Genomic DNA, 110,461 nt, shown 5'->3' on the forward strand with positions numbered 1-110,461 from the left:
CGGCGGCGTATTCAATGAGCATGCCGCCCAAGTTGCCCAACTACGCTACCTAGCCTGCATTGGCATGAGAACCAGCGTGAATACCGGTGTGGGGTCCTTCCTCCTCAACCCCGCCGACTGCGACACAGACGCCGCCCCCACAACCACCGCCCAAGCAGCGGACGGCACCATGGTGGCAATTACCGTCACCGCCACCGACGTGTCCACCCTCCTAGCCGACGGGTCCGGTATCACCCGCCAACCCCCAGGCCCGGAAGTACTACTGACCAAAGACTTCATCGTCTACACCAACCCCGACACCCAAACCCTCACAACCACCATCGCCGGCACCGAGGTCACCATCCACGCCACCCCCACCACCTACACCTGGAACTGGGGCGACAACACCACCACAACCACCACCGACCCCGGAGCCCCCTGGCCAAACCAAACCGTCACCCACCAATACACCACCACCGCCCAAGGCGTAACCACCACCCTGACCACCACCTGGCAAGCCACCTACACCCCCACCGGCGGCACCACCACCCCCGTAGTCGGCACCATCACCACCACCAACACCACCACCGCCTACAACATCGTCCGCACCACCACCTACCTCACCGACCAAGCCGAAACCCAACAAGGACACTAAACAGGCTCTTCTCGTTTGTGGGCGTGGCGGTTCGGGCACTGGTTACAACGCCGGAGGTCGTTCTCGGGTGCGGGAGGTCGTCTTCGGGTCGGCGAGGTCGTACTCGGTGGGTGCCGGCCTGCCGAACACGACCTCTTCGTCCCCAAACCCTCCACATTCGGGAGGGTTTCGGGCCGACGAGGACGTCTTGGCCGAACCCAGGATGTCCTCGGGCCGATGGGGACGTTCTCGGGCGAACCAGGACGTTCTCGGGCACACCGGGTCGTCCTCGGGCCAAGGAGGACGTCTTCAGGCCAAGAAGGTCGTCTCTGGGGGCGGGGACGTTCTCGGGTTGGCGGTGTTGGCGACCGCGGACGAATCGTTGGAGTCGTCGGAATCATGCGGATCCCGCAGGCGCGGGGCCCAGATGGATGGCTCCCCGCGCATCTGGGCGGGCGGGCCCCGCAGGCGCAGGGGTGTGCCTACTTGGACCGCTGTTCCCCGGTTGGACACCTGTTCCCCCGTTGGACCGCCGTAGCCGCCGGTTACAGCGGTCCAACGGGGCGTGGGCGGTCCAACGGGGCGTGGGCGGTCCAACGGGGCGTGGGCGGTCCAACGGGGCGTGGGCGGTCCAACGGGGCGTGGGCGGTCCAACGCGCGAACCGTCGCACCCGATCCACCGCGCACATCCCAGCCAAGGCGCATTCCCACCCACCGCGTCACCCACCGCGCCGCCGTGCCCCGCACACCAACCACAACCCGGACAGTCGCCGCCCGTCAGCCCGCCACACACCCAAACACGAAGAACCGCTAAACACACCGCCGGCGATCGCATTCGGCAGCCGCAGTCGGCGCACCACAGCCACCAGATCAGCACAGCCCTGGCGGCGCGCCGCGCCCCTCATACCCACCGATGCCGACTGCCTACCCCATCATCGCCGTGGGCGGCCCACTCGTGCCGCACTACAGCCGGTCGTGCTTCTCGCAGAAGACATGGTTCCCCATGATCTTGAAGCCGTCGCGTTCGGCCGCGCGCAACGCGTCGTGCTCGGTGTAGCTCAAGGCGAGCACACGCTCAATCGCCGTGCCATCCGGGTCGTGGACCGTGTCGACCACCCGATGCGCGACCATGCGGTCGCACCCCTCGTGGTCACAACGGACGGCGATTGCCTCGCGACGAACGAACATGTGGTCCCCTTTCAGCGTCAGGACTGCTGATTGTCGAATCTGTTTTGCCTGTGCGAATCTGCTTCGCCAGCGTGCCCACCGCGGAGCATCGGCGCCCCGATGTGAGCCACGCACGTATCATGCCTCACACTTCCGCGCCCGGTGGGGGCCCCGCCGCGCACGTGGCCCCCACCGCGCGCACGCGCCGCGCCCGCCCCGACGGGGCGCAACGCGTTACGGCTACTGTTAGCGGCGATGTCGCCCGTGATCACCTACGCCCTCCTGTTTCTCGCCGGAGTGGTTGCCGCCATCGTCGGCTACCTAGTGGGAATGGCCTCGCTCGTCTCCTACCCGGCGATGCTCACCCTGGGCGTGCCGCCGGTGGTCGCCAACGCCTCCAACACCGTCAGCCTGATTCCCGGCGGCATCGGCTCACTGATTACCTCCTGGGACCGGCTCAAGCAGATCCGCTACTACCCGCTGCTTCCCCAGGCACTCATCGCCGTCGTCGGCGGGCTCGTGGGCGGCGCGCTGCTGCTGGTGGCCCCGCCCGGCGTATTCGAGGCGATCGTGCCCTGGCTGGTGCTGCTCGCAACCGCCCTGGTGGCGCTGAGCCCGCGGTTGCGGCGCGGCGCCACCAACTACCGACTGCCCGCGCCCGCGTTCCTGGCCCTGATGGCCGCCATCATGGTCTACAGCGGTTACTTCGGCGCCGGCGCGGGGGTGCTCTTCTTCGCCCTGTGCACCCTGGGCACGCCCATGAACACCCACGCGGCCGTGGTGATGAAGACGCCCATGACCACCCTGTCCAACTTCGCCGCCGCCGTGCTGTTCATCGTGCAGGGGCAGGTCGACTGGGGCGCCGCGATCACGGTAGGCCTGGGCTCCTTCGCCGGCGGCTACGTGGCCCCGCTGATTCAGCGGCTGATTCCCGAGCGGGTCATTCACGCCGCCGTGGTGGTCGGCGGTCTGGTCCTGACCGTCTGGCTGCTGCTCGGCTTCTGATCCCGGCCCGACGACGGCGCCCGGACTAGACGCGCAGGCCCAGCCCCCGCATGCGGGTGGTCGCCCCCTGGGAGAGGGCCTCGTGCAGCGCCTCGCCGTCGGCACCCGACGCGGCCAGGTCCGGGGCGGTGGCCAACAGGCGCTTCATGGTGCCGATCTCCTCGCCCACCACGCGGCGTCCCCACAGCCCCAGGCGCGCCGCCAGCTGGGTGTCCTCGCCGATTGCCGGCACCAGTTGGGAGGAGGCGAAGGCCGCCAGTCGGTCGGCGTCGGTGTCCTCCGTCAGCTGATCGCGCAGGGGCGTCTCCACCGTCTCCGCCAACGCGACGACGAAGTCGCGCAACAGCCCGAAAGTCAGGTAGGTCTTGGTCAGTCGCTCATACCAGTCCAGGGGACGCAGCCGCTCATCGAAGTCGCCCAGCGCCCCGACGAAGGGCTCGGCCGCCGCGAGCACGTCGACGCCAGCGTCTGCCGCCGAGACCCGCAGCCGTTCGAAAGAAGCGACCGCCTCCCCGCTCATGCGCAGCAGCTCGGCGCGCAGTCCCATATCCGGGGCCTTGTCGGCGTCCTTGGCGTAGCGCGTACAGGCGATGGTCCGGGCGTAGGCGGCCAGGCCGACCACGGCAACCGTGTGCGGCGACGGCGACGCGGTCACGGTCCGGCTGGCAGGAAGGGCTGAGCTCGTCATGGTGTCAGGGTAGGCCCTGACGCCGTGCCAACCCCCGTGTTCGTCACAAGTGCTCGACGGCCAACGCGATCCATCTCTCTTATCGGTCACTCACGCATCCACGCCCGGTTGACTAGGCTGGACGCAGGTTGCCCGGTCGCCATGCCCATCGTCATGCCTCTCAGCCCCACCTGCCGTTACGGCAGCGTGCGTGGCGTCATTCGCGATCGGCTGCCGTATATGACCGCAGGCGCGGACTCCGCCGCACGCCGGCGCCTCGTCCGCGCCGCCTGAGCCCGGGGCCCACCCGGATTACATACAACCGAAAGCACATACCGCATCGTGACCGAGCAGACCGCAACAACTGAATCGACCACCACTCCCGCCGCATCGACCGAGTCGCAGTCGCCCACCGCGACGACCCAGGCGCCCACCGCGCCGGCCGACACCGCCTCCGGGATCATCTCCACCGCGCAGGCCCACGCCCCGGTGCTGGACGACGCCAAGCCCGACATCACCGATGCCGACTCCGAAACCGACCTGACCACACGTACCTTCGCCGACTTCGGCGTTGAGGACGAGATCTGCCAGGCCCTGGCGGACAAGGGCATCACCCACCCCTTCCCCATCCAGGCACTCACCCTGCCGATCGCGCTGCGCGGCCAGGACATCATCGGCCAGGCCAAGACCGGCACCGGCAAGACCCTCGGCTTCGGCATCCCGCTGCTCATGGACACGCTCGGCCCCGGCGAGGAGGGCTGGGATGAGGACCCCGCCTCGGGTTCCCCGCAGGCACTGGTCATTCTGCCGACCCGCGAGCTGGCCAAGCAGGTGGCCGAGGAGCTGGCGGGCGCCGCCGCCAAGCGCACCGTGCGCATCGTCCAGGTGTACGGCGGGCGCGCCTACGAGCCGCAGATCGAGGCGATCGAGCAGGGAGCCGAGATCGTCGTCGGCACCCCCGGTCGCATCATCGACCTGATGGATCGTCGGGTCCTGGACCTGACCCACGTAACCACCGTGGTACTGGATGAGGCCGATGAGATGCTCGACCTGGGCTTCCTGCCGGACGTGGAGAAGATCCTCTCGCGCACCCGCTCCGACCGCCACACCATGCTTTTCAGCGCCACCATGCCGGGCGCCGTCGTCGCCCTGGCCCGCCGCTACATGACCAAGCCGACCCACATTCGCGCCCAGGACCCGGGCGACGACTCCATGACGGTCAAGACCGTGCAGCAGGTCGTCTACCGCACCCACGCGCTGAACAAGGTCGAGGTGCTCTCCCGCATCCTGCAGGCCACCGGCCGCGGCCGCACCATCATCTTCGCGCGCACCAAGCGCACCGCCGCCCGCGTGGCCGAGGACCTGTCTGCCCGCGGCTTCGCCACCGCGGCCCTGCACGGCGACCTGGGGCAGGGGGCCCGCGAGCAGGCGCTGCGCGCCTTCCGCAAGGGCAAGGTGGACGTGCTGGTGGCCACCGACGTGGCGGCACGCGGCATCGACGTCGACGACGTCACCCACGTCATCAACTACCAGTGCCCCGAGGACGAGAAGATCTACGTCCACCGCATCGGCCGCACCGGCCGGGCGGGCGGCTCGGGCACCGCGATCACCTTCGTCGACTGGGACGACGTCTCCCGCTGGCGTCTGATCGCCAAGGCGCTCGGCCTGCCGATCGAGGAGCCGGTGGAGACGTACCACACCTCCGACCACCTCTACACGGACCTGAACATTCCCCGAGATGTCACCGGCAAGCTGCCGCGCAGCAAGCGGGTCCTGGCGGGGCTCGACGCCGAGCAGATCGAGGACCTGGGCGAGACCGGCCGGCACGCCCACGCCCGCGAGGAGCGCGGCGGTCGGGGGCGGGGCCGCGGCCGCGGACGGCGCAGCTCAAGCACCGGGCGCGACGGCGGTTCGCGGCGCAACGACTCGAGCACGGGTTCCCGCACGGGCCGCTCCGCATCCGCGCAGGACGACCGGCCGCGCCGCAAGCGCAACCGCCGCCGCACCCACGGCGGTCGCGCCGACGCCTGAGGCCCATCGCGGCTTGGCGCTAATCGGCCGCCGGAGCCGGTCCGCACGACGCCGCGCCGCGCACCCACCGCACTACCGCACCCTGGCGCGCCGCGCACCTACCCGCGCGCGGCGCCCGGGTGCGCTCAGGCACCGGTGACCGCGCCGATGTAGGCAATCACGCCGTCGGCCATCATCTGCACCGCGATCGCGGCCAACAACAACCCGAAGATGCGGGTGAGCACCTGAATCGCGGACTCCCCCAGCAACCGGTGCAGGCCCACGGAGAACCGCAGGACCACCCAGATGACCAGGTGCGTGACCACGATCGCGGCGGTCACGCTCACCCAGCCGACCACCGGCCCGGACGCCGACTCCACCGCCACCATGGTGGCCACGATCGCGCCCGGCCCGGCCAGCAGGGGCGTGCCCAGGGGGACGAGTGCGGCGTTGGTGGCCACCGAGTCCGGGTCGGGGTGCTCATCGGTCTTGTCGGTGAGCAGCTCGAGCGCCACCAGCAGCAGCAACAGCCCGCCGGAGATCTGCAGCGCCGGCACGGTGATGCCCAAGAACCGCAGAATGTAGCGGCCGAAAATCGCGAACACGAGAATCACCGCGAAGGACACCAGGGTGGCCTGGCGGGCCGAGCGGGTGCGCTCGGCGTCGGTCTGCCGGCTGGTCAGCGACAGAAAGATGGGAATGGCGCCCAACGGGTCCTGAATGACCAGGATCGTGGTGAGCGCGGTGGCGAAGAGCGTGAGGTCGAAGATGTTTGCGAGCATGACTGGGGCGGAGGGAGCGGAACGTTTTGATTGGGCTTGACGATTGGGCGTCCGGACATCCGGGCGGCCCGGCGGATCTTTGGCTGGACGGCTTCCCTGCCGGGCGGCCTGCCGCCCGGGGCGACGGCGACCGGCACCCGGTCAGGGCGTGATCAGCGGGAGCGCACCCTCGGCGACGATCTGCTCCAACAGTGCCGGCGGCATGAGGTTCTCCCCGAGCCGGTTCGGCTTGCCGTCGCCGTGGTAGTCGGAGGCGCCGGATGTGCCGACCCCAAGCTCCCGTGCCAGCGCACGGGCCTGCTCCCGCTGGGCGGGATCGTGGTCGCGGTGGTCGACCTCAAGCGCGGCCAGGCCGGCCTCGGCCATCCGCGCAAAGGTCGCATCCGGCACCAGGCGCCGCTGGCGGTTGGCGGCGCGCGGGTGCGCCGCCACCGGCACTCCCCCGGCCGCGCGCACGAGCCGGCAGGCCTCAACCGGGTCCAGGGCCCAGTAGTGCACGTAGTACGGGCTGGAGGTCGCCAAGGGCCCGGCGAAGGCGGCGGACCGGTTGGGGAAGACCCCGGCGGCCACGAGCGCGTCGGCAATGTGCGGACGGCCGATCGTGACGGCGTCGGAGGACTGGGCGAGCACGTCCTCCCAGGTGATGGGGTAGTCCACCGCCAGGCGCTCGACCATGTACCGGGTCCGGTTGGAGCGCGACTGGCGGGCGGCGGTCAGCGCATCCGCGAGCGGGCCGTAGTCGGGGTCGAACAGGTAGGCCAGCAGGTGCAGGGTCACGCCGTCGACGGAGCAGGAGATCTCCGTGCCACGCAGCAGGGTCACGCCCGTGCGAGGCACCGCCGCGGCCGCCTCGGCCCACCCCTCGGTCGTGTCGTGGTCGGTCAGGCCGACGACGTCGAGACCCTCACGGGCGGCGGCGGCCATGAGCGCGGCGGGAGTGTCCGTGCCGTCCGAGTAGGAGGAGTGAGTGTGGGGGTCGATGCGCACCCGCCAAGTGTACGAATACGGGCTGGGCCCCTGCCGCTCGGATCCTCGGACGCAGCGGGCCGGGCCGCGGTCATGCCGCGTACCGCCGGTGGCCGGGGCCGCACCGCGCGAAACCACCCCCTGACTGTGACGCCGGTTACTTGCTAGCGTGAAGCCATGAGCACCGCCGCCGCATCCGACTCGCCCGCCCAATCCGGCCCCGCCTCCGCACCGACCGCCCCGATCCGCTTCGGCATGATCGGTGCCGGCTTCATCGCCCGCTGGTTCGTGGAGGCGGCCCGCACGGTTCCCGACGCCGAGGTCGTCGCCGTCACCTCCGCGCACCCGGAGCGGGCGGCCGCCTTCGCCGCCGAGCACGCCATACCCGCCGCCTTCGCATCGCTGGAGGAGATGCTCGCCGCCCGCGACGCCGACGGCGACCCCCTGGTGGACGTCGTCTACGTCGGGTCCCCCAACCTGCTGCATCCCGAGCACGCGCTCGCTGCCCTCGAGGCCGGCCGGCACGTGCTGGTGGAGAAGCCCTTCGCCCCCACGCCCGCCCAGGCGCGGGCCATGGTGGCGGCCGCCCGGCGCAATGATCGGCTGCTCATGGAGGGGTGGTTGCCCGCCTTCGAGCCGGGCACGGCGGTGCTGCGTGAGAACCTGCGGCGGCTGGGTCCGATCCGGCGCGCGCTGCTGGTCAAGGAGCAGTACTCCTCCCGCATGGACGCCTACCGGGACGGGGCTTTGCCGCCGGCCTTCAACCCGGCCATGGCGGGCGGTTCTCTCATGGACCTGGGCGTGTACCCGATCAGCTTGGCGATCCACCTGTTCGGGGCGCCCACGCGGGTGACCGCCGCCGGGGTGCTGCTGGACTCGGGCGCGGACGCCCTGGGCACGGTCGTGCTCGACTACGCCGGCACCGACACCGCCCGCCAGGTCCAGCCCGCCGGCTTCGAGGTGGTGTGCCTGCACTCCAAGACCTCCCCCGCCGGCACCGGCTCCGCGATCGCCGGCGACCACGCGGTGCTGACCCTGGACGACTGCCAGTGGCCCCAGCAAATCGCCCTACGCGGCCCCGCGGTGGGCACAGCCGGCGCCGGCAGCGCGGCCGGCGCGGACCGGATCAAAGCGGCCGCCGGCGCCGACGCCGTCCAGGACCTGTCGGTTCAGCGCAGCGGGCCGGTACTCGCCTACGAACTGGAGACCTTCTGCCGCCTGGTGCGCTCCGGGGCACGCGAGTCGGAACTGCACCCGCTGGCCAACTCGGTGGCCGCCGTCGAGGTGCTCTACGAGGCGCGCCGACAGGTGGGAGTGCGGTTCCCGGGCGACCCCGACTGACGCCACCCGGCGGCTTCGGCCGGTGCACTCCCCGATCGGCGAGCGTGCCACTATGGGGCCATGACCGATTCCGTATCCGACTCCCCCGCACCCTCCGCAGCGGACGCCGAGGCGCCCCAGACGCTCGCAGAGCGCGGCAACAACCGCTCCCACCGGCCCACCAACCAGGCCTTCCGCGACTTCATCGGCTCCGGCTGGGGCCCGCGCCCCGATGCGCTGCCCGACCGCTCCGCCGCCGCCCCCTGGGCCGCCGCCCGACGCGAGACCCTGGGCGCCCTGTTCCCCGGCGACCGGCTGGTCATCCCCGCCGGGGGGCTGGTGACCCGCAACAACGACTGCGACTACCGCTTCCGCCCGCACTCGGCCTTCGCCCACCTGGCCGGCACCGGCACCGACTTCGAGCCCGACGCCGTACTCGTGCTGGAGCCGCTGGCCGCCGGTAGCGCGGGTGCCGGGACGAGCAGTGCCGCGGGCAGGAGCGCCGGTTCCGCCGTCGCCGGGGATGCCGACAACCCGGGCGAGGCCACGACCGCGCCCACCCACGAGGCGGTGCTGTACTTCCGCCCCCGCGCCTCCCGGTCGTCCGAGGAGTTCTACGCCGACCCCCGCTACGGGGAACTGTGGGTGGGCCAGCGCCCCTCGATCGAGGAGGTGGAGGCGGCCACCGGAATCCGCTGCGCCCACATCGACTCGCTGCCCGATGCACTCGCCAAGGACGCCGGTCCGGACGGCGTGCAGTTGCGCGTGGTGGCACAGGCCGACGCCGCGGTCACCGCCCTGGTGGACCGCGTGCGCACCGCGGCCGGACTCGCCGCCGGGCAGGACGCCCAGCAGGTCGACGACGCCCTGGCGGAGGCCACCAGCGAACTGCGCCTGACCAAGGACTCCTGGGAGGTCGAGCAGCTGCAGCGGGCCGTGGACGCCACCCGCGCCGGCTTCGACGACCTGATCCGCTCCATTCCGCGCGCCACCGGGCACTGGCGCGGAGAACGGGTGCTGGAGGGCGCCTTCGGGGCCAAGGCCCGCGAGGAGGGCAACGGGCTCGGCTACGAGACCATCGCCGCCGCCGGGAACCACGCCAACACGCTGCACTGGATCAACAACGACGGCGCCGTGCGTCCCGGCGAACTGGTGCTGGTGGACGCCGGCGTGGAGGTCGACTCCCTTTACACCGCCGACGTCACCCGCACCATCCCGGTGGACGGTCGCTTCACCGCCCCGCAGCGCCGGGTCTACCAGGCCGTGCTTGACGCCGCCGACGCCGCCTTCGCCCGCGCCAACACTCTCGGCTGCCGCTTCCGGGACGTGCACGCCGCCGCCATGGAGGTGATCGCCGCCCGCCTGGAGGAGTGGGGCATGCTGCCCGACGGCGTCACCGCCGCCGACTCCCTGGGGCCGGACGGCCAGTTCCACCGCCGCTGGATGGTGCACGGCACCAGCCACCACCTGGGACTGGACGTGCACGACTGCGCCCAGGCGCGCCGCGAGATGAGCATGGACGCGGTGCTGCGCCCGGGCATGGTCTTCACCATTGAGCCGGGCCTGTACTTCCGCGCCGACGACCAGCTGGTTCCCGAGGAGCTGCGCGGCATCGGCGTGCGCATCGAGGACGACGTCGTCGTGGACGCCGACGGGAGCGTGCGGCGCCTGACGCAGGCGATTCCCCGTACCGTCGCGGAGGTGGAGGCCTGGGTGACCGGCCTCATCGCCTGATCCCCAAATGACGGGGCGGCGCGCTCCGTCGGCCCGGGCCGCGGGTTTGCTGACGGTCCTTGAGTCCGCTCCGGTGCACGTCGCTACCATTGAGGCCGTGTCACCGGTTCGCGGCCCCCGTCGGCGCCCGAGTTCAGCCCCCGGGGAGCAGGCATGACCTCCCCCGGGAGCCGCGATCCCGATCGCACACGCCCCAGCGGGCACGTACACGGCCATAACCACGGCTCGACTGCCTCCCGGGGCCGGCTCGCCGCCGTCCTGGCCCTGACGACGGGCGTGCTGGTGGCCGAGGTGGTCAGCGCCGCGCTCACCGGGTCCTTGGCACTGCTTGCCGACGCCGGGCACATGCTCACCGACGTCGTCGGCCTGGTGATGGCGCTGGTGGCCGCGCACCTGTCCACCCGGCCCGTAACCGACCGCTCCACGTGGGGGCTGCGGCGCGCCGAGATCCTGGGTGCCGCGCTGCAGGCGACGCTGTTGGGCGTAGTGGGAGTCATCGTTGGCGTGCGAGCGGTGATCACGCTGGTGGGCGGCGCCGAGGTAGAGGCACATGGCATGCTGGTCATGGGCGTGACCGGCCTGGTGGCAAACGTGGTGGGGCTGCTGGTGCTTTCCGGCGGACGTGACCACAACCTGAACATGCGGGCCGCCTTCCTGGAAGTCGCCAACGACGCACTGGGCAGTGTGGGCGTGATCGTGGCGGCGGCCGTGGTGGCACTCACCGGCTGGGCGCGCGCCGATGCCGTTGCCTCCCTGGTGATCGTCGCGCTGATCGTGCCGCGGGCCTTCTCCCTACTGCGCACCGCACTCGGCGTGCTCATGGAGCGCACCCCGGAGGCGCTGGACCTGGCGGAGGTGCGTCGTCACCTGCTGGCGGTGGACGGCGTGGAGGAGGTCCACGACCTGCACGCCTGGACGGTGGCCTCCGGCCTGCCGGTGCTCACCGCGCACGTCGTCGTCTCAGACACCTGCTTCGCGCAGGGGCGCACGGGCGGGGTCCTGGACGCGTTGCAGGAGTGCGTCGCCGAGCATTTCCCGGTGCACATCGAGCACGCGACTTTCCAGCTTGAGCCCGCCGCGCACCGCGCCCACGAGCACGTCCCCTGCGTCTGACTCCGGCGGCAAGCAACCAAGTCGGCCTGGCCGCTCCTCCCGTGCCCCTCTCAGACACGAGTTTGTGCTCGTTGTAGACGCGGGCAGGGCGTAGAGCGTCGGTAGGCCGTATACGTCGTAGGCCGTATATGTCGTAGGGCGTAGACAGGACTCAGGCGTCGTCGGGACGACGGCGGTAGGGGTCGTCCTCGGGGTCGGCCTGCCCCTGGCCGCGCTCCCCCGCCGGCGTTTCGGCTCGGCCGTCCGCCACCGAAGGCACCGGTCCGCTATCCGTCCCCTGTGGCTGGTTCTCCTCAGGCCGCGGCGCGATCGGCGTCCGGGGTACGGCGCCGTTCGGCATGGTGGCACCCGGCATCTGACCGGTCTCCGAGCCCGCCTCCGGGGCTGTACTGCCGCCTTGCGAGTAGGTCTGCGGGTCCACTCCCTCGGGCAGGCGCACGCCGAAGCGGGGCTGCTCGTCCGGACGAGAGCCGAAGGTGCTGCGGCCCTGACCGCGGGCCTGCTGCCGGGCAGCGCGGCGCTCCTCGGCTCGGCGCGCCGACTGCCCGCCGCGGGTGAGATTCCCCGGCAGGTCCGCGAGCGCGCGGGCCGCCTCCGCGGACAGCTCGGAGGCGATGATGGAGTAGCGCGAGGCGACCACCTGGCTGATGGAGGTGAAGTCGCGCTTGCCGCGAGTGACCGCGTAGGCGGCGACCTGGAAGATCATCCCCCAGATCACGCCCATGATGATCGCGGCGATCAGCACGGTGCTGGTCCCCTCGCTGGGGCCAAGCAGCAGCATCATGGCGGCGAAGAACAGCCCGATCCACAGCCCGGACATGGCGCCGTTGGCCAGCGCCCGCCCCCAGCTCATGCGTCCGGTAATGCGCTCGACCTGGCGCAGGTCGGTACCGATGATCGCCAAGTGCTGTACGGGGAAGCCGGCGTCGGACAGGGAGTCGACCGCGTGCTGCGCCTCCGCGTAGGTCGCGAAGGAGGCGACCTCGTCGCCGCGCGGAATGCTTCCCCGCGTCATGCCGAACGGCGCGGCCTGCGTGGAGAATTCAGTCTGGCTCATGGGTACATCGTCCCACGTAGTCCCGGCACGGGGCCAGCTTCATCGAGCGGCGAAACCGTGAGGCGGCATCAACCCCGCCACGCCGATAGGCTGGCCGCTGTGGAAAACACCAAGACGCGCGCCACCCTCAGAGTCTTCGTCGCCCGACTCGTGGGCACGACCGTCTTCGATCCTCTAGGCGACGCCGTCGGCAAGGTGCACGACGTCGTCGTGCTCATCCGCCTGCGTGGTCAGCCGCGCGCCGTCGGCCTGGTGATCGAGGTGGCGGGCCGCCGCCGCGTGTTTCTGCCACTGTCACGGGTGACCGCGATCGAGCCGGGCGCCGTCATCACCACCGGGCTGGTCAACATCCGCCGATTCGAGAAGCGCCGCGTGGAGACCTTGGTGGTCGGCGAGCTGCTGGACCGAGTCGTCACCCTGCGCGATGGCTCCGGGCAGGTGACCATCCGCGACGTCGCCATCGAGCGCGACCGCGGCATGGATTGGAAGGTGACCCGCCTGTTCGTTCAGCGCGGCTCCTCGGGTCCGCTGGGGCTGCGCCGCGGCGAGACCTTCACCGTGCGCCCCGACGAGGTCACGGGCCTGGCCGGCTCCGCCGATCAGCAGGGGGCGACCGCGCTGCTGGCCACCATGGAGGGGCTCAAGCCCGCCGACCTGGCCGATGTACTGTCCGACCTGCCGCTGTCGCGGCAGCTGGAGGTGGCGGCCGAGCTGTCCGACGAGCGTTTGGCCGATGCGGCCGAAGAGCTGTCCGACGACGACGCCGTGGCCCTGCTCTCCGGTCTGGACGCCGCCCGCGCCGCCGACGTTCTGGACGCCATGCAGCCCGACGACGCCGCGGACCTGGTTTCCGCACTGCCCGCCTCCATCGCCGCCCAGTTGCTGGACTTGATGGAGCCGGAGGAGGCGGAGGACGTGCGCCGCCTGATGACCTATGACGAGTACACGGCCGGCGGTCTGATGACCACCGAGCCGATCATCCTGCCGCCGGAGGCCACCGTGGCCACCTTCCTGGCACAGGCCCGCAAGGCCGAGGTGCCGCCGGCGCTGGCCGCCGTCGCCTTCGTGTGCCGCCCCCCGTTGGAGTCGCCCACCGGCCGGTTCCTGGGCATGGTGCACCTCCAGCGCGCCCTGCGGGAGCGTCCCCAGCAGCTGCTCGGCTCCGTGCTGGACAAGGACCTGGAGGAGGTGCACGCCGACGACTCGATCGGCACCGTCACCCGCCTGCTGGCGACTTACAATCTCACGGCCCTACCCGTGCTCGACGATGCCGGCCGCCTGCTCGGCGCCGTGTCCGTCGACGACGTCCTGGACCACCTCATGCCCGACGACTGGCGGGAGGCGGACGACGCCGTCACCGACGAGATGATTGAGAGGAGCGCCAATGCCTGATCAGCTCGACCAGCCCCTGTCGAAGAACCGCTCCCGGTGGATGCGTTGGACGCATCCCTCCCGCAGCCGCTCGGATACCTCGGGCCGGGTGGCGGAGGCCATTGCACGCTTCTCCGGCACGCCGACGTTCCTCATCTGGCTGACCGTCTTCGTGGCCCTGTGGATGATCTGGAACTCGTGGGGGCCCGAGAATCTGCGCTTCGACCGCGCCAGCCTGGGCTTCACCGCCCTGACGCTCATGCTCTCGCTGCAGGCCTCCTACTCGGCACCACTGATCCTGCTGGCCCAGAACCGGCAGGACGACCGCGACCGGGTGACCGCCGAGCAGGACCGTCAGCGCGCCGAGCGCAACCTGGAGGACACCGAGTACCTCACCCGGGAGATCGCCTCCCTGCGCCTGGCCATGAACGACGTCGCCACCCGCGACTTCGTGCGCTCCGAGCTGCGCGTCGTACTGGAGGAACTGCTCCAGGAGGAGAGGCGCACCCGCGAAGAACTACATGACGACATTGTCGATGAGGGCGGGGAGACCCCGGATGCCCCGGAGACTCCCGATGGTTCGAACACCGCGCGGCCGCAGCAGGAGGACGCGGGCTGAACGCAGGCCCCCGGCGGCATCACTCCAGGCGGCCCCATTCATCCGGTGGGCCGGGTGGACGGCGCCCGCCCGGCCCGCCGCATTCCCGCCGTCGGCGTGCTCCTCACCACCATGGTGGCCCCCGGCGGAGCGGGCAACCGGCCATAGGATTGAGCCATGAGCCTGCCCACTGAAGACGCGGTCCGCGAGGCACTCGCCCGCGTGATTGACCCCGAGCTGCGCCGCCCGATCACCGACCTCGGGATGGTCGATTCCATCGAGATCGCCGCCGACGGCGTCGTCACCGTCGGGGTGCTGCTGACCGTCGCCGGCTGCCCGCTGCGGGACACCATCACCGCGGATGCACGCAAGGAGGTCGGCGCCCTGGACGGCGTGTCAGACGTGCGCGTGAACATGGGCGTGATGAACGACGAGCAGCGGGCCGAGCTGCGCACCCGCCTGCGCGGCGGCGCCGCCGAGCCGGTCATCCCCTTCACCAAGCCCGACAACCTCACGCGCGTCTACGCGGTCACCTCGGGCAAGGGCGGCGTCGGCAAGTCCTCCGTCACCGCCAACCTGGCCGCCGCGATGGCCTCCCAGGGGCTGAACGTCGGGGTGGTCGACGCCGACATCTACGGCTTCTCCATCCCCCGCATGCTGGGTGTGGATCAGGTTCCCACCCAGTTGGACGGCATGATCATCCCGCCCATCGCGCACGGGGTGAAGGTCATCTCCATCGGCATGTTCGTGGAGGAGAAGCAGCCGGTCGTCTGGCGCGGCCCCATGCTGCACCGAGCCGTGCAGCAGTTCCTGTCCGACGTGTTCTGGGGCGACGTGGACGTGCTGCTGCTGGACCTGCCGCCGGGGACCGGCGACGTGACCATCTCGGTGGCGCAGCTGCTGCCGGACGCCGAGATCCTGGTGGTCACCACCCCGCAGACGGCGGCCGCCGAGGTGGCCGAGCGCACCGGACTGATCGCATCGCAGACCCACCAGAAGGTCGCCGGGGTCATCGAGAACATGTCCTACCTGCCGCAGCCCGACGGGTCGCGCCTGGAGATCTTCGGCTCCGGCGGCGGCCAGGCCGTCTCCGAGTCGCTGACGACCGCGCTGGGATACGAGGTGCCGCTGCTGGCGCAGTTGCCGCTGGACATCAAGCTGCGCGAGGGCGCGGACGTGGGCATCCCGGCGACCATCGCCGTCGGTGACGGACCCGCCACCGACTCCCCCGCGGCCCTGCAATTGGCGGGTGTGGCCCGCCGGCTCGGGCACCGCGCGCGCGGCCTGTCCGGCAAGTCGCTGGGGATCAGCCCGGTCGGCGCTGTCGGCTAGTCCGCACGCGCCTCAGCGGCGTGAGCCTGAGCGCGCCGCCGCCGCGAAAGCGTTTCAGGCGACGGCGGCCGTTGCCGCCTCGGCGCGGGTGCGGGCGGCCTCGTTGGCGGCGCGCACGATGTCGCGCGGAGAGACCGGGCGCAGGGCCTGCACGGTCTCGTCCTGCTGGGGTTCCTCCGCGAGGGTGGAGGGGATGTCGGCGGCGACCTCTTCCGCGTCGGCGGTCGGCTGCACCTCGGGGATCTCGGCGGTGGCCGTTTCCCCCGCCTCCAGCGCAATCTGGGCCGCGTCGGTGGAGGCGTCGCCCATCTCCTCAGTGCCCTCCGCGCTGGCGTCACCCGCGTCGGCGGCGGACTGCGCGGCGGTGAGCTCTGTGGCTGAGGGCTCGTCGACGACCTCCTGCTCAGCGGCGGAGTTCTCGTCCTCGGCAACGGCGGCTACCGGCTCGACCTGAGGCAGCTCGGCCGTCACCGCCGCGGCCTCCTGAGCCGCCTGCTCCGGGTCCTTCTTCGCCTGCTTGTCCGCCTGCGTTGAACCATCCGCGCCCTGCTGGTCGCCGGGCGCCGCCGCGGCCGCAACCGTGGCCGCCGCGGCCGCACCGGTGGACGCGGTCCGAGCGGAGCGCGTCTCCTGGGCCTTGTCCTCGATCATCTTCGACAGGGACTTGGACTTCTTCTGACCCTTGCCGCTCACCGCGGCCGCGGCCTCATCGCTGGCCTCCTTGGCGGTTTCCATCACCGACTGGAAGGGGTTGGTCAGATCCTTGCGGATGGCGTCGAGGTCCTCCCCCAGCGCGTCGCGCACGATCTTGCGGGGGTCGTAGTTGCGCGGGTCCAGATCGGACAGGTCCAGCTCTCCCAGCTCGGGGCCGACCTCCTCGGCGATCTGGGTCTTGGTGTCATCCAAGAACACGCGCAGACGACGCACCGCCTGGGTCAGCTTGCGGGTGTACTCGGGCAGGCGCTGCGGCCCCACCACGATGGCGATCACCAGCAGGATGACGAAGAACTCAGCTCCTGAGATACCCAACACGGGGTCAGTATAAGGAGGAATGCACGCGACCGGGCGAGCGCGTGGACGCGCAACCGCCCCGGACCTGAAACAATGGGCGCAGCCCCGCGCCGGCATCCCGGCGCCGCGGGGTTGAAACGACGGCTAGGCGGCCCGGTGCCGCGGAAGGGGCATATGGTGGCTGCTGACAAGACACTGAGCTGGTCCTACACGGAGGAGTTCCCGGTCGAGAGCGAGCCGACCGCGCAGGCGCGTTTGCGCGGCATCGAGCTGGGCACCGACCCGGTTTCCCCGGCCACCGGCGCGGCACTGCGCATGCTGGCAGCCGCCGGCGGCGCCAAGTCCGTCGCCGAGGTAGGCACGGGCACCGGTGTTTCCGGCCTGTGGCTGCTGGCCGGCATGGGGGCCGACGGCGTGCTGACCACCATCGATGTCGAGCCGGAGTTCCAGCGCGAGGCCCGCCGCGCCTTCGACGAGGCCGGCTACCCGGGCTCCCACACACGCATCATTCAGGGACGCGCCTCCGACGTCATGCCCCGCATGGCCGCCCAGTCCTACGACATGGTGGTACTCGACGTTTCCCCTCAGGAGGCCGCGGAGCTGGTGGTGCAGGCGGTCCGCATGCTGCGCACGGGCGGGGTCCTGGCGATCACGCATGCGCTATGGAACGACCACGTCGCCGACCCGGCACGTCGCGACGCCACTACGGTTGCGGCGCGCGAGCTGGGCAAGACGCTGCGGGATGAAGAGGGCCTGCTGACGTCACTGCTGCCGGTCGGCGACGGTCTGCTGGTTGCCGTCCGCCGGGCCTGACGACCCGGCCGGGCGGACCCGCCGGTTTCGGGGTGGCCTGCCGGCGACTGTTGCCGTGCCGCCCAGAATCCGGTTCAGTACTTGACGGAGGCCAGCGCCTCCTGGAGCTCCTTGATCTCGTCGGGCGTGATCTCTACGACCAGGCGACCGCCGCCCTCGAGCGGCATCCGCATGATGATGGAGCGGCCCTCCTTGACGACCTCGAGCGGCCCGTCTCCGGTCCTGGGCTTCATGGCAGCCATATGCTCCCCTTTCACTGATGATTCGCGGACTTTTACCGCTTCTCCCAGCCGTATTCTACGGCATAATGCCGCCAGTTTGCGCCGAAACGTGGCTGAATCCACGCCTGCGGACCCGTCCACGGCAGGCCCACAGCGAGCCTTCACGACGCCCTCGTGGCCTCCCCGCGGCCGCCGCTTATCGCCCGCCGTTGGCCCGCCGTCGGTCTTACTCGGCGGTCCACTCGGACCGGTCGGGAGTGCGGGTGAGCCCGTTGGCGCGCATGGTGCGGGCGGCGTCGACGACGAAGTCGACCGCGGCCTCGGCGGTGTCGACCACCCGCAGCAGGGCGACGTCGTCGGCGTCGATCGTGGCGGCCTTCACCAGCGTGCCGCGCAGCCAGTCCACCAGGCCGCCCCAGAACTCCGAGCCCACCAGGGCGATCGGGAAGGAGGGCACCTTCTGGGTCTGCACCAGCGTGACCGCCTCGAACAGTTCGTCGAGGGTGCCCATGCCGCCGGGCATGATCACGAAGCCGTCGGAGTACTTCAGGAACATGGTCTTGCGGGCGAAGAAGTAGCGGAAGTTCACCCCCAGGTCCACATAGTCGTTCATCCCCTGCTCGTGGGGCAGTTCAATGCCCAGTCCCACCGAGATTCCACCGGCCTCGCGGGCGCCCTTGTTGGCCGCCTCCATGATGCCGGGACCGCCGCCGGTGATGACGGCGTAGCCGGAGTCGGCCAGTCCCGCCCCGATCTGCTCGGCCAGGGCGTAGTTCGGGTCGTCGGCGCCGGTGCGGGCGGAGCCGAACAGGCTGATCGCCGGGCCGACCTCCGCCAGCGCGCCGAAGCCCTCCACGAACTCCGACTGGATGCGCAGCACACGCCACGGATCAGCGTGCAGCCAATCGGTGTCGCCGCGGCGGTCGAGCAGCCGGGCATCGGTGGTGCGCGTGGGGATCTGGGCGCCGCGAAGCATCACCGGGCCCTTGCGGTAGATCTCGCGTGAGCCGTTCGTTGGGCGCGGCTTGCGCCCGTCCTTGGTGTCCTTAGCCATACGGGGCATGATCCCGCACGCACCCCCGCCGCCCGCGGCAGCGCACGGGGCGAGTCTGCTTCCTGTGCGTCCGATGTGCTCACCACCACCCATGACAGCGGTCACTGGCGGGGCGTGCGCCGACGCCGACACGGTACGGTCGGCCCATGACATATGCGCACGAGCGCGCGGCCACCAATGAACTCGATGCCGCCGTGAACGCCTGGATCACCGAGGATCCGGACCCAGACACCCGCAGGGAACTGACGGACCTGCTCTCCGCTCATCGTGATGGCGACGCCGCCGCTACCGCCGCACTGGCCGATACCTTCTCCGGCACCCTCCAGTTCGGCACCGCCGGGCTGCGCGGCCGCCTGGGCGGCGGCCCCAACCGCATGAATCGCGTGGTCGTGATTCGCGCCGCCGCGGGGCTGTCCGCCTACCTGCACGAAATGCTGGGTGACGACTTCCGCGTGGTCATCGGCTACGACGCCCGCCACGGCTCGGCCCGCTTCGCCCGCGACACCGCCGCCGTCGTGACCGGTGCGGGCGGCCACGCCATCCTGTTCGACTCCCACTGCCCCACGCCCGTGCTCGCCTTCGCGCTGCGCCGTCTGGGTGCCGACGCCGGCGTCATGGTCACCGCCTCCCACAACCCGCCGCAGGACAACGGCTACAAGGTCTACCTGGGTGGGCGCGCGGTGACCGGCTCCGGTCAGGGCGCGCAGATCGTCCCGCCCCACGACGCCGGAATCGCGGAGAAGATCGCCGCCGTCGGCCCGCTCGCCTCCGTGCCCATGCCCGAGGACGGCTGGGAGACGATCGGGGCGGACATGGTCGAGGCGTACGTGCAGCGTGCGGTCAAGGCGGCCCGCACCCAGGCGGTCGCCCCGCTGAAGATCGTGCTGACCGCCATGCACGGCGTGGGCGGCCAGATCTGCCGGGAGGTGCTGGCCCGGGCGGGCTTCGACGACGTCGTGGTGGTGCCCGAGCAGTTCGACCCGGACCCGGACTTCCCGACCGTCGCCTTCCCCAACCCGGAGGAGCCCGGCGCCCTGGACCTGGCCTTCGCACGCGCCCGCGAGGTCGGTGCGGACCTGATCATCGCCAACGACCCGGATGCCGACCGCTGCTCGGCCGCCGTCCCCGATGAGCACGTTCGCGGCGGCTGGCGGCAGCTGACCGGCGACGAGGTCGGCTCGCTGCTGGGCGAGCAGGCCGCCGAGCTGGCGGCCTTCAACGGCACCGGCGTGCTGGCCAACTCCATTGTCTCCTCCCGTCTGCTGCGCAAGATCGCGCAGGCCCACGGACTCGCGCACCGCAACACGCTGACCGGCTTCAAGTGGATCAGCCGCGTACCCAACCTGGTGTTCGGCTACGAGGAGGCGCTGGGCTACTGCGTGGACCCGGCCGCCGTGCGGGACAAGGACGGCATCTCCGCCTCCGTGCGACTGGCGGTGCTGGCCTCCACGCTCAAGCAGCAGGGGCGCACGCTCGACGATCTGTTGGACCGGCTGGCGCGTGAGCACGGCCTGTACGCCACCAGCCCGCTGAGTGTGCGGGTGGAGGACCGCAGCTTCATCACCAACGCCATGGAACGGCTGCGCGCCGGCGGGGCCCCCGCGTCGCTGGCGGGCTCGCCGGTGGTGGACGTCTTCGATCTGATGGACGGCGCCTCCGACGGAAACGGCAAGCGCCTGCCCGCCACGGACGGCCTGATCTTTAAGACCGCCGACGACGACCGCGTGGTGGTGCGCCCCTCCGGTACCGAGCCGAAGCTCAAGTGCTACTGCGAGGTGGTCATGCCCGTCGCCGTCGACGAACCGGTCGAGGTGGCGCGCCGCGCCGCCGCCAAGCGCCTGGAGGCCATCAAGGCCGACCTGCGCGGCGTGCTCGGCATCTGAGGGAGAATCCCGCTGAAACCGTGTAGGCAAGCGCACAGACCACGGCGATCGTCCCACCGACCGACAATTCGAGGGCCAGCGCCACGCAGAACCCGAGCAAGCAGCACCCCGCCCCCATAGCACCGGCGCCCAGGAGCAGCCCGTTGACGGTGCGCACCCATGGGCACGCCGCGGCGGCGGGCGCGGCGATCAGCGCGATGGGAAGGATGGTGCCCACCGCAGGCACCAGTACGCCAATGGCCAGGCATATGAGGATCAGTACCGTCCACTCCGCCATCCGTGCGCTCAGCCCCGCGGCCCGGTAACCGACCGAGTCGAAGCAGTACATGGCCAGTCGTCGCCCACCGACGGCGACTGTCAGCAGCGTGATCACGAGCACTGCGACCGTCAGACCCACATCCGTGCGATTCACGTTCAGGATCGAGCCGGTCAGGAATCCATCCACTTTCAACGGCAGCGGGGCAAACCAAGTACTGAGCAGGGAGCCCAGGGCGAAGCCGACGGCCAAGATAACTCCGGCCGCGGCCTGCGAGGATATGCCCGGCAACCTTCCCAGCCGGCGCATCAGCCAGATCATCGGCAGACACATGACGATTGCGCCCACGGGAACCGCCAGCGACAACGTCCCGTAGCCGACCTCGCCGCCGGTCAGCACACCTCCGAGGCCCGAGGCCGCCACGACCCCGGCCACCGCCCCGGGAAACGTTGCGTGGGTGACGGACTCGGTAAAGAAAACACGCCGGTCGAGGACCGCCAGGGCGCCGATGACACCCGCCAGGACCCCGACGACGACGGTCTCCACCAGGGGCAGTACCAGCAGCTGGGGGGTGAGGCTCACAGCGACCGCCCCGCCCGCATACCCGTGTACGTCGCCGCGCCCGCCAATACCAGCGCCATCACGACGATGACACACGCCTGTGGGGACACTGGGCGCGGCAGCGGGGCGGTTGCCAGCAACAGGCCGACGTAACCGCCTCCCACGCCCGTCACGATTGCGATCCACACCATCGCACGCAGGCTCGGGGCCAGCAGCCTGGCCGTGACGGCGGGAATGATGAGGAAGCCGATGACGAGCAGAGTGCCCACCGCGATTGAGGCGGAGACGACCACGGCGGCGATCGCCGTGTTCGCAATCAGATCGAGCACCGCGATGCGCTGCCCGCCGGAGCGCGCGCCCACCGCGTCGAAGGCGCGAGCGATCTGTTCCTTCCAGGTCGCCATCACCAGTACAAGCGCAAGGCCGCATACTGCCAGGGCCTGAACCAGACGTAGGTCGGTCACTTCCAGTAGACGCCCGAACATGAGTGCCTCCAGTTGCCCGGATCGGTCGCCGACAGCCAGAAGCACGATCATTCCCAGGGAGAAGAAGCCTGTGAGCACAACCGCCGTTCCAGCCTCCGTGGCCTCACGGCGGGCGTGATGCCCCAGCAGAGTCAGCGCGGCGGCCGCCGCTGTCCCGGCCACGGCGGCGGCCGGGATAATGGCGTCCAGCCCGGAGGTCACCGCGCCGATCACTACTCCAGGGAAGACGGCATGCACCAGCGCCTCGGCGTGAAACTCCGCGCAGCGCAGATTGATTAGCACACCGACTACGGCGCCGACAATTCCCAGCACAACCAACATAACCAGGGGCCGAAACAGGTAGGGCGCTCCCGCCAGTGGCGCCAGTCCAGGGACTTCGGCGAGCAGCAGCCGCAGCGCCTCCAGCGCCCGTGAGAAGTCGTTCATGCCATTGTCCCGGACGGGTGCGCAGCGGGGGAACGGTTCGAGTCCCGTTGAAGACCGCGTGAATCGGAGGTGAGCAATTGTGGTACCGACACCGCCCCGAAGGCCTGCTCGATGTACTCAGGCACGAGTACCTGTTCACGGGGCCCGAAGGCGATCTGCCTACCAGCCAATAACGCCACCTGTTCGCAGACGTCGTAGGCCAGTACCAGGTCGTGCGTGGACACCACCACCGCTGTACCGCCTTCCTTCAGGTCCGTCAGGATTCTCAGCAGCGCCTCACGGTTGGGCTGGTCGAGCCCGTTGAAGGGCTCGTCAAGCAGTACCAGTTTCGGCGCGGAGGCGATGGCGCGTGCAAGCAGCACGCGCTGCTGCTGCCCGCCGGAGAGCGATCCGAAACGTTTGCTAGTCATCGAGTCGAGGCCGACGGCGTTCAGCGCCTCCCGGCAACGGGCGCGTTCCGTGCGCCCGGGGCGGCGCCCGAGGCCGAGTCGGGGGTATGTGCCCATGAGGACGACGTCGAGTGCCGTTACGGGGAATGTCGGGTCCAGATCGCTGTTCTGGGGAACGTAGGCGATGGAACCGCGAGGCGCATGTCCCGGCTGGGCGCCCACGACGCGCACGGAGCCGGAGACGATGTTGACCATGCCGACCAGGGCGCGCAGCAGTGTGGTCTTCCCCGAGCCGTTGGGGCCCACGAGCGCCAGCGCCTCGCAGGTCCCGACGGCGCCGCTCACCCCAGTGATCACCGGGGTGCCGCCGTACCCGAGGGCCGCGTCGTCAAACTCCACGACATGCTCCGCCTGCTGCGGCGAGCATGCGCGACGGTGTCGGGCGGTCATTGCCGCACCGTCTGCTTTGGCGCCCACTTTGCGAGCTCATCGGGTATGGGCGCGACGGTACCGCCCCACGCATTCGTCATATTGGTGACATTGTGCAGCAGCGAGCCGACGTAGGTCTCACCGTCCGTTCCGGGGCCGCCCAGAGAGTCCCCGTACAGGGCCTCGTCACCGATGACGGCGGTGACGCCGGCGAGTTGAGCCACTTTCTCCACGGATTTCGGATTATTTGAGTTCTCGGCGAAGATCGCCACGGCACCGGTGCTCTTAACGGCGTCCGCGGTCTCCTGGATCTTCTGCGCGGTGGCGTCCTGCTGGGCGTTGAAGTCGCTAAGCGCCGCCCCTTCGAAGCGGATGGAGTACGCCGCCGCCAGGTACCCGAAGGCGTCGTGACTGGTGAACAACACACGGCGATTCTCCGGAACGGACTCCAATGAGGCAGCCGCCCAGCGATCCAGCGCATCCAGGCGAGCGACATAGGCGCGCACGCGTTTGTTTATCACCTCCTTCGAGTCAGGTGCCGCCGCAGCCAATGCACGCCCGATATTGGATACCTGAACGACGGCGTTCCGAGGCGAGGTCCACACGTGCGGGTCGTAGCGGAATTCAGCCTCCTCGCCGCCTTCCGGGGCGAAGGGCCAGGGGGCGACGTCCACGGCCTCCGCCCCGCGGTCGATGGTGTAGGCGCGCTCGTCGTCCCGCTTCTGCCGGCTCGCGGGCCTTCCCGATCCGGCGTCTGCCTCATCGGCCGAGAGCACACCCGAGGTGACCACCATGGTGCCCTTGAACCCCGTGGCGTCAACCGCATCGTTCAGGAAGCGCTCCAGATCCACACCATTGACTAGGAGGAGGTCGGCTTCACTCAACGCACGTGACTGGGCTGCGGTCATCTCATGCTCATGGGCGGAGGCGTTAGGCGCCAGCAAACAGGTGAGGGATACGTGCACCGAGGCCTTGGCGGGGTCGGCGCCGACTTCGGCGGTCGCGCCATCAGCGCCGACGCGGGTCAAGGCGAGATCATCGGCGCCGGAGGCCAGCTGGGTGACGTAATCGCAGATCTGCGTGGTGGAGGAGACAACCTTGATGGCGCCCGTAGCGGCAGCATCGGTCGGGGTGCACGCGACGACGAGAGGAACAGTGAGCGCGAGGGAGGCAAGCGCCGCAGCTGCCCGAGCCGGCGTGTTGATAATAGTTCTCATGTGCCACATGCTAATTTCGGGTACCCGAAACTTTCAAGTCGGGATCCGCTCGTGGCAGGGCCGCATGCCGCAATCAGACGGGCAGGCCCTCCTCGTCCGCCGGGCGTCCGGCGGCGGAAAGTGGACCCCTGTCCCCCCGTTGGACCGCTGTTCCCCCGTTGGACCCCTGTTCCCCCGTTGGACCGCCGTAGCCGCCGGTTACAGCGGTCCAACCGGGCGTGGGCGGTCCAACGGGGCGTGAGCGGTCCAACCGGCCGGTGCAAGACCCACTCGCCCCCTCGACTGCCGACAACCAGACCCCCGACACCGCGGGAACAGCCCTGCACGCCTGACAGCGCAAACGGTCCTCGCTGAGCACACAACCGGCCCGCCCACAGGCACCCGCGTCGACAACCCGGCTCCGGGACGACGCCCCCAACAGCGCGAGCGTGCTCACGAAGGTCACTCCGCGTCCTCGACGAGCGGAGGCAGCCCACTCAAACTAGGGCCCCGTGGCCACCAGACACGACCAACTCACCATCCACCACCCACCCACCACCACGACGAATTACACAACACGACCACTAGACGATCTGCTCGACCGGGTGGTGGTGCGCCCCTCGGGCACCGAGCCGAAGCTCAAGTGCTACTGCGAGGTGGTCATGCCGGTAGCGGTCGACGAGCCGGTGGAGGTGGCGCGCCGTGCCGCCGCCAAGCGCCTAGAAAACATTAAAACCGACCTGCGCGGCGTGCTCGGCATCTGATCCCGGGCGTCATTCCGGACTCAGGCGGTCGACCTGCGGCCCACAACGACCGAAACCGGCACAAGCAACACACCGAAACCGACTTATGTGACGCGCTGCGGAGACCGGCACGTCAGTAGTGCCGGTCTCCGCCCGTCAGACGGGCAAACCCTCCAGGATCGCGACGGTGGCGGACACGCCCAGCCGGGAGGCGCCCGCCTCGATCATGGCCAGCGCATCCGCCGCGGTGCGGATGCCGCCGGACGCCTTCACGCCCAGGCGGTCCCCCACGGTGGCACGCATGAGCTCCACGGCGTGCACCGAGGCGCCGCCGGCGGGGTGGAAGCCGGTGGAGGTCTTCACATAGTCGGCGCCGGCGGCCTCGGCGGCCCGGCAGACCGCGACAATCTCATCGTCGGTCAGTGCCGCGGACTCAATGATGACCTTCAGCAGCTTCTCCCCCACGGCCTCCTTGACCGCGCGGATGTCAGCCTCCACGGCGGTGTAGTCGTGCTCCTTGACCAGCTTGAGGTTGACCACCATGTCCACCTCGTCCGCACCCTTGGCGACGGAGTCGGCGGCTTCGGCAGCCTTGACAGAGCTGGCGTGCGCCCCGGAGGGGAAGCCGCACACGGTGGCCACGTGCAGCCCGGCGGGCGCCTGGACGGGCAGCTGGTTGGGGGATACGCACACCGAGTAGGTGCCGAGCTCGGCGCCCTGGGCTACCAGGTCGGCGATCTGCGCGCCGGTGGCCTCCGGCTTGAGCAGGGTGTGGTCGATAATGGCGGCGACTTCCGCACGTGTGGGCATGAGCTTCCTTTCGCTAGATCCGCTCGGTCAAGGGTAATGGTGGGGCAATCACGGCGAGTACACGGGGCCAGCCGCCCAGCTCGCGCGGCCCGTTCCCAAGCGCCGGCCGGGGCGCCAGCAGGTCCAGTGCGCGCACCGTGCCGGAGGACGGCTCGTACAGGTGAACGCGACCCGGGCCCGGGTCGGCGCGGCCGATCACTCCCCAGGGCACGGCCAGCACGTAGTGCCGCGGGATGAGGACGCCCACGGCGGCGCGCAGGACGCGACCTGCCCGGCCGGCGGCCGCACGCCCGAGCAGGGGACCACCGGTGAGCAGGATGGCGGGCACGCCGTCGGCCAGTCCGGTGCGCAGCCCCGCGACGACGCCGCCCCAGCCGGTGCCGCGGTCGTCCACCCAGGTCACGGTGCTCTCCCCTACGCCGGGGCGCACCCGCCGCAGGGTGCGAGTCAGCTCCGCGGCCACCGCCCACGGGGTCGAGCCCAGGCGCCGCGTCCACGGCAGCGGACCGAGGGGGCCGCGCGCGTGTCGGTTCATGGCCCGCTGCAGACCGCGCTGGCGGACCGCCAGGGAGTCCCGCAGCGCCCGGCCGGGCCGGGCCGCGCCGGTGCCCGACGGCGAAGAGGCGTCATCGAGCGGCAGGCCCAGCAGGAGCCGGGCAGCCAGCACGGCGGTGGCGCCGCAGGTGGTGGCGTCGCATTGGGTCAGGGTGATGGCGTCGCCGGCGGTGGTGAATCCCCCCACGCGCAGCCGCGAGTTCGCCACACGCACCCGGGGTGCGGACGCGCCGGTGCGGGTGTCCACGGCGTGCCTTCAGACGATCCGGTCCAGCACGACGCCGGCACGGCGGCGGGCCACGGCGGCGCGCGCCTCGGGCGAGTCCGCGGGACACACGGCGATCGCGTCCTCGAGCGCGGCGCGGGCGCGCTCAAAGCGCTCCGGGGTGGCGGTGTGCAGGGTGAGCAGCGGCTGCCCGGCGCGCACACTGTCGCCCGGCTTGGCGTGCATCTCCACGCCGGCGACGGCCTGCACCGGGTCCTCCTTGCGGGCGCGGCCGGCCCCCAGGCGCCAGGCGGCCACGCCCACGCCCAGGGCGTCCAGGCGGGTGAGCACGCCGTCGTCTACGGCGCTGATGGTCTCGGTCTCCGGGGCCACGGGCAGGGGGGCGTCCGGGTCCCCGTCCTGGCGGCGGATCATCTCCCGCCACACGTCCATGGCACGTCCATCCGCCAGGGCGGCGCGCAGCTCCGGCTCATCCACCGGCCGCCCGGCGGCGGAGAGCATCTCACCGGCCAGCGCCACGGTCAGGTCGACGACGTCTTGGGGGCCTCCGCCAGAAAGCACCTCGACGGCCTCACGCACCTCCAGGGCGTTGCCCGCGGTGAGCCCCAGTGGGGTGGACATGTCGGTGAGCAGGGCGCGCGTGGTCACCCCGGCGTCGGTGCCGAGCGCCACCATCGTCTGCGCGAGCTCGCGCGCCTGGTCAAGCTCCTTCATGAAGGCGCCGGAGCCGACCTTCACGTCCAGGACCAGCGCGCCGGTGCCCTCGGCGATCTTCTTGCTCATGATGGAGGAGGCGATCAGCGGCACGCAGGAGACGGTGGCGGTGGTGTCGCGCAGTGCGTACAGCTTCTTGTCGGCCGGGGCGAGCCCGCTGCCGGCGGCGCAGATGACGGCGCCGGGGCCGGAGGCGGACAGCATGTCCAGGATCTCGGCGTTGGTCAGGGCGGCCCGCCAGCCGGGAATGGACTCGAGCTTGTCCAGCGTGCCGCCGGTGTGCCCCAGGCCACGGCCGGACAGCTGCGGAACGCTGACGCCGAAGACCGCAACCAGCGGCGCCAGCGGCAGGGTGATCTTGTCGCCCACGCCGCCGGTGGAGTGCTTGTCCGCGGTGGGGCGTCCCAGACCGGAGAAGTCCATGCGCTCCCCCGAGCGGATCATGGCGTCGGTCCAGCGGGCGATCTCACCCCGGTCCATGCCGTTCAGGTAGATCGCCATGGCCAGAGCGCTCATCTGCTCGTCGGCGACCACCCCACGGGTGTAGGCGTCCACCACCCAGTCGATCTGGGCGTCGCTGAGCCGCTGGCGGTCCCGCTTGGCGGCGATCACGTCGACGGCGTCGAAGGGCTCCACGCCGGGGGCGGGGTTGGGGGCTGTGGTCACGGCCGATCTCCTTCTGGTGCGGGTGCGGATGTGCCGGTGACCCGGTCGATGTCGGCTTTGCTGAAGCGGTCGGGGAGCACCTGGTCGATGGTCATCAGCCCCGACGGCATGTCCAGCAGCATGTGCGGGTCGGCGTGCTCGGACAGCACCTGGCGGCAGCGCCCGCACGGGGAGCAGACCCGCCCGTCGCCGTCGACGCACACGAAGGCGATCAGGCGGCCGCCGCCGGTGCGTACGAGTTCGGACACCAGCCCGCACTCGGCGCACAGGGCGACCCCGTAGCCCGCATTCTCCACGTTGCAGCCGGACACGAGGCGGCCGTCGTCGACCAGGGCGGCGGCCCCCACCCGGAAGTGGGAGTAGGGCGCGTAGGCGCACCGCATGGCTTCGGTGGCCAGCGCCCGCAGCCGCGCCCACATATCCGCGTCGACGGCGGGCGCGGCGTCGGAGAGGCCCCGGGCCGGCCCGGCCGGGTGGTTGTCGTTGCCGATCACGGGTACGGGACCCCCTCGGCGGCGGGGGCGCGCACACGCCCCACGAAGCCGGCGACGGCGAAGACGGTCACGATGTAGGGGATCATCAAGATGATGTTCGCCGGGATCGGGGAGCCGATGACGGACAGCGTCTGCCCCACCGCAGTGGCGAAGCCGAACAGGAGCGCGGCGTACAGGGTGCCCACCGGGTTCCAGGCGCCCAGGATCATGGCGGCCAGGGCGATGTAGCCGTTGCCGGATGACATGTCCTTGGTGAAGGCCAGTCCGGAGCCGATGGTGAAGAAGGCGCCGCCCAGGCCCGCCAGCGCACCGCCCAGCATCAGGTTGTTCACGCGGGTACGCATGACGTTGATGCCAACGGTGTCCGCGGCCCGCGGGTGCTCGCCGCAGGCGCGCATGCGCAGACCCCAGCGGGAGCGGAACAGCATGAAGGACAGCACCGCGACGGCCGCATACATCAGGTACACCAGGATCGTCTGTCGGAACAGCACCGGGCCGATGACCGGGATCTGGGAGAGCACCGGGATCGGCAGGGTGGGCAGGCGCATGGAGGCGTTCAGCCGCGTCGGGTTGTCGCTGAGCACGGTGGAGAACAGGAAGCTGGTCAGGCCGGAGACGAACACGTTCAGCACCACGCCGACGACGATCTGGTTGACCCGGTACTTCAGGCCGAACAGCGCCAGCAGCAGGGCCACCAGGATGCCGGCGAAGGGGGCGGCGATCATGCCGGCCCAGGCGGAGCCGGTGATCGAGGCGACCACCACGCCGAGGAAGGCCCCGCCCAGCAGTTGCCCCTCGATGGCGATGTTGATGGTGCCCGAACGCTCTCCCACCACGCCGGCGAGCCCGCCGAACACCAGCGGCACGGACAGGGCGAGGGTGGAGGACAGGATCGTCACCAGCGGGATGACGGTGGAGCGTCCGGCGCCGGCCCAGGTGAGGAACGCGACGATGAAACTGGCTCCCAGCACCAGCCCCGCCCAGGTGGGGATCGGCGCGCGGCCCACGGCGCGAACCCACATGTAGACGGTGACCGCAACGGCCAGCAGCACCATCACCACGATCACGGGTCGGGCACCCAGGGTGAGCATGGGAATCTTCAAGAAGTCGGCCTTGGTGGCCAGCTGGAAGCGGGTGTCGCCGTGGCTGGCCAGACCCATCAGCAGTTCCAGGATGACCACGACGGTGCCGGTGATCGGCAGCTTGTAGGCGATCGGCTCGACGACGACGGCCGGCCCCGCTTCCGGGCGGGCGTCACGGGTCGGCGTGGCGGTAGGTGAGGCGGTCATGGCTCAGGCCTCCTTCTTCTCAGCGGCCGGGGCGACGGCGGCTGCGGCGTCAATGGCCTCGCGGCGGCGGCGCCGCCAGGAGCCGGGTGCGGGCAGGTGGTAGATGGCGCGCACCAGCGGCGGGGCCGCGATGAACAGGACGATCATGGACTGCAGCACCAGCACGATGTCGATCGGGGTGCCGGTGGCGGCCTGCATGGTGGTGCCGCCGGCGGTCAGGGCCCCGAACAGGAGCCCCGCCAGCACGGTGCCCTGCGGGGTGGAGCGGCCCAGCAGGGCCACGGTCATGGCGTCGAAGCCGATGCTTCCGGCCACCGAGCCGGTCAGGTAGTGCTGGGTGCCGAGCACCGGGGCGGTCGCCGCCAGCCCGCACAGCGCGCCGGAGACGATCATGACCAGGGCGGTGATCCGGGGCACGTTGATGCCTGCCGTCAGCGCCGCCTGCGGGTTCAGGCCCGTGGCGCGGAACTGGAAACCGATCTCGCTGCGTTCCAGCAGCCACCACACGAACAAGGCGGCCAGCAGGGCCACGATGAAGCCCAGGTGCAGGCGGAACGGCCCACCGATCAGCTTCGGGTATTGGGCGCTGGCCGCCACCGGCAGTGACTTCGGGTTGGCGTTGCCCGCGCCGATGAAGGTGGCGGTGGTCAGCATGTGGGCCATCAGGTAGCTGGCCACGGAGTTGAGCATGATGGTGGTGATGACCTCGCTCGCACCGGTGGTGGCGCGCAGCACGCCGGGGATGGCGCCCCACAGGGCACCGCCGACGATCGCGCCGAGCACCGCCACCAGCATGTGCAGTCCGCTGGGCAGGTTCCAGGCGAAGCCGACGTAGCCGCCGACGATGGCACCGAGGATGATCTGCCCCTGCCCACCGACGTTGAACAGGCCGGCGCGGAAGGCCACCGCCATGCCCAGGCCCGCCAGAATCAGCGGCGTGGCCACGGTCAGCGTTTCGGTGATCGGGCGCCACATGCGCGCGACCGAGGAGGCCTGCCAGTCGAAGATACCGCCGCGGAGCATGGCCGCGTAGGCATCCACCAGGCACGAGCCGACCGCACCGAAGAAGTCACTGGGGCGGGCGAACAGGTAACCGGCGGTGGTGCGCACGTTGTCGTCGGCGAGCAGGATCAGCAGCGAGCCGACGATCATGGCGGAGATGACCGCAAGCACTCCCATAAGAATGTTGGACTCGGCGATCTGCCGCAGTAGGCCCGGCCGCTCCGGCTGCTTGTCCGTGCGCTGGGCGGGCGGGACGACGGACGGCCGACCCGTCCGTGATTCCGCCTGCGCGGTGCCGTTCGGGGTAGCTTCGCTCATCAGTTCTCCTCCTGGGCGCGGGCCTGGTCGAGGGGGACGCCGGCCATCATGAGGCCCAGCACATCGCGGGGCGTATCCGGCGGCACAATGCCGACGATCCGGCCGCGGTACATGACGGCGATGCGGTCTGACAGGGAGTAGATCTCATCCAGCTCGGAGGAGATGATCAGCACGGCGGTGTCGTTGTCGCGCTCGGCCACGATGCGCTTGTGGACGAATTCGATGGAGCCGACGTCTAGTCCGCGGGTGGGCTGCGAGGCCACCAGGACCTTCAGTTGGCGGGACAGCTCCCGGGCGAGGATCGCCTTCTGCTGGTTGCCGCCGGACAGTGTGGAGATGGGGTCGGCGACGTCGGTGACACGTACGTCGAACTCGTCGCGCAACTGCTCGGCGTGGTTACGGACCTTGGTGGGACTGATGGACGGTCCCGAGCCGAAGGCCGGGTCGTCGAAGCGGTCCAGGATCAGGTTCTCGGCCACGGAGAACGCGGCCACCATGCCGTCGGTGGAGCGGTCCTCGGGGACGAAGCCGAGGCCCGCGTCGATGCGCCGGTGCACGCCCAGGGCGGTGACGTCCTGGCCGCCGAAGTGCACGGAACCGGCGGTGGGGGCGCGCAGCCCCAACAGTACGTCCGCAAGTTCGGTCTGTCCGTTGCCCTGCACGCCGGCCACACCGACGATCTCGCCGGAGCGGACCTGCAGGCTGACGTCGTCGAGCAGGGTGTTGCCCTCATCAACCAGGCTGATGCCCTTCAGCTCCAGGCCGACGTCGCCCAGCCTGGGGGCGTCCTTGGCCACCGTGAGGGAGACGGAGTGGCCGACCATGAGACCGGCTAGCTCCGACTCGGAGGCGGTGGGCTCGGCGGTGCCGACGACCTTGCCGCGGCGGATGACGGTGATCGTGTCCGCCACCTCGCGCACCTCGCGCAGCTTGTGGGTGATGAACACGATGGAGGTGCCGGCGGCCTTGAGATCGCGCATGATGGCGATCAGCTCGTCGGTCTCCTGCGGGGTGAGCACGGCGGTGGGCTCGTCCAGGATGAGGACCTTGGCGTCGCGGGAGAGGGCCTTGATGATCTCGACGCGCTGTTGTACGCCCACGGGCAGGTCTTCGATGTAGGCGTTCGGGTCCACGTCGAAGCCGAAGCGCTCGGAGATCTCACGCACCTTCGCGGCGGCGGCCTTGGCATCGATGACGCCGGCCTTGCCGACCGGCTCGTAGCCCAGGGCGACGGACTCGGCCACGGTGAACACGGGCACGAGCATGAAGTGCTGGTGGACCATGCCGATGCCGGCGGCGACGGCGTCGCCGGGGCCCTTGAAGGTGACCGGCCGGCCGTCGATGAGGATCTCGCCGTCGTCGGGGTCGTACAGGCCGTACAAGACATTCATCAGCGTTGACTTGCCGGCACCGTTCTCGCCCAGGAGGGCGTGGATCTGGCCGGGTTCGACGGTGACGTCGATGTGGTCGTTGGCCACGAGGGATCCGAAGACCTTGGTAATTCCGCGGAGCTCGAGCAACACGAGAGGCTCGCTTCCTGTGGGTTCAGGCAGTACTGGTGGGGTTGGTGAACTGGGAGTGAGTGTTCGGGTGGCGCCGGTGCCACCCGAGCGACAGTGACGCCGCCGCCCCGTCAAGGACGACGGCGTCACCGAGTTGAATTGGCACGGGGCCGATCAGGACGGGTCGTACGGCGTGGAGACGTCGAGCGTGCCGTCGATGATCTGCTGCTTGAGTACCTCGACCTGCTCCTTCACCTCGTCGGGGACCCGGTCGGACCAGTCGTGGTAGTCGGCGATGGAGACACCGTCGTTGGCGAGCGTGCCGATGAAGGGCTCGGAGGTGAAGTTGCCCTCCGAGGCCTCCTTGACGGCGTCGTACACGGCGGTGTTGATGCCCTTCATGACGGAGGTGACCATGTACTGGCTGCCGCCGATGGACTCGGTGGTGAGATAGCCGTCGGCGTCCACCCAGACGATCGCGTTGTTGTCGTCACCGGCCGCCTTGAGCGCCGCGATGGTGCCGGAGCCGACCGGTCCGGCCACCGGCATCACAATGTCGGCGCCCTGGGACAGGAACAGCTCGGTCAGCTGCTGGCCCATGGGAGTGTCGGTGAAGTTGCCCACGAAGGAGCCGGAGCCCGGGTTGTCGGGGTCCCAGCCGAGGACCTCCACGTCGGCACCGTTGTCCTCGTTGTACTTCTCCACGCCCTTGGCAAAGCCCTCCATGAAGATCTGCACGGTGGGGATTGCCTGACCGCCGTAGGTGGCGACCTTGCCGCTCTCGGTGGTACCGGCAGCGGCGTAGCCGGCGAGGTAGGCGGCCTCCGCGGTGTTGAAGACCAGCGGCTTGGCGTTGTCCAGCTCTACGATCTCGCCGTCTGCATCCCTGAACCTTTCGTCGATGAGGGCGAAGTTGATGTCCGGGTTCTCCTGGGCTGCGGTGGCCAGGTCCGCGGAGAGGTTGAAGCCGACGCCGATGATCAGGTCGCAGTTCTGCTGGATCAGGGAGTCGACGTTGGTGGGGTAGTCGGATACCGACTGGGACTCGACGGCCTTGGTCTGCACGCCGAGTTCGCTGCCGGCGCGGTCCAGACCCTCCTTGCCGGACTGGTTGAAGGACTGGTCGTCGAACCCACCCTCGTCGGACACCATGCAGGCGAGGAAGTCGCCGGCGTCTCCGCCGGAGGAGTCGGGGGCCGAGCCGCAGGCGGCAAGCGACAACGCTGCGACCAGGCCGAGCGTAATGGCGGGATACTTCTTCTTCACGGTCGTGTCTCCAGATGAGGTACGGGCTTGCGCCCTTGCAAGGAGCTGGCCGGGACGGCGCTGGCTCGGATATCTAGGATAGACGCTTCCCCGCGGCCTGCTTCACAATTGGCGTTACAGCGCCATATTGCGACCATGACGTGACCCACGCCCCAGCGAACCTTTCAGCTCGCTGATGATGCCGCTACCCGGTTTCTGCCGACCTCCGCCTTGCAGAGTCTTGCAGAGCTTGCAGGCGGGGGCCGAGCCCGCGGCGTGAACCAGACACGAGGCCCGCGGGTCGGATCGACGCACCCGGCCCGGTCACAGCAGCGCGTCCCGCCCGGCCGCCTTGAGCCGGTCGACGACGCCCTTGACGTCCTGGGCGCGCTCCGGGGTGGTCACCAGCAGCGCGTCGGGGGTGTCAACCACGACGACGCCGGGTACTCCCAGCAGCACCACCTTCCGGCCGGTGCTGGAGGCGACCAGGGCGCCGTCGGCACCCACCGCCTCCACGTCGGCCTCCCCCAGCACTTCGACTCCGGCCGCCGGCCCGGAGGTGGCCGCGGGAATCAGCTCGGCCAGGGTGTCGAAGCCCCCGACGTCGTCCCAACCCATGTTCCCGGGGACGGTGGCCACGCCGCCGGCGGCGGCCACGGGCTCGGCGATGGCGTGGTCGATGGCAATCGCCTCCAGGCCGGGCCATACCCGCGCCATGACGGCGTCGCGCGCGGGGGTGTCCCAGGCGGCGGCGATCTCATCGAGGCCGGCCGCCAGCGCCGGCCGGCCCACCGCCAGGTGGTCCAGCAGCACGCCGGCACGCACCACGAACATGCCGGCGTTCCACCGGTAGTCGCCGGTGGCCAGGTAGCGGGCGGCGGTGGCGGCATCGGGCTTCTCGGCGAAGTCGAGCACGCGGTGCCCGTCCGGCGCCCCGGGCACGTCCAGGGCCTCACCGGCGTGAATGTAGCCGAAGGCGGTGGACGGTCCGGTGGCCTGGATGCCGATGGTGACCAGCCAGCCGGCCTCGGCGAGGGCGGCCGCCTGGCGCACGGCCTCCTGGAAGGCGGCGACATCGGCCACCAGGTGGTCGGCGGCGAAGGAGCCGACGATCGCCTCACGCCCGTGTCGGCGGGCGATCAGGGCGGTGGCCAGGCCGATGGCGGCCATGGAGTCGCGCGGAGCCGGCTCGGCCAGCAGGTTCTCCTCGGGCAGGTCCGGGAGCTGCCGGGCGACGGCGGGGACGTGGGCGACGCCGGTGACGACCGTCGTCGTCGCCGCCAGCGGGGCCAGGCGGGCAACGGTGCCCTGCAACAGGCTGCGCCCGGTGCCGGTCAGGTCCAGCAGGAACTTGGGGCGGGCCTTGCGGCTCAGCGGCCACAGCCGGGTGCCGGCGCCGCCGGCGGGAATGATCGCGTGGATGGCGGGGGCCGTGGATGCGGTCGCGGGGGCGGGCTGGTCGGGGCGGGGCTCGGCGTTCACGCGTTCAGGCTAACGGGTGGTCCGCCCCGTCCGGGTGCGCCCGCACTCCCAGCGCCGGGCTCGCCAGGGAGGCCCAGCTGCCGTCCGGGGCGAGTCGCTGAAGGTGGATACGGTCCACCACGAAGGTCGCCGCGATGTCTTGGCCGGCATGGGCGGCCCGGTCCAGGGCGGCGTCGTCGACCTCATGGGCGAGGGTGATGTGCGGGTGGAAGGGGAAGCGCAGGCCGCGGCTGAGCGGCCCGTCGGCGGCGCGCAGATCCTGCTGGAGCGCGTCGATGGCGGGGCCGCCCTCGGCCACGCCCAGGAACACCACCGGGCTGACCGGGCGGAAGGTGCCCACACCGGCGACGCGCAGGGTGAAGGGAGCGGAGGCGGCCGCCACCCGGGACACGTGCGCGGTCACGGCGTCCAACTCCGTCTTCTCCACGGCGGTGGGCGGCAGCAGGGTCACGTGCGGCGGGATCGCATTGCCATGGGGGTCACCGACCGCCAGACGCACGCCGCGCACACGCGTGGCCCACGGCTCGGGCAGCACGATGGTGACGCCGAGGACGCACTGGGTGGGCGTGGGCGCGGGGACGTCCATGAGGCGCGCACTCCTCCTCTTGACGGCACGGGCTGACAGCAGCTGCACCTTACCCCCGCGGCAGGGGTGGAAACATCCCGGAGGCGGTCACTCGGCGACTCCGGAGAAGGAGCTTGCCAGGGGCTCACAGGTGGGGGTTCGTCTGGCAGAATGGGCCCATGCCGCGCACCGAGACCCCGCCCGCCGCCGTCGCCGGATCCGAGCCCGTCTTCTCCCCCGCACTGAGCCCGCAGGAGGGTGTGGAAGCCGCCACCGACCTGTTCCGTGAAGCCTTCGGCGCCGAGCCCGACGGCGTGTGGTACGCGCCCGGCCGCGTCAACGTCATCGGGGAGCACACCGACTACAACGGCGGTCTGGCACTGCCGATCGCCCTGCCCCACCGCGCCCACCTGGCGCTGCGTCGCCGCGACGACCGCACGATCCGGCTGGTGTCCCCGCAGACGCGCGAGGCCATCGATGTGCTGGACCTGGACGCGATCGGCCCGACGGGTACGCCCGGCGAGGTGCGCCACTGGAACGCCTACGTGGCGGGCGTCGCCTGGGCGCTGGAGCGCGACGGGCTCGGGCCGCTGCGCGGCTTCGACGCCGCCCTGTACTCCTGCGTGCCGCTGGGCGGCGGCCTGTCATCCTCGGCCGCGCTGGAGTGCGCCACCGCCGTCGCCCTCGACGACGTGTGCACACTGGGCCTGGCCGGGACGGTGGACACCCCCGACGACGCCGGCCGCGCCCGCCTGGTGGAGGCCTGCATCCGTGCCGAGAACGAGATGGCGGGCGCCCCCACCGGCGGCATGGACCAGTCCGCCTCCATGCGCTGCCGCGCCGGCCACGCCCTCGAACTGGACTGCCGGGACGGCTCGGTGGTGCATGTGCCCTTCGACCTGGCGGCCGCCGACCTGACGCTGCTGGTGATCGACACCAAGGCCAAGCACTCCCTGGTGGACGGGCAGTACGGGGCCCGCCGGGATGCCTGCGAGCGGGCCGCCGAGATTCTGGGCGTGCCACTGCTGGCGGATATCGAGCCCGGCTCGCTCGAGGCCGCCCTGGCTACGCTGCGCGCCTCGAAGGCCACAGACGCCGAGGTGCTGGTGGCGCGCACCCGCCACGTGGTCACCGAGATCGACCGCACCCGCCGCCTGGTGGCACTGTTGCAGGACGGGACGCCCCTGACCGGGGAGAAACTGGCCCAGGTGGGGGCGCTCATGGACGCCAGCCACGAGTCGCTGCGGGTGGACTACGAGGTCACCTGCCCCGAGCTCGACGTCGCCGTGCAGGCCGCTCGCGCTGCCGGCGCGCACGGCGCGCGCATGACCGGAGGCGGCTTCGGCGGCAGCGCCATCGCACTCGTGGATACCGCCGCCGTGGATGCGGTGGCCCGCGCCGTCGTCGACGCCTATGCCGACCACGGCTTCGCCGCACCGGCATTCCTGAACGCGGTCCCCTCCGCCCCGGCGGGCCGCTTGGTCTGAACCGCGGGGCGTCTGTGCGACGCCGGCCGCGAGCGTCACACAGCTGCCGCCCGGCGGCCGGCGCGGAGTCCTCTCAGAACCGCCTCATGGCCGCCCGGGCCACGCGGTTCACCTCGACGCCCGGGCCGCATCCTCCTAGCGGAGGAGATCCCCGACCTCTGAATCCGGGACCAACCAGGGTGTTCTCCTACCTGCGGATGAGCGCAAGGGCGTGTGCCGCGACGTAGCCTCGGGGTGTCACCCGGGCTGCGGCAATCGCCGCCGTGGCCCATCCCACCACCCGGCGGCCTCCAGCCGCCGCTTCCGGCCATGTCGGCCGACCGGAGGTGCGCCGTGAAGCGCTATGTCCTGCCCACCATCAAGCTGCTGATCGGCGTCGCAATCGCGGTGGCCCTGGTGAAGATCGCCTTCTTCCCCGACTCCGACTCGGGCACCACCGCGAACATCTCCCCCGGCATAAACGTCACCACGCAAACCACGGTCGTGACCACGGGGGACATCGCCAACACCGTGGACGTCAGTGGGCAGATCGTGGAGGACGCGGCCGTGGAGGCGCAGGCGACCCTGAACGGCGTTGTCGACTCCTTCGCCGTCAGCAAGGGAGCCACCGTCACCCAGGGGGAGCCGCTGGTCTACCTCAAGCAGGTTGAGCCGCAGCAGCCGATCATCGGCACCGACGAGGACGGCAACCCGGTGGAGACGCCCGTGGAGGACAAGGTCACCTGGTCGACCGTGTACGCGCCGGCCGCCGGCGTGGTCTCCTTCAACGTGATCAAGGACCAGGAGACGAGCGTCGGCATGGTGGTGGCCACCGTCTCCCCCGGTACCTACTCCGCCAAGGGGACTATCACCGCCGATCAGCAGTACCGGCTGACCAATGCGCCGTCGTCGGCCACCCTGACCGTGGACGGCGGGCCGGCGCCCTTCGACTGCACGGGGCTGACGATCGGCACCCGGGAGACCACTTCCACCACCACCTCAGAGACCGGCGAGGTCACCACCACCACCGGCGACGGCACCACCGTGGAGGTGCGCTGCGCGGTGCCCTCCGACCAGCAGGTCTTCCCGGGGCTGTCGGTAACCATCGGCGTGGATGCCGGCTCCGCCACCGATACGCTGATCGTGCCCGTCACCGCCGTCGAAGGGTCTGTCACCAAGGGGAATGTCTGGGTGGTCACCGATCCGGAGGACCCGGACGCCGCCGAGGAACGGGAGGTCGCGCTGGGCATCACCGACGGCGAGAACATCCAGGTCACCGACGGGTTGGCCGAGGGGGACGAGATCCTACTGTTCGTGCCGAACAAGGACACGGTGCGCACCGGCGAGCCGAACACCTGTGAGCCGGACGGATCGGTGTGCTACGACGAGAACGGCGAGGAGCTCCTGTGAGTCCGCTGCTGAGCATGCGGGGCATCGCCCGCACCTTCGAGGTGCCGGACTCCCCGCCTCTGAATATTCTCACCAACGTCGACCTGGACATTTCCGCCGGCGAGCATGTGGCCGTGGTCGGCCGCTCCGGCACGGGCAAGTCCACGTTGCTGAACCTGATCGGCCTGATCGACCAGCCGACCGAGGGCACCTACACCGTGGACGGGCGGGACACGCGCCGTCTGAGCGAGGCCAGGCGCGCCCACCTGCGGGGTCAGACCTTCAGCTTCGTGTTCCAGTCCTTCAACCTGATCGAGGGACTGTCCACCACGGAGAATGTGGCCGCGCCGCTCCTGTACGACACCGGCGCCGCCTTCTGGACCCGCACCCGCCGCGCCGAGGAGCTGCTGGCCTCCGTCGGCCTGGAGGACAAGCTCGGCTCCCCCATCGGTCGTCTGTCCGGCGGCGAGCAGCAGCGCGTGGCCATCGCCCGCGCCCTGGCCCGCCGCCCGCGGGTCATCCTGGCCGACGAGCCCACCGGCGCCCTCGACGTGGACACCGGCGCCCTGGTCATGGGGCTGCTGGAACGCCAGTGCCACGAGACCGGGGCGGCCCTGATCGTCATCACCCACGATCTGGCGGTGGCCGGCCGCGCCCAGAAGCAGTACCGGCTCGACCACGGGGTGCTCACCCCGATCATCGTGCGGCACGAGCGCACCGGCGGTCTGGACGAGTTCACCGAGGAGATCACCGACCCGTCGGCGGCCGAGAGCGACGGCCCGGCGGAGCCGCAGGGACGCCACACCGTGCAGCAGGAGGCAGCGTCATGACGGGCATCTTCACTGGATTCTTCGGGGCCCTGGTGGAGGCGTGGGCGCAGCTGCGCATCGGCAAGCTGCGGGTCATGCTCTCCCTGGTGGGCGTGGGCGCAGCCGTGGCCGCCATGACCTTCGTGATCGCCCTGGGCCAGGTGACCAGCGCGATCATCGACCAGGAGATCGCCACCTATGCGGGCCGCCCCGGCACCGTGCGCATCGAAGTCACCCCCACCGGCCGCGGCGTATCCGGCGGCGACAGCGGCACGAGCCCGACCGAGGCCCCGGGCGCGGAGGGCGCGGGCGGTGACACCACGGCCACCGAGCGCATCACCAAGGCGGAGATGAACCTGGTCGACCGCTACAGCGCCAACAGCTGGGCCACCAACTACCTGCAGAACCTGCGCATCGCCTTCCCAGGCGGATCCCGCAGCGTGGAGACGACCGTCGTCAGCCTCGGCTACGGCACCCTCCACCACACGGCGGTGGCGCAGGGCCGCTGGTTCTCGGCCGAGGACGAAGACGACCTCTCGCCGTCGCTGGTGGTCTCGCAGGGCTTCCTGGAAGAGCTGGGCTACACCACCCTGGACGGTCCGCTGACCGTGCGCGCCTACTCCCCCGCCCAGACGACCTTCACCATCGTCGGGGTGCTCAAGCCAGACGACCTGGCCTGGTGCGAGAACGACGTCGATGCCGCCAACTACTGCTACCAGACGATCAGCGCCTTCGCACTGACCGGACCGTACGAGCAGTGGCTGGGTGGCGAGGCGCAGGCCTCCCTGCCCGCGCCGACGTTGGAGATCTGGGCCGGCCCGGAACAGGAACAGGAGCTGATCAGCCTGGCCACCCAAGACCTGGACTCCCAGTTCGGGGCGGGATCCACGAACGCCTGGTCGAACACCGACGGCATGCAGGGCCTGGACACCGGCGGGTTCACCACCACGGTGACCATTGCGGGCGTGTTCGTCATGATCCTCGGCGCGCTCAGCCTGATCAACATCTCCATGGTGACGGTGCGCCAGCGCATTCACGAGATCGGCGTGCGCCGCGCCTTCGGGGCGACCAGTCGGCGCATCTTCTTCTCCATCATGCTGGAGTCGGTGGTGGCGACCGTGGTCGCCGGGATCATCGGCATCGGTATCGCGATCGTGGGGATGCGGGTAGCGCCGCTCGGCACGCTGCTGGGGGTGGGGGTGGAGACCCGGCCGCCGTTCCCCATGTCCGCCGCCCTGATCGGGTTGATCGCCGCGACCGGGGTGGGTGCCCTGTCCGGCATTATCCCGGCGGTGGTGGCCGTGCGCATCAAGCCCATTGACGCGATCCGCTACTGACCGCGGCGCGGCAGGGGTTTACCGGGCGCGCCGGGCGTAACCGAGCGGTGCGTTCCACCGGTTGCCCTCGCGATCCACGACCTCGGGGCGTGTTCCACGACCGCCCCGGGATCGTGCGACATGCACCAAGGTCGTGGAACGTCAGTTACCCATGACGAAGGCGCGATGGCGCAGGCTGCCGGGACGCAGGTCGGTGACGTGCACGGAGGCGACATTCGCCCAGCGGGGGCCGTGGTACAGCCAGGCGATCATGCGGGCGACGTCGTCGGCCGGCCCCTGGGCGAAGACCTCCACGTCGCCGTCGTCCAGGTTGCGTACCTCGCCGACCAGCCCGAGCCGCTCCCCCTCCTCCATGCAGGACCAGCGGAAGCCGACTCCTTGCACGCGGCCGGAGACGATGGCGTGAATCGTGCGCCGGCGTTCGGTGTCGGCGCTGGCGGAGTCGTCCCCGGAGTGGGCGGCGGCCCGGTCCGCAGCACTCTTGTCCGTGGCGTCGGCGGCGGGTTGGTTCGCCGGACGGCGGAAGACGTCGAAGAAGCTGCGCGGCATATGCCCATTGTCGCAGGAAACCGGCCCGCCTTACAGGGCCGACGGCGCACAGGGCTGACGGCACACACGTACACTCGGGCGTTATGCGCGTAGCCACCATCAACGTCAACGGCATCCGGGCCGCAGCCCGCAAGCACATGGACTCCTGGCTGGAGTCCAGCGCCCCGGATGTACTGCTGGTGCAGGAGGTGCGAGCCGACGAGACCACCGCGGCCGCGCTGTTGCCCGGGTACGAGTCGGTGATCTGGCCTTGCCGGGTGAAGGGAAGGGCCGGCGTCGCCGTCGCGGTGCGCCAAGGGGCGCCGGTGACCGTGGGCGCGGTGCGTCGCGGTGTCAGCACACCGGAGAGCGAGGAGCCGGATGTGGACTCCGGCCGCTGGCTGGAAATGGACCTGACGGCCACCAACGGCACCGGGGCACGAACCCCGCTGACGGTTGTGTCCGCCTACTTCCACTCCGGCCAGGTCGGGACGATCAAGATGGATCAGAAATACGCCCACCTGAACCTGGTGGACGCGCGCATGACATCGCTGCTGGCAAGCGCGGCGGCCGGCGGTCCACAGGTGCTCATGGCCGGTGACCTGAACATCGTGCGCTCCGAGCGGGACATCAAGAACTGGCGGCCCAACCACAACAAGTCCGCAGGCGTGCTGGATGAGGAGATCGCCTACCTCGAGCGCTGGTTCGGGGCCGGCTGGGTAGACGTGGCCCGCAGTCTCGCGCCCGACGCACAGGGCCCGTACACCTGGTGGTCGCAGCGCGGCAAGGCCTTCGATAACGACGCCGGCTGGCGCATCGACTACCAGGTGGCCACTCCGCAGTTGGCCGGGCGGGCCCGCGCCTTCACCGTGGACCGGGCGCCCAGCTACGCCGAGCGCTGGTCGGACCACGCCCCGCTGGTGGTCGACTACGACCTCTGAGGCGGTTCGTCGCTTGTCGCCCAGGCGACGGTTCGTCACAAACGCCGGCGGTTCGTACTTTCCGGTCGGCGGTTCGTACTTTCCGGTCGGCGGTTCGTACTTTCCGGTCGGCGGTTCGTACCTCCTTACGACGGTTCGGCACCTACGGGTACGAACTGCCAGGCCGAAGTACGAAGCGTCGAAGCAAAGGTACGAACCGTCAGACTCGCGCGGATGTTGACCGTCGACTTACGGCACAGCCAACACCTCAAAACAGGCACCGACAAGAACCCGGGCCCGCCGATCGCCTTGCTGACGTCATGCAAAGCAATCTCGCCGAGGCATACCACCCTCGCCGCACAGGTGCGATTCAGGGCAACGGGCTCATCGTGTTCATCCAGGCCCGCGGCTGCAACACCCACATTCTTCCCTGCGGAGAGGCATCAAGCACCTGGCGGACAACGCTGTCTGGTTCGCGCAGTGCCGGTGTCTTGAAACGCACTACATGCCAACCGGCCCGCTTGAGCCGGTCCTGGCGGATTCCCTCCTGGAATACCACATCATCTCCCGCATACTTCAGGGCGCCATCAAACTCAACGTCGAGCATGATGTCCGGCCAGGACAGATCCAGGAAGTACTCGTTGTTCTCAGCGACTACCCGGTGCTGAAGTTCCGGCAGCGGAAAGCCTGCCGCCAGGAGAATCCTGCGCAGCTCACTCTCGCCCGGCGACTCCGCCCAGGGAGACAACAGCTTGAGCAGGCTCTGTGCGCGTACCCGCCCGTTGCGGTGGCGGTAAGAACTGAGCCGCTCTTCAACGTCGGCAACCAGCTCTTGCCACAGCGCGTTGGTGTCTCGACTCCGCCAACGGTCCGGGCGGCAGTGGACTCTCAGCAGCGAGTCACCTGCCACCAACGCGTCTGCGGGCGGTAGGTCAAGCAGACAATCGGTCAACGTACGGGCGAGCGAAGTCACCGGCACACCGTTGATGGTGACAATGTCGTGCTCGCTGAGGTCTTCGCGGTAGTGACGGCGCAGTTGCACCTGTCGTCCCAACCGTTCCGCACGTTCTAACGGGACACGCTCGCACCTGGGGACCCGCCTCGCAAGTGTTCCACCATAAATCACCCGCGGAAGAGCGGTGGTGGTCAGACGCGGTCTATACGACAGCACGACATCAATATCGGGCTCGAATCTGCGCAGCGATCCCCCATGAATGAGTACCGCGGCCTCGTATGCAATGGCGATCGTACCTGTGCCAGCATGCAGCGCGGCAACGGCCCTGGCCAGGGTCACTTCACGTTTTTGGGCCCAGTGCCCGGCAGAGACCTGCGGCAGGAGAACCTGTCCACGCATGATCGGTACCGCAGTTTCAGGAACGGCGCCAAGGCATCCGGTGGTGGATACGACAGCTGGGAGCACAGCGGAAACGTGAACGGTCATAACTACAGCATGGAGGATGTCAGCGCCGTGCCACATCTGACCGTTCACAAGTTTTTGAATGAGTGGCGCACCAACCACACCTGTGGACGTCGGTGGGCCGGCACACCGTGCGCAGCCAACACTCCCGGACCACGCAGCCGTACGACGGTTCGGCACCAACGCCGACGGTTCGTACTTTCCGGTCGGCGGTTCGTACCTCCTTACGACGGTTCGGCACCTACGGGTACGAACCGTCACGCCGAAGTACGAAGCGTCGAAGCAAAGGTACGAACCGTCAGCCAGATTAGCCCCGTGAACCGCGTTGCAGTCCATTCGAGACGTATCACAGCGGGAGCAACAGCCAGGTGACGCGGCCACGAACCGCTGATCCCGGGCGCAGCGCGTATCAGCCGACGGCGTTGCGCTCGGCGATCTCGACGACGTTGGCCAGCAGCAGGGCGCGCGTCATCGGGCCGACTCCCCCGGGGTTCGGGGACAGCCAGGCGGCGACCTGGTCGACGCCGTCGGCGACGTCGCCCATGATCCGTCCCTTGCCGGTCTCGGGGTTGACGACACGGGAGACGCCCACATCCAGGACTACCGCCCCGGGGGCGACCATGTCGGCCGTGACGATGCCGGCCGAGCCGGCGGCGGCGATGACGACGTCGGCGCGGCGCGCATGCGCGGCCAGGTCGCGGGTGCCGGTGTGGCAGACGTCGACGGTGGCGTTGACGTCCTTGCGCATCAGCAGCAGGCCGATGGAGCGGCCCACGGTGACGCCGCGGCCGATGACGCACACGTTCTTGCCGGCCAGGTCGATGCCGTGGCGGGTGATCAGCTCGATGCAGGCGCGCGGCGTGCACGGCAGCGGCGAGGTGATCGGACCGGTGCCGCGCAGCACCAGGCGGCCGAGGTTGGTGGGGTGTAGGCCGTCGGCGTCCTTGTCGGGGTCGACGCGCTCCAGGATGGCGTTGGTGTCGATGCCGGCGGGCAGCGGCAGCTGGACAATGTAACCGGTGCAGGCGGGGTCGGCGTTGAGGCGGTCAACGGCCGCCTCGATCTCCGCCTGCGTGGCGGTGGCCGGCAGGTCCACGCGGATGGACTCGATGCCGACCTCGGCGCAGTCGGCGTGCTTGCCGGCCACGTACTTGACACTGCCGGGATCCTCACCGACCAGCACCGTGCCCAGACCCGGGGTGATGCCGCGCTCACGCAGGGCGGCCACGCGCTCGGCCAGCTCGGCCTTGAGCGCCGCGGCGGTGGCCTTGCCGTCCAGGACGCGGGCGGCGCCCGTCCACGGGGCCCTCACTGGGCCAGCCCCGGGTAGAGCGGGAAGGCGTCGGTGAGCGTGCGCACGCGTCCGCGCAGGGAGGCGAGCAGCTCGTCGTCGGCCTTGCCGGCCGCACCCGCCACCAGGGCGGTGGCGATGATGTCGGCGACCTCGGTGAACTCGGTGGGGCCGAAGCCGCGGGTGGCCAGGGCCGGCGTGCCGATGCGCAGGCCGGAGGTGACGCGCGGCGGGCGCGGGTCGAAGGGGACGGCGTTGCGGTTGACGGTGATGCCGGCGTCGTGCAGCAGGTCCTCCGCCTGCTGGCCGTCCAGGGCGGAGTCACGCAGGTCCACCAGCACCAGGTGGACGTCGGTGCCGCCGGTGACCAGCTTGATGCCGGCGGCGGCGACGTCGTCGGCGAGCAGCCGCTGGGCGAGGATCGAGGCACCCTCAAGGGTGCGGGCTTGACGGTCCTTGAACTCGTCGGTGCCGGCGATCTTCATGGCGACGGCCTTGGCGGCGATCACGTGCATGAGCGGGCCGCCCTGCTGACCGGGGAAGACGGCGGAGTTGAGCTTCTTGCCCCACTGCTCGGCGCGGTTGGTCAGCAGCATGCCGGAGCGAGGGCCGCCGAGGGTCTTGTGGACGGTGGTGGACACGACGTCGGACCACGGCAGCGGGGAGGGGTGCAGGCCGGCGGCGACCAGCCCGGCGAAATGGGCCATGTCGGTCCACAGGGCGGCACCGACCTCATCGGCGATGGAGCGGAAGGCCTCGAAGTCGAGGTGGCGGGGGTAGGCGGACCAGCCGGCGATGATCACGCGGGGGCGCTCGCGCAGGGCGGCCTCGCGCACCTGCTCCATCTCGATGCGGTGCGTGGTCTCGTCCACGCCGTAGGCGGTGGCGTGGTAGTTCTTGCCGGAGAAGTTGATCTTCATGCCGTGCGTGAGGTGACCGCCGTGGGCGAGCGACAGGCCGAGGATGGTGTCGCCGCCGTTGGCCAGGGCGTGCAGGACGGCGGCGTTGGCCTGGGCGCCGGAGTGCGGCTGGACGTTGGCCCACTCGGCGTTGAAGACGGCCTTGGCGCGCTCGATGGCCAGGGATTCGGCGACGTCGACCACCTCGCAGCCGCCGTAGTAGCGGCGCCCGGGGTAGCCCTCGGCGTACTTGTTGGTCAGCACGCTCCCCTGTGCCTGGAGGACGGCGCGGGGCACGAAGTTCTCCGAGGCGATCATCTCCAGGGTGCCGCGCTGGCGGGCGAGCTCGTCGTCGAGGACCTTGGCGATCTCCGGGTCGAGGTCGGCCAGGGGTTGGTTGTTGAGGGCGGTGCGGGCGGTGGCCGCGGAGTCGGTCATGGTTCTCCTGATGTGTGCGCGGCGCAGGCCGCGCGTGGGCGTCGACCTCGGCCCAGGCGGGCGACCAGGTTCTCCGTTGCTGCGTCCCGGAGCCACCGCAGGGTGCGGGCGGACCCGTGACGTGCCGCCGCTCCCCGGTGGTGACCACCTTTTCGCCAGTCGCGACGACGGCCCCATGCTAGCGCCGACGACGCGGCGGGGCCAGGTGGGGCAGGGCGCTTCGGGCCGGCGCCCCGGCATCCCCGCCGCGGCCGCCAGTGACCGCGCAGGTTCACTCCCGCCCGAACCAGTCCTCCAGGCCGTCGGGGGAACCGGCCCAGGCCAGCGCCTCACCCATTTCGTCAGGCCGCAATAGAATCCGATGAAAGGCGTCAGCCACGCTTGCGCACTGCGCATCATCGGCGACTCCGGTGACCACCAGGTGACAACGCGGGGCATCGGGGGCGTGTTCGCTCAGCCCGGAGGCGGCAAGTTCATCCACATGCATCTGCGGCACGGCGTTCCAGAGCCCGGCCTCTCCCACGCTCACGACCCCACCGGCCACCTCCCAGGTGCACACGCGCCCGGGGCGGCTGGGCAGCCAGAAGCAGCCGCGGGCGAGCAGACCGTGACCGGCCAGGTCGGCGACGAACTCGCGTAGCCGCCCGGGGTGGAAGGGCAGCTCGGAGGACAGGTCCAGCGTGCGCACGCCGTGCTCGTCGGGTCCGCCCCACGCCCTGGTGGTGGCGGGGTGCACGCGCGCGAGCGCCGAATCAACATCGTGCCGAACGTTCAGCAGCTCCGGAAGCAGCGGTGCGTCCAAGCCCGGCAGGAGCAGTGTGTCGTGAGGGCGCAGATGCTCCACCAGGTCCCGACCAACCGGGTCCTCGCCGAGGGCGACAACCACATCCGCGTAGCCGATGGCAACCATGTGGATCTCGCCACTACAACGCCCGTCGGCGGCGTAGGACTCACCGGCGAATGCCGACAACGGCCGATGCTCCAATAGGTCCTCCGCGGCAGAGTCTGCATCAATGACGTGCGCGACTCCGGCCAGCACGACCCCCGGCAAGAGTTCCAGCTCGTCGACCAGAGTCGGGACCAGATGAACCAGTTCCACTCCGACGGGAAGCATGATGACCGTCGTGCCATCCGGCTCAATCCGAGCGCGATCCTCGCCGACGGCGACCAGCACCTCCCGCAGCGAGCAGGTCCAGCAGTCCTTCGAGCGCGGTATGTCGATCACGGAGGTGGTACTGGAGGCAGCATCAGACATGGAAGCGGTTGTCAGCCGAACGACTCCGTGTTCCCCTTGCTCAGGAAGGAGCCTCGCCCGTATGACGAGTGCGCCTTCTCCGTGAAGTGCGAGAGCGGTCAGATCCAGTAGTGCGGGGTCGACGGCGCTGATGATGGTGAGGCAGTGCACGGCACCTCCAGTTGACGACAATGAGAATCGTTCGCATATAGTGCCTCTCATGAGCCGCTACTGCCAAGTCACCGGTGCCCGTCCGGCCACCGGGTACTCAATCTCACACTCCCACCGTCGTTCCAAGCGGCGGTGGCTGCCCAACTTGCAGACCAAGCGCTACTGGGTACCGTCTCTGGGACGCACGGTCAAGCTCAGGGTCAGCGCCAAGGGCATCAAGATCATCGACCGAGTGGGCATCGATGTTGTCGTCGCCAAGATGCGCGCCCGAGGGGAGCGAGTCTGATGGCAGCACCCAAAGGCAGGGATCTGCGTCCGGTCATCAAACTGGTTTCCACCGCCGGCACCGGATACACCTACGTCACCCGGAAGAACCGCCGCAACACCCCCGACCGCCTGGTCCTGCGCAAGTACGACCCGATTGCTCGCTGTCACGTCGAGTTCAAGGAGTCCCGCTGATGGCCAAGAAGTCCAAGCTCGCCGCCGATGCGCGTCGCCGGCGGATCGTGGCCCGCTACGCCGAGCGACGCGCCGAACTGAAGCGCGACAGCATCAACCCGACGCTCTCCGTCGAGGAACGCCAAGCCGCCATGTCCGCCCTGCATGCGCTGCCCCGCGATGCCTCCCCCACCCGGGTACGCAATCGCGACGCGGTGGACGGACGTCCCCGCGGGTTCGTCCGCAAGGCGGGCGTCTCACGCGTCCGCTTCCGGGAGATGGCCCTGCGGGGCGAGCTACCCGGCATTACCAAGGCCTCTTGGTAGCTCCCTCATCGACAATCTCTAGACTTCAGGAGTCGCTCCATGCGTCCAGGAATCCACCCCGACTACCATCCCGTTGTCTTTCGCGATAAGGCCGCAGACTTCGCCTTCCTCACGCGTTCCACCATCACGTCGCCCCACACCATCCAATGGGAGGACGGCAACACCTACCCGCTGGTCGACGTCGACATCTCCAGCGCCTCACACCCGTTTTGGACGGGGAAGGGACGCATTCTGGATACAGCCGGACGGGTAGAGAAGTTTGAGCGCCGCTACGGCAAGCGCTCCCGCTGATATCCCCCTACACCGTTGAAAGGAGACTCCATGAAGGTCCGCGCCTCTATCCGCTCACTCGCCAGGCAGCCAGGCAGCAAGGTCGTGCGCCGTCGCGGCCACACCTACGTCATCAATAAGAAGAACCCGCGTTTCAAGGCCCGTCAGGGCTGAGCCCAAGCCGCGGGACGGACCGCGACGAACGGACCGCGACAAACGGATCGCGACAAACGGATCGCGACAAACGGACCGCGACAATAGGCTCCCGGCCCCGTCTTCGCGGCATCGGCGACCTTGGCGCCCCGGGCGTACGCTCGGGGCATGTCGCCTTCCCGTCCCGTTCTGGTAGTCCTCGGCGGGTTGCCCGCCACCGGGAAGTCCACCGTGGCTCGCGAACTCAATCGCGACGGCGCCCTGTCCTACATTCGAATCGACTCCATCGAGCAGGCGTTAAGAGCCTCCGGTGAGATGGGCAGCGGCGGCGTCCAGGGCTCCGGGTACGCCGGCGGTTACGCCGTTGCGGGTGACCTGCTGGACGGCGGTAACGACGTTCTCGCCGAGTGCGTCAACCCGCTGCCGCTCACCCGCGACGCGTGGCGGAATACCGCCCGGACCCACAATGCGGTTCTGATCGAGGTCGAGCTGGTCTATTCCGATCCCGCTGTTCACCGCGAGCGCGCCGAGAGCCGCGACGTCGACATCCCCGGCCTGGAGGTGCCCGGCTGGCGGGCGATACAGGCACGCGAATACCACCCGTGGGACGACGCCGCCGTGCTGCGCATAGACACTGCCACGACCAGCCCGCAGGACGCCGCCGCTGCCATCCGCGCCGCCGCGCGTGCCGCCGTGGGCTCCTGATACCCGCGCTCCGTTCCCGACGCCGTCGCGACGCGCCTCCAGTCCGCCCTTCGTCTCTAATTCCCCGCTCCCACCGCACCCGGCTACCCTCCTGCCATGACCACGCCCGCCCCCACCGCACCCGCCGACGCCCGCCACCTTGTGCTGACCCTGTCCTGCCCCGACCGCCCTGGGATCGTCAACGCCGTCTCCGGCGCGCTGGCCCGACGCGGCGGCAACATCACCGAGTCCAAGCAGTTCGGCGACGAGGCGTCTGGGCTGTTCTTCATGCGCGTGCAGGTGATGACCACCGTGGCCCGTGAGGAGTTGGAGAAGGACCTGGCCGAGCTGGCCCGCACCTATTCCATGACCTGGTCGCTGGACGAGGTCGGCCGCCCCATGCGTACCCTGATCATGGTGTCCAAGGAGGGCCACTGCCTGACCGACCTGCTCTTCCGCGCCCGCAGTCAGGGCCTGCCGATCGACGTCGTCGGCGTGGTCGGCAACCATGAGGACCTGCGGCCCGTGGCCGACTTCTACGGCGTCCCCTTCCACCACATCCCGGTGACCAAGGAGACCAAGGCCGACGCCGAGGCTCAGCTACTGGAACTGGTGGACTCCCTGAACGTCGAACTGGTGGTGCTGGCCCGCTACATGCAGATCCTCTCCCCCACCCTGTGCGAGCGGCTCCACGGCGGGGTCATCAACATCCACCACTCCTTCCTGCCCAGCTTCAAGGGCGCCAACCCCTACCGGCAGGCGCACGAGCGCGGCGTGAAGCTGATCGGCGCCACCGCCCACTACGTCACCCCCGATCTGGATGAGGGCCCCATCATCGAGCAGGACGTCACTCGCGCCAACCACGAGGACTCCGTGGAGACGCTGCGCGCCAAGGGGCAGGACGTCGAACGCCGCGTGCTCGCGCAGGCGGTGCGCTGGCACGCCGAGCACCGGGTGCTGCTCAACGGCCTGCGCACCGTCGTCTTCGCCTGACGCCGGCCCCACCCCGGCGCGGGTTTTCCTGACGCCTCTTGAGCCTGCCCGGCGACGGCGAAACACTGACGCCGTGTCCATCGCCCTCGCCCTGCACCTGCTCGCCGCGCTAGCCACCGCCATGGTCGCCGGCTTCCTCGTCATGTACTGCCTGACGATCGGCGGCTTCTTCAGCCATATGGTGCGCACCGGTCAGATCGAGGCTCTACAGCGCCATTACGCGCCCTTCCGACGCCGCACGCATCTGAAGACCACCTACGCAGCGGCCATGCTCCTCCAGTTCTTCGCGTCCGTGGCGGCGCTCGCCGCAAGCTGGCACACGCCCCTGATCGGCCGCGTCCTCGCCGTCGCCGCCCTGCCCCTGTTGCTCACCGTCCACCGGGTCACCGGCTTCACCGAACCGGAGGAGACGCTGGTCTCCGGTCGGCCGATCGCCTACGACGCCGCCGCCCGCTACCTGCGGCTCAACCTGCCGCTGCACGCGCTATACGCCTGCTTCTACACGCTCGCCGCGACCTGGCTGCTCGTCGAGCTCGCGCGCACTTGAGCGGTACGTGCCCATCCACCAGGTCCGCTTCCAGGGTCGCGCCGAACTCGCGCGCGCGTGAGCGGTACTCACCCCCCGACGGCGCCGCCGGCGTCGCCCCGTCGAACTCTCGCGCGTGAATGGTCGGTCGTTCCGGTCGGGCCCGGGCACGCCGGCAAGCCGTCTACCGCGGCTTCGCCACCTCAGACCGGCCGCGCGGCAGCCGGTTGAGCCGCTCCGTCATGACCAGGCCCAACAGGGCCAGCGCCAGGAGGTAGAAGGGGAGCAGCCACAGGCCGACCCGGCCGGAGATGAGCCCGAACAGCGGCGGCATGATGGTGGTCCCCGTGTAGGCCGCCGCCATCTGGATGCCGATGATCGCCTGCGAGTTGGCGCGTCCGAAGTTGGCGGGCGTGGAGTGAATGACCGCCGGATACACCGGGGCCGCGCCTATGCCGGCCAGGGCGAAACCGACGAATGACACCTGTCCCAGTGGCAGCGCCACGATCGTCGCGCCGACGGCCCCCAGTAGGAAACCGCCCCTAATGAGCTGCCGGTCCCCGACCCGGTCGGCGAAGAAGCCGCACAGGAAGCGGCCAGCGGTCAGCCCCAGGATGAACAGGGCCCCGAAGGACGCCGCCGTGGATGCGTCAAAGCCCCGGTCGGAGACGAAGAAGGTCGCGCCCCACAGCATGGCCGTCTGTTCGAAGGCGCAGTATGCGAAGAATGCGAGCAGGACGGAGGGGACCCCGGGGATGCGCAGCGCCGTCCGGAGCGAGACGTGCCCGCGGGCACTGCCTGCAGCGCCGTCGGCCGCGGTGGCCTCGGAGGACGCAGCCTCCCCTGTGGACTCTCCGGGACTGGCCGCCGCAACACGCTGCCACAGCGGGAGGCTGGCGAGCAGCACCGCCGCCAGCCCGACCTGCAGCAGGCCGATCGTCCGGTATGCGGCCGGCCAATTACCGTCGGCGGACAGGGCCAGACTCATGACGAAGGGACTGATGGACGCGCCCACGCCCCAGAAACTGTGCAGCCAGTTCATGTGCCGCGCCGTGTAGTGGAGGGCCACGTAGTTGTTGAGCGCCGCGTCGACCGCCCCCGCGCCCAGGCCGTAGGGGACGGCCCACAGGCACAGCATCCAGAACTGGCTGGCGGTCGAGAAGCCCAGCAGCGCCACGGCCGTGAGCACCACGCTCACAGTGGTGACCAGCCCCGCGCCGAAACGCCGGGTCAGCCGCTCGGAGGCGAGGGAGGAGACGATGGTGCCGACGGCGATGATGAAGGTGACTCCCCCGGCAAAGGACACCGGTACACCCAGGTCCTCGTGCATGACGGGCCAGCCCGCGCCCACGAGCGAGTCCGGCAGACCGAGACTGATGAAGGCCAGGTAGATGATGGCGAGTAGCAGCAGATACACGAGGAGCCTCTCCGAGCAACGGCAGGCGGCGCTGAGCGCCGGGGAGTCGATCAGCACCAATCACGAAATTAACCGACGACGCTATTTTAATAGTCCCTTCCCGGGTTACAAGGGCCGTTCGTCCACATCGCGCCCCACCCTCGCCCACACGGCGGGCCTACGCGGAGTCCTGAGCGAGTGCACCGGCTTCATCGGCCAGCCGCGCGACCGCCAGCCGGTCGACTTTGCCCGGCCCGCGCAGCGGCAGCGCATCGACGACGACGATCCGCTTTGGAGCATGCGCCCCGTCCAGTCGCTGCCGCGCGGCCGCCCGCAACTGCTTCGCCCAGACCCGCCGGTCGCCAGGCTTCGCCGTTGACTCCGGCACGACGGCGGCCGCCACGGCACTGCCCCACTGGGCGTCGGGCACCCCGACGACGCAGGCCTCCGCCACCCCGCCCAGCGCGGTGAGCGCCTGTTCGACTTCGCGCGGAACGACCTTGATGCCGCCGGTGATGATGACGTCATCCACGCGTCCGAGCACGGCCAGGCGCCGTACCCCGTCCGTGCCGTCGATCAGTTTCCCGATATCACTGGTGAGCAGATCGCGGCGGGCAGCCGGGTCGCTCCGCTCGCGAAAGACCGCCGCGCCCGCCGACGGCGCCAGCCCCGCTCCCCTCTCGGCGTACCCGTGGGCGAGGACCGGCCCGGCGAGCACGACTCGGCCCACCCCGTCGCCGTCCGGGTTCTCGATGCGCACCTCCACCCCATCCAGCGGCACGCCGTCGTAGATGCAGCCGCCGCCGGTCTCGCTCATGCCGTAGGTCGTCACCACCCGTACCCCGGCGGCGCGGGCGCGCTCCAGCAGGGCCGGGTCCGCGGCGGCGCCGCCCAGCAGGACGGCGTCGACGCGGGCCAAGGCTGCGCGTGCCCGTTCCTGCCCCGGGGCGAGGGCCCGCACCAGCTGGGTGGGTACCAACGAGACGCGCACCGGGTCGCCCGGCCGGGTGGCGAGCGCCCGCGTGATCGCGTCCGCGAGCGCGTCGGGGCTGAAACCGCGCGAGGTGTCCGCGACCACCGGTGCGCGCCCGGCGAGCAGGGAGCGCATCACTACCTGCAGCCCGGCGACATGCTGCGCGGGCAGGGCCAGCACCCAGCTGCCGGGCCCGCCCAGGCGTGCGTGCGTGGCACGCGCGGAGGCGGTTAACGCCCTCATGCTCATGGCCACCAGGGCGCCGGTTCCGGTGGTGGAGCCGGAGGTGCGCAGCAGTAGGTCCACCTCGGGATCGATGGCGGGACTGTGCGGATCCAGGCGCCGGGCCAGGTCGGATTTGACGGCCTCGGCGTCCTCGCCCGGACCGATGGGGACCAGCAGGGGGCGGGCTTTCCCGCTTTCCCCGGCGCCTGCCTCGAACCGGTCGCGCAGCGCCGTGATGAAGGCGACGGCATCGTCGGGGCGATTGCCCCCGCGCAGGAGGAACAACGGGCGGGGAAAGGTAGTTGTCGAAGACACAACTACCAGGGTGGCACGCCGACCGGCCGCCGCCATAGCTCTACGAACGGTTAGGCTAGATACGTGCGTGCCGTCCCCTACATCCTCGCGCTGGCGCTGGCCCTCTACGCCCTGCTCGACTGCATACGCACCCCGTCTGAGAACATGCCGGCGCGCCTGCCCAAGCCCATGTGGATCCTGCTCATCCTGGTCATGGCGGTGGTCGGACCGATCGCCTGGATCATCACCTCGCGGGTGCGTGCCGCCGAGGAACGCGGCGGCGAGATCGAGCGCACCGTGTGGTCCTCCAAGGAGCGCGTCGACCTGCACCTGGCGGAGCGCCCTCGCCCGGTTGCACCCGACGACGACCCGGAGTTCCTCGCCCACCTCGAGCAGGACATCCGCCGTCGTCGCCGCGACAAGGACGCGGGCACGAACGACGCCCCCGGCAACCGGAATGAAGACTCCGACAAGAACTCCGACGATCACGGTGCGGATGGCCCGGGCGTTCCCTCAGACGGTTCTCCGACGTCGTGATCCTCCGGCCGACGTCCCGGACAGCATCCGGCAGCACTCAGGCATCGCCCATAGGCGCCGACAGACCCGGGCACTCACCGGAAGCTCCAGCACCTGGTTCTCGGGTAGGTGCGCTCGTAGCCTCCTCCCGCGCCGTCAGCTCGGCTCGTAGGGGGCGACGACGATCTCGACGCGCTGGAGCTCCTTGACGTCGGCGTAGCCGGTGGTGGCGAGCGTGCGGCGCAGGGCGCCCATGATGTTCAGGGTGCCGTCGGCGCGGTCCGAGGGGCCGGAGAGGATCTGCTCCATGGTGCCGACGGTGCCGACATGGCTGCGGTAGCCGCGGGGCAGCCGCTCATGGCGGGCCTCGGCGCCCCAGTGGTAGCCGCCGCCGGGAGCCTCCTCGGCGCGCGCCAGTGCAGCACCCAGCATGACGGCGTCGGCGCCGCAGGCGATGGCCTTGACGACGTCGCCAGAGTTGCCGACCGAGCCGTCGGCGATGACGTGCACGTAGCGGCCGCCGGACTCGTCCATGTAGTCGCGGCGGGCGGCAGCCACGTCGGCGACGGCGGTGGCCATGGGCATGTGCAGGCCCAGGACCTGGCGCACGGAGGAGGAGGCCCCGCCGCCCTGGCCGACGAGCACGCCCGCCGCACCGGTGCGCATCAGGTGCAGGGCCGCGGTGTAGGTGGTGACCCCGCCGACCACCACGGGCACATCCAGCTCATAGATGAAGCGCTTGAGGTTCAGTGGCTCGACCGAGCCGGACACGTGCTCGGCGGAGACGACCGAGCCGCGGATGACCAGCAGGTCGACGCCCGCTTCGACGACCGTGCGCCAGTGCCGCTGCGTCTGAGAAGGGCTGAGGCGTCCGGCGACGACGACGCCGGCCTCGCGAATCTGCGCCAGCCGGGCGGTGATGAGTTCGGGCTGCACCGGCGGGCGGTAGACCTCCTGCAACACCGCGGTGGCCTGCTCCGGGTCCGCGTTGCGGATGCGCTCCAGGGCGGGGGTCGGGTCCTCGTAGCGGGTCCACAGGCCCTCCAGGTCGAGCACGCCGATGCCGCCGAGTTTCCCCACCAGGATCGCGGTCTCGGGACTCATCACCGAGTCCTGGGGCGAGGCCATTACCGGTAGGTCCACGTGGTAGGCGTCCAGCTGCCAGCCCACGCGCACGTCGCGCACATCGCGGGTGCGGCGCGCCGGGACCAGCGCAATGTCGTCGAAGGAGTAGGCCTGTCGGGCGCGCTTGTCCCGCCCGATCTCAATCTCACCGCTCATGAAGAGCATCGTAGCGAGCATCGCCCCGGACACCTGCGTCTCCGGTCGCGCTATTCGTGTCGGAGGGCGGTGGCACACTCGGCACATGAGCGAGCAACCAGTACCCATGCCGACCACGGCGCCCAGTTCCTGGGCCTTCGGCCCGCTGCTCGGATTCGACACCGAAACCACCGGGGTCTTCCCCACCGCTGACCGCCTGGTGACGGCGGCTCTCGTCGCCCGCGGCCCGCGCGGCGCCGACGGCTCGCGCACGCAGCAAATCACCACCTGGCTGGCGGACCCGGGCGTGGTGATCCCCGCGTCGGCCACGGCCGTGCACGGCATCAGCACCGAGCGCGCCCGCGCCGAGGGGCGCCCGGTCGGCGAGGTGCTTGAGGAGGTGGCGGCGACGCTGGCGGCGGCGATGGCCGCGGGCACGCCCGTGGTCGCCTACAACGCCGCCTACGACCTGACCCTGTTGGAGGCCGAACTGACTCGCCATCACCTGCCCACCCTGCGCGCCCGGCTGGGCCGCGAGTTGGGGCCGGTGGTGGACCCGCTGGTGATCGATCGGCGGGTGGACCGCTACCGGAGGGGCAAGCGGCGCCTGACGGACCTGTGCGCCTTCTACGGGATCGACCCGGAGGCGGCCGGCCTGCACACCGCGGAGGTGGACGTGGTGGCCACCCTGGATGTGCTCGACGCCATGGCCTACGCCCACCCGGAGATCGCCCGCATCCCGCGCGCGGAACTGATGGCCTGGCAGGCGGCCGCGCACCGCGACTGGGCGGTCTCCTTCAACGACTTCCTGCGCCGCCGTGGCCGCACGCCCGACGTCGACACCGCCTGGCCGCTGCCCGACGGCGTGTGACGGCGCCGACGGCAGGCCGGCCCGCCCAGTCTCGCGGCGCGCCCGGTTGCAGCGCGCCCGCGGTCAGGATGCGCGGCCGGTGTAGTTGGGGGCCTCGACGGTCATCTTCACATCGTGCGGGTGGGACTCCTTGAGGCCGGCCGCGGTGATGCGCACGAACTGGCCGTTGGCCTTCAACTCGGGGATGGTGCGCGCGCCCACGTAGAACATCGACTGGTGCAGACCGCCGACCAGCTGGTAGACGACGTCGGCCAGCGCCCCGGAGAAGGGCACCTGCCCCTCGATGCCCTCGGGAATGATCTTGTCGTCCCCGGAGACGTCGGCCTGGAAGTAGCGGTCCTTGGAGTAGGACTTGCGGCCGCGCGAGCTCATGGCGCCAAGCGACCCCATGCCCCGGTAGCGCTTCCACTGCTTGCCGTTGACGAACACCAGGTCGCCGGGGGACTCGGTGCAGCCGGCCAGCAGGGAGCCGAGCATGACGGTGTCGGCGCCGGCCACCAGGGCCTTGGCGATGTCACCGGAGTACTGCAGGCCGCCGTCGGCAATGAGCGGCACGTCGGCGGGAGTGCAGGCGCGGGCGGCCTCATACACGGCGGTCACCTGGGGCACGCCCACGCCGGCGACCACCCGGGTGGTGCAGATGGAGCCGGGACCGACCCCCACCTTGACGGCGTCCACGCCGGCGTCGATGAGCGCCTGGGCGCCCTCGCGGGTGGCGACATTGCCGCCGATGACCTCGATGCCGGAGAAGGCCGGGTCGTGCTTGAGCCGGGAGATCATCTCCAGGGCCAGCTTGGCGCCGCCGTTGGCCGTGTCCACCACGATCACGTCGACGCCGGCCTCGGCCAGCGCCCCGGCCCGCTCCCAGGTGTCGCCCCAGTAGCCGACGGCGGCGCCGACCACCAGCCGGCCCGCCTCGTCCTTGGTGGCATTGGGGTACTGCTCGGTCTTGACGAAGTCCTTGACGGTGATCAGGCCGGACAGGCGGCCGTCGGAGTCGACGATCGGCAGCTTCTCAATGCGGTTCTCGGCCAGCAGCGCCTTGGCGTCCTCCCGGGAGATGCCGGTGGGACCGGTGATCAGTCGCTCGCGCGGGGTCATGCACTCGCGCACGGTCAGGGTGTCCCAGCGCTCGGGCGGCACGAAGCGCAGGTCGCGGTTGGTGATGATGCCCAGCAGGTTGCCGGCGTCGTCCACGACCGGCAGGCCGGAGACCTTGTAGTGGCCGCACAGCTCGTCCAGCTGGGAGATGGTGGCGTCCGGGCCGACCGTGACCGGGTCGGAGACCATGCCGGACTCCGAGCGCTTGACGCGGCGCACGTGCTGGGCCTGCTCCTCGATCGAGAGGTTGCGGTGCAGGATGCCGATGCCGCCCTGCCGGGCCATGGCGATGGCCATGTCGGATTCGGTGACGGTGTCCATGGCGGCGCTCAGCAGCGGGGTGGCCAGGGAGATCTTGCGGGTCAGGCGGGAGGTGGTATCGACTTCGGAGGGGATGACGTCGGTCAGCCTGGGCAGCAGGAGGACGTCGTCGTAGGTGAGTCCGGTGGGGGCGAAGATGTCGGGGCTGGTGATCGAGTCGCTCACAGCAGCATCGTAGAGCCCCGGCGGCACCCACCGCACACGGGGATGCGCCACAGCCCCGGAACAGCCCTGTGGGGCGGCAGGCATGCGCCTACCGCCCCACAGGCAACGTCAAAAACCTCGGCAGGTGCCGGGTCAGCGGGTGACAACCGCCAGCACGTCGCGCGCGGACAGGATCAGGTAGTCCTCGCCGTCGTACTTGACCTCGGTGCCGCCGTACTTGGAGTAGATGACGACGTCGCCTTCGGCGACGTCAACCGGGATGCGCTTGCCGGAGTCGTCGACGCGGCCCGGGCCCACGGCCAGAACCTTGCCCTCCTGCGGCTTCTCCTTGGCGGTGTCCGGAATGACCAGCCCGGACGCGGTGGTCTGCTCGGCCTCGACCGTCTGCACGACGATGCGGTCCTCGAGCGGCTTGATGGAGATCGACATGCGTTCTCCCCTTCTCGCTTCTTGAGTATGGAATGACTGGATGCCGCATCCCGGGAGTGCCGAGCCGCCGTCGCGGGGGTCGGTCCGACACGCGTGAGCTGCGGGTCGCGCGAGAAGCCGAAGCACCTCGCGCGCCGAAAGAGAATCTACGCGCACCGTTAGCACTCAGTCAACGCGAGTGCTAAGACGCGCATCCCGGTTCGCCGAGGGCGTGCCCCCACGGCGCAGCGCGCCCGAGTCTCGGCCACCGGACCGACGGCGCGCACAGTCCGTCGCTCACGCCGCCCGGTTGGCGCGGGTGAAGGCAATGGCCTCCTCCACACTGGTCTCCCGGTCCCCCAGCAGCGGGGTGCGGTTGGTGGCCACATCCCAGGCGGCCTTGACCGCGGCCCCGCGCTCACGCAACCAGCTGTAGGTCCAGGTGGAGCGGTTGGCACGGGCACGCGCGTCCCCGACACCGCTGGCGTCCACGCCGACGGCGCGGCACACGGCCACCGCTCGCGCCTCATGGAAGTCCTGAGTGACAAGGATCGCGTCCGACACGCCGAAGACCCGGCGAGCCCGTACGCAGGTGGCGTAGGTGTCAAAACCGGCGTAGTCGATCGCGATCGCCTCGCTGGGGATGCCGGCCGAGACCAGGTAGTCGTACATGGCGATGGGCTCGTTGTAACTGGCCTGTCCGTTGTCGCCCGACACCAGGATCGCGTCCACCCGCCCCGACTCGTACAGGTCGGCGGCCACGTCCAGCCGGTAGCGCAGCCACGGGGAGGGCTCGCCGGATGAGTAGACGGAGGCACCCAGGACGATGGCCACCGGCGCGGTCGCCTCGTCGTCGGAGGCCCCATAGTCGGTCACATGCCCGGAGGCGGACGCCCACACCCAGGCGTTGGGCAGCGCCACCGCGGCCACCGCGAGCGCCACGATCCCGCCCACGACCCACCGCCAGCGGCGGCGCTTGTCGCGTCGTGCCACGCGTGTCCTCCTTCTCCCGGCCGACGGCCCGGACGTTTCGACTGCGGGCCGAGCGGCCCATACGGACGTGCCAGCGTAGCCCCTGCCGGACGGCGGCGCGGGGATAGTGAGACGGGTCTCCCCGGCGTCGCGCGGGCGGGTCGGCGTGTCATGATTTCGTGCGATGGACGGCTCCGACCTCGCCCCGCTGCTGACCCCCGAGGGTTGGCGGCTGCTCGAATCATTGCCACCCTACGACCCCGACCAGGCCCTCGTACTGTCCGAATCACTGCGCCGCGAGGGCCACTCCCCCGCGCTGGTTTCGGCCGCCCTGACGCAGCAGCGGCTGCGCCGGCGCGCGGCCACCAAGTTCGGCCCCTTCGCAGACCGCATGTTGTTCACGCCCGACGGACTGGAGCAGGCCACGCGACTGGCCGTGTCCGCCCACCACGCCGCCCGCTACGCCCGCGCCGGCAGCCGGTTGGTGGCCGATCTGGGCTGCGGAATCGGCGGGGACGCGCTGGCACTCGCCTCGCTGTGCCCGGGCGTGCTGGCGGTGGAGCGCGACGAGGCGACGGCGGCACTGGCCACCGTCAACCTCACCCCCTTCCCCAACGCCGAGGTGCGGTGCGCCGACGCGCTGGAGGTGGACCTGGCCGCCGCGGGTGTGGACGCCGTCTTCGCCGACCCGGCGCGCCGCTCCGGTGGGCGGCGCATCGCCGACCCCGAGCGCTGGTCGCCGCCACTGCACAGCGTGCTGGCCCTGCGCGAGCAGGTGGCGGCCCTTGGCGTCAAGGTTGCTCCCGGCATCGACCACGCGTCGCTGCCCGCCGACGCCCACGCCCAGTGGGTGAGCGTGGACGGCGAGGTGGTCGAGGCCGGCATCTGGTGCGGCCCGCTCGCCCCGGAGGGCCCCGGCCGCTCCGCCCTGGTGCTGCGCACGGGCGCCGACGGCGAGTCCTCCGCCCATGTGCTGGCCGACCCCGACTGCGCCGACCCCACCCGCCCGCCGGTCCAGCTGGACCCGATCGCCGGACCAGAGGCATTGGGAGACTTCATTCACGAGCCCGACGGCGCCGCCATCCGCGCCGGGTTGGTCGCCCACCTGGCGGGGCGGCTGGGCGCCCACCCGGTCGGCCACCGAATCGCCTACCTGACCGGCGCAGCACCTGTCGGGCCGGAGCTGGCCCCCTTCCTGCGCTCCTGGCGGCTGGTTGAGGTGTTACCACTCCACCTGAAGGCGCTGCGCTCGCGCGTGCGCACCCGCGGGATTGGCCGCCTGGAGATCCACGCCCGCGGCGTCGACGTCGCCCCCGACGCGTTGCGCGCCTCACTGCATCTGCGCGGGCAAGCCGGGGAGACCTGGCTGCTGACCCGTATCGGCGAGCGCGGCGAGCACGGCCGCTCCCCCCGGGGCGTGGTGCTCGTCGTCGCGCCCGTCGAGGCCGCGGTGCCCGCGCCCGGCCCCGCCCCAACGGGTTCGGACCCCGCCGCGCCGTCCCCGCTCCCACGCCCGGACCGTTCAGCACCTTAAGCATCCGCGAAACGCCTCCCCCGAAGGAGCTCCGTCATGACACCGACCACGCCCGCATTCACCCGGACGCACCGCGCCCCCCTGATCCACCGCGCGGACCTGCCCTTCGCCCGCTCCGAACGCTCCACACTCGGCATCGAGTGGGAGCTGCAGTTGGTGGATCGCGACAGCCTGGACCTGCGCCAGTGCGCCGCTGACATCCTGCGCCTGGTGGGCCAGGACCCCAATATCCACGGGGAGATGATGCTCAACACCGTGGAGCTGGTCTCCGGGGCGCGCCACACGGTCGCCGAGTGCATCGAGGACATCGCGTTGGCCTACGGGCGGCTGCTGCCGGTGGTGGACCCGCTGCGGGTTCAGCTGGCCAGTGCCGGCACCCACCCCTTCGCCGACCCGCTGGTGCAGAAGGTCACCGACGCCGAGCGATACGCCCGCCTGGTCGACCGCACTCGCCTGTGGGGCCACCAGATGCTCATCTTCGGCACGCACGTGCACGTGGGCATTGAGGATCGCAGCAAGGTGCTGCCGATCCTGTCCGCCCTGCTCACCCGCACCGCGCACCTGCAGTGCCTGAGCGCCTCCTCCCCGTTCTGGGCGGGGGATTCCACCGGTTACGCGGACAACCGGGCGATGATGTTCCAGCAGCTGCCGACCGCCGGCGCCCCGCACCAGCTCGGCTCCTGGGAGGAGCTGGAGGGCTTCGTCGGGGACATGGTCCACACCGGTGTGATCGAGGACTTCACCGAGGTCCGCTGGGACGTGCGCCCCTCGCCGCGCCTGGGCACGATCGAGGTGCGCTCCTGCGACGCCGCCACCAACCTGACCGAGTTGGCCGGCATCGCTGCCCTGACTCAGTGCCTGGTGGAGGACTTCTCCCGCCGCCTGGACCGCGGGGAGGAGCTGGACGCACTGCCGCCGTGGTACGTGAATGAGAACAAGTGGCGCTCGGCCCGCTACGGGATGGACGCCATCCTGATCACCGACTCATCCGGCACCGAGGAGCTGGTTACCGACACGGTGGAGCGGATGCTCACCGAGTTGGCGCCGGTGGCCGCGGACCTGGGTTGCGAGACGGAGTTGGAGAGCGTGCGCGCCACCCTGGAGGCCGGCGCCTCCTACCAGCGCCAGCTCGCCGCGGCCACCGCGGCGAGCAGCAACGAGGCGGCCATGCGACTGCTGCTGGAGGAGGTGCGCGCCGGCCGTCCGCTGACCCCCGCGGAGGTTACGGCCCTGGTCGCCGACGGCATCAGTCCCGCCCCCGCGACCCCGGCCCGCCCCTCCCGCAACCGGCGCCGTTAACCCGCCGAGGTCGGTTGATATCCATCGAGGCCGGCACTAATCACGTGCCGAGCTCGGCGAAACAGGAGGCGAGCGGGCGGGAGGCCGATGGGCTCAGTGCGCCACGGGGAGGTCCAGGGGCATGCCGGAGTCGGGGGCGAAGTCCATGGGGCTCGGCTCCACGCCCGCACGCACCGCCTCCGCCCCCAGGGCCGCGATCTGGGCGCCGTTGTCCGTGCAGTATTTCAGCGGCGGCAGCCGCAGGGTGATGCCGGCGGCCTCGCAGCGCTGCGCCGCGAGCGCCCGCAGCCGGGAGTTGGCGGAGAAGCCGCCGCCGATCACCAGGGTGTCGCAGCCGGTGTCCCGGCAGGCCTGCACCGCCTTCGCGGTGAGCGAGTCGTTGACCGCCTCGGAGAAGGCGGCGCACACGTCGGCGGCCGGCACCTCCTGGCCGGCGTCCGCCAGCGACTCCACATAGCGGGCGACCGCCGTCTTCAGGCCGGAGAAGGAGAAGTCGTAGCGGTGGCGCTCGCGGTCCTTGGCGGCGGCCAGCCCGCGTGGGAAGCGAATCGCCTCGACGTCTCCCTCCTGCGAGAGCCGGTCGACGTGCGGGCCGCCCGGGTAGGGCAGCCCGAGCAGGCGGCCGACCTTGTCGAAGGCCTCCCCGGCGGCGTCGTCGAGGGTACTGCCCAGCTCGACGACGTCGGTGGCCAGGCCGTGGATGTCCAGCAGACTGGAGTGGCCGCCGGAGACGATCAGGCCGATGAAGTGCTCGGGGGCGGGGCCGTCAATGAGCTCGTCGACGGCGATGTGTCCGATGACGTGGTTGACACCGTAGATGGGCTTGCCGAGCGACGCGGCCAGAGCCTTGGCGGCGCTGACCCCGACGGTGAGGGAGCCGATCAGCCCGGGGCCGGCGCTCACGGCGATCGCGTCGACGTCGGCCAGGCCGACCCCGGCCCGCTCCAGCGCGGCGTCCAGGGTGGGCAGGAAGGACTCCAGGTGGGCGCGGGAGGCGATCTCGGGGATGATGCCGCCGAAGCGGGCGTACTCGTCCATGGAGGTGGCCACGACGTCGCCGAGCAGTTCACGGCCGCGTACCAGGGCGACGCCGGTCTCGTCGCAGGTGGACTCGATGCCGAGGATCAGTGGTTCACTCACGGCGCCCAAGCGTAGCCGCCCGGCCGGCCCGGTGGATTGCCGGGCCGGGGCACTCCGCTACGGCTCCACGCTCACACGAGCCGCCAACCGGCGGCGCGGCTGCGGTAGTTCCAGAAGTCCTGGTAGGGGCCGGGGGCGTCCACCAGATCGGCGTGGGTGCCGTGCTGAGCCACGCGCCCGTCGGCACCGAGGACGACGACCTGGTCGGCGGCGGCGATGGTTTCCAGCTTGTGGGCGATCACAATCAGCGTGGAGTTGCGGCGCAGCTCCTGCATGGCGGACACGATATGGGCCTCGTTCTCCGCATCCAGGGCACTGGTGGCCTCGTCCAGCAGCACGATGGGTGCTTGTTTGAGCAGGGCACGGGCGATGGACACCCGCTGGCGCTCCCCGCCGGACAGGGCCTGTCCGCCCTCGCCGACGCGCGTGTCCCAGCCGTCGGGCAGCCGGTCCACGATCTCGGTGACCCCGGCCAGGTCGGCCGCCCAGCGCACCCGGGCCGCATCCGCGCCGAGGTTCCCGATGCGGATATTGGCCTCCAGGGTGTCGTCGAAGAGGTAGACGTCCTGGAAAACCATGGAGATCTGCCCCATGAGCTGAGAGACCGGCATGTCACGCACGTCGGTGCCGCCCACCCGCACGGTGCCGGCGTCCACGTCCCAGAAGCGGGCGACCAGGCGGGCGATGGTGGTCTTGCCGCTGCCGGAGGGGCCCACAATGGCGCACATGGAGTGTGCGGGCACGTGCATGTTCACTCCGCGCAGCACCGGTGTTCCGGCCCGGTAGGCGAAGTGGACGTCGTCGAGCTCGACGGCACCGGGTTCGGACTCCCCGGCGGCGGCGTCCGGCTCCGGCAGCGGGGGCACGTCCATGACGGCGTCAAGATGGTTCATCATCTGGCGGCGCTCCTCGATGCCGGCGGTGGTGGTGCCGATGGCGTCGAGCATGGTGGTGAAGCGCAGGCAGATGCCGATGGTGACGACCGCTTGCAACGGCTCCAAGGCCCCGGAGACGGCCAGGGCCGCCGACAGGGTGATCATGGCGACGATGATGATCTGGACCAGGACTCCGTTGACCAGGTTGCCGGCGGTCTCCCACCACAGGCCGCGGCGGGAGGTGCGGGCCACGACGTCGAAGGCGTCGGCCAGCTGGCGGTAGTCGGTGCCCGCGTGGCAGGAGCGCAACGCCCCCTGGCAGCGGGCGAATTCCACGATGCGGGCGGCGAGCTCGCGTTCGGCGGGCTCGGAAACGGCCTTGCCGCGGTCGATCAGACGGCGGGAGACCCGCAGGAACACCGCCAGCAACGGCGCCGAGCAGGTCAGCAGCAGCCCCAGCCGCCAGTCCCAGACCCAGGAGCCCAGCCAGATGACCACACATCCGGCCACCGTGGTGCTCAGCGAATTCAGGAAGTGTGCCGCCGACTCGGACAGTGACATCATCTCCCGGGAGACGGCCCGAGACATGACACCGGCAGAGTCGGCGGTGAACCAACTCAGCGGCACACGGGCCACCTGATCACCTATGGCGTAGTGGACGTCGTGTTGGAAGCCGAGTGCGCCCGTCATACCGATGCGCTGGCTGAAGTAGTCGCCGACGGCGGCCGCGACGGCGAGGACGGCGAGCACGATCAGCCAGCCACCGAAGCCGAGTCCCCAACTGTTTCGGCCGGTCGCCAGCGCCACTGAGGCCGGCAGGAGGAACAGCAGCGCCAGGCCCGAGAAGATGCCGCTGAGGACTCCGATTCCTATGCCGCCGATAACCTGCCGCCAGGCGACGGGGCCCATGAGGCGGTGGTACCGGGCCATCAGGGAGCGGGAGACGTCCGGATGTTCTCCGGCCCGGGCGCCGACTGCGGTCGGGTTCACGGTGGTAGGCGTGGCCGAGTTCATGGTTTCAGTCATGGCTGTTCTCCTGGGGGTCGTCGACGTCGATGCCGCCCTGACGCAGCAGCGCCCGGTAGTGGGGTTCGGCCAGCAGCTCGTCATGGGTGCCGGTAGCCACGATGCGGCCGCGGTCCATGACCACGATGCGGTGGGCACCGCGGACGGCTGCGGGCCGGTGGGCGATCATCAGCACCGTGCGCCCCTTGACCAGCTCCGCCAGGGCCTGCTGAATCTCCGCCTCGGACTCGGGGTCGGCCATGGCGGTGGCCTCGTCGAGCAGGATCACCGGGGTGTCGCACAGGACGGCCCGGGCGATGGCGATGCGTTGGGCCTGCCCGCCGGACAGGGCCGTTTCCCGTCCGACGACGGTGTCATAGCCGCTGGGAAGCGTCATGATGAAGTCGTCTATCTGGGCGACGCGGGCGGCGGCACGCACCTGCTCCAGGTCCGCGCCTGGGCGGCCGAGGGCGATGTTGTCGCGAATAGGGGCGTCGAGCAGCTGGGGATCCTGGAGGACGAAGGAGACCGTGTCGTACAGGGTCTGCTCATCCATGTCGCGCAGGTCCACCCCGCCGATGCGCACGGTGCCGGCGTCGGGGTCGGCGAAGCGGGCGATCAGGGTCGCCAGCGTCGATTTGCCGGAGCCGGAGGGGCCCAGCAGGGCGGTGACCGTGCCGGCCTCCAGGGCCAGGGAGGCGTCGTCGACGGCGAGGGTCCGCCCATAGGAGTAGGACACGTGCTCGATCTCCACGCGGGCGCCGTCGGGGCGGCGCGGGTGGACGGCGGCGGGCAGGGTGGGGGCGTCGAGAATGTCGCACAGGCGCAGCGCGGCCGCCCCGGCCTGCTGGTAGGACCAGGAGACGCTGGCGATGGTGACCATGGCTCCGGGCAGCACGAGGGCGATCAGTGTGGTGGTGAGCATCTGCGGCAGCGTGACCAGACCGGCGCGCAGCAGCAGGCTCCCGCCACCCAGGTTGACCAGTAGCAGCACCGGGATGGACACCCAGGTGATGGACAAGCAGCTGATATTCATCATCGACATGGCCCAGGCGCGGTAGAACGTGGAGAACTCGTCGCCGGCGCGCAGGTAGGCGGCGTGGGCGCGGCCGACCTGCCCGAAGGCCTTGACCACCCCGATGCCGGCGACGAACTCCACCATGGCGGAGGAGATGTTCTCCAGGCGGCGGTCCATCTCCACGGTCTTCTCATTCATGCCGCGCATGGACAGGGAGTATGTGGCGAAGAACAGCGGGATGGTGCCGATGCTCAACAGTCCCAGCCGCCAGTCGATCCAGAAGGCGCAGGCCAACAGCGCTACCGGGGAGACCACCGCGTTGAGGCGCTCCACCGGCCCGTGTGCAATGACGGTGTGCACGGTGGTGGTGTCGTCCTGCACCGCCTTGCGCAGCCGTCCGGAGGTGGAGGCGGTGAACCAGCTCAGGGGCGTGCGGGTCAGTCGGGCCACGATGTCGCGGCGCAGCCGGTCACGCAGAGCGAGGTCGGCGAAGTGGGTGATGAGCAGGGCCAGGGAGTACAGCAGCAGGCGGGTGGAGTAGGCGCCGATCAGCACCATCACCGTGGCGCGCACGCGCTCCGGGTCGGGGGCAGAGCCCGCCTCGTGCGCCGCCAGCAGGATGTCGCCCAGCTGTACGAGCGCCACATACGGGGCGATGGAAAGCAGCCCGGCAATCACTACGAGCACCTGCCCGAGGCGCAGCCGGGAACGCACCGGCGCACCGAGGCGCTTAACGGCCGCCTGCCCGGCGACGGCGCGGGCCCGGTCGTCGCCGGGTTCGGCGTTGCGACCGCCCCGGCCGGTGCCCTGGTCACGGGGATCGGTATCGGTCGGCGGCCTAGAGACGGGCGGAGAGGACGCCTCCGACGACCGGGCCGGTGATGCGCTCATCGTCGTGGTATGTGCAGCGGACATGTCTCACACTCCAATCAAGAATGCTTTTCTCTATTTACTGAGCGCGACCTTAGTTGGCGCCGGAGCGGTGGGCAAGGGCCGTACGCAAAACGGTTCGCGGCGCTCACTACGCCTCCCCTCACCGCCGAATCGACGGACCGCGTAAGGTCGGACACATGACTCGTCTTGGCAATCCCACCGGGCCGAAGCCCGGATTCGCCCGCCGGGACGTGGTGGAGGCGGCACTTGAGATCGGCATCGACCGGTTCACGCTCTCCGACGTGGCCCAGCGGCTGGGGGTGGCGACCTCGGCGCTGTACCGCACGATCAGCTCACGCGAGGATCTGTTGCGGGCCTGCCTGGATCGGGTGGCCGCCGACACCGACTTCTCCGATCTGGGCGGTCCCTGGCGGCAGGTGGCGCGCGACTACGCCGAGCGCCTGTGGGTCTTGTTTGAGGCGCGGCCGGGATTGGCGGGCGTGCTTGTGTCGACCTCCTGGGCCTACCAGTTCTTCGCCCGCCCCATTACGCAGGCGCGGCAGGCCTTCACGCAGGGCGGCCTGTCCCCCGACGACGCCGTCCTGGCGCTGGACTTCATCGCCGACACGGTGATCAGCGTGCACCTCCAGACGGAGGTCGCCCGCGCCCCCGTGGGCGGGGCGCCGACGACCTCGCCGGAGGGGACGAGCGCCGACGGCCGAGGCGGCGCCCCGGACGGGCCGAGCGGTCTGGAGGAGGCCCGCAGGCGCTACGAGGCGGACGGGCGGGCGGAGCAGTTGCCCGCCGCACTGGCCCCCTCCAGCGCCTGGATCGACCGCGGCTGGCTGGACCGCAAGCTCGAGGTCATCATCCGCGGTATCGCGGCCGCCGAGTAGCCGTGACTCAGTAGTGGCTGACGACGGTGGTGCCGATGTCCGCCCAGTTGTAGAACCAATGAGCCTCATCCTCCGGCAGGTTGATGCAGCCGTGGGAGCCCGCGTCGGAGCCGACCCCGAAGTGCTCGGCCCAGGGGGCGGAGTGGATGGCGTAGTTGCCGTGCCAGTAGGTCACCCAGTGCACGTCCTTTTGGCAGTAGGACCAGCCGGGGCTGCAGCCCAGGTCCTGCTCGGCGTAGGTCAGGTACACCTCGTAGGTGCCCGTGATGGTCTCGTTGCCGGGGCCGCCATGGTTCATGAGGACCGGGCCGTGGACCTGCTGGTAGCCCTCGTAGGCGGTAATCGTGGAGTCGGTGAGGTTGATGTCGATCCACTTCTCGCCGTCGTCGGCGCTGTAGGCGAAGCGATCGGTGCCGGCGGAGACCACCCGCTGCTCGGTGTCGGCGGACACCGCCTGGGTGGTCAGTTCGCCACTGTAGGACTCGCCGGAGTCGAGGGCGGCGATGATGTCGTCGGTAACCGCGGTGCGGTTGGTGACCTCCAGACCGTCCTGGGCGGGGCGGGCGGGTTCGAGCAGGTTGCCCTCGGCGTCGACATTGTCGATGCCCGTGATGGGGTCCAGTTCAATTGCCGCGGCCGCATCGTCGACCCAGACGGCGACGCTCTCCTCCAGCAGCGTCGGCACGAGTTCGCCGTTGACGGCGGTGGTGCCCACCCAGGATGCGCGGGTGGCGGCGTCGGCCGTCATGGTCTTTCCCTCGGCGGTGAGCGTCACGGCGGGGGCGATGAGCGTGTTGGCGGCCGCGGCGGACTGTTCGGCGGCGGCATCCGATACGGCGGGGGCGACGTCCACTAGCGTCAGTTCGACGCTCTGGGAGGTAAGGGTCTCGGTAGCGGACGCGACGACGGCGGTCAGTGCATCGACGTCCACGCCCTGGCCGTTGGCCCCGGGGACGACCTCGAAGGCGTCCCCGGAGGCGGCGGGCCGGATGGAGGCGTTCACGGCGGCGCTGCCCGCCTGAGCGTCAATGCGAGCGGCGAGGGCGGCCACGGCGTCGGGGTCCACGGTGGCGGCAGGCTCACCCCCGGGGGTGGCCGGGGACGCCGGGTCCTCACCGGACACGACGGCGAGGGCCATGGCGTCGGCGTCGACGCGCCCGCCGGCCTGCGCCAAAGGCGTGGTGATGGTCTGTCCGGCGACCGTAATGGTGACCGTGGTCTCGGCGGCCTGATTCGCGACGACGGCGGCAACCTCGGCCCGGGTCATGCCGGCCATGTTCTGCCCACCGACGGTGGCACCGGCGGGCGCGAGGCCCACGGCATAAGCGGCGCGGCCGGAAATGCCGGCCAGTGGCGCCGCCAGGACCAGCGCGAGCAGCACGGCGATCACCCGCCCGCGAACGTCGAGTCCGCCGGCGGCGTGTCTGGGTGTATGCGCGGCCAGTGCGCGCCGCAGTTCGAGAAGTCTGTTCACCGTCCCTCCGGTTAAGGCAGTGTAACGACATCTTGTGAGAAGGTGGCAACCATACAGCGGTCGACTGTGATTGCTAACCGGTGGCCGCCGTCACATGCGCCGAGGTCGGTCGATATGATTGAGGACTCCGGTGTGAGCCCACCGCTCTGCCCGGCCAAGTGACGTCTGCGCGAGCCGCGATGGGGAACGCTGCCCCTGGTGCGCATCGGCGAAGTCATCCACCATCCCTGTATGAGCACTCCTGTCGCCAACGCCGCCGACACTCGAAATGCCGCAGCCCCGCCGGCCAAGCGGCGAAAACGCGTCAGAGCGGCGATCGTGTTCGCCCTGGCACTCATGATCCTGGTCCCGTTCGTGAGCTGCGTCGATCAGGGGCAGATACCAATGAGCCGGTGGCTCAAGCAGCAGGACGCCGTCGCGCGCGCCAGGGTTTACTGCCGCCCTTATATGGAGACGGGGTGCGGCCTCGAAGCCGAAGTCACTCTGGTTCCGGATACGAACGCCACAGACGCCGCCGCCGTGATCGACGGCGCGCTCGAGAAGGCGATGGAGGACCGCCACGTCACTGCGGACTACTTCAGCATCGAGCTGGAGTGGCAGTATCGCTCCGCCTCCCTGAACCACTACGGCGTCAGCGTGTACCCGCGCACAACGAGCGACGACAAGCTCACCGAGCCGGTGCGTGCCCGGCGCGTCGAGCTGATCGGCACCGCAATCGGCCTCGCCGAGGGCGGAGCCGAGTCCGTGACCATCGGATCGAACTCACTCGACGTCAAGCGCGGCGAGGTGGACGCGGTCCCCACCGATCTGCTCGCCACAACATCTTTCAGCGACAACGCCGCCACAGTCGGCCTGAAGGACCGGTTCACGCTGGACGGGTGGGAGGTCCAGATCGAGTCGACCGCGGATAACCAGCCACTGCTCGATGCTATTGACAGGGTCACCGCGATACCTCCGGCGTCCGGCACTGAGCCGAGGCTGACGCTCGACGCCACCAATACCTATCCGGGCAACGAGCTTCAACCCACTATTGACGTACGCGGTCTGCCCCTAGGCGATGAGGACACTCCTGCGCTTGACCACGCCGCCCCGATCCTCGCAGCCATTGACGGAACACAGGGGTTCACCGACGTCACGCTGTGCACCGCGGCCGGGGCCGCCAACGGCGTCTCCGGCTACTCCTGCGTGTTCTATGACATGCACGACGGCAAAGTTGGCCGAGACAGCGGCTACCCGCGTGAACAGGCCCGGGAGATATACGACGCCGCGCAGCAGCTCTGAGCAGAGCTACTGCGCGGCGCGAAAGCGGAGCCTCGGGCCGGGATCCGAAACCCTCAGGCGGTGGTCTTCTGGCCCTTCCACAGGGCGTGGCCGAGGTCGCGGTTCAGCCGGGTGATGACCTCCAGCGGCACCGACTTGGGGCACACGGCCGCGCACTCGCCGATGTTGGTGCAGCCGCCGAAGCCTTCGGCGTCGTGCTGGTTGAGCATGTTGACCACGCGGGCGAGCCGCTCCGGCTGGCCCTGCGGGAGCAGGCCCAGGTGGGAGATCTTCGCGCCGGTGAACAGCATGGCGGAGGCGTTCGGGCAGGCGGCCACGCAGGCGCCGCAGCCGATGCAGGCGGCGGCCTCGAAGGCGGCGTCGGCCTTGTCCTTCTGCACGGGCACGGAGTGTGCCTCCGGGGCGGCGCCGGTGTTGACGGAGATGTACCCGCCGGCCTGGACGATGCGGTCCAGGGCGGAGCGGTCCACGATCAGGTCCTTGAGCACCGGGAAGCCGGTGGAGCGCCACGGTTCGATGGTGATGGTGGAGCCGTCCTTGAAGGAGGGGTCCTCTGCCAGGTGCCGCATGTGCAGCTGGCAGGTGGTGGAGCGGATCGGGCCGTGGGCCTGCCCGTTGATGACCACGCCGCACTGCCCGCAGATGCCCTCGCGGCAATCCGAGTCGAAGGCGACGGGCTCCTTGCCCTCGGCGAAGAGCTGCTCGTTGAGCAGGTCGAGGACCTCGAGGAAGCTCATGTGCTCCTCGATGCCGGTCATCGAGTACTCCTCGAAGTGCCCCTCCGAGTCCTGGTTCTTCTGGCGCCAGATCTTCAGCTTGATGTTCACTTGTAACTCCGCTGCTTGAGCTCGATGTCCTTGTAGATGAGGTCCTCCTTGTGGAGGATCGGGGGCTGGTTCTCGCCGCCCCACTCCCAGGCCGCCACGTAGAGGAACTCGTCGTCGTGACGCAGCGCCTCACCCTCGGGGGTCTGGGACTCGGCGCGGAAGTGGCCGCCGCAGGACTCGCGGCGGTGGAGGGCGTCGATGCACATCAGCTCGGCCAGTTCGAAGAAGTCGAGCAGGCGGCCCGCCTTCTCCAGCGCCTGGTTGAGCTCCATGGCCTCGCCGGTGATGCGGGCGTCCCGCCAGAACTCCTCCTTGAGGGCGCGGATCTGGCCGATGGCCTCCCGCAGTCCCTCCTCGCGGCGCTCCATGCCGCAGTACTCCCACATGATGCGGCCAAGGGCCATGTGGAAGTCGTCCACGGAGCGGGTGCCGCGCAGCGCCATGAGCCGCTCGACGCGTTCCTCAACGTTTCTGCGGGCCTCGGCGATCTCCGGGGCGTCCGGGTCGACCTTACCGATCCGCAGCATGTCCGCCAGGTAGTCGTTGAGCGTGTCCGGCAGCACGAAGTAGCCGTCGGCCAGGCCCTGCATCAGGGCGGAGGCCCCCAGGCGGTTGGCGCCGTGGTCGGAGAAGTTGGCCTCGCCGGCCACGTACAGGCCCGGGATGTTGGACTCCAGGTCGTAGTCGACCCACAGTCCACCCATGGTGTAGTGCACGGCCGGGTAGATGCGCATGGGGACCTCGTAGGGGTCGTCGCCCGTGATGCGCTGGTACATCTCGAACAGGTTCCCGTAGCGGGCCGAGACGGCGTCACGGCCGAGCCGCCCGATGGCCTCGGAGAAGTCCAGGTAGACGCCGCGGCGCATCATGCGCTCATTGCCCTGCGCGTCGCGCTCCTTGATGGCGGGGCCGACGCCGCGGCCCTCGTCGCACATGTTCTTCGCCTGCCGGGAGGCGATGTCACGCGGGACCAGGTTGCCGAAGGCGGGGTAGATCCGCTCCAGGTAGTAGTCGCGGTCCTCCTCGGGAATCTCGCGCGGGTCCTTCTCGCAGTCCTCGGCCTTCTTGGGCACCCAGATGCGGCCGTCGTTGCGCAGCGACTCACTCATCAGGGTCAGCTTGGACTGGAAGTCGCCGGACTGCGGGATGCAGGTCGGGTGGATCTGCGTGTAGCAGGGGTTGGCGAAGTAGGCGCCCTTGCGGTGCGCCCGCCAGATGGCGGTGGCGTTGCAACCCATGGCGTTGGTGGACAGGAAGAACACGTTGCCGTAGCCGCCGGTGCACAGCACGACGGCGTCGGCCAGGTGGGTCTCGATCTCGCCGGTGACCATGTCGCGGGTGACGATGCCGCGGGCACGACCGTCGATCACGATCAGCTCGAGCATCTCGTGGCGGCGGTACTCCTTAACGGTGCCGGCGTGGACCTGCCGCTCCAGCGCCTGGTAGGCGCCGATCAGCAGCTGCTGTCCGGTCTGGCCGCGGGCGTAGAAGGTGCGGGAGACCTGCACGCCGCCGAAGGAGCGGTTGTCCAGCAAGCCGCCGTACTCGCGGGCGAAGGGAACGCCCTGGGCGACGCACTGGTCGATGATGTTGGCGCTGACCTCGGCCAGCCGGTAGACGTTGTCCTCCCGGGCGCGGTAGTCGCCGCCCTTGACGGTGTCGTAGAACAGCCGGTATACGGAGTCGCCGTCGTTGCGGTAGTTCTTCGCGGCGTTGATACCGCCCTGCGCGGCGATGGAGTGGGCCCGCCGGGCGGAGTCCTGATAGAAGAAGCACTTGACGTTGTAGCCCTGCTCCCCCAGCGACGCCGCGGCGGCACCGCCGGCCAGGCCGGAGCCGACCACGATGATGTCGAGCTTGCGCCGGTTGGCGGGGTTGACCAGCTGGGCGTTGAACTTGCGCTGCTCCCAGCGCTGGGCGATCGGGACGTCGTGCGGCGCCTTGGTGTCGGCGATCTTCTCGCCCTCGCGGTACAGGCCGTCGATGAGTTCAGTCATCATTCACTCACTTCTCGATCAGTAGGCAGCGCAGTGGGCGAACTGCTCGGAGGCCGAACCGATCGCGTCGCAGAACTGGGGGTAGTAGTCGGCCGCGGCCATCGGGGCGTCGACCCAGCCGAAGAGGATCGCCGTCGGCACCGACATGAACACGAGGAACAGGCCGAAGGCGACGATGAAGGCGATCAGGCGGATGAGGGGGATGGTGTTGCCGCGGGTGGCGCCGAGGGTCTGCAGCGCCGACCAGACGCCGTGCCACACGTGCAGGCACAGGGCCGTCAGAGCCACCAGGTAGATCAGGTACACCCACCACAGCTGGAAGCCGTAGTACATGTTGGCGTAGGCGCGCCCGTGGACGTACTCGCCACCGGGGGTCAGCGTCAGGGTGGTGAACTGCAGGATGTGCCAGATGATGAACAGCAGCAGGATGACGCCGCCCCAGCGCATGGTGCGCATGGCGTAGCGGGAGGCGAAGTAGTCGGCACCCGGCTTCTTGACCTCGTACTTGTCAGTCCCACGGGCCTTGCGGTTGCGGAACCACAGGTGGAAGGCACTGATCACGTGGGCCAGCAGCAGCGCCACCAGGACAACCCGCAGGATCCACAGCATGCCGCCGTAGGGAAGCAGTGGCTCAAGCAGGGTGCGCAGCCAGACCGCGTAGTGGTCATAGGCGATCTCACCCTGGAAGTAGTGGGTGTTGCCGTAGGCGTGAAGCAGCAGATAGACGATGAAGATGATGCCCGACCAGGCCATCAGACGCTTCATGAAGACCGTCGTCGTGTAGGCGGCCTTCTTCTTGGGGGGAGCAGACGTTTTCACCACGGGTGCAGTTTACGAACGCGCCCTGGCCGATGGTCCCAAACCGCCGTCCGCGTCCCCGCGGGCACTCGCTCACCCCCGTTGCGCCGCGGAAAACCGGGGATAGCCAGCGGGAACACGGTTCGAGTCGACTCGTCATATCGCGCCCGCCGACGCCAATAAGCGCCACCATTTCGTCACACCATTGTCAGACAAATATCAGAGTGGTCGGCGCATGACGATGGCGTCCTCCACCGGCGCCAGGTAGTAGCGGCGGCGTCGGCCGATCGCCTTGAACCCGTGCGTGGCGTACAGGCGCTGGGCGCCCTCGTTGGAGGCGCGCACCTCCAGCAGGACGGCGCGGCAACCGGCGTCGGCGGCCGCAGTCAGCAGGGCATTCAGCAGGGCGGTGGCCACACCGCGGCGCCGCGCGGCGGGGATGGTGGCGATGGTGAGCAGGTCGGCATCGCCGCGACCATCCCCGTACCACAGGCCGGCGTAGCCGACGATCGGTTCGGCGTCGGCAGCGCCCGGGCCCGGCGCACCGGCCGCCTCCTGCGGGTCGGCCGCACCGGCGGGCGCGGCATCCTCCAGGTGGGCGACCAGGTAGGCGCGGTCGGCGCCCGGGCCGGTGGTGCGGTCCAGTTCGGCGGCGAGCGTCGCCGGACTCCAGGCCTCCGCACCGAACAACTCCGGCTCCAGGCGGGAGACCACCTCCAGGTCGTGCGGCGTCATGGTGCGCAGCCGCACCCCGACCGCTGCAGCCTCCTGGCCGGGCGGGTTCACCGTGCGCGTCCCGCAGACATCTGCACGTCGGGGCGGCGCAGGTACAGGGGCGCCGTCCCAAGTCCGGCCTGCTGCACGGCCTCCTCCCCCGCGCCGTCCAGTGCACGCAGGCGGGCCAGGGCGATGCGCACCTGGGCGGCCGCCTCCCCGGAGACGGGGGCCAGCACCTCGCGGCCGGCGGCCAGCTCGGGGTACAGGGCGACGCCGGAGCCGGCCACGACGTCGGCAGGCGGCTGCGCGCCGCTCTCCTCGCGCTGACGCAGGGCGGCGGGGGCCAGCACCTCGTACTCACCCAGGCGTTCGACGTCGTCGGCGCCACGAGCCCGGTAGCGGGCGGTGTAGACCTCCTTGCGGCGCGCGTCGGTGGCGACCAGGACCGTGGCAGATTGCGCGGCCTGCTGGTCCCGCCGGGCCAGCTGATCGAGGGCGGCGCGGGCCACGGCGTCGAGGCTGGGCACGCCGTACACGGGGATGTCACGGGCACGGCCGACGGCGCGGGCGGTCACCAGGCCGGCGCGCAGCCCGGTGAAGGGGGCCGGGCCGGTGGCGGCGACGACGGCGTCCAGCGGGGCCGCGGCCACCGCCGGGTCCGCGAGCGCGGCGGACAGCATGGGGCCCAGTGATTCGGCGTGGCGGCGGGGACTGTCCTGCCCGGCGGTGGTCAGGATGTTCAGGGAGGCGGGGGCCGCGTCGGCGTCCGGGCGGTCGGGGGCGTCGGCGACCAGCAGCTGGGTTCCCAGGGAGGAGTCGATGGAGAGGATGCGCACGGGCACAGCCTAGATGAGCGCCGGGCGCCGGGGCGTCAGCCGGCGAGTGGGCGGAGGTCGACGCCGGCCCAGCGGGGGCCGACGGCGGCGATGGTGACGGTGCGTCGGCCGTCGTCTACTCGGGCCAGGTCGGTAACCGCCCGGGTTTCCCCGGAGCCGGTGGGCGCGGCGGCGGCGAGGCCGCCGTGGGGGCGGGCGACGGTGATCTCCAGCCGGTCGGGAGAGAGGGCTTCCGCCTTGCCCTCGCCCCACTCCATGAGGGTGACCGAGTCGGCGACGGCGGAGTCCAGGTCGAGGGCGTCGAGCTCCTCCAGGGAGGAGATTCGGTAGGCGTCCACGTGGATGAGGTCGGGGCCGGCGCCGGCGGCGGGGTGGACGCGCGCGATGACGAAGGTGGGTGAGGAGACGCGTCCGCGCACCCCCATGGCGGAGCCGATGCCCTGGGCGAGGGTGGTTTTGCCGGCGCCGAGCCCGCCGGTGAGTACGACGACGTCGCCGGCCCGCAGCAGCTTGGCCAGGCGGGCGCCCAGCGCACGGGTGGCGTCGGCGGAGTCGGTGTCCACGACCACCGCCGGCGCGGGGCTGTTCTGAACGGCGGGGTGGGCGGTGCTCATGCCTGGGCCCCTCCTGCGTGCACCGCCGGGATGGCGGCGGCGTCGCGGCCCACGAAGACACGGGGCACACGCGCACCCAGGCGGGTGACGATCTCATAGTTGATGGTGGAGCACAGCTGGGCCCACTCGTCGGCGGTGGGGGTGACGGCGTCGGCGGGGGCGCCCCACAGCACGGCGGTGTCTCCGGCAGCGGCGGGCGGGAGCACCGGGGCGCCCTCGGGGGTGGCGGCCGGGCCGAGGTCGATAACCACCTGATCCATGCACACGCGGCCGACTATGGCGGCGCGCAGGCCGTTCACCGCGACCGGGCCGCCGTTGGAGGCGGCACGGGGGATGCCGTCGCCGTAGCCGAGTGGGACCAGCCCCAGCCAGCGGTCGGTGGGGACGCGCCAGGTACCGCCGTAGGAGACGGCCTGGCCGGCGGGAATGCGCTTGACCTGGGTCAGGGGCGCCTCCAGGCGCATGGCCGGCGTCAGGTCCAGGGCGGCGGAGGTGGCGACGGCGGGGTCCGGGGACAGGCCGTACAGGCCGATGCCGATGCGTACCAGATCCAGCCGCGTATCGGGGTGCCACAGCAGGCCGGCGGTGGCCGCCAGGTGGCGCAGGCGCGGGTTCAGGCCCGCCTCCGCGACGACCCGTTCGGCGGCCAGGAAGCGGGACAGGTGCTTCTCGGTGGAGCCGCAGGCGGGCTCGTCGGCGCGGGACAGGTGGCTCCACAGGGCGACCACGGCGATCGTGCCCTCCTCCTCCGCGGCCTTCGCGGCGGCGGCCAGGGCGGGCAGGTCGGTGGGGGTGGCGCCGCCGCGGGACATGCCGGTGTCGACCTTGAGGTGGATGCGGGCCGGGCCCGGTGCCGACTGGCCGTCGGCGGGGTCGTCCAGTTCGGCGCGGGCGGCCGCCGCAATGGCGTCGAGTTGCGCGCGGGTGGACACGGACAGGTCGATGCCGGCCGCAAGCGCGGCGCGCAGCGGGGAGCCGGGGGTGGCCGCCTGGTCGGGTGTGAGCACGGGCAGAAGCCAGCTGAGCAGGCGCGGGCGCTCGGGGGTGGGAACGGAGTCGGGATTGTGGGAGGGGCGGGCGACGCCGGCTGCGTCGAGCAGGGCACGCAGGTGAAGGGCCTCTGCGAGCTGGGCGACGCCGAGCCAGGTGGCGCCGGCCCGCAGGCAGGTGGTGGCCACCGGGGCGATGCCGTGGCCGTAGGCGTCGGCCTTGACCACCGCCATCCAGGGCACGCCGCCGACCGCGGCGAGCACGTGGGCGTTGTGGGCGATGGCGTCGAGGTCGACGACGGCGCGGGAGGTCGTCGCTGGAAGCGGGGTGCCGGTTGACGCGTTCACGGTGGCGATTGTTCCACTCCGCGGCGCTCAGCGCCTGGTCATCGCCACCGACTCGGTGAAGAAGAACGTCACCCGCATCCTGGCCAAGCTGGACCTGCGCGACCGGGTGCAGCTCGTCATCCTCATGCGTGACATTGAGTTCCAGTGAGAAGCCGTACGGCATAAGTGTCCATCGGTGACCACTTTCAGGAGCAAGTCCCTTGGTGAGCCGCAGACAAACGGCTCCAGAACGGGGAAATCTCGGATTGCCTCGGAGGCCGAGCAGCCGCAACAACGGCAAACTGGTCACGGATGGACATTTTTCCCGCGGCAGGCGTGCCCAGGTGCGGTACCGGCGCGCGGCGAGTTCAAGGCTCGGTGCGGGCCGATGCTCCAGAGGTGATTCCAGGCGGCCGGGATCGCCTCGGTCAGGTCCAGTGCGGCAAGCGGATGTCCCGAGCACGCAAACAGCCGGCCGGCTCCAGCCGTGACTGCGGGGCTGGCGTCAACCAGGCCCGCCGCCCGGGCTGCCGCGACCGCATGCAGCCGCACCCCCAGGGCCGCGCAGCGGGCCGGGGCTTCGGCCTGCACATCTTCGCCGCCGACGGCTTTGCCGTTCTCGGCATCGGCCCGGCGGGCCGCCAGTAGAGCACCGATGATTCCGGCCAGTACGTCCCCACTGCCGGCGGTGGCCAACCAGCCCGGGCCGGAGTCGACCGACAGCAGTGTCCCGCCCGGGGAGGCGATCAGTGTCGGCGTGGTCTTCAGCAGCACGGTGGCGCCGGTCAGCTCCGCCAGGCGCCGCGCCGCGGCGGCCGGGGCGGCCTCGACCGCTTCCCGCGGGGTCTGCTCCCCCAGCGCGCCGAGCAGGGCGGCGGCCTCCCCGGCGTGTGGGGTGAGCACCTGCCGCGGCATGCAGCGACCACCGGTGGCAATGCGGGCGGCGAGCAGGGGCAGCGCCCCGGCATCAATCACCGCATCAACCGGCTCGCCGGCCTCACCCAGCACCCGTCCCAACGCTGCGTCGAGTTCGGCGGCGCGTGGGGCGTCGGCGGGGTCGGTGCCGGGGCCGAGCACCAGCGCCTGACAGCGTCCGTCGGCGGGCACGACCTCGGGGCGGCGGGCGAGCACCAGGTCGACCACCCGCGCCGGCGCCGCCAACCGCACCATGCCGGCGCCCGTGCGCACCGCCGCCGACGCGGCCAGCACCGCGGCCCCCGGATAGGTCTGGCTGCCGGCCCACAGCCCGACCACGCCCCGGGTGTACTTGTGGTCGCGGTCCCCGGGCACGCGCAGCAGGCGACCCAGTTCTGCATCCGCGGGCCGGCACGCCAACACCGCCGCATCCGGCACCGGCAGTCCCAGGTCGACCACGTCCACGCGCCCGCACCGGGGCGCCGCCGGCGGCGCCAGGTGGGCTGCCTTGAAGCAGGTGAAGGTGACGGTACGGTCGGCGGCCAGCGCGGGGCCGGGCAGGGTGCCGTCGTCCACGCCGACGCCGGAGGGAAGGTCGACGGCCAGCACCCGGAAGGGCCGCTCCCCCGGATCCCCGGCGGCGCACAGCGGAGCGATGAGCGCGGCCGCGGCCGGACGCAACGGCCCCGTGGCGCCGATGCCGGTGAGCCCGTCGACCACCAGGTCGGCTCCGGCCGCTCCCCCCGCGGCTGCGCGGGCCGCGGCCATTGGATCAGCGGCGAGACGCACGCCGGCGGCGCAGGCGTCCGCCAGAGCCGTGGCGTGCAGCCGGGATATCTCGGCAGCGGGGGCGGCGGTGACGGCGCAGCCGCGGCGCGCCAGCAGGGCGCCGGCCAGCAGGGCGTCGCCGCCGTTGTGACCGCCACCCACAAGCAGCAGCACGCGCGCTCCGGGCACGGCACCGCGCATACCGCGGAGCTCCTCCACCGCCGCCCGAGCCAGGGCGTGGGCGGCGGCATGCATGTAGCGGTCGGTGCCCGCGGTCAGCGGCGCCTCCGCGTCGGCGACGGCACGGGCCGGGTAGGCGTTTTCAGTTGGGAGAAGCTGACTCACGGCTTAATTCTTGTACATTTGCCAGTCCCTGGTCCGCATATGCCGCCACGCCACGTAGGCGAGCCATGTCGGATCCGCCCGGAACAGTGATTGGAGCACGCCCACCGTCTGGAAGACACCGTGTCACTAACGCCGCTCGAGAACGGCCCCGTTGTCGGAATGGGCTTCGGTCTCCGCTGAGACGACACCTGTCAACGCCCAGGCGAGCAGCGCCAGGCTGGCAACGAACAACGAGGCCCCGGCGACGGCTATGTGCCCCACATCCTCGAGCCAGCCGATGAACGGCGGAATGAGCAGGGCCGCACCGGCTTGGACCGCCAGCAGTGGCCGCACTCGTTGCAACAGCATCTCGGGCCTGCGGGTTTCGCCATGCATTGCTCTCCACGCGTATCCCGCGACGAGCAGGCATGCGACCAACCAGGGCAGAGGTATTGCGGTGACCAGCACGGATGCGAGAAGCGGGAATCTGAGCGAGGGCTCGGTGGCGTAGACCTCACCGACCAGCAGATACAGATACACCATGGCGCCGGCGACAAGCAGGGCATGCAGGAGCGCGGCGACGAAGACAAGCCGCATCCGCCGTGGCTCTGCGATAGAAGATGAAACAGACATAGCAATCCTCAGGGGGTCACGCCCGGCGCAATTCCGTAGTAATCATAAGCCCATTCCGTCTTCACCCCATTGATCGTGAGGTTGTCACGCGCGAGCGCCACCTTGACGTACCCAGCCGCCCAACGGCCCGATACCACACGCGCATTCGACGTTGCAGAAGCAAGCTCCTTTCCAGACCTTCTGTATTTAATCACGGTACAAATAATACGCTTACCGGCATATACGTTGGCCGCCGCATACGTCGAGCCACGATAGGATAGAAGCGCAATCTGCTCGTTGCGCACATAAGACGCGCCCCACGAAATCTTCTTGCTCTCATAAGGAGCATACCCTGCCGGAGAAGCCGTAGAGGCATTCAATTGGTTCTGACCCCCGGAGACAAACTCACCCTCAAATGAGTATAGCCGCAGCCCCTCCTCAGCCCCTAGAAGCACGCCGTCAACCTCGATAGGCTCAGTCGGAACAATGACCTTGGAACTTGTCTCAACCGGTTGGAGCAAATCCGATCGGCCTGCCGCCACCGCATCAGGTGACAGCGAAGCGGCAACAACGATGCCAGCAGACAAAACCAAGGACCTACGGGGAATGCGGCCGACAACACGCATGACGACTCCTACCTATCCGGGGACTGGGCGCATCCAATTCGATTCACCGCTTGAACGTGAGTTCAACCACAGGCGATAGTCTTGGCAAGTCGCTATGCGAATCGTTACATCAACCCAGCCCTCTGCATTTGCTTCTTGGCAGACGCTGGAGCCCCATTCATGAGCGCTACTCCACGGTGACGGACTTGGCCAGGTTGCGGGGCTGGTCGACGTCCAGTCCCTTGGCCTTGGCCAGCGCGGAGGCGAAGATCTGCAGCGGCACCACCGTCAGCAGCGGCCACATCAGGGTCGGCGTGGCCGGGATGCGGATGACGGTGTCGGCGAAGGGGGTGACCGCCTCGTCGCCCTCCTCGGCGATGACGATGGTGCGGGCGCCGCGGGCGCGCACCTCCTGAATATTGGAGATGACCTTGTCATGCAGGACGGGGCGCCGCGGGGTGGGGACGATGACGAACACCGGCAGCCCGTCCTCCACCAGGGCGATGGGACCGTGCTTGAGCTCGCCGGCGGCGAAGCCCTCGGCGTGCACGTAGGCGACCTCCTTCAGCTTCAGCGCCCCCTCCAACGCCACCGGGTAGCCGACGTGCCGTCCCAGGAACAGGAAGGAGGTCTGGTCGGCCAGCTGCGCCCCGAGCTCGCGGATACTGTCCTCCTGCTCGGCGAGCAGGCGCTCGAGCTTGGCGGGCATCTTGCCGAGATTCTCCAGGTAGTCGGCGACCTCGTCGGGCCACTTGTTGCCGCGCAGCTGCGCCAGGTACAGGCCCAGCAGGTAGCAGGCGGTGATCTGGGCGAGGAAGGCCTTGGTGGAGGCCACCGCCACCTCCGGGCCGGCGTGGGTGTACAGGACGGCGTCGGCCTCGCGGGCGATCGTGGAGCCGTAGGTGTTGACGATCGCCAGCGCCCGGCTGCCCTGTTCGCGGGCGTGGCGGACCGCCTGGATGGTGTCCATGGTCTCCCCCGACTGGGAGATGGCCACGGTCAGGGTCTTCTCCGACACGATCGGGTCGCGGTAGCGGAACTCGTGGGCGAGTTCGATCTCCACCGGGATGCGGCACCAGTGCTCGATGGCGTACTTGGCGACGTGCCCGGCGTAGGCGGCGGTGCCGCAGGCGACGACGATGATCTTGTCGATGCTGCGCAGCACGGCCGGGTCGATGCGCATCTCGTCCAGGACCAGTTCACCGCGGTCGTCGACGCGCCCGAGCAGGGTCTCGGCGACGGCGGTGGGCTCGTCGTGGATCTCCTTGTCCATGAAGGTGTCGTACCCGCCCTTGACGGCGGCGGACGCATCCCAGGAGACCTCCCACTGGCGCGGGGTGACGACGTCACCGGCGGCGTCCCACACGGTGACGGAGTCGGCGGTCAGCAACAGCACCTGGTCGTCGTCGACCTCGGCGGCGTGGGTGGTGAAGGCGACGAAGGCGGCCACGTCCGAGCCGAGGAAGTTCTCCCCCTCGCCCAGGCCGATCACCAGCGGGCTGGAGCGGCGGGCGGCGACGATCGCACCGGGGGCGAGCTCGGTGACGGCCAGCAGCGCGAAGGTGCCCTCCAGGCGGGCGGTGACGGCGCGCATGGACTCCACCAACAACGCGGCGGCCGCGTCCGGGTCCACGGTGCCGGCCTCGCCCGCGGCGGCGAGCCGGTCGGTGAAGTCGAGGTCGAGCAGGTGGGCGACCACCTCGGTGTCGGTGGCGGACAGCAGGGTGCGGCCGGCGGCCTCCACCTCGGCGCGCAGGGACCGGAAGTTCTCAATGATGCCGTTATGCACCACGGCCAAGGAGCCCGCCCGGTGCGGGTGGGCGTTTTCGGTGGTGGGGCCGCCGTGCGTGGCCCAGCGGGTGTGCCCGATGCCGGCGGTGGCCGGCGCAGGCGCGGCCGCGTCCAAGGCGGCGCGCAGGTTGTCGAGCTTGCCGGCGGCCTTGACGGTCGTGAGGCGCTCGACGCCGTCGGGCCGCACCAGGGCGACGCCCGCAGAGTCGTAGCCGCGGTATTCCAGGCGCGAGAGTCCGTCCAGCAGCACTTCCAGGGAGCGGCCGGAGCCGGGGGCGGACGAGGCGGTTGACGGGGTCAGGGGGCCGACGTGGCCGACGATTCCACACATGTGCCCGATAGAACCACCAATCCCCCTCCCGATTCAACGCCCGCGCCGTGAACGCGCGCAGAAATCGACCGGCGGCCCGGTGAGAGATGCGGCATCACAGCCTCCTGGCGGCACCCACACGTGCCTATGAGGTAACAATGCGTCACACTGGTGCGGTGAACATCCCCGCATCCTCTGCGGCATTGACGTCCCGGCCCGGGACGCCCCCCTCGCCGTACATCGAGTTGCACCGCGACCAGTGGCGCGCGCTCGCCTCCGCCGCGCCGCTGCCGCTGACCCAGGCGGACCTGGAGAAGCTGCGCGGCCTGGGTGATCCGATCGACCTGCCGGAGGTGGATGTGGTCTACCGGCCGCTGACGGCACTGCTGGAGCACTTCATCACCACCGCCCGCGAGCGCGCCCGCCGCACCGCCGACTTCCTGGGGGTGGATGAACGCCCCACGCCGTTCGTGGTGGCCGTGGCCGGCTCGGTTGCGGTTGGCAAGTCGACGACGGCGCGGCTGCTCGCCCACCTGCTGGCCCGCTTCCCGGACACCCCACGGGTGGACCTGGTCACCACCGACGGCTTCCTGCTGCCCAACGCCGTCCTGGAGGCGCGTGGACTGACCGCCCGCAAGGGTTTCCCGGAGTCCTACGACCAGAAGGCGCTGCTGGAGTTCGTCACCGCGGTGAAGTCCGGGGCGCCGCGGGTGGAGGCGCCGGTGTACTCGCACACCGTCTACGACATCGTGCCGGGCAGGAAACTCGTGATTGAGCGGCCGGACGTGGTGGTGCTGGAGGGGTTGAATGTGCTCCAGCCCGCCCCGCGGGTGCGCCACTCCCCCGGCAACGATGAGCGCACGGTGGCGTCGGCGCTGGCGGTGAGCGACTTCATCGACTTCTCCATCTATGTGGACGCCGACCCGGAGGACATCCGCCGCTGGTACCTGGACCGCTTCCTGACGCTCAAGCACACGGCCTTCAAGGACCCCGACTCCTACTTCCGGCGCTACCAGGCCATCCCGGACGACATCGCGCTGGCGGCGGCGAACGAGGTGTGGGAGAGCGTCAACCTGGTGAATCTGCGGGAGAACATCGCCCCCACCCGGGGACGGGCCACCCTCGTGCTGCACAAGGACGCCGACCATCACATGAGCCGGGTGCTGCTGCGCAAGGCCTGAACGCCCATGGTCGGTTGGCTGGGGCGGGTCGGGGCGGACTCGGGCGGAGCATCCCGCAACCGGCAACCGCCCGCACCCACCCGCGACGGACCGATGTCAGCGTGGGCCGAAGGTATCCGATTTCCTACATGATGCCGCGGGACGTGAGGTAGGCGATCCGCCGATCGTTGGCGCGGCGCAGCGTCCCGTCCTCCCGGAATACGCCGGCAAAGGCCTGCGGCATCCGCTCCGGGCCGAGCACCGCCGGCAGCGCCACGATGCATAGCAACACCAGGATGACGGTGTTGGGGATTAGTCCACACCAGTCCAGCCAGCTCGGCTGGTCCTTGAGGACCAGGGGCTCGCGGGCAAGCAGTGTCCGGTCGACCGGCAGGGCGCGCGGTGCCGTTACCAGTGGCGGTGCGGCCTGCGCGAGATGGGGATCTGCGCCTTGCAGGGCGGGCATCGTCTCGCGGGCGTAGCCGCGGGCCAGCGCCCAGACCCAGATCGCATCGACCTCGGCCTCGAGTCGCAAGCGCAGGTCTTCGGCCCTCTGGGACGACAGGCGTGGAGCGGACAGCCGCACCCTGTGGCCCGCCGCTCCCACCTCGACCAGGGCCACCGGGCCGCGCTTGCCGCCCTTGCCGACATCGGCTACGGCGACGATGAATCCGACACGCGAGTCGGGCCAGGGCAGGTGAATCGTCCGCAGCACGCCCCGGGAGTTAATGCCGGCGGCATCGAAGACCGTGCGAAATCTGAGCGGAGGCACCAGGCCCCCACCGATCATCAGCACTGCCGCGCCTGCGACACCGGCCACGGCGAACGGCGCCACGGACACGCCGAAGGCGAGCAACCGGGAGCCGATTGTCAGAAATATGGCCCCCAACAGCGCGAAGAAGCCGCCGAAGACGTAGGTGAAGGGACTCGGCCGACGCACCAGCGACTCCGAAATCTGGGTCGACCCGCCGACTTCGAGGGCGCCGCCGCGCGTAACCTCGCACGGCTCGCCTCGAGCCGAAACTACGATGACTCGGTTCATCCCTGGGCATTGAGGTACTCGATCCGGCGCGCGACGGCGACGCGTCGGCGTTCGCACTCCGGGTCGGCGGCCGGCTGGTAGCCACCATCGTCCACCGCGAAGCCGGAGGCGACGCCCATTTCCCAAATGGAGTCGGCCGCCGCCGCAGCAGCCAGAAGCGCGCGATCGCCGCCTCCCAACCACCGCAGTCCCGGAACCGATACGGACAGGCCCTCGGCGGCGAGGATTCTCACCTCCACCACAGTCCTGCGATACTCCTCGGTCTCCGCGACGAAGATGGACGAGCGCGAAGTGGGCCAGTCGATCCAGAAGGAGTACATGCCGCTGAAATAATCGATGCCCTCCGCGTACACGGTCAGGCGGGCACGGGCGGTTTCAAGGAGATCTGGCAATACCCGCACCGCGACAATCAACATGAGCAGCCCGATTGCGAAACCCAGCTTGCCGGCCACGGAGTCAATGCCGCTCCGACTGAGCGTGTAGAAGGCGTAGCCCACACCGCCGCCGCCGAGCGCGAGGGTGCCGAGAATGTGCCAGATGATCTCCCAGCGCTGCCCGGACCAGGCGGAGAACACCACGGGCTTCTGCCATTGCGACTCCGCGTCGTCGAAGACCTCCGCAGCGGGAGCATCTCCCCGGCTGTTCATTGGGCGTCCGGGCGCGGTCGCCTTGCGCCTCCTGCGCCGCTTATGGCCCCGATGCCGGGCGGCGCCAGGTACGTAGCCGCGGTCAACCGCCCAGGCCCAGATCTCGTCGACCTCCGTCTCCACTTGAGCCCTGATGTCGCCGACGAAGCCACCGACCACTCGTGGCGCTGCCAGCTTGAAGCTGCCCACAGTCGATGGAGCAACGACATACGCCGTATTGAAGTATTTCCCGTACGCCTGACGTACGACGAAGGCCGCACGCGAGTCGGGCCAGGGGGCGTCGATGTCACGCAGCGTGGTGTGGGAGTGAATGCCGTCGGCGTCGAAGATCGTGTACTCCCGCCAGGGCGCCGTGCCGAGGAAGACCACCAGCACCCCGATGGTGACCAGGAGCAGGCCGCCCTCGATCTCTCCGATCGCCAACACCGCTATGCCGGCGGCGATCGGCAGCAGCCCCATGAAGACGATCAGGCAGCCTCTGGTGCGAGCCCGACGGTTTGGGCGCGCCACGATGCGCTCGGGCGGTGGCACCGCTCGTGACGCAGTGGAGGTGCCGGCGTCGTACTGGTTGAGAGCCGGTCGGGGCCTGTGGAACATGGCTAGTCCGCGCGTTCGGCGTCGTAGGCCTCGCGGGCGGCGAGCACGTCGTCCATGTGCCCGACGGCCCACTTCTCCAGGGCGTCCATGACGTCGGCAAGGTCCCGCCCCAGTGCGGTCAACTCGTAGGTGACCCGCGGCGGGGTCTCGGTGTAGTACTCGCGCCTGACCAGGCCGTCGCGTTCCAGGGCGCGCAGCGTCTGGGTGAGCATCTTGGTGGAGATACCGTCCACGCGCCGGGAGATCTCGGTGAAGCGCAGCGGCCCCTCGTACAGGGCGCCGATGACCAGCACGCTCCACAGTTCACCGAGCTCGCGCAACAGGCGTCGCGAGGGGCAGGACCGGCTGTAGGGGTTGTAGGCGTGCTCGCCCTCACCTGTCGCACTCATGCGCCGTTCCTCCCTTCGCCCCGCCGTCGGAACCCGAACAATGGGATTCTACCGGCCCCTGAGAAAGGTACAGCGTACAGGGCTGCGCCCGCCGCCCCGAGTCGGGGACGGCGGGCGCACGCGTCACACGGTTAGTGGTTTGCCCGGCGGGCGGGTTCACTTGATGACGGCGAAGCCTCCGGTCCAGGCGACCTGCTCGCTCAGGGCCAGGCCGATCTGGAGCGCACCCATGGCCTCCAGCTCATGCGCCCGCTTGAGCGCTCCGGCGTCCACATAGGCCAGGCCGGCCGCCTCCACGAGAGCGCGCAGGGTCGCCTTGGCGTCCTCGCTGTCCGCGGCGGCATAGACGGTGACCGGCTCACCGGCAATGGTGCCGGCGGCGAGGGTCGCGGCGAAGTTCGTGTTGAAGGCCTTGACGACCTGCGCTCCGGGCAGGCGCTCGGCAACCTCCGCGGCGGCCGACGAGCCGGGGGCGACGACGGAGTCGAGCGTGGCGAAGTCGATCGGGTTGGAGGGGTCGACGACGATCTTGCCGGCGAAGGCGTCCGCGGGGTAGGCGGACAGCACCTCGGCGATGGCCGGGTAGGGCAGTGCCAGGACGACCAGGTCGCCGGTGACGGCGTCGCCGATGGTTCCGGCGGTGGCGCCGTCGGCCGCAGCGGCGGCCTTCGCCGCGTCACGGGCAAGCACCTGGACGGAGGCGCCGGCCTTGACGGCGAGCTGGGCGACGGCGGAGCCGATGGCACCGGCTCCGAAGACGGTAACGGACGGGAGGGATGCAGCAGCCACGATGTTCTCCTTACTGCGTGCGGTGGTTCCGACGGGTATTACTCTCTCTCGGTAACTCACTTCCCGCAAGAGAGCTTTTAAGTGAGTCGAGCCACATCTCCCACTGAGGCGGGCGGCTCGCCGGCCACCGCTTCGCGCCGCTTCAAGGCCCGCGGCGGTGAGACGCCGCGTGACACCCACCCCGACGCGTTCTACTGTTGCGTGAGTCACCACGCGCGCCCGTATTCCCCAACCCGCGGTCGCCGCCGCGCCATCGGGTGCGCCCGCTGAAAGGAGCTTCTATGCGTCTTGGAATCCCCTGCCAGCCTCCGGACCGCTCTATGACCGCGGCCACGCCGCAGACAGTGGAACAGCTGATCCGTCTGGGCTACGACGTCGTCGTCCAGCGGGGAGCCGGGGCACCGGCCCAGTTCCCCGACGCCGCCTATGAAGAGGCAGGCGCGCAGCTCGCCGACCGCGCCGAGACCTGGGGCTGCAACGTCGTCGTCACCGCCTATGCGCCCGACGACGCCGAGCTGGACCTCATGCACCCGGGCGCCACCCTCATCGGAAGGCTCGACCCCGCCCGCCATCCCGAGCTCGTGCAGAGCCTGCAGGACCATTCCCTCACCGCCCTGGCAATCGACACCGTGCCGCGCATCTCCCGGGCACAGAGCATGGACGTGCTCTCCTCCCAGGCGAACCTGGCCGGCTACCGGGCCGTCATCGAGGCCGCCGCGCACTTCGGCCGCCTGCTCAACGGCCAGGTGACCGCCGCCGGCAAGTTCCCGCCCGCCTCCGTGTACGTGATCGGCGCGGGCGTGGCCGGCCTGGCCGCCATCGGCACCGCCTACTCCCTGGGCGCCGTAGTCAAGGGCACCGACGTGCGCCCGGAGGTGGCCGACCAGGTCAAGTCGGTGGGGGCCGAGTTCGTACCCGTGCCCACCGCCCAGGAGGTGTCCGCCGACGGCTACGCCAAGGAGATGAGTACCGACCAGGCGGCGCTGGCGAACGCCCTGTATGCGGAACAGTCCGCCGCCGCGGACATCGTGATCACGACGGCGAACATCCCTGGCCGCCGCGCCCCGCTGCTGCTGGACCGCGCCGCGATCGACGCCATGCAGCCCGGTTCGGTGATCGTGGACATGGCGGCCGCCAACGGCGGCAACACCGAGCTGACCGTGCCCGGTGAGGTGGTCACCACCGACTCCGGTGTGACCATCGTCGGCTACACCGACCTGGCCGAGCGCCTGCCCGCCCAGGCCTCCCAGCTGTACGGCCGTAACATCCTCAACCTGCTTACCCTGGTCACCCCCGCCAAGGACGGCGACCTGACCCTGGACCTGGACGACCAGGTGGTGCGGGCCATCACCGTGTGCCAGGCCGGCGAACTGCTGTGGCCGCCGCCGCCCGTGGCGGTCTCGGCCGCCCCCAAGGCGCCGGCCGCCCCGACCCCCGAGCCGGCCCCCGATGCCTCCGCCGACGCCGAGGCCCAGGCCGCCGCCCGGGCCCGTTCACGCCGGCGCATGACCATCGGCCTCGCGCTGGCCGCCGTCGCAGTCGCCGTCCTGGTGCTGGTCACCCCCGCGGCCGCCACCAGCCACTACATCGTGCTGGCCCTGGCGGTCATCCTGGGATTCCACGTCATCTCCAACGTGACCCCGGCACTGCACACGCCGCTGATGTCGGTGACCAATGCGATCTCCGGCATCATCCTGCTCGGCGCCATCTCGCAGGTCGGCAACGCCAACCCGGCGATCAGCGCCGTCGCCTTCATCGCGATCCTGCTCGCGTCCATCAACGTCTTCGGCGGCTTCGCGGTCACCAACCGCATGCTCGCCATGTTCAGGAAGGAGTGAGGGCATGTCCTGCGCAGCTGTTGTCTCCCTGCCCGCATTCACGCCAGCGGCTCTGTCGGCCGTGTCCCCTGCGGCCTCCGCCGACGCCGTCGGCCTGACCCTGCCCTCGCCGGTGGCCCTGGCCTACGTCGCCGCGGCGGTACTGTTCATCGCCGCCGCCGCCGGACTGTCCCGGCACGAGACCGCGGTCGCCGGGAACATCGCCGGCGCCGTCGGCATGGTGGTCGCGGTCGCGGCCGCCATCGGCCTGGCTTTGACCTCCGACCCCGGACAGGGCGTGGTCACCACCGCCATCCTGATCGCCCTGGCCCTCGGCATCGGCGCCGTGATCGGCATGCTGCTGGCCGGGCGGGTAGCCATGACCGGCATGCCGCAGCTGATCGCGGTCCTGAACGGGCTGGTAGGTCTGGCCGCCGTACTGGTGGGCTACAGCTCCTACGCCTCCCCCGATGCGATGTCGGAGTTGCTGGGAGGATTCCACCTGGGTGAGGTGTTCCTGGGCGTGTTCGTCGGCGCCGTGACCTTCACCGGCTCGGTGCTGGCGGCGCTCAAACTCGCCGGGCGTGTCCCGGGCCGCCCGATCACCCTGCCGGGGCGCAATAAGCTCAATCTCGCCGCTCTGCTGGTCAGCCTCGTACTCATGGTCGCCTTCATCCTGCTGCCGCCGGGGTCGACGGCGGCCTGGGTGTGCCTGGCGGTGATGACGGTGATCGCCCTGGCCCTGGGCGCCCACCTGGTGGTGGCGATCGGCGGCGGTGACATGCCCGTGGTCGTGGCCATCATGAACTCCTACTCCGGTTGGGCCTCCGCCTTCACCGGCTTCATGGTCAACAACGACCTGCTGATCATCACCGGCGCACTGGTGGGCTCCTCCGGCGCCTACCTGTCCTACCTGATGTGCCAGGCCATGAACCGCTCCTTCGTGTCCGTGCTGCTGGGCGGCTACGGCACCGAGGGCGCGGTCGCCGCCCCCGCCGCGGGCGAGGAGGGCACCATCCAGCAGACCGACGTGGGCGCCGTCGCCCGGGCGCTGCAGGACGCCAAGCGCGTGGTGATCACCCCCGGCTACGGCATGGCCGTGGCGCACGCCCAGTACCCCGTGGCGACGCTGACGGAGATGCTGCGCGGGGAGGGCGTGGACGTCACCTTCGGCATCCACCCCGTGGCCGGCCGCCTGCCCGGGCACATGAACGTGCTGCTGGCGGAGGCGAAGGTCCCCTACGACCTGGTGCTGGAGATGGACGAGGTCAACGACAGCTTCTCCGACGTCGACGTGGTGCTGGTCATCGGTGCGAATGACACGGTCAACCCCGCCGCGGAGGAGCCCGGCTCCCCCATCGCCGGCATGCCGGTGCTGCGGGTTTGGGATGCCGCCAAGGTCGTGGTGTTCAAGCGCTCCATGGCCACCGGCTACGCCGGCGTGCAGAACCCGCTGTTCTTCAAGGACAACACCTCCATGCTCTTCGGCGACGCGAAGGAGACCGTGGAGGCGGTCATCCGCGCCATGGAGTGAGCACGTGCACTGAACTCCCCCAAATTGTGCCGGGCCCGCGCCGTTGAACGGCGCGGGCCCGGTCGTCCGTCTAAGTCCCTCGTCAGGCGGCGGCGAAGGCCCTAGCGGACAGGCGCTTAAGCAGCGCCGACACCTCCGGCGCGGGAAGTCGACGCTCCGGGCCGAGCCAGGTAAAACGCTGCGCTTTCATCATGTCCACAACGGCGCCGATAGACGACGTGTGACCAGCGGAGCCGCGCCCCAACGTTATCGCGTCTTCCGCGCTCCAGTCCTCACGCAAGTCTGTTGCAGGCATCTCCCACTTCAAGAACCCGAAACGCTCGTCGCCCCGACGATCAGGAAAGAACACGGCGACTATGGTGTCGGCGCCATGGTCGAGGTGATCGGAGAGCACGGAGTCGAAGGGCTCGGATTCGGGAACCGCAAGTATCCTGGTCTCACTGACGTAGTGGTTGCGCGCAAACAGTTCCCGCCCCTCGGGCGTGCCGAGGAAGAGTCCCACGGCGCGCGCCGCATCGCGCCGCGTCGTCTTGGTGCCGCTCATCTCTGCCAGCTCCTGAAGTGCTGCTCCATCCAGTCGAATACCTGCGTATACGACGTCTCGTAGGACTCTTCCAGTATGGCACGGTCGTTTCTGCCCAAGGCTTGGATGGGACGCGTCTCACGAGCCCCATCCCGGTGGTACTGGTGGGAATGGATGCAGCCATGGCGCGTGTCGATCCGAAACACCGGCTTCCAGTCGCCTCCCCACTCACTGCGCCACTCATGTTGGAGCGCGTAGTCGACAAGCCTCCCCCGGTATGTCCTCAAACGTACGAGTATCCGATGAGTTCCCACCACGCCGCCGAGCACCACGTCTAGCGGGTAGGTCTCGTCCTCACACACATGACTCGGCGGAGGACGGTATCCACCGTCTGGCAAGTCCATGTCCCCTCCACCCTGCTGTTGCTCTCCTGTGTGGCAAAGCTACAGCGGAGCACGTTTACAAGGACGACGACCTGTGGACAGTCGTACGGTGGACCGCCATAACCGCAACCTGTTGAAAACCGTGCGGGCTGGGGCGGCCAGCATCACCGGTGCTCGCCGCCTGCCCCAGACGTATGTGTGCCCCGCCCGATATTCCTGGCGGGGCACACATACGCATGAAAGCCGTGGACGACCCGGTCTCCCGGGCCGCGCGATCACAGCGCGAGGTTGTCCTTAACGACGGCGGCCAGGCCGGCGGCCACGCGGTCGGCCTCCTCCTGGCTGGCGGCCTCCACCATCACGCGCACCAGCGGCTCGGTGCCCGACGGGCGCAGCAGCACTCGGCCGGTCTCCCCCAGCTGCTTCTCGGCGTCGGCGACGGCGTCCTGCACCGCCTTGTTGGTGCCGGCGGCGGCCTTGTCCACGCCGGGGACGTTGATGAGCGTCTGCGGCAGGCGCTGCACAATGCTGGCCAGCTCGGCCAGGGACTTGCCGGTGCGCTTCATGCGGGCGGCCACACGCAGCGAGGTGAGCACGCCGTCACCGGTGGTGGCGTGGATGGTGTCGATGACGTGCCCGGACTGCTCGCCGCCGAGGGTGTAGCCGCCCTGCAGCATCTTCTCCAGCACGTAGCGGTCGCCCACGCCGGTCTGCACAATGCGGATGCCGTGCTCGCGCATGGCCAGGATCAGGCCCAGGTTGCTCATGACGGTGACCACCAGCGTGTCGGAGCCGAGCGTGCCGTCGGCCTTCATGCCCACGGCCAGCAGGCCCATGATCTGGTCGCCGTCCACCAGGTTGCCGTCTGCGTCCACGGCCATGCAGCGGTCGGCGTCCCCGTCATAGGCGACCCCCATGTCCGCGCCGACGCTGCGCACGTACGCCTGCAGCTGCTCGGGGTGGGTGGAACCGCAGTCGGCGTTGATGTTCAGCCCGTCCGGGGAGGCGTTGATGGCGATGACCTCGGCGCCGGCGGAGCGCAGGGCGGCGGGGCCGACGTTGCTGGCGGCGCCGTTGGAGGCGTCCACCACGATGCGCAGGCCGGACAGGTCGGTGGCTACGGAGTCCACCAGGTGGTTGATGTAGGTCTGGTCGGCGACCGTCTCGCCCTTGATGACGCGACCGACGGCGGCGCCGGTGGGGCGGGGCAGGTCCTCGTTCAAGGCCGCCTCGATGCGGTCCTCCACGGCGTCCTCGAGCTTGTAGCCGCCGCGGGCGAAGAACTTGATGCCGTTGTCAGGGAAGGGGTTGTGGGAGGCGGAGATGACCACGCCGAGGCTGACGTCCTGGCTGGCGGTCAGGTGAGCGATGGCGGGGGTGGGCAGCACGCCGACGCGGGTGACATCCATGCCGGAGGCGGCCAGGCCGGCGCTGATGGCGTGGTCGAGGAACTCGCCGCTGGCGCGGGTGTCGCGGCCGACGACGGCGCGGGGGCGGCGGCCCAGCCGGTGGGGGGAGTCGTCCGAGCCGACCAGGACGCTGGCCGCGGCCCGGCCGAGGCTGACTGCGAGATCAGGGGTGAGCAGTTCGTTGGCGAGTCCGCGGACGCCGTCGGTGCCGAAGAGTCGTGACATGGGATCCTCCTGTGGGTAGACGACCCCATCATTCCACGCCGGAGCGCAAACCGGTGGCCGCCTCCCCGAAGGAAGACGGCCACCGACGTGAAATATGCGCTTCGGGGCACCCCGGAGGGGGCGCCGCCGCGGTCAGCGCTTGGAGTACTGCGGGGCGCGGCGGGCCTTGTGCAGACCGGCCTTCTTGCGCTCCACAATGCGGGCGTCACGGGTGAGGAAGCCGGCCTTCTTCAGGGCCGGACGGTTGGCCTCACGGTCGATCTCGTTCAGGGCGCGGGCGATGCCCAGGCGCAGGGCGCCGGCCTGGCCGGAGATGCCGCCGCCGTTGATGCGGGCGATGACGTCGAAGCGGCCCTCGAGCTCGAGGATGGTGAAGGGGGCGCGCACGAGCTGCTGGTGCAGCTTGTTGGGGAAGTAGTCCTCCAGGGTGCGGCCGTTGATCTTCCACTGGCCGGTGCCGGGGATGAGGCGGACGCGGGCGACGGCCTCCTTGCGGCGGCCGAGTCCCATGCCAGGGGCGGTGATGGACTGGCCGCGTCCCTCGGTGGGGGTGGATTCGGTGGTGTAGCTGGCGGGGGCGTTGTCCTCGTCCAGCGCGTCGATGTCGACGGTGGTCTCAGCCACGATGTGTCCTTTGCTTGTCGGGTGCCGGGCGCTGGAGCGCTTACTGGGTGACCTGGGTGAGCTGGTAGCTCTGCGGGTTCTGGGAGGCGTGCGGGTGCTCCGGACCGGCGTACACCTTCAGCTTCTTCAGCTGGGCGCGCCCCAGGCGGGTGTGGGGCAGCATGCCCTTGATGGCCTTCTGGACGGCCCGCTCGGGGTGGGTGGCCAGCAGCTCCCGGTAGGAGACGGCGGTCAGGCCGCCCGGGTAGCCGGAGTGGCGGTAGGCGAACTTCTTGTCGGCCTTGCCGCGGGTGAGGACGACCTTGTCGGCGTTGATGATGACGACGTAGTCGCCACAGTCCTCGTTCGGCGCGAACTGCGGCTTGTGCTTCCCACGGAGCAGGGTTGCAGCCTGGGCTGCGAGCTGGCCGAGCACGACGTCGCTGGCGTCAATGACGTACCAGTTCTTCTTGACGTCGCCGGGCTTCGGTGTGTACGTGCGCACTGGCGTTGCCTTCGTTTCTCTTGGCGGGCGGACACGCGGACACAACGCAGGCGCTGGCATCCGGCGGGACCGCCATGGTCAGATGAGGTGGTCGGAGCACCGGCCGCAAGTGGCGAGTGGGATGGCACCACAAGCGTGATCGCGTGCTGCACGACGATCCCCTACCCTACCGGCGGCTTCGGGGACGGTCAAAGCCGCCGGCACCCGGGCGGCCGTGAAACCTGACACGCCGCTGTGCCGCTCGCCGACGGTGCAGCGGAACCAGGGGCGCCTGCCGACGGGACCGGCGCCCGGGACTGACCGCACCATCAGCCGCGCGGTCAGTCGCAGCAGTTCGGCGCCCGACGCAGGGTGCGGGCCCGCTCGGCCTGTGCGGCCAGCTCGGCGTCGGCCGGGTAGGTGACGGCTTCCAGGGTGAGCCCATGGGCCGGAGCAACCGGCGCGGCCCGGCCTCGACTGCGGGCTGCCAGCAGCCGGGCGGGCCAGTCGACGTCGCGGCGTCCGGTCCCGACTTCGAGGGCGGCGCCCACCAGGGAACGCACCATGGAGTGGCAGAAGGCGTCGGCGACGACGGTGAGGGTGACCAGGCCGCCGTCGGGGCCGGGGGCGTCGGCGGGCACACGCCGCCAGGAGAGCTCTTTCAGGGTGCGGATGGTGGTGGCGCCCTCGCGGGGGCGACAGTAGGACAGGAAGTCGTGCTCGCCCAGCAGGGGGTGGGCGGCCGTCTGCATGGCGTCGACGTCGAGCCGCTCGTTCACCCACAGGACCTGGCCGCGGCGGGCGGGGTCGCGCGGGGCGCCGGCGGGGCCGCCGTCGGCGATCCGGTACCGGTAGCGGCGGGTCAGGGCGGAGAAACGGGCGTCGAAGGCGGCGGGGACCACGCGCACGCCGTGGACCACGAGGTCGCCGGCGCCGCGCGGGGCTGGGGCTGGGCCGCCCTGGGCCTCGCGGGCCAGCACGCCGGCCAGCCGGTCCAGCAGCGCCTGCTCGGGGGTACGCGTGGAGCGTCCGGGCAGGGCGCGCCAGGCTGCGACGGGCACGTCGAGGTGGGCGACCTGCCCACTCGCGTGCACGCCGGCGTCGGTGCGCCCGGCCACCGTCAGCCGCACCGGAGCGCGCAGCACGGTGGCCAGGGCGTCGGTCAGCACGCCCTCGACGGTGCGCAGGCCGGGCTGGGCTGCCCAGCCGTGGAAGCCGGTGCCGTCGTAGGCGAGGTCCAGGCGCACGCGCACCGTGTCGGGGCGGGTGGGGTCGGCGTCGTACGTGGGGTCCGCATCGCGCGTGGGCTCGGCATCGGTCATGGCAACCATGAGACCACAGCCCGGGTGCTGCCTTCACCCGTCCGCCTCGGTGCTAGACGTCGGGCCGCGTCTCACTTGCACGACCCTGGGCCGCGTTGCACGACCTTGGGGTGTTTTGCACGACCCCGGGGTGGTCGTGGAATGCACCCCAAGGTCGTGCAACGTCACCAAGGTCGTGCAACAGCAAACAGCAGCACAGCCCGACACCTGCAAGAGCACAACCCCACTCCCCGGCGCGCACACCCAGGGACAAAGGAACTATCCGCGCAGATCGTCTACCAGGCTGTTCTCGCTGAAGGGACCGCGGACGACCAGCGGAGGTTCATCAACCGCAACCGGCTCGTGGCACTGTGGCCGACTCTGAACCTCGACCAGCGAATCGTCACGCTTTGGGAAGGGCGATTCCCCGAACTGCGTGGGCTCGCATGGTAGTCGGTCGCCTGGCTGACGAACAGCGGCACTTGACGAAGCTGGCGCTCAACGTATTGGCCGGCGACGAGTTTGCCTTGGCAGGGTCAGGCGCGATTCGTGAGCACGGGCGCATCGACCGACGCGGACGGGAAACTGCGTCGGCCGCGGCCAAGGCGGTAGCGTCGGGGCGTGACCACTACGACCACGCTCAGCGTCGACTGCGGCGGCGGCGGCATCAAGGCCTCCGTGCTCGACGCCGATGGCGCCATCATCTCCCGCGCCCTGCGCACTCCCACCCCCTACCCGCTGCCGCCGGAACTGCTGGTGGACACCATCAAGGACCTGGCCGATCAGCTGCCGCCCGCCGACCGGGTGACCGTCGGCATGCCCGGCATGATCCGCCACGGGGTCGTCATCGCCACCCCCCACTACATCACCAAGGACGGCCCCTGCTCCCGCGTCCTGCCGGAGCTGGTGGAGGCCTGGGCGCGCTTCGACATGGGCGGGCGACTACAGGAGACCCTCGGCCGCCCGGTGCTGGTGCTCAACGACGCCGAGGTGGCCGGCGCCGGCGTCGTCACCGGCCACGGCCTGGAGATGATCGTGACCCTGGGGACGGGTCTGGGCAACGCCGTCTTCGACAACGGCGTGCTCGCCCCGCACGTGGAGGTCTCCCAGGGGCCGGTCCGCTGGGGGCTGACCTATGACGACTACATCGGTGAGCATGAGCGCCTGCGCCTGGGGGACGCCCACTGGTCGCGGCGGGTGCGGCGCGTGGTCGAGGCACTGCGCCCCATGTACATGTGGGACCGGCTCTACCTGGGCGGCGGCAACTCCCGCCGCATCACCGCCTTCCAGCTCGACAAGATCGGCGACGACGTCGTCGTCGTGCCCAACGAGGCCGGCATGACCGGCGGAGCCCGCTGCTGGGAGATGGCCCGGCCCTGACGGCCCCGTCCCGCCCGACGGCCCCGCCCCGCTACCGCCTCCGGCTCCGCACGCCCGACGCTGAGACGCAGGGAGGGCCGGTCACCTCGCGGCGACCGGCCCTCCCTTATTTGTGTGAGCCTTGCGGCCCACCAGCGCTCAGACCCTACCGGGACCGGCTCACTTCTTGACCTTCTGCGCGGCGGCACCGCCGGCGGGGGCGAAGCCCGCGGCCTCGGCGTCCTCGGCGGAGGCGAACCAGACCTCGGCCACCGTGTTGTCGTACCAGCGGGAGCCGGGGACGTGGTACTTCATGGAGTCCTCGTTGCCCTTGACCTCGTGGTCGGCGTCGGGCGCCTCGGTGGAGCCCTTCTCCAGGCGCACCGAGCCGGCGTAGACGGGCTTGCCGGAAGTCTCGTCGACAGCGGCCTCGTCAGCAGCGGCGGCGGTCTCGTCAGCGGCCTCGGTCTCCTCCGCGGCAACCTCGGCGACGTCGTCGGCCGGAGTCTCCTCGGCCTCGACCTCGGCGGCGGCCTCCTCAACCTCGGCCACGGCCTGCTCGGCCGCACGCTTAGCGGTGCGGACGGCGTCGTCGACGACGGCCTTCTTGGCGACCGGCTCCAGCACCAGCGAGATCTGGGCCATGGGGGCGTTGTCGCCTCGGCGCGGCGCGGTCTTGATGATGCGGGTGTAGCCGCCGTCGCGGTCGGCCATCTGCGGGGCGATCTCGTCGAAGAGGCGGTAGACGGCGTACTTGTCCGTCATCTTCTTCATCACGGTGCGGCGGGCGTGAAGGTCGCCGCGCTTGCCCTTGGTGATGAGCTTCTCGACGTAGGGCCGCAGGCGCCGGGCGCGGGCCTCCGTGGTCGTGATCGACTCGTGGATGATGAGCTGCGTGGCCAGGTTGGCCAGCATGTGGCGCTCGTGCTGGGGGGATCCGCCCAGCCGGGGACCCTTGGTGGGGCGAGGCATGTTGTCTCCTAGTGGAATGGCGAGCTGGCGTCAGGCCTGCTGCTCGTCGCTGAAGGTGGGGTTGGTGTAGTCGCCCTCCGGGGCGTAGTCGACCGGGGACCCCTTGAGGGACAGCCCGAGCTCGGCCAGCTTGTCCTTGATCTCGGAGATCGACTTGGCACCGAAGTTGCGGATGTCGAGGAGGTCAGCCTCGCTGCGCGCGACGAGCTCACCGACGGTGTGGATGCCCTCGCGCTTGAGGGCGTTGGAGGAGCGGGCCTGCAGGTCCAGCTCATCAATCATCATGGCCAGATCCTGCTGCAGGGCCTGATCCATCGGCGAGGGGCCGACCTCGATGCCCTCGGCCTCGACGTTGAGCTCACGGGCCAGCCCGAACAGCTCAACCAGCGTCTTGCCGGCGGAGGCGAGCGCGTCGCGCGGGGTCATGGAGGCCTTGGTCTCCACGTCCACCACCAGGCGGTCGAAGTCCGTGCGCTGCTCCACACGGGTGGCCTCCACCGCGTAGGAGACCTTCTTGACCGGTGAGTAGATGGAGTCGACCGGAATACGCGAGATCTCGGCGTTCGGGTCCTTGTTCTGGTTGGCGGACACGTAGCCGCGGCCGCGCTCGACCGTCAGCTCGATCTCCAGCTTGCCCTTCTCGTTGAGAGTGGCGATCACCAGCTCGGGGTTGTGGATCTCCACGCCCGCCGGCGGGGTGATGTCGCCGGCGACGACGACGCCCGGTCCGGACTTGCGCAGGTACATGACCACCGGCTCGTCGTTCTCGGACGACAGGACGATCTCCTTGATATTCAGGATGATCTGGGCGACGTCCTCCTTGACCCCGGCAATGGTGCGGAACTCGTGGGGCACGCCCTCAATGCGGACGGAGGTCACGGCCGCGCCCGGGATGGAGGACAGCAGCGTGCGACGCAGGGAGTTTCCGAGCGTGTAGCCGAAGCCGGGCTCGAGGGGCTCGAGGATGAACCGCGAGCGGCGGTCCTCCTCAATGACCTCCTCGGAGAGTGTGGGTCGCTGTGCAATGAGCACTAGGGGTTTCCTTTCGTCGCGGCGCCCGCTATATGACGCCGTTCCTCATGGTGTTGGCCGCCGACACGCGTCGGCGGCCGGCCCGTCCTGTCCGGGCGGAGCCAATGGCCGACGTCGCCCCCAGCTTTTGTGGGGAGGCGCCGACCGCAGGGTCGAGCCTCAGACGCGGCGCCGCTTCGGCGGGCGGCAGCCGTTGTGCGCCTGCGGGGTCACGTCGGTGATCGAGCCGACCTCGAGGCCGGCGGCCTGGAGGGAGCGGATCGCGGTCTCGCGGCCGGAGCCGGGGCCCTTGACGAACACGTCGACCTTCTTCATGCCGTGGTCCTGGGCGCGGCGGGCGGCAGCCTCGGCGGCGAGCTGAGCGGCGTACGGCGTCGACTTGCGCGAGCCCTTGAAACCGACCTGGCCGGAGGAGGCCCAGGCGATGACGGCGCCGTTGGGGTCCGTCAGGGACACGATGGTGTTGTTGAAGGTGGACTTGATGTAGGCGTGACCGTGGGTGACGTTCTTACGGTCCTTGCGGCGCGGCTTGCGCGCGGTGGAACGAGTCTTAGGGGGCATGCTTCCTTCTTCGAGTGAGGTCTAGTTCCGGGCCTGCGGCGCCCGGATAACGACTGGTTACTTGGCCTTCTTCTTACCGGCCACGGTGCGCTTGGGGCCCTTGCGAGTGCGGGCGTTGGTCTTGGTGCGCTGGCCGCGGACCGGCAGGTGCCGGCGGTGGCGCAGGCCCTGGTAGGAGCCGATCTCAATCTTGCGGCGGATGTCCGCCTGGACCTCACGACGCAGGTCGCCCTCGACCTGGTAGCTGGAGTCGATGTGGTTGCGCAGCGCGACCAGCTCGTCCTCCGTCAAGTCCTTGACCCGGGTGTCCGGGTTGACCCCGGTGGCCTCGAGGGTCTTCTGGGCGCGGGTGCGTCCGATCCCGTAGATGTAGGTGAGCGCGACCTCTACTCGCTTCTCGCGAGGCAGGTCGACGCCGGAAATGCGTGCCACTGTGTGGTTCTCCTGTGTGCTCCCGGAGGTCGTCACCCATCCCCTCCACCGCCTTCCGGTGGCCCCGGCCTCCAGGAACCGGGGGTGGTGGCGCGAGGCGCCACTGGGGTGAGTGCTGAGTTGTTTTGCCGCCGACCCCAGGCCGGCGACGCGCGGGTGTCAGCCCTGACGCTGCTTGTGCCGCGGGTTGTCGCAGATGACCATGACCTTGCCGTGGCGACGAATCACCTTGCAGTTGTCACAGATCTTCTTGACGCTCGGCTTGACCTTCATGTTGTTCCTCCGTCCTCCCGGCAGGGAGGACTGTCACTTGTACCGGTAGACGATGCGGCCACGCGACAGGTCGTAGGGGCTGAGCTCAACGACCACGCGGTCCTCCGGCAGGATGCGGATGTAGTGCTGCCGCATCTTGCCCGAGATGTGCGCGAGCACGACGTGCCCGTTGCTCAGCTCGACCCGGAACATCGCGTTCGGAAGGGCCTCGACGACCGATCCCTCGACCTCGATGACGCCGTCCTTCTTAGCCATGTTCCTCCGTCGGTTGCTTTCTCGCTGGATACTCCCTCCGGCGACGACGCCGCCGGCATGGTGCGCTGGACGCGCCACCCCACCTTGCGGGAAGCCGGTGAGCCGGCGGGCAAAATGGTATGGCACCGCGTCCTGGACGCGCCGATCGCCAACGATACGGCAAACCCGCCGCGGCTGACCACCGCGGAGGGGCATTATCCGGCGGTGTTTCCCGACACACTGCGCGCCTCGACTCCGGCGCGTCGCCGGCCCCGCCTCGCTCCCGGCACGACCGACCTCGGCACGTAACTTCCACCGACCTCGGCGATCGCGGGCGCGGGACAGCGGAGGAGTCAGTCCAGGGGCTTGGGCTCCAGGCCGTAGGGGGCCAGGCCCTCCACTCCCCCGTCGGGGGCTGTCAGCACCCACACTCCGCCGGGCACGAGCGCGACCGTGTGCTCCCACTGGGCGGCGTGCGAACCGTCTCGCGTGACCACGGTCCAGCCGTCGTCGAGCTCATCGACCTCGGGCCCACCGGCGGTGAGCATCGGTTCGATGGCGAGCACCATGCCCGCCCGGAGCTTGGGGCCCTTGTGCTTGACGGAATAGTTGAGCACGTCGGGGGCCATGTGCATGGCGGTACCGATGCCGTGGCCGACGTAGTCCTGCAGGATGCCCAGGTGCACCCCCTCGCGCTCGCTCACCGCGGCGACGGTGGCCTCGACCGTGTCACCCACCGTGTTAAGCCGTGCGGCTCGTCCAGCGGTCTCTCCGGCGGCGGCACGGGCGACGGCGGCGATCGCGTCCCACAGGGCCTGCCGGGTGGTGGTGTCGAGCAGCCGATCGGACTCGGAGGTATAGCGGCCGTCCACCACGGTGGTGAAGGCGGCGTCGCCGTGCCACTGGGTGCCGGCGTCGTCGAGGATGTAGGCGCCACAGTCGAAGGTGACCAGGTCGCCCGGCTCGAGCACCCGCTCCCCCGGGATCCCATGGACCACCTCGTCGTTGACGGAGATGCAGACGGTGGCCGGGTAGTCGTAGTAACCCAGGAAGTTGGAGTGGGCGCCGCCGCGGGCGATGGCGTCGGCGGAGACGGCGTCAAGCTCTGCGGTGGTGACGCCGGGGCGCACGGCCTCCCGCAGGGCGGCGTGGATATCGGCGACGACGAGCCCGGCCCGGCGCATGTGCCGCAGCTGGTCCGGGGTCTTGAGCTGAATCCGCTCGCGCGTCAGCATGGCGGGTGTCCCCTTCAGGCGGTGACGCCGCGCGTGGCGAGCGCGCTCATGATCCGGTCGGTGACCTCATCCAGCGCGCCGACGCCGTCGGCGCGCACCAGCAGCCCACGCTGCTCGTACAGGGCGGCCAGCGGCTCGGTCTGCTCCGCGTACACCTCCAGGCGACGACGAATGACCGGTTCGGTGTCGTCGGTGCGGCCCTGCTCGGCGGCGCGCCCCAGCAGCCGCTGCACCACGACCTCGGCGTCCGCGGTGATCTCCAGGACCACGTCCAGGGACAGGCCGGCGGCAGCGAGCATGCTGTCCAGCTCGTGCACCTGCGCCTCGGTGCGGGGGTAACCGTCCAGCAGGAAGCCGTCGGCGGCGTCATCGGCGGCCAGCCGGTCGGCGACCATGGCGTTGGTGACCGAGTCGGGCACGTACTCGCCGGCGTCCATGTACTGCTTGGCCTGGCGGCCCAACTCGGTGCCGCCGGCGACGTTCGCACGGAAGATGTCGCCGGTGGAGATGGCGGGGATGCCCAGGCGCTCGCAAATGCGGGCTGCCTGGGTGCCCTTGCCGGCTCCGGGGGGACCGAGGATGACCATACGTGCGCTCATGAGAGGAACCCTTCGTAGTGCCGCTGCTGCAGCTGAGAGTTGATTTCCTTAACCGTCTGCAGGCCGACCCCCACCATGATCAGGATGGTCGTGCCGCCGAACGGCAGATTCTGGGACAGGCCCAGCCGGATGACGGCGAGCGTCGGCAGCAGGGCCAGGATCACCAGGTAGACGGAGCCCGCCGCGGTGATCCGGTTGATTACGTAGCTGAGGTAGCGCACCGTCGGCTCACCGGCGCGGATGCCGGGGATGAAGCCGCCGTAGCGCTTCATGTTGTCGGCGATCTCCTCGGAGTTGAAGGTGATGGCCGTGTAGAAGAACGTGAAGGCGAAGATCAGCAGGGCGTAGCCCACCAGGTAGACCGTGTCGGTCTGCCGCAGGTTGGTGGCGATCCACTGCACCCAGGAACTGGTGGGCGAGCCGAACTGGGCGATCAGCTGCGGCATGGCCAGCAGGGAGGAGGCGAAGATGACCGGGATGACGCCGGCGGTGTTGATCTTGATGGGGATGTAGGTGGTGGAGCCGCCGTACTGGCGCCGTCCCACCATGCGCTTGGCGTACTGCACCGGGATGCGGCGGGTGGCCTGCTCTACGAAGACCACCGCGAGTGTGGCCACCAGGATGACGGCGACGACGGCCAGGAAGCGGGAGAGGCCGCCGGAGCCGCCCAGGATGGACAGCAGGTTCTGCGGCATGCGCGCCACGATCGAGGTGAAGATCAGCAGGGACATGCCGTTGCCGATGCCGTGCTCGGTGATGAGCTCACCCAGCCACATGATCAGGCCGGTGCCGGCGGTCATGGTGACGATCATCAGCGCCAGGTTCAGGGGGGAGTCGTTCGGGATGACGTCCACCGAGCAGCCGGTGAACAGGTTGCCGTTCGCGGCGGTGGCGACGATTGTGGCCGACTGGAGCACGCCCAACCCGATCGTGAGGTAGCGGGTGTACTCCGTCAGCTTGGCGGTGCCCGACTGGCCCTCCTTGTACAGCTCCTCGAAGCGCGGGATCACCACGCGCAGCAGCTGGATGATGATGGAGGCGGTGATGTAGGGCATGATGCCCAGCGCGAATACGCTCAGCTGCAGCAGCGCTCCACCGGAGAAGATGTTGATCAGGCCGAGCAGGCCCGCATCCTCGGCCTCCCCCACGCACACCTGCACGTTGGCCAGGTTCACGCCGGGGGTGGGCAGCACGGAACCGAACCGGAACAGGGCCATGATGCCCAAGGTGAACAGGAGCTTTCTCCTCAGGTCCGGCGTTTTGAACGCCTGGATGAACGCACTGAACACTCGGTCTCCTGTGGGCGGCTGATTGCGGACGCGGGCACTGCGCCTGTCGACATTCATGACGCGCCGGCAGACGCTCGGGATGTCCCCGGGGTTAAACCCAGGGTGCAACCCTGGGCTACCCTACCCCGCCCGGCAGATGCTGCCACCCGCCGAGGCGCCGTATTCAGGGGGTATCGGTCACGCCGTCCCGCGCCCGCCGCGCCAAACGCACACCCGTCGATTACTCGAACGCACAAGTTCCCGCCTCACGTACGCGTTTTGGAGATATTCGGCTACCAGGCGCGGGGAAAGCTCCAAGACTCGCACGTGGGAGCGGAACCCGAACGTGGAAGCCGAACGCGTACGCGAGATCCAAACCCGCACGTGAGAGGCGGAGGCGTACGCGTGGGACGTCAGGGGTGGTCAGCAGAACGGCTCCGGCCGGGCCGGGGTCTCCCCCGGCCCGGCCGGAGCCGTGACATTTGCTGTGCGTGTCGGCCGCCGCCGTGGCGACGGCCGGCCCCGTGGTCAGCGCGCGACCAGCGTGCCGCCCGCGGCCTCGACCTTCTCCTTGGCGGAGTCGGACCAGGCGTCGGCGGTGATGTCGAGCTTGACCGCGACGTCGCCGCCACCCAGCACCTTGACCAGGCGGCCCTTGCGCACCGCGCCCTTGGCTACCAGGTCCTCAACGCCGACCTGGCCGCCCTCGGGGAACAGCTCGGCGATGCGCCCGACGTTGACGGGCTGGTACTCGACCCGGTTCGGGTTGCGGAAGCCGCGCAGCTTGGGCAGGCGCATGTGCAGCGGCATCTGGCCGCCCTCGAAGCCGGGGCGAACCTGGTACCGCGCCTTGGTGCCCTTGGTACCACGGCCGGCGGTCTTACCCTTGGACGCCTCACCGCGACCCACGCGGGTCTTGGCCTTCTTGGCGCCCGGAGCGGGGCGGAGGTCATGCAGGCGAACGACCTGCCCGGCCTCCTCGTGCTTCTTCGTGTCAGCCATCTCAGGCCTCCTCAACGGTGACGAGGTGCGCCACCCTGGCGATCATGCCGCGCACGGACGGGTTGTCCTCGCGGACCACGGACTGGCGGATCCGGTGCAGGCCGAGGGCCTTCAGGGTCTCGCGCTGGCGGCGGGTACCCCCGATGCCGGAGCGGACCTGGGTCACCTTGATCTGCCGGGCGTCCTGCTGTGTCTTAGCGGTTGCGGCGTCAGCCATCACACACCCACTCCTTCAGCGGCCTTTTCGGCCTCCTTCTTCTCGGCCTCGGCGCGCTTGGCGGCCTCACCCTCGGCGCGGGCGCGCAGCATGGACTGCGGCGCAACCTCCTCCAGGGGCAGGCCACGGCGAACCGCGACCGACTCCGGCTGCTCGAGCTGCTTGAGCGCGGCCACCGTCGCGTGGACGATGTTGATCGCGTTCGAGGAGCCGAGCGACTTCGACAGGATGTCGTGGACGCCGGCGCACTCCAGGACGGCGCGCACCGGGCCGCCGGCGATAACACCGGTACCGGGCGAGGCGGGCCGCAGCAGCACGATGCCGGCGGCGTCCTCCCCCTGGACCACGTGCGGGATGGTGCGGCGGATCATCGGGACGTGGAAGAACTCCTTCTTCGCCGCCTCGACGGCCTTGGCAATGGCGGCGGGAACTTCCTTCGCCTTGCCGTAGCCGACGCCCACCGTGCCCTCACCGTCACCGACGACGACCAGCGCCGTGAAGGTGAAGCGGCGGCCGCCCTTGACGACCTTGGACACGCGGTTGATGGTGACGACGCGCTCGATGTACTTGTCGTCGTTGCCCCGGCCGGTGCCCCGGTCGCGGCGGTCATTGTTGCGGTCACGGCGGCCGCGGCCCTCGCCGCGGTCGCTCTCACGCCGGGCCGAGCCGTCGGACGACGCGGACCTGTCTCGCTGCGGTGCAGCCATCAGAAACTCCTTAGCTTTCTCGTCGTCTGGCTCAGAACTCCAGGCCGCCCTCGCGGGCGCCCTCGGCGACGGCCGCGACGCGACCGTGGTACTTGTAGCCGCCACGGTCGAACACGACCTTCTCAATGCCCAGCGCCTTGGCGCGCTCGGCAATCAGCTCGCCCACGCGGTGAGCCGCGCCGACCTTGTGGCCCTCGACGCCCCGGGCCGCCGCCTCGTGGGTGGAGGCGGCGCAGAGCGTGTGGCCGATGGTGTCGTCGATAACCTGCGCCACCATGTGGCGGTTGGAACGGCTGACCACCAGCCGGGGGCGCTCGGCGGTGCCGGACACGTGCTTGCGCACGCGCTGGTGGCGGATCTTGCGGGCGACAGCCTTGGTCTTGTCCCTCTTGATCGCGTAAGCCATGGTCACTTACCAGCCTTTCCGACCTTGCGGCGCACGTTCTCGCCGGCGTAGCGCACACCCTTGCCCTTGTAGGGCTCCGGCGGGCGGATCTTGCGAATGTTCGCGGCGACCTCGCCGACCTGCTCCTTGGAGATACCCGAGACGATCACCTTGGCGGGACCATCCACCTTCAACTCGATGCCCTCGGGGGCGTCGACGACGACGGTGTGGGAGAAGCCGAGTGACAGCTCGATGCCGGTGCCCTTCTGGGCCGCACGGTAACCGGTGCCGACGATCTCCAGCTCCTTGGAGTAGCCCTCGGTCACGCCGATGACCATGTTGTTGATCAGCGTGCGTGACAGGCCGTGCAGCGAGCGCGAGCGGCGCTCGTCGTCGGGCCGGGACACCAGGATGGAGCCGTCCTCCTGGCGGGCGACCGTCAGCGGCTCGGCGATGGTGCGGGTCAGGGTGCCCTTGGGGCCCTTGACCGTCACGTCATTTCCTTCAATGGTTACGTCCACTCCGGCGGGAACCGGAACGGGAAGGCGTCCAATACGAGACATGGTTCTTCTCCGCTCCTTCTCTCACCAGACGTAGGCGAGCACTTCGCCGCCTACGCCCCGGGCCTCCGCCTGCCGGTCGGTGAGCAGGCCGGAGGAGGTGGACAGAATGGCCACCCCCAGGCCGCCGAGGACCTTGGGCAGGTTCGTGGACTTTGCGTACACGCGCAGACCGGGCTTCGACACGCGCTTGAGCCCCTGGATGGCACGCTGCCGGTTGGCACCGTACTTCAGGGTCAGCGTGAGCGTCTTGCCGACCTGGGCGTCGGTCACCTCGTAGCCGTCGATGTAGCCCTCGTTCTTCAGCATCTTGGCGATATTCACCTTCAGCTTGCTGGAGGGCATGGAGACGGTCTCGTGGTATGCGTTGTTGGCATTGCGCAGACGAGTCAGCATGTCTGCGATTGGGTCTGTCATTGTCATGAGTGGGCCTGCGCCCTTCCTCGTCGCGGTTTCCTTCTCGGACCTGCGACGTAAGTTCTTACCAGCTGGACTTGCTCACGCCGGGGAGCTGGCCGTTGAGGGCCATCTCGCGCAGGCAGATGCGGCACAGGCCGAACTTGCGGTACACCGAGCGGGGCCGGCCGCAGCGCTGGCAGCGCGTGTAGGCACGGACGCCGAACTTCGGCTTGCGGTTCGCCTTGACTTTCAAAGAGGTCTTAGCCATGTCACTTCTCCTTGAAGGGGAAGCCGAGCTGCTTGAGCAGCGAGCGGGCCTCCTCGTCGGTCTTGGCCGTGGTCACCACGGTGATGTCCATGCCGCGCACGCGGTCGATGGCGTCGGGGTCGATCTCGTGGAACACCGCCTGCTCGGTCAGTCCGAAGGTGTAGTTGCCGTTGCCGTCGAACTGCTTCGGGCTCAGGCCGCGGAAGTCGCGGATGCGGGGCAGCGAGATGGAGATCAGCCGGTCGAGGAACTCCCACATGCGGTCGCCACGCAGCGTGACGTGGGCGCCGATGGGCTGTCCGGCGCGCAGCTTGAACTGGGCAATCGACTTGCGTGCCCGAGTCACCTGCGGTTTCTGGCCGGTGATGGCTGCGAGGTCGCGGACGGCGCCCTCGATCAGCTTCGAGTCGTGGGCGGCCTCGCCCACACCCATGTTGACGACGACCTTGGCGACGCGCCCGACCTGCATGACGTTGGAGTGCTTGAACTCCTCCATCAGGGCGGGACGCACCTGGTCGTCGTACTTGGCCTTCAGCCGGGGGGCGACGGCGGTCGCCGTGGTCTCAGCCGTGTTCTCAGCCATGGTCACAGATCCTCCCCGGACTTCTTGGCGTAGCGCACGCGAACGGTGCGCTTACGGCCGTTGGGGCGCACGCCCTCCTCGACCCGGAAGCCGACGCGAGTGCGCTGGCCCGTCTTGGGGTCGATCGGCATGACGTTTGAGATGTGGATAGGGGCCTCGACGGTCTCGATGCCGCCGGCACGGGCTCCCTGGGCGGTCTGCCGCGGGCGCGTGTGCTTGGTTACGCGCTGCACGCCCTCGACGACGACGCGGTCCTCCTTCGGGATGACCCGAAGCACGCGGCCGGTCTTGCCCTTGTCCTTGCCGGCGATGACGATGACCTGGTCGCCCTTCTTAATGCGTGCCATGGGTCAGATCACCTCCGGTGCGAGCGAAACGATGCGCATGAACTTCTTCTCGCGAAGCTCACGGCCGACGGGGCCGAAGATGCGCGTGCCGCGGGGCTCGCCATCCTTGTCCCTGATGATGACGGCGGCGTTCTCGTCGAAACGAATGTACGAGCCGTCCGGGCGGCGACGTTCCTTGGTGGCGCGCACGACGACCGCCCTGACGACCTCGCCCTTCTTGACGTTGCCGCCGGGGATGGCGTCCTTCACGGTAGCGACGATCTGGTCGCCGATGCCCGCATAGCGCCGACCCGAGCCGCCGAGCACACGGATGCACAGGATCTCCTTGGCACCGGTGTTGTCGGCGACCTTTAGTCGCGACTCCTGCTGGATCATTGAATGTTCTCCTGTCGTCGAGCCGGTTCTCCCGCCACGCATGGCGGCGCGAGCCTGGCCGAACGTTCCTTCTGGTGGTGCACGCTGCCCGCCGACGGCGGACGAGTCCCGGTACGCAGGCCCCGACAGACACAGGCGTAGGAGCGCGAGGTCTCTGCCGGGCGCACCGAGGGCGCGCGCAACTCCCCAACCCTAGTGCAACGCAGGGAATCGCCGGTAGTCCGGCCGGAAATCCGGGCCTGTGCCTTTGCTCACCACCGCGAGCCGGCGACCGTCGCGGCGGCCCAGGGCACGTGCGGCCGGTCGCCAGTCCGGGCATTTTGGATGGTGGAGCTCCATAAGTCGTCCTGCCGCGGCGACGCCTCGTACATCGCGACAACCGTTCTCGATCATCCGGAAAGGCTGTGCGGCGTATGAGCGCTTCCGCTGAACCCGCTTCTGTGGAGTTCCCCGACTACGTCCACCTCCACGAGGCGCCCGAGTTCGACCAGTGGTCGTGCCACTTCGACGTCGGAGAGCCGCGCACGGCCGAAAGCGTTGCCGAACTCGGTCACGAGCCCAACGGGTATTTCTGGGCCGGTGTGGTTCAGCGCCTGGTCGATCTCGGCGAGCTCCCCGAAGTCGAGGCCGACCCCGAGGGCGACACATTCATCGCCTACGGCAGCCGTCCCCTGATGGAACGGCTGGCACGAACGCTCGTTCCGTACTTGACGGATCCAAATGCGCTGACCGCCCTTGTCACCGCGGCAGATGCGGACGGTTTCGACTTCGACGACTGATTCCCACTGCCTCTACTTGGACCGCTCAGCCTCACTTGGACCGCTCTAGACGCTGTCTCAGGCGGTCCAACGGGGGGAACGCGGTCCAAGTAGGCGCACCCCTCCTGCGCCTGCCCGTCACGCCACGCACCGCGCCCACCGGGATGCGCACACAAACCATCACCCGGATACCCCGTCACGAGGTCAAACACGAAGAACCCCGATAGCTCTCCGCCTAATACGACGACGCCGCAGCCCGGGCTGCCCCGGAGGCTGCGGCGTCGTCGTTGTGTGGTGAAGCCGGTG

Annotated in this window: 114 protein-coding genes and 2 pseudogenes; 38 read left to right on the forward strand and 78 right to left on the reverse strand. The window is 70.0% G+C overall.

Translation table 11 applies throughout. The annotated features are described in order from the left end of the window. Positions 1–64 precede the first annotated feature (64 nt). On the forward strand, positions 65–634 hold the full coding sequence (locus ACGLYG10_RS16770; protein WP_170866414.1) for a zinc transporter: 570 nt from the start codon (positions 65–67) through the stop codon (positions 632–634). Positions 635–1,576: 942 nt separating this feature from the next. On the opposite strand, the gene ACGLYG10_RS01905 is transcribed toward ACGLYG10_RS16770, so the two are convergent. After that, positions 1,577–1,801, reverse strand: coding sequence for a hypothetical protein (locus tag ACGLYG10_RS01905; protein ID WP_073327394.1), 225 nt, complete (start codon positions 1,799–1,801; stop codon positions 1,577–1,579). Positions 1,802–2,035: 234 nt separating this feature from the next. Between ACGLYG10_RS01905 and ACGLYG10_RS01910 the strand changes: the two genes are divergently transcribed. Beyond that, positions 2,036–2,785: a sulfite exporter TauE/SafE family protein gene (locus tag ACGLYG10_RS01910; protein ID WP_073327395.1), complete on the forward strand. Its 750-nt coding sequence runs from the start codon at positions 2,036–2,038 to the stop codon at positions 2,783–2,785. A 25-nt stretch (positions 2,786–2,810) separates the two neighbouring features. Here the strand turns inward: ACGLYG10_RS01910 and ACGLYG10_RS01915 are convergent, their stop codons facing one another. After that, entirely contained in the window at positions 2,811–3,473 is a 663-nt protein-coding gene (locus ACGLYG10_RS01915) for a ferritin-like fold-containing protein (protein ID WP_073327397.1), read from the reverse strand. Between the two features lie 141 nt (positions 3,474–3,614). Between ACGLYG10_RS01915 and ACGLYG10_RS16775 the strand changes: the two genes are divergently transcribed. Together ACGLYG10_RS16775 and ACGLYG10_RS01920 are read left to right on the forward strand one after the other, a co-directional pair. After that, the gene (locus ACGLYG10_RS16775; protein ID WP_258522948.1) at positions 3,615–3,746 is read left to right on the forward strand and encodes a hypothetical protein; all 132 of its coding nucleotides are present in this window, start codon (positions 3,615–3,617) and stop codon (positions 3,744–3,746) included. 198 nt (positions 3,747–3,944) lie between these two features. Next, on the forward strand, positions 3,945–5,483 hold the full coding sequence (locus ACGLYG10_RS01920) for a DEAD/DEAH box helicase (RefSeq protein ID WP_432416221.1): 1,539 nt from the start codon (positions 3,945–3,947) through the stop codon (positions 5,481–5,483). Between the two features lie 125 nt (positions 5,484–5,608). Here the strand turns inward: ACGLYG10_RS01920 and ACGLYG10_RS01925 are convergent, their stop codons facing one another. Both ACGLYG10_RS01925 and ACGLYG10_RS01930 read right to left on the reverse strand, forming a co-directional pair. Then, positions 5,609–6,244, reverse strand: a complete 636-nt coding sequence (locus ACGLYG10_RS01925; protein WP_073327400.1) for a MarC family protein — start codon at positions 6,242–6,244, stop codon at positions 5,609–5,611. Positions 6,245–6,385: 141 nt separating this feature from the next. Then, positions 6,386–7,231: a PHP domain-containing protein gene (locus ACGLYG10_RS01930; protein WP_073327401.1), complete on the reverse strand. Its 846-nt coding sequence runs from the start codon at positions 7,229–7,231 to the stop codon at positions 6,386–6,388. A gap of 156 nt (positions 7,232–7,387) precedes the next feature. Between ACGLYG10_RS01930 and ACGLYG10_RS01935 the strand changes: the two genes are divergently transcribed. The 3 genes from ACGLYG10_RS01935 (at position 7,388) to ACGLYG10_RS01945 (ending at position 11,377) form a co-directional block, all read left to right on the forward strand. Beyond that, on the forward strand, positions 7,388–8,551 hold the full coding sequence (locus tag ACGLYG10_RS01935) for a Gfo/Idh/MocA family protein (RefSeq protein ID WP_073327403.1): 1,164 nt from the start codon (positions 7,388–7,390) through the stop codon (positions 8,549–8,551). A 60-nt stretch (positions 8,552–8,611) separates the two neighbouring features. Then, the gene (locus ACGLYG10_RS01940; RefSeq protein ID WP_073327404.1) at positions 8,612–10,264 is read left to right on the forward strand and encodes an aminopeptidase P family protein; all 1,653 of its coding nucleotides are present in this window, start codon (positions 8,612–8,614) and stop codon (positions 10,262–10,264) included. Between the two features lie 153 nt (positions 10,265–10,417). Then, positions 10,418–11,377, forward strand: a complete 960-nt coding sequence (locus ACGLYG10_RS01945; protein WP_073327405.1) for a cation diffusion facilitator family transporter — start codon at positions 10,418–10,420, stop codon at positions 11,375–11,377. A gap of 151 nt (positions 11,378–11,528) precedes the next feature. On the opposite strand, the gene ACGLYG10_RS16465 is transcribed toward ACGLYG10_RS01945, so the two are convergent. Beyond that, positions 11,529–12,434 (reverse strand): YflT domain-containing protein, encoded by a 906-nt coding sequence (locus tag ACGLYG10_RS16465; protein WP_073327409.1) that lies wholly within the window; start codon positions 12,432–12,434, stop codon positions 11,529–11,531. Between the two features lie 99 nt (positions 12,435–12,533). Here ACGLYG10_RS16465 and ACGLYG10_RS01955 point away from each other — a divergent pair, with 99 nt between their 5' ends. From ACGLYG10_RS01955 to ACGLYG10_RS01965, 3 genes are all read left to right on the forward strand, one after another. After that, entirely contained in the window at positions 12,534–13,826 is a 1,293-nt protein-coding gene (locus ACGLYG10_RS01955; RefSeq protein ID WP_073327411.1) for a magnesium transporter MgtE N-terminal domain-containing protein, read from the forward strand. Beyond that, positions 13,819–14,424 carry a DUF1003 domain-containing protein gene (locus tag ACGLYG10_RS01960; RefSeq protein ID WP_073327412.1) on the forward strand — a complete coding sequence of 202 codons (606 nt, stop codon included), beginning with the start codon at positions 13,819–13,821 and terminating at the stop codon, positions 14,422–14,424. Before ACGLYG10_RS01955 ends, ACGLYG10_RS01960 begins: the two co-directional genes overlap by 8 nt. Before the next feature lie 156 nt (positions 14,425–14,580). After that, the gene (locus ACGLYG10_RS01965) at positions 14,581–15,735 is read left to right on the forward strand and encodes an Mrp/NBP35 family ATP-binding protein (protein ID WP_073327414.1); all 1,155 of its coding nucleotides are present in this window, start codon (positions 14,581–14,583) and stop codon (positions 15,733–15,735) included. Between the two features lie 54 nt (positions 15,736–15,789). On the opposite strand, the gene ACGLYG10_RS16780 is transcribed toward ACGLYG10_RS01965, so the two are convergent. Further along, positions 15,790–16,767 (reverse strand): twin-arginine translocase TatA/TatE family subunit, encoded by a 978-nt coding sequence (locus ACGLYG10_RS16780; protein WP_073327416.1) that lies wholly within the window; start codon positions 16,765–16,767, stop codon positions 15,790–15,792. A gap of 156 nt (positions 16,768–16,923) precedes the next feature. Between ACGLYG10_RS16780 and ACGLYG10_RS01975 the strand changes: the two genes are divergently transcribed. Then, positions 16,924–17,559 carry an O-methyltransferase gene (locus tag ACGLYG10_RS01975; RefSeq protein WP_073327826.1) on the forward strand — a complete coding sequence of 212 codons (636 nt, stop codon included), beginning with the start codon at positions 16,924–16,926 and terminating at the stop codon, positions 17,557–17,559. 74 nt (positions 17,560–17,633) lie between these two features. Here the strand turns inward: ACGLYG10_RS01975 and ACGLYG10_RS01980 are convergent, their stop codons facing one another. Continuing rightward, a complete protein-coding gene (locus ACGLYG10_RS01980) occupies positions 17,634–17,801 on the reverse strand; it encodes a DUF3117 domain-containing protein (protein ID WP_073327418.1) in 168 nt (55 codons plus the stop codon). Positions 17,802–18,006: 205 nt separating this feature from the next. After that, positions 18,007–18,834 (reverse strand): LOG family protein, encoded by an 828-nt coding sequence (locus tag ACGLYG10_RS01985; protein WP_073327420.1) that lies wholly within the window; start codon positions 18,832–18,834, stop codon positions 18,007–18,009. 146 nt (positions 18,835–18,980) lie between these two features. Here ACGLYG10_RS01985 and ACGLYG10_RS01990 point away from each other — a divergent pair, with 146 nt between their 5' ends. Further along, a complete protein-coding gene (locus ACGLYG10_RS01990; protein ID WP_073327421.1) occupies positions 18,981–20,717 on the forward strand; it encodes a phospho-sugar mutase in 1,737 nt (578 codons plus the stop codon). On the opposite strand, the gene ACGLYG10_RS01995 is transcribed toward ACGLYG10_RS01990, so the two are convergent. Genes ACGLYG10_RS01995 through ACGLYG10_RS02010 form a run of 4 tightly spaced genes read right to left on the reverse strand, consistent with a single transcriptional unit; the run spans position 20,683 to position 24,480 of the window. Beyond that, positions 20,683–21,555: a metal ABC transporter permease gene (locus ACGLYG10_RS01995; protein ID WP_073327423.1), complete on the reverse strand. Its 873-nt coding sequence runs from the start codon at positions 21,553–21,555 to the stop codon at positions 20,683–20,685. The two genes, ACGLYG10_RS01990 and ACGLYG10_RS01995, sit on opposite strands and share 35 nt — an antisense overlap. Continuing rightward, positions 21,552–22,445, reverse strand: coding sequence for a metal ABC transporter permease (locus ACGLYG10_RS02000; protein WP_073327424.1), 894 nt, complete (start codon positions 22,443–22,445; stop codon positions 21,552–21,554). The genes ACGLYG10_RS01995 and ACGLYG10_RS02000 overlap by 4 nt, the downstream gene beginning before the upstream one ends. Continuing rightward, positions 22,442–23,284 carry a metal ABC transporter ATP-binding protein gene (locus tag ACGLYG10_RS02005; protein WP_073327426.1) on the reverse strand — a complete coding sequence of 281 codons (843 nt, stop codon included), beginning with the start codon at positions 23,282–23,284 and terminating at the stop codon, positions 22,442–22,444. The genes ACGLYG10_RS02000 and ACGLYG10_RS02005 overlap by 4 nt, the downstream gene beginning before the upstream one ends. Beyond that, complete coding sequence (locus ACGLYG10_RS02010) at positions 23,281–24,480, reverse strand: metal ABC transporter substrate-binding protein (RefSeq protein WP_073327827.1); 1,200 nt, start codon at positions 24,478–24,480, stop codon at positions 23,281–23,283. The genes ACGLYG10_RS02005 and ACGLYG10_RS02010 overlap by 4 nt, the downstream gene beginning before the upstream one ends. Positions 24,481–25,058: 578 nt before the next feature. Between ACGLYG10_RS02010 and ACGLYG10_RS16300 the strand changes: the two are divergent. After that, positions 25,059–25,223: pseudogene (locus ACGLYG10_RS16300) on the forward strand (hypothetical protein); the annotation flags it as partial. Between the two features lie 135 nt (positions 25,224–25,358). Here ACGLYG10_RS16300 and deoC read toward each other — a convergent pair. From deoC to ACGLYG10_RS02065, 11 genes are all read right to left on the reverse strand, one after another. After that, entirely contained in the window at positions 25,359–26,012 is a 654-nt protein-coding gene (gene deoC / locus ACGLYG10_RS02020) for a deoxyribose-phosphate aldolase (protein WP_073327429.1), read from the reverse strand. A 13-nt stretch (positions 26,013–26,025) separates the two neighbouring features. Continuing rightward, complete coding sequence (locus ACGLYG10_RS02025; RefSeq protein WP_073327430.1) at positions 26,026–26,814, reverse strand: hypothetical protein; 789 nt, start codon at positions 26,812–26,814, stop codon at positions 26,026–26,028. 9 nt (positions 26,815–26,823) lie between these two features. Continuing rightward, positions 26,824–28,143: a thymidine phosphorylase gene (locus ACGLYG10_RS02030; RefSeq protein WP_211482966.1), complete on the reverse strand. Its 1,320-nt coding sequence runs from the start codon at positions 28,141–28,143 to the stop codon at positions 26,824–26,826. A 26-nt stretch (positions 28,144–28,169) separates the two neighbouring features. Further along, complete coding sequence (locus ACGLYG10_RS02035) at positions 28,170–28,592, reverse strand: cytidine deaminase (protein WP_073327829.1); 423 nt, start codon at positions 28,590–28,592, stop codon at positions 28,170–28,172. A 71-nt stretch (positions 28,593–28,663) separates the two neighbouring features. Further along, entirely contained in the window at positions 28,664–29,956 is a 1,293-nt protein-coding gene (locus ACGLYG10_RS02040; RefSeq protein ID WP_073327433.1) for an ABC transporter permease, read from the reverse strand. Between the two features lie 3 nt (positions 29,957–29,959). Further along, positions 29,960–31,276, reverse strand: coding sequence for an ABC transporter permease (locus tag ACGLYG10_RS02045; RefSeq protein ID WP_073327435.1), 1,317 nt, complete (start codon positions 31,274–31,276; stop codon positions 29,960–29,962). Further along, positions 31,276–32,799, reverse strand: a complete 1,524-nt coding sequence (locus ACGLYG10_RS02050; RefSeq protein WP_073327437.1) for an ABC transporter ATP-binding protein — start codon at positions 32,797–32,799, stop codon at positions 31,276–31,278. Before ACGLYG10_RS02050 ends, ACGLYG10_RS02045 begins: the two co-directional genes overlap by 1 nt. Before the next feature lie 22 nt (positions 32,800–32,821). Further along, entirely contained in the window at positions 32,822–32,944 is a 123-nt protein-coding gene (locus tag ACGLYG10_RS16785; RefSeq protein WP_258522253.1) for a hypothetical protein, read from the reverse strand. Between the two features lie 8 nt (positions 32,945–32,952). Next, complete coding sequence (locus ACGLYG10_RS02055) at positions 32,953–34,044, reverse strand: BMP family lipoprotein (RefSeq protein ID WP_073327439.1); 1,092 nt, start codon at positions 34,042–34,044, stop codon at positions 32,953–32,955. Positions 34,045–34,347: 303 nt separating this feature from the next. Continuing rightward, entirely contained in the window at positions 34,348–35,505 is a 1,158-nt protein-coding gene (locus tag ACGLYG10_RS02060; RefSeq protein WP_073327440.1) for a mannose-1-phosphate guanylyltransferase, read from the reverse strand. A 4-nt stretch (positions 35,506–35,509) separates the two neighbouring features. Next, positions 35,510–36,091, reverse strand: a complete 582-nt coding sequence (locus ACGLYG10_RS02065) for a 2'-5' RNA ligase family protein (RefSeq protein ID WP_073327442.1) — start codon at positions 36,089–36,091, stop codon at positions 35,510–35,512. 158 nt (positions 36,092–36,249) lie between these two features. Here ACGLYG10_RS02065 and galK point away from each other — a divergent pair, with 158 nt between their 5' ends. The 4 genes from galK to ACGLYG10_RS02085 all read left to right on the forward strand — a co-directional run bounded on the left by galK (position 36,250) and on the right by ACGLYG10_RS02085 (position 41,071). After that, on the forward strand, positions 36,250–37,557 hold the full coding sequence (gene galK / locus ACGLYG10_RS02070; protein WP_073327443.1) for a galactokinase: 1,308 nt from the start codon (positions 36,250–36,252) through the stop codon (positions 37,555–37,557). A gap of 333 nt (positions 37,558–37,890) precedes the next feature. Next, on the forward strand, positions 37,891–38,946 hold the full coding sequence (locus ACGLYG10_RS02075) for a permuted SH3 domain-containing protein (protein ID WP_234416095.1): 1,056 nt from the start codon (positions 37,891–37,893) through the stop codon (positions 38,944–38,946). Further along, positions 38,943–39,755, forward strand: a complete 813-nt coding sequence (locus tag ACGLYG10_RS02080) for an ABC transporter ATP-binding protein (protein ID WP_170866429.1) — start codon at positions 38,943–38,945, stop codon at positions 39,753–39,755. Before ACGLYG10_RS02075 ends, ACGLYG10_RS02080 begins: the two co-directional genes overlap by 4 nt. Then, positions 39,752–41,071, forward strand: coding sequence for an ABC transporter permease (locus tag ACGLYG10_RS02085; RefSeq protein WP_073327446.1), 1,320 nt, complete (start codon positions 39,752–39,754; stop codon positions 41,069–41,071). The genes ACGLYG10_RS02080 and ACGLYG10_RS02085 overlap by 4 nt, the downstream gene beginning before the upstream one ends. A gap of 141 nt (positions 41,072–41,212) precedes the next feature. On the opposite strand, the gene ACGLYG10_RS02090 is transcribed toward ACGLYG10_RS02085, so the two are convergent. Continuing rightward, a complete protein-coding gene (locus ACGLYG10_RS02090; RefSeq protein WP_083565310.1) occupies positions 41,213–41,620 on the reverse strand; it encodes an acylphosphatase in 408 nt (135 codons plus the stop codon). Positions 41,621–41,703: 83 nt separating this feature from the next. Here ACGLYG10_RS02090 and ACGLYG10_RS02095 point away from each other — a divergent pair, with 83 nt between their 5' ends. Next, positions 41,704–42,540, forward strand: a complete 837-nt coding sequence (locus ACGLYG10_RS02095) for an exodeoxyribonuclease III (RefSeq protein WP_073327448.1) — start codon at positions 41,704–41,706, stop codon at positions 42,538–42,540. A 349-nt stretch (positions 42,541–42,889) separates the two neighbouring features. On the opposite strand, the gene ACGLYG10_RS15725 is transcribed toward ACGLYG10_RS02095, so the two are convergent. The 4 genes from ACGLYG10_RS15725 to ACGLYG10_RS02115 all read right to left on the reverse strand — a co-directional run bounded on the left by ACGLYG10_RS15725 (position 42,890) and on the right by ACGLYG10_RS02115 (position 48,020). Next, complete coding sequence (locus ACGLYG10_RS15725; RefSeq protein ID WP_139240707.1) at positions 42,890–43,960, reverse strand: hypothetical protein; 1,071 nt, start codon at positions 43,958–43,960, stop codon at positions 42,890–42,892. A 385-nt stretch (positions 43,961–44,345) separates the two neighbouring features. After that, positions 44,346–45,248: a bifunctional methylenetetrahydrofolate dehydrogenase/methenyltetrahydrofolate cyclohydrolase gene (locus ACGLYG10_RS02105; protein WP_073327451.1), complete on the reverse strand. Its 903-nt coding sequence runs from the start codon at positions 45,246–45,248 to the stop codon at positions 44,346–44,348. Next, a complete protein-coding gene (glyA, locus tag ACGLYG10_RS02110; protein WP_073327452.1) occupies positions 45,245–46,564 on the reverse strand; it encodes a serine hydroxymethyltransferase in 1,320 nt (439 codons plus the stop codon). The genes ACGLYG10_RS02105 and glyA overlap by 4 nt, the downstream gene beginning before the upstream one ends. A gap of 271 nt (positions 46,565–46,835) precedes the next feature. Next, positions 46,836–48,020 (reverse strand): GTP-binding protein, encoded by a 1,185-nt coding sequence (locus tag ACGLYG10_RS02115; protein ID WP_083565313.1) that lies wholly within the window; start codon positions 48,018–48,020, stop codon positions 46,836–46,838. On the opposite strand from ACGLYG10_RS02115, the gene rpmB reads away from it, so the two are divergent. The 8 genes from rpmB (at position 48,019) to ACGLYG10_RS02155 (ending at position 51,380) form a co-directional block, all read left to right on the forward strand. After that, the gene (gene rpmB / locus ACGLYG10_RS02120; protein ID WP_073327455.1) at positions 48,019–48,255 is read left to right on the forward strand and encodes a 50S ribosomal protein L28; all 237 of its coding nucleotides are present in this window, start codon (positions 48,019–48,021) and stop codon (positions 48,253–48,255) included. The two genes, ACGLYG10_RS02115 and rpmB, sit on opposite strands and share 2 nt — an antisense overlap. After that, on the forward strand, positions 48,255–48,428 hold the full coding sequence (gene rpmG, locus ACGLYG10_RS02125) for a 50S ribosomal protein L33 (RefSeq protein ID WP_073327457.1): 174 nt from the start codon (positions 48,255–48,257) through the stop codon (positions 48,426–48,428). The genes rpmB and rpmG overlap by 1 nt, the downstream gene beginning before the upstream one ends. Beyond that, complete coding sequence (gene rpsN / locus ACGLYG10_RS02130; protein ID WP_073327458.1) at positions 48,428–48,733, forward strand: 30S ribosomal protein S14; 306 nt, start codon at positions 48,428–48,430, stop codon at positions 48,731–48,733. Before rpmG ends, rpsN begins: the two co-directional genes overlap by 1 nt. A 39-nt stretch (positions 48,734–48,772) precedes the next feature. Beyond that, positions 48,773–49,024, forward strand: coding sequence for a type B 50S ribosomal protein L31 (locus ACGLYG10_RS02135; RefSeq protein WP_073327460.1), 252 nt, complete (start codon positions 48,773–48,775; stop codon positions 49,022–49,024). A 30-nt stretch (positions 49,025–49,054) separates the two neighbouring features. Beyond that, a complete protein-coding gene (gene ykgO / locus ACGLYG10_RS02140) occupies positions 49,055–49,177 on the forward strand; it encodes a type B 50S ribosomal protein L36 (RefSeq protein WP_073327461.1) in 123 nt (40 codons plus the stop codon). A 147-nt stretch (positions 49,178–49,324) separates the two neighbouring features. Then, on the forward strand, positions 49,325–49,861 hold the full coding sequence (locus ACGLYG10_RS02145; RefSeq protein WP_073327463.1) for a P-loop nucleotide/nucleoside kinase family protein: 537 nt from the start codon (positions 49,325–49,327) through the stop codon (positions 49,859–49,861). Between the two features lie 96 nt (positions 49,862–49,957). Then, entirely contained in the window at positions 49,958–50,833 is an 876-nt protein-coding gene (purU, locus tag ACGLYG10_RS02150) for a formyltetrahydrofolate deformylase (protein ID WP_073327464.1), read from the forward strand. Between the two features lie 73 nt (positions 50,834–50,906). Then, positions 50,907–51,380, forward strand: a complete 474-nt coding sequence (locus ACGLYG10_RS02155) for a hypothetical protein (RefSeq protein WP_073327466.1) — start codon at positions 50,907–50,909, stop codon at positions 51,378–51,380. A 163-nt stretch (positions 51,381–51,543) separates the two neighbouring features. On the opposite strand, the gene ACGLYG10_RS02160 is transcribed toward ACGLYG10_RS02155, so the two are convergent. Both ACGLYG10_RS02160 and ACGLYG10_RS02165 read right to left on the reverse strand, forming a co-directional pair. After that, positions 51,544–52,833 (reverse strand): MFS transporter, encoded by a 1,290-nt coding sequence (locus tag ACGLYG10_RS02160; protein WP_244542530.1) that lies wholly within the window; start codon positions 52,831–52,833, stop codon positions 51,544–51,546. 100 nt (positions 52,834–52,933) lie between these two features. Beyond that, the gene (locus ACGLYG10_RS02165) at positions 52,934–54,268 is read right to left on the reverse strand and encodes an AMP-binding protein (RefSeq protein WP_244542531.1); all 1,335 of its coding nucleotides are present in this window, start codon (positions 54,266–54,268) and stop codon (positions 52,934–52,936) included. 63 nt (positions 54,269–54,331) lie between these two features. On the opposite strand from ACGLYG10_RS02165, the gene ACGLYG10_RS02170 reads away from it, so the two are divergent. Beyond that, the gene (locus ACGLYG10_RS02170) at positions 54,332–54,784 is read left to right on the forward strand and encodes a PLD nuclease N-terminal domain-containing protein (RefSeq protein WP_073327470.1); all 453 of its coding nucleotides are present in this window, start codon (positions 54,332–54,334) and stop codon (positions 54,782–54,784) included. 135 nt (positions 54,785–54,919) lie between these two features. Here ACGLYG10_RS02170 and ACGLYG10_RS02175 read toward each other — a convergent pair whose 3' ends face one another. Continuing rightward, on the reverse strand, positions 54,920–56,044 hold the full coding sequence (locus tag ACGLYG10_RS02175) for a GuaB3 family IMP dehydrogenase-related protein (RefSeq protein WP_073327832.1): 1,125 nt from the start codon (positions 56,042–56,044) through the stop codon (positions 54,920–54,922). Positions 56,045–56,129: 85 nt separating this feature from the next. On the opposite strand from ACGLYG10_RS02175, the gene ACGLYG10_RS02180 reads away from it, so the two are divergent. Continuing rightward, complete coding sequence (locus ACGLYG10_RS02180; RefSeq protein ID WP_073327472.1) at positions 56,130–56,894, forward strand: exonuclease domain-containing protein; 765 nt, start codon at positions 56,130–56,132, stop codon at positions 56,892–56,894. Between the two features lie 63 nt (positions 56,895–56,957). On the opposite strand, the gene guaB is transcribed toward ACGLYG10_RS02180, so the two are convergent. The 3 genes from guaB to ACGLYG10_RS02195 form a co-directional block, all read right to left on the reverse strand. Continuing rightward, on the reverse strand, positions 56,958–58,481 hold the full coding sequence (guaB, locus tag ACGLYG10_RS02185; RefSeq protein WP_073327473.1) for an IMP dehydrogenase: 1,524 nt from the start codon (positions 58,479–58,481) through the stop codon (positions 56,958–56,960). A gap of 132 nt (positions 58,482–58,613) precedes the next feature. Then, a complete protein-coding gene (gene groES, locus ACGLYG10_RS02190) occupies positions 58,614–58,910 on the reverse strand; it encodes a co-chaperone GroES (RefSeq protein WP_073327475.1) in 297 nt (98 codons plus the stop codon). Between the two features lie 276 nt (positions 58,911–59,186). Beyond that, a complete protein-coding gene (locus ACGLYG10_RS02195) occupies positions 59,187–59,882 on the reverse strand; it encodes a SanA/YdcF family protein (RefSeq protein ID WP_083565315.1) in 696 nt (231 codons plus the stop codon). Between the two features lie 163 nt (positions 59,883–60,045). Here ACGLYG10_RS02195 and ACGLYG10_RS02200 point away from each other — a divergent pair, with 163 nt between their 5' ends. Further along, the gene (locus tag ACGLYG10_RS02200) at positions 60,046–61,395 is read left to right on the forward strand and encodes a THUMP-like domain-containing protein (RefSeq protein ID WP_083565318.1); all 1,350 of its coding nucleotides are present in this window, start codon (positions 60,046–60,048) and stop codon (positions 61,393–61,395) included. Between the two features lie 36 nt (positions 61,396–61,431). Continuing rightward, on the forward strand, positions 61,432–62,694 hold the full coding sequence (locus tag ACGLYG10_RS02205; protein ID WP_073327476.1) for a glutamate--cysteine ligase: 1,263 nt from the start codon (positions 61,432–61,434) through the stop codon (positions 62,692–62,694). Positions 62,695–62,787: 93 nt separating this feature from the next. On the opposite strand, the gene tsaD is transcribed toward ACGLYG10_RS02205, so the two are convergent. The 3 genes from tsaD to ACGLYG10_RS16890 form a co-directional block, all read right to left on the reverse strand. Continuing rightward, complete coding sequence (gene tsaD, locus ACGLYG10_RS02210) at positions 62,788–63,834, reverse strand: tRNA (adenosine(37)-N6)-threonylcarbamoyltransferase complex transferase subunit TsaD (protein ID WP_073327835.1); 1,047 nt, start codon at positions 63,832–63,834, stop codon at positions 62,788–62,790. A gap of 71 nt (positions 63,835–63,905) precedes the next feature. Next, positions 63,906–65,735 carry an ABC transporter ATP-binding protein gene (locus tag ACGLYG10_RS16885; RefSeq protein ID WP_348520349.1) on the reverse strand — a complete coding sequence of 610 codons (1,830 nt, stop codon included), beginning with the start codon at positions 65,733–65,735 and terminating at the stop codon, positions 63,906–63,908. Further along, complete coding sequence (locus ACGLYG10_RS16890) at positions 65,728–67,623, reverse strand: ATP-binding cassette domain-containing protein (protein ID WP_170866431.1); 1,896 nt, start codon at positions 67,621–67,623, stop codon at positions 65,728–65,730. The genes ACGLYG10_RS16885 and ACGLYG10_RS16890 overlap by 8 nt, the downstream gene beginning before the upstream one ends. Positions 67,624–67,802: 179 nt before the next feature. On the opposite strand from ACGLYG10_RS16890, the gene ACGLYG10_RS02220 reads away from it, so the two are divergent. Continuing rightward, entirely contained in the window at positions 67,803–68,501 is a 699-nt protein-coding gene (locus ACGLYG10_RS02220; protein WP_073327478.1) for a TetR/AcrR family transcriptional regulator, read from the forward strand. A 7-nt stretch (positions 68,502–68,508) separates the two neighbouring features. Here the strand turns inward: ACGLYG10_RS02220 and ACGLYG10_RS16790 are convergent, their stop codons facing one another. Then, positions 68,509–69,975, reverse strand: coding sequence for a L,D-transpeptidase family protein (locus ACGLYG10_RS16790; RefSeq protein WP_083565320.1), 1,467 nt, complete (start codon positions 69,973–69,975; stop codon positions 68,509–68,511). A gap of 231 nt (positions 69,976–70,206) precedes the next feature. Between ACGLYG10_RS16790 and ACGLYG10_RS02230 the strand changes: the two genes are divergently transcribed. Then, the gene (locus tag ACGLYG10_RS02230) at positions 70,207–71,256 is read left to right on the forward strand and encodes a hypothetical protein (protein ID WP_139240709.1); all 1,050 of its coding nucleotides are present in this window, start codon (positions 70,207–70,209) and stop codon (positions 71,254–71,256) included. Between the two features lie 53 nt (positions 71,257–71,309). Here the strand turns inward: ACGLYG10_RS02230 and ACGLYG10_RS02235 are convergent, their stop codons facing one another. From ACGLYG10_RS02235 to alr, 7 genes are all read right to left on the reverse strand, one after another. Beyond that, positions 71,310–72,083, reverse strand: coding sequence for a succinate dehydrogenase/fumarate reductase iron-sulfur subunit (locus tag ACGLYG10_RS02235; RefSeq protein WP_073327481.1), 774 nt, complete (start codon positions 72,081–72,083; stop codon positions 71,310–71,312). Then, positions 72,080–74,080 (reverse strand): fumarate reductase/succinate dehydrogenase flavoprotein subunit, encoded by a 2,001-nt coding sequence (locus tag ACGLYG10_RS02240; protein ID WP_073327838.1) that lies wholly within the window; start codon positions 74,078–74,080, stop codon positions 72,080–72,082. Before ACGLYG10_RS02240 ends, ACGLYG10_RS02235 begins: the two co-directional genes overlap by 4 nt. 18 nt (positions 74,081–74,098) lie before the next feature. Next, positions 74,099–74,845, reverse strand: a complete 747-nt coding sequence (locus ACGLYG10_RS02245; RefSeq protein WP_170866444.1) for a succinate dehydrogenase cytochrome b subunit — start codon at positions 74,843–74,845, stop codon at positions 74,099–74,101. A 252-nt stretch (positions 74,846–75,097) separates the two neighbouring features. Continuing rightward, positions 75,098–75,664: a ribosomal protein S18-alanine N-acetyltransferase gene (rimI, locus tag ACGLYG10_RS02250; RefSeq protein WP_244542532.1), complete on the reverse strand. Its 567-nt coding sequence runs from the start codon at positions 75,662–75,664 to the stop codon at positions 75,098–75,100. Beyond that, positions 75,661–76,431 (reverse strand): tRNA (adenosine(37)-N6)-threonylcarbamoyltransferase complex dimerization subunit type 1 TsaB, encoded by a 771-nt coding sequence (tsaB, locus tag ACGLYG10_RS02255; protein WP_073327484.1) that lies wholly within the window; start codon positions 76,429–76,431, stop codon positions 75,661–75,663. The genes rimI and tsaB overlap by 4 nt, the downstream gene beginning before the upstream one ends. A 35-nt stretch (positions 76,432–76,466) precedes the next feature. Then, positions 76,467–77,045, reverse strand: a complete 579-nt coding sequence (gene tsaE, locus ACGLYG10_RS02260) for a tRNA (adenosine(37)-N6)-threonylcarbamoyltransferase complex ATPase subunit type 1 TsaE (RefSeq protein ID WP_073327485.1) — start codon at positions 77,043–77,045, stop codon at positions 76,467–76,469. After that, entirely contained in the window at positions 77,042–78,391 is a 1,350-nt protein-coding gene (gene alr, locus ACGLYG10_RS02265) for an alanine racemase (RefSeq protein ID WP_073327487.1), read from the reverse strand. The genes tsaE and alr overlap by 4 nt, the downstream gene beginning before the upstream one ends. A 16-nt stretch (positions 78,392–78,407) precedes the next feature. Here alr and ACGLYG10_RS15730 point away from each other — a divergent pair. Beyond that, positions 78,408–78,530 (forward strand): annotated as a pseudogene (locus ACGLYG10_RS15730) (DNA-binding response regulator); the annotation flags it as partial. A gap of 137 nt (positions 78,531–78,667) precedes the next feature. On the opposite strand, the gene ACGLYG10_RS02270 reads toward ACGLYG10_RS15730, so the two are convergent. The 4 genes from ACGLYG10_RS02270 to glmS all read right to left on the reverse strand — a co-directional run bounded on the left by ACGLYG10_RS02270 (position 78,668) and on the right by glmS (position 83,707). Next, the gene (locus tag ACGLYG10_RS02270) at positions 78,668–80,389 is read right to left on the reverse strand and encodes a bifunctional ADP-dependent NAD(P)H-hydrate dehydratase/NAD(P)H-hydrate epimerase (RefSeq protein WP_073327490.1); all 1,722 of its coding nucleotides are present in this window, start codon (positions 80,387–80,389) and stop codon (positions 78,668–78,670) included. A gap of 126 nt (positions 80,390–80,515) precedes the next feature. Beyond that, positions 80,516–80,965, reverse strand: a complete 450-nt coding sequence (locus tag ACGLYG10_RS02275; RefSeq protein WP_073327492.1) for a hypothetical protein — start codon at positions 80,963–80,965, stop codon at positions 80,516–80,518. A 44-nt stretch (positions 80,966–81,009) separates the two neighbouring features. Beyond that, entirely contained in the window at positions 81,010–81,606 is a 597-nt protein-coding gene (locus ACGLYG10_RS15735; protein ID WP_139240711.1) for a hypothetical protein, read from the reverse strand. Between the two features lie 166 nt (positions 81,607–81,772). After that, positions 81,773–83,707 (reverse strand): glutamine--fructose-6-phosphate transaminase (isomerizing), encoded by a 1,935-nt coding sequence (gene glmS, locus ACGLYG10_RS02280; RefSeq protein ID WP_073327494.1) that lies wholly within the window; start codon positions 83,705–83,707, stop codon positions 81,773–81,775. Between the two features lie 137 nt (positions 83,708–83,844). Between glmS and coaA the strand changes: the two genes are divergently transcribed. Then, a complete protein-coding gene (coaA, locus tag ACGLYG10_RS02285; RefSeq protein ID WP_083565322.1) occupies positions 83,845–84,867 on the forward strand; it encodes a type I pantothenate kinase in 1,023 nt (340 codons plus the stop codon). Positions 84,868–84,991: 124 nt separating this feature from the next. Here the strand turns inward: coaA and ACGLYG10_RS02290 are convergent, their stop codons facing one another. The 4 genes from ACGLYG10_RS02290 to ACGLYG10_RS02305 form a co-directional block, all read right to left on the reverse strand. Beyond that, the gene (locus ACGLYG10_RS02290; RefSeq protein ID WP_073327498.1) at positions 84,992–85,786 is read right to left on the reverse strand and encodes a hypothetical protein; all 795 of its coding nucleotides are present in this window, start codon (positions 85,784–85,786) and stop codon (positions 84,992–84,994) included. Between the two features lie 98 nt (positions 85,787–85,884). Continuing rightward, on the reverse strand, positions 85,885–87,132 hold the full coding sequence (locus tag ACGLYG10_RS02295) for a hypothetical protein (protein WP_139240714.1): 1,248 nt from the start codon (positions 87,130–87,132) through the stop codon (positions 85,885–85,887). A 2-nt stretch (positions 87,133–87,134) separates the two neighbouring features. Beyond that, on the reverse strand, positions 87,135–87,521 hold the full coding sequence (locus ACGLYG10_RS02300) for a winged helix-turn-helix transcriptional regulator (protein WP_073327502.1): 387 nt from the start codon (positions 87,519–87,521) through the stop codon (positions 87,135–87,137). Positions 87,522–87,677: 156 nt separating this feature from the next. Next, positions 87,678–88,310 carry an NADPH-dependent F420 reductase gene (locus ACGLYG10_RS02305; RefSeq protein ID WP_083565324.1) on the reverse strand — a complete coding sequence of 211 codons (633 nt, stop codon included), beginning with the start codon at positions 88,308–88,310 and terminating at the stop codon, positions 87,678–87,680. Positions 88,311–88,591: 281 nt separating this feature from the next. On the opposite strand from ACGLYG10_RS02305, the gene ACGLYG10_RS02310 reads away from it, so the two are divergent. Beyond that, positions 88,592–90,148 carry a Re/Si-specific NAD(P)(+) transhydrogenase subunit alpha gene (locus ACGLYG10_RS02310; RefSeq protein WP_073327503.1) on the forward strand — a complete coding sequence of 519 codons (1,557 nt, stop codon included), beginning with the start codon at positions 88,592–88,594 and terminating at the stop codon, positions 90,146–90,148. Positions 90,149–90,152: 4 nt separating this feature from the next. Continuing rightward, positions 90,153–91,661 carry an NAD(P)(+) transhydrogenase (Re/Si-specific) subunit beta gene (locus tag ACGLYG10_RS02315; RefSeq protein ID WP_073327504.1) on the forward strand — a complete coding sequence of 503 codons (1,509 nt, stop codon included), beginning with the start codon at positions 90,153–90,155 and terminating at the stop codon, positions 91,659–91,661. Between the two features lie 82 nt (positions 91,662–91,743). On the opposite strand, the gene ACGLYG10_RS02320 is transcribed toward ACGLYG10_RS02315, so the two are convergent. The 6 genes from ACGLYG10_RS02320 to ACGLYG10_RS02345 all read right to left on the reverse strand — a co-directional run bounded on the left by ACGLYG10_RS02320 (position 91,744) and on the right by ACGLYG10_RS02345 (position 96,610). Beyond that, entirely contained in the window at positions 91,744–92,205 is a 462-nt protein-coding gene (locus ACGLYG10_RS02320; protein WP_073327505.1) for a hypothetical protein, read from the reverse strand. After that, the gene (locus ACGLYG10_RS02325; protein WP_139240716.1) at positions 92,202–92,588 is read right to left on the reverse strand and encodes a DUF7718 family protein; all 387 of its coding nucleotides are present in this window, start codon (positions 92,586–92,588) and stop codon (positions 92,202–92,204) included. Before ACGLYG10_RS02325 ends, ACGLYG10_RS02320 begins: the two co-directional genes overlap by 4 nt. Positions 92,589–92,842: 254 nt before the next feature. Continuing rightward, positions 92,843–94,201 (reverse strand): phosphoglucosamine mutase, encoded by a 1,359-nt coding sequence (gene glmM / locus ACGLYG10_RS02330; RefSeq protein ID WP_073327507.1) that lies wholly within the window; start codon positions 94,199–94,201, stop codon positions 92,843–92,845. A 132-nt stretch (positions 94,202–94,333) separates the two neighbouring features. Further along, entirely contained in the window at positions 94,334–94,825 is a 492-nt protein-coding gene (gene rpsI, locus ACGLYG10_RS02335; protein WP_073327508.1) for a 30S ribosomal protein S9, read from the reverse strand. 40 nt (positions 94,826–94,865) lie between these two features. Further along, positions 94,866–95,309 carry a 50S ribosomal protein L13 gene (gene rplM, locus ACGLYG10_RS02340; RefSeq protein ID WP_073327509.1) on the reverse strand — a complete coding sequence of 148 codons (444 nt, stop codon included), beginning with the start codon at positions 95,307–95,309 and terminating at the stop codon, positions 94,866–94,868. Positions 95,310–95,629: 320 nt separating this feature from the next. Beyond that, complete coding sequence (locus ACGLYG10_RS02345) at positions 95,630–96,610, reverse strand: tRNA pseudouridine synthase A (RefSeq protein WP_083565411.1); 981 nt, start codon at positions 96,608–96,610, stop codon at positions 95,630–95,632. Positions 96,611–97,210: 600 nt separating this feature from the next. Between ACGLYG10_RS02345 and ACGLYG10_RS02350 the strand changes: the two genes are divergently transcribed. Continuing rightward, positions 97,211–97,969, forward strand: coding sequence for an ROK family protein (locus ACGLYG10_RS02350; protein ID WP_073327510.1), 759 nt, complete (start codon positions 97,211–97,213; stop codon positions 97,967–97,969). A gap of 159 nt (positions 97,970–98,128) precedes the next feature. On the opposite strand, the gene rplQ is transcribed toward ACGLYG10_RS02350, so the two are convergent. The 19 genes from rplQ to rplN all read right to left on the reverse strand — a co-directional run bounded on the left by rplQ (position 98,129) and on the right by rplN (position 109,397). Beyond that, positions 98,129–98,920, reverse strand: a complete 792-nt coding sequence (gene rplQ / locus ACGLYG10_RS02355; RefSeq protein WP_073327512.1) for a 50S ribosomal protein L17, sunset domain variant — start codon at positions 98,918–98,920, stop codon at positions 98,129–98,131. A 30-nt stretch (positions 98,921–98,950) separates the two neighbouring features. Continuing rightward, entirely contained in the window at positions 98,951–99,952 is a 1,002-nt protein-coding gene (locus ACGLYG10_RS02360; RefSeq protein WP_073327514.1) for a DNA-directed RNA polymerase subunit alpha, read from the reverse strand. A gap of 159 nt (positions 99,953–100,111) precedes the next feature. Then, positions 100,112–100,513: a 30S ribosomal protein S11 gene (gene rpsK, locus ACGLYG10_RS02365; RefSeq protein ID WP_073327516.1), complete on the reverse strand. Its 402-nt coding sequence runs from the start codon at positions 100,511–100,513 to the stop codon at positions 100,112–100,114. A gap of 57 nt (positions 100,514–100,570) precedes the next feature. Next, positions 100,571–100,945 (reverse strand): 30S ribosomal protein S13, encoded by a 375-nt coding sequence (gene rpsM, locus ACGLYG10_RS02370; RefSeq protein WP_073327517.1) that lies wholly within the window; start codon positions 100,943–100,945, stop codon positions 100,571–100,573. A 159-nt stretch (positions 100,946–101,104) separates the two neighbouring features. Then, on the reverse strand, positions 101,105–101,218 hold the full coding sequence (rpmJ, locus tag ACGLYG10_RS02375; RefSeq protein WP_073327519.1) for a 50S ribosomal protein L36: 114 nt from the start codon (positions 101,216–101,218) through the stop codon (positions 101,105–101,107). Between the two features lie 33 nt (positions 101,219–101,251). Further along, a complete protein-coding gene (infA, locus tag ACGLYG10_RS02380; protein WP_003781847.1) occupies positions 101,252–101,473 on the reverse strand; it encodes a translation initiation factor IF-1 in 222 nt (73 codons plus the stop codon). A gap of 332 nt (positions 101,474–101,805) precedes the next feature. Next, positions 101,806–102,687, reverse strand: a complete 882-nt coding sequence (gene map / locus ACGLYG10_RS02390) for a type I methionyl aminopeptidase (protein WP_073327522.1) — start codon at positions 102,685–102,687, stop codon at positions 101,806–101,808. 14 nt (positions 102,688–102,701) lie between these two features. Further along, positions 102,702–103,286: an adenylate kinase gene (locus ACGLYG10_RS02395; protein WP_234416081.1), complete on the reverse strand. Its 585-nt coding sequence runs from the start codon at positions 103,284–103,286 to the stop codon at positions 102,702–102,704. Beyond that, the gene (secY, locus tag ACGLYG10_RS02400; RefSeq protein WP_073327526.1) at positions 103,283–104,575 is read right to left on the reverse strand and encodes a preprotein translocase subunit SecY; all 1,293 of its coding nucleotides are present in this window, start codon (positions 104,573–104,575) and stop codon (positions 103,283–103,285) included. The genes ACGLYG10_RS02395 and secY overlap by 4 nt, the downstream gene beginning before the upstream one ends. A gap of 507 nt (positions 104,576–105,082) precedes the next feature. Then, positions 105,083–105,556 (reverse strand): 50S ribosomal protein L15, encoded by a 474-nt coding sequence (gene rplO / locus ACGLYG10_RS02405; protein ID WP_073327527.1) that lies wholly within the window; start codon positions 105,554–105,556, stop codon positions 105,083–105,085. A gap of 1 nt (position 105,557) precedes the next feature. Further along, complete coding sequence (rpmD, locus tag ACGLYG10_RS02410; RefSeq protein ID WP_073327528.1) at positions 105,558–105,773, reverse strand: 50S ribosomal protein L30; 216 nt, start codon at positions 105,771–105,773, stop codon at positions 105,558–105,560. After that, entirely contained in the window at positions 105,773–106,480 is a 708-nt protein-coding gene (gene rpsE / locus ACGLYG10_RS02415) for a 30S ribosomal protein S5 (RefSeq protein WP_073327530.1), read from the reverse strand. Before rpsE ends, rpmD begins: the two co-directional genes overlap by 1 nt. A 31-nt stretch (positions 106,481–106,511) precedes the next feature. Beyond that, on the reverse strand, positions 106,512–106,886 hold the full coding sequence (rplR, locus tag ACGLYG10_RS02420; protein ID WP_073327846.1) for a 50S ribosomal protein L18: 375 nt from the start codon (positions 106,884–106,886) through the stop codon (positions 106,512–106,514). A gap of 2 nt (positions 106,887–106,888) precedes the next feature. Further along, a complete protein-coding gene (gene rplF / locus ACGLYG10_RS02425; protein WP_073327531.1) occupies positions 106,889–107,428 on the reverse strand; it encodes a 50S ribosomal protein L6 in 540 nt (179 codons plus the stop codon). Between the two features lie 21 nt (positions 107,429–107,449). Next, positions 107,450–107,848: a 30S ribosomal protein S8 gene (gene rpsH / locus ACGLYG10_RS02430; protein WP_073327533.1), complete on the reverse strand. Its 399-nt coding sequence runs from the start codon at positions 107,846–107,848 to the stop codon at positions 107,450–107,452. 58 nt (positions 107,849–107,906) lie between these two features. Further along, positions 107,907–108,092, reverse strand: a complete 186-nt coding sequence (locus tag ACGLYG10_RS02435; RefSeq protein ID WP_073327534.1) for a type Z 30S ribosomal protein S14 — start codon at positions 108,090–108,092, stop codon at positions 107,907–107,909. A gap of 1 nt (position 108,093) precedes the next feature. After that, positions 108,094–108,675, reverse strand: a complete 582-nt coding sequence (gene rplE / locus ACGLYG10_RS02440; RefSeq protein ID WP_073327536.1) for a 50S ribosomal protein L5 — start codon at positions 108,673–108,675, stop codon at positions 108,094–108,096. Between the two features lie 2 nt (positions 108,676–108,677). Further along, positions 108,678–109,022, reverse strand: a complete 345-nt coding sequence (gene rplX, locus ACGLYG10_RS02445; protein ID WP_073327537.1) for a 50S ribosomal protein L24 — start codon at positions 109,020–109,022, stop codon at positions 108,678–108,680. A gap of 3 nt (positions 109,023–109,025) precedes the next feature. Continuing rightward, positions 109,026–109,397, reverse strand: a complete 372-nt coding sequence (gene rplN, locus ACGLYG10_RS02450; protein WP_073327539.1) for a 50S ribosomal protein L14 — start codon at positions 109,395–109,397, stop codon at positions 109,026–109,028. 413 nt (positions 109,398–109,810) lie between these two features. On the opposite strand from rplN, the gene ACGLYG10_RS02455 reads away from it, so the two are divergent. Continuing rightward, entirely contained in the window at positions 109,811–110,176 is a 366-nt protein-coding gene (locus ACGLYG10_RS02455; RefSeq protein ID WP_139240718.1) for an Imm51 family immunity protein, read from the forward strand. The last annotated feature ends 285 nt before the right edge of the window (positions 110,177–110,461 follow it).

The sequence above is a fragment of the Actinomyces glycerinitolerans genome, assembly GCF_900098745.1.
GTDB lineage: Bacteria > Actinomycetota > Actinomycetes > Actinomycetales > Actinomycetaceae > Actinomyces > Actinomyces glycerinitolerans.

What these genes read in the sequence shown, in the direction of transcription:
- ACGLYG10_RS02040 (WP_073327433.1), bottom strand. Translation starts at nt 29,956, where the DNA reads ATGACCGCCTCACCTACCGCCACGCCGACCCGTGACGCCCGCCCGGAA.
- coaA (WP_083565322.1), top strand. Translation starts at nt 83,845, where the DNA reads ATGCGTCACACTGGTGCGGTGAACATCCCCGCATCCTCTGCGGCATTG.
- ACGLYG10_RS02300 (WP_073327502.1), bottom strand. Translation starts at nt 87,521, where the DNA reads ATGAGTGCGACAGGTGAGGGCGAGCACGCCTACAACCCCTACAGCCGG.
- ACGLYG10_RS02315 (WP_073327504.1), top strand. Translation starts at nt 90,153, where the DNA reads ATGTCCTGCGCAGCTGTTGTCTCCCTGCCCGCATTCACGCCAGCGGCT.
- groES (WP_073327475.1), bottom strand. Translation starts at nt 58,910, where the DNA reads ATGTCGATCTCCATCAAGCCGCTCGAGGACCGCATCGTCGTGCAGACG.
- ACGLYG10_RS02220 (WP_073327478.1), top strand. Translation starts at nt 67,803, where the DNA reads ATGACTCGTCTTGGCAATCCCACCGGGCCGAAGCCCGGATTCGCCCGC.
- deoC (WP_073327429.1), bottom strand. Translation starts at nt 26,012, where the DNA reads ATGCCCACACGTGCGGAAGTCGCCGCCATTATCGACCACACCCTGCTC.
- rpmD (WP_073327528.1), bottom strand. Translation starts at nt 105,773, where the DNA reads ATGGCTGACGCCGCAACCGCTAAGACACAGCAGGACGCCCGGCAGATC.
- ACGLYG10_RS16775 (WP_258522948.1), top strand. Translation starts at nt 3,615, where the DNA reads ATGCCCATCGTCATGCCTCTCAGCCCCACCTGCCGTTACGGCAGCGTG.
- rplF (WP_073327531.1), bottom strand. Translation starts at nt 107,428, where the DNA reads ATGTCTCGTATTGGACGCCTTCCCGTTCCGGTTCCCGCCGGAGTGGAC.
- ACGLYG10_RS02065 (WP_073327442.1), bottom strand. Translation starts at nt 36,091, where the DNA reads ATGGACGTCCCCGCGCCCACGCCCACCCAGTGCGTCCTCGGCGTCACC.
- glmS (WP_073327494.1), bottom strand. Translation starts at nt 83,707, where the DNA reads ATGTGTGGAATCGTCGGCCACGTCGGCCCCCTGACCCCGTCAACCGCC.
- ACGLYG10_RS02345 (WP_083565411.1), bottom strand. Translation starts at nt 96,610, where the DNA reads ATGACCGATGCCGAGCCCACGCGCGATGCGGACCCCACGTACGACGCC.
- ACGLYG10_RS02230 (WP_139240709.1), top strand. Translation starts at nt 70,207, where the DNA reads ATGAGCACTCCTGTCGCCAACGCCGCCGACACTCGAAATGCCGCAGCC.
- rpsN (WP_073327458.1), top strand. Translation starts at nt 48,428, where the DNA reads ATGGCCAAGAAGTCCAAGCTCGCCGCCGATGCGCGTCGCCGGCGGATC.
- ACGLYG10_RS01960 (WP_073327412.1), top strand. Translation starts at nt 13,819, where the DNA reads ATGCCTGATCAGCTCGACCAGCCCCTGTCGAAGAACCGCTCCCGGTGG.
- rpmB (WP_073327455.1), top strand. Translation starts at nt 48,019, where the DNA reads ATGAGCCGCTACTGCCAAGTCACCGGTGCCCGTCCGGCCACCGGGTAC.
- ACGLYG10_RS02295 (WP_139240714.1), bottom strand. Translation starts at nt 87,132, where the DNA reads ATGTTCCACAGGCCCCGACCGGCTCTCAACCAGTACGACGCCGGCACC.
- ACGLYG10_RS02085 (WP_073327446.1), top strand. Translation starts at nt 39,752, where the DNA reads ATGACGGGCATCTTCACTGGATTCTTCGGGGCCCTGGTGGAGGCGTGG.
- ACGLYG10_RS02205 (WP_073327476.1), top strand. Translation starts at nt 61,432, where the DNA reads ATGACACCGACCACGCCCGCATTCACCCGGACGCACCGCGCCCCCCTG.
- ACGLYG10_RS02325 (WP_139240716.1), bottom strand. Translation starts at nt 92,588, where the DNA reads ATGGACTTGCCAGACGGTGGATACCGTCCTCCGCCGAGTCATGTGTGT.
- ACGLYG10_RS02135 (WP_073327460.1), top strand. Translation starts at nt 48,773, where the DNA reads ATGCGTCCAGGAATCCACCCCGACTACCATCCCGTTGTCTTTCGCGAT.
- ACGLYG10_RS01925 (WP_073327400.1), bottom strand. Translation starts at nt 6,244, where the DNA reads ATGCTCGCAAACATCTTCGACCTCACGCTCTTCGCCACCGCGCTCACC.
- rplO (WP_073327527.1), bottom strand. Translation starts at nt 105,556, where the DNA reads ATGGCTGACACGAAGAAGCACGAGGAGGCCGGGCAGGTCGTTCGCCTG.
- ACGLYG10_RS15725 (WP_139240707.1), bottom strand. Translation starts at nt 43,960, where the DNA reads ATGACCGTTCACGTTTCCGCTGTGCTCCCAGCTGTCGTATCCACCACC.
- ACGLYG10_RS02310 (WP_073327503.1), top strand. Translation starts at nt 88,592, where the DNA reads ATGCGTCTTGGAATCCCCTGCCAGCCTCCGGACCGCTCTATGACCGCG.
- galK (WP_073327443.1), top strand. Translation starts at nt 36,250, where the DNA reads ATGCCGCGCACCGAGACCCCGCCCGCCGCCGTCGCCGGATCCGAGCCC.
- ACGLYG10_RS02175 (WP_073327832.1), bottom strand. Translation starts at nt 56,044, where the DNA reads ATGAGCGGTGAGATTGAGATCGGGCGGGACAAGCGCGCCCGACAGGCC.
- ACGLYG10_RS02275 (WP_073327492.1), bottom strand. Translation starts at nt 80,965, where the DNA reads ATGCGGCTTGTCTTCGTCGCCGCGCTCCTGCATGCCCTGCTTGTCGCC.
- ACGLYG10_RS02145 (WP_073327463.1), top strand. Translation starts at nt 49,325, where the DNA reads ATGTCGCCTTCCCGTCCCGTTCTGGTAGTCCTCGGCGGGTTGCCCGCC.
- ACGLYG10_RS02245 (WP_170866444.1), bottom strand. Translation starts at nt 74,845, where the DNA reads ATGAAGCGTCTGATGGCCTGGTCGGGCATCATCTTCATCGTCTATCTG.
- ACGLYG10_RS02005 (WP_073327426.1), bottom strand. Translation starts at nt 23,284, where the DNA reads ATGACCGCCCGACACCGTCGCGCATGCTCGCCGCAGCAGGCGGAGCAT.
- ACGLYG10_RS01915 (WP_073327397.1), bottom strand. Translation starts at nt 3,473, where the DNA reads ATGACGAGCTCAGCCCTTCCTGCCAGCCGGACCGTGACCGCGTCGCCG.
- rpsH (WP_073327533.1), bottom strand. Translation starts at nt 107,848, where the DNA reads ATGACAATGACAGACCCAATCGCAGACATGCTGACTCGTCTGCGCAAT.
- rpmJ (WP_073327519.1), bottom strand. Translation starts at nt 101,218, where the DNA reads ATGAAGGTCAAGCCGAGCGTCAAGAAGATCTGTGACAACTGCAAGGTG.
- ACGLYG10_RS01910 (WP_073327395.1), top strand. Translation starts at nt 2,036, where the DNA reads ATGTCGCCCGTGATCACCTACGCCCTCCTGTTTCTCGCCGGAGTGGTT.
- ACGLYG10_RS02095 (WP_073327448.1), top strand. Translation starts at nt 41,704, where the DNA reads ATGCGCGTAGCCACCATCAACGTCAACGGCATCCGGGCCGCAGCCCGC.
- ACGLYG10_RS01980 (WP_073327418.1), bottom strand. Translation starts at nt 17,801, where the DNA reads ATGGCTGCCATGAAGCCCAGGACCGGAGACGGGCCGCTCGAGGTCGTC.
- ACGLYG10_RS16885 (WP_348520349.1), bottom strand. Translation starts at nt 65,735, where the DNA reads ATGACTGAAACCATGAACTCGGCCACGCCTACCACCGTGAACCCGACC.
- ACGLYG10_RS01990 (WP_073327421.1), top strand. Translation starts at nt 18,981, where the DNA reads ATGACATATGCGCACGAGCGCGCGGCCACCAATGAACTCGATGCCGCC.
- ACGLYG10_RS01905 (WP_073327394.1), bottom strand. Translation starts at nt 1,801, where the DNA reads ATGTTCGTTCGTCGCGAGGCAATCGCCGTCCGTTGTGACCACGAGGGG.
- ACGLYG10_RS01985 (WP_073327420.1), bottom strand. Translation starts at nt 18,834, where the DNA reads ATGGCTAAGGACACCAAGGACGGGCGCAAGCCGCGCCCAACGAACGGC.
- map (WP_073327522.1), bottom strand. Translation starts at nt 102,687, where the DNA reads ATGCTGACGCGCGAGCGGATTCAGCTCAAGACCCCGGACCAGCTGCGG.
- ACGLYG10_RS02240 (WP_073327838.1), bottom strand. Translation starts at nt 74,080, where the DNA reads ATGACTGAACTCATCGACGGCCTGTACCGCGAGGGCGAGAAGATCGCC.
- ACGLYG10_RS02435 (WP_073327534.1), bottom strand. Translation starts at nt 108,092, where the DNA reads ATGGCTAAGACCTCTTTGAAAGTCAAGGCGAACCGCAAGCCGAAGTTC.
- ACGLYG10_RS02090 (WP_083565310.1), bottom strand. Translation starts at nt 41,620, where the DNA reads ATGCCGCGCAGCTTCTTCGACGTCTTCCGCCGTCCGGCGAACCAACCC.
- rplE (WP_073327536.1), bottom strand. Translation starts at nt 108,675, where the DNA reads ATGGCTGAGAACACGGCTGAGACCACGGCGACCGCCGTCGCCCCCCGG.
- ACGLYG10_RS16770 (WP_170866414.1), top strand. Translation starts at nt 65, where the DNA reads ATGAGAACCAGCGTGAATACCGGTGTGGGGTCCTTCCTCCTCAACCCC.
- ykgO (WP_073327461.1), top strand. Translation starts at nt 49,055, where the DNA reads ATGAAGGTCCGCGCCTCTATCCGCTCACTCGCCAGGCAGCCAGGCAGC.
- ACGLYG10_RS02320 (WP_073327505.1), bottom strand. Translation starts at nt 92,205, where the DNA reads ATGAGCGGCACCAAGACGACGCGGCGCGATGCGGCGCGCGCCGTGGGA.
- ACGLYG10_RS02010 (WP_073327827.1), bottom strand. Translation starts at nt 24,480, where the DNA reads ATGAGAACTATTATCAACACGCCGGCTCGGGCAGCTGCGGCGCTTGCC.
- ACGLYG10_RS15735 (WP_139240711.1), bottom strand. Translation starts at nt 81,606, where the DNA reads ATGCGTGTTGTCGGCCGCATTCCCCGTAGGTCCTTGGTTTTGTCTGCT.
- rpmG (WP_073327457.1), top strand. Translation starts at nt 48,255, where the DNA reads ATGGCAGCACCCAAAGGCAGGGATCTGCGTCCGGTCATCAAACTGGTT.
- ACGLYG10_RS01940 (WP_073327404.1), top strand. Translation starts at nt 8,612, where the DNA reads ATGACCGATTCCGTATCCGACTCCCCCGCACCCTCCGCAGCGGACGCC.
- rplQ (WP_073327512.1), bottom strand. Translation starts at nt 98,920, where the DNA reads ATGCCTCGCCCCACCAAGGGTCCCCGGCTGGGCGGATCCCCCCAGCAC.
- ACGLYG10_RS02200 (WP_083565318.1), top strand. Translation starts at nt 60,046, where the DNA reads ATGGACGGCTCCGACCTCGCCCCGCTGCTGACCCCCGAGGGTTGGCGG.
- ACGLYG10_RS02115 (WP_083565313.1), bottom strand. Translation starts at nt 48,020, where the DNA reads ATGAGAGGCACTATATGCGAACGATTCTCATTGTCGTCAACTGGAGGT.
- ACGLYG10_RS16465 (WP_073327409.1), bottom strand. Translation starts at nt 12,434, where the DNA reads ATGAGCCAGACTGAATTCTCCACGCAGGCCGCGCCGTTCGGCATGACG.
- ACGLYG10_RS02180 (WP_073327472.1), top strand. Translation starts at nt 56,130, where the DNA reads ATGAGCGAGCAACCAGTACCCATGCCGACCACGGCGCCCAGTTCCTGG.
- rplX (WP_073327537.1), bottom strand. Translation starts at nt 109,022, where the DNA reads ATGGCACGCATTAAGAAGGGCGACCAGGTCATCGTCATCGCCGGCAAG.
- ACGLYG10_RS16890 (WP_170866431.1), bottom strand. Translation starts at nt 67,623, where the DNA reads ATGAGCGCATCACCGGCCCGGTCGTCGGAGGCGTCCTCTCCGCCCGTC.
- rpsK (WP_073327516.1), bottom strand. Translation starts at nt 100,513, where the DNA reads ATGCCCCCTAAGACTCGTTCCACCGCGCGCAAGCCGCGCCGCAAGGAC.
- rpsE (WP_073327530.1), bottom strand. Translation starts at nt 106,480, where the DNA reads ATGGCTGCACCGCAGCGAGACAGGTCCGCGTCGTCCGACGGCTCGGCC.
- ACGLYG10_RS02000 (WP_073327424.1), bottom strand. Translation starts at nt 22,445, where the DNA reads ATGAACGACTTCTCACGGGCGCTGGAGGCGCTGCGGCTGCTGCTCGCC.
- rplR (WP_073327846.1), bottom strand. Translation starts at nt 106,886, where the DNA reads ATGGCTTACGCGATCAAGAGGGACAAGACCAAGGCTGTCGCCCGCAAG.
- glyA (WP_073327452.1), bottom strand. Translation starts at nt 46,564, where the DNA reads ATGACCGACTCCGCGGCCACCGCCCGCACCGCCCTCAACAACCAACCC.
- glmM (WP_073327507.1), bottom strand. Translation starts at nt 94,201, where the DNA reads ATGTCACGACTCTTCGGCACCGACGGCGTCCGCGGACTCGCCAACGAA.
- ACGLYG10_RS01945 (WP_073327405.1), top strand. Translation starts at nt 10,418, where the DNA reads ATGACCTCCCCCGGGAGCCGCGATCCCGATCGCACACGCCCCAGCGGG.
- rplN (WP_073327539.1), bottom strand. Translation starts at nt 109,397, where the DNA reads ATGATCCAGCAGGAGTCGCGACTAAAGGTCGCCGACAACACCGGTGCC.
- ACGLYG10_RS01935 (WP_073327403.1), top strand. Translation starts at nt 7,388, where the DNA reads ATGAGCACCGCCGCCGCATCCGACTCGCCCGCCCAATCCGGCCCCGCC.
- ACGLYG10_RS01965 (WP_073327414.1), top strand. Translation starts at nt 14,581, where the DNA reads ATGAGCCTGCCCACTGAAGACGCGGTCCGCGAGGCACTCGCCCGCGTG.
- ACGLYG10_RS02395 (WP_234416081.1), bottom strand. Translation starts at nt 103,286, where the DNA reads ATGAGCGCACGTATGGTCATCCTCGGTCCCCCCGGAGCCGGCAAGGGC.
- ACGLYG10_RS02045 (WP_073327435.1), bottom strand. Translation starts at nt 31,276, where the DNA reads ATGAGCGAAGCTACCCCGAACGGCACCGCGCAGGCGGAATCACGGACG.
- tsaE (WP_073327485.1), bottom strand. Translation starts at nt 77,045, where the DNA reads ATGAGCACCGCCCACCCCGCCGTTCAGAACAGCCCCGCGCCGGCGGTG.
- infA (WP_003781847.1), bottom strand. Translation starts at nt 101,473, where the DNA reads ATGGCTAAGAAGGACGGCGTCATCGAGGTCGAGGGATCGGTCGTCGAG.
- purU (WP_073327464.1), top strand. Translation starts at nt 49,958, where the DNA reads ATGACCACGCCCGCCCCCACCGCACCCGCCGACGCCCGCCACCTTGTG.
- ACGLYG10_RS02455 (WP_139240718.1), top strand. Translation starts at nt 109,811, where the DNA reads ATGAGCGCTTCCGCTGAACCCGCTTCTGTGGAGTTCCCCGACTACGTC.
- ACGLYG10_RS02035 (WP_073327829.1), bottom strand. Translation starts at nt 28,592, where the DNA reads ATGTGGGCGCGGCTGCGGGCGCTGGCCACCGAAGCCATGCGGTGCGCC.